At 72.7% G+C, this 111,286-nt stretch carries 107 protein-coding genes and 7 pseudogenes (2 of these 114 cut by a window edge); 49 read left to right on the top strand and 65 right to left on the bottom strand.

What is annotated here, in order from left to right:
- Positions 1-4, top strand: partial view of a DISARM system helicase DrmA gene (gene drmA / locus ACIOWN_RS05135; protein WP_401980481.1) — the 3' portion only. The gene continues 3,821 nt to the left of window position 1, outside the view; the window shows 4 of its 3,825 coding nt (coding positions 3,822-3,825); its start codon lies beyond the left edge, outside the window; it ends in the stop codon at positions 2-4.
- Positions 1-1,893 (top strand): DUF1998 domain-containing protein, encoded by a 1,893-nt coding sequence (locus ACIOWN_RS05130; protein WP_362348321.1) that lies wholly within the window; start codon positions 1-3, stop codon positions 1,891-1,893. Before drmA ends, ACIOWN_RS05130 begins: the two co-directional genes overlap by 4 nt.
- Positions 1,890-2,684 carry a DISARM system phospholipase D-like protein DrmC gene (drmC, locus tag ACIOWN_RS05125; protein ID WP_362348323.1) on the top strand — a complete coding sequence of 265 codons (795 nt, stop codon included), beginning with the start codon at positions 1,890-1,892 and terminating at the stop codon, positions 2,682-2,684. The genes ACIOWN_RS05130 and drmC overlap by 4 nt, the downstream gene beginning before the upstream one ends.
- A 39-nt stretch (positions 2,685-2,723) precedes the next feature.
- Here the strand turns inward: drmC and ACIOWN_RS05120 are convergent, their stop codons facing one another.
- Positions 2,724-3,323, bottom strand: a complete 600-nt coding sequence (locus tag ACIOWN_RS05120; RefSeq protein ID WP_362348325.1) for a DinB family protein — start codon at positions 3,321-3,323, stop codon at positions 2,724-2,726.
- 298 nt (positions 3,324-3,621) lie between these two features.
- On the opposite strand from ACIOWN_RS05120, the gene ACIOWN_RS05115 reads away from it, so the two are divergent.
- Entirely contained in the window at positions 3,622-3,915 is a 294-nt protein-coding gene (locus tag ACIOWN_RS05115; protein ID WP_362348327.1) for a hypothetical protein, read from the top strand.
- A 25-nt stretch (positions 3,916-3,940) separates the two neighbouring features.
- Here the strand turns inward: ACIOWN_RS05115 and ACIOWN_RS05110 are convergent, their stop codons facing one another.
- A complete protein-coding gene (locus ACIOWN_RS05110) occupies positions 3,941-4,174 on the bottom strand; it encodes a hypothetical protein (protein ID WP_362348329.1) in 234 nt (77 codons plus the stop codon).
- A gap of 97 nt (positions 4,175-4,271) precedes the next feature.
- Here ACIOWN_RS05110 and ACIOWN_RS05105 point away from each other — a divergent pair, with 97 nt between their 5' ends.
- Positions 4,272-4,763, top strand: coding sequence for a hypothetical protein (locus ACIOWN_RS05105; RefSeq protein WP_362348331.1), 492 nt, complete (start codon positions 4,272-4,274; stop codon positions 4,761-4,763).
- 27 nt (positions 4,764-4,790) lie between these two features.
- Here ACIOWN_RS05105 and ACIOWN_RS05100 read toward each other — a convergent pair whose 3' ends face one another.
- Positions 4,791-5,003 (bottom strand): dodecin, encoded by a 213-nt coding sequence (locus ACIOWN_RS05100; RefSeq protein ID WP_362348333.1) that lies wholly within the window; start codon positions 5,001-5,003, stop codon positions 4,791-4,793.
- 253 nt (positions 5,004-5,256) lie between these two features.
- On the opposite strand from ACIOWN_RS05100, the gene ACIOWN_RS05095 reads away from it, so the two are divergent.
- The gene (locus tag ACIOWN_RS05095; RefSeq protein WP_401980475.1) at positions 5,257-6,504 is read left to right on the top strand and encodes an extracellular solute-binding protein; all 1,248 of its coding nucleotides are present in this window, start codon (positions 5,257-5,259) and stop codon (positions 6,502-6,504) included.
- A 53-nt stretch (positions 6,505-6,557) separates the two neighbouring features.
- Here ACIOWN_RS05095 and egtD read toward each other — a convergent pair whose 3' ends face one another.
- From egtD to ACIOWN_RS05065, 6 genes are all read right to left on the bottom strand, one after another.
- Positions 6,558-7,520: an L-histidine N(alpha)-methyltransferase gene (egtD, locus tag ACIOWN_RS05090; protein ID WP_362348336.1), complete on the bottom strand. Its 963-nt coding sequence runs from the start codon at positions 7,518-7,520 to the stop codon at positions 6,558-6,560.
- A complete protein-coding gene (gene egtC, locus ACIOWN_RS05085) occupies positions 7,517-8,308 on the bottom strand; it encodes an ergothioneine biosynthesis protein EgtC (RefSeq protein WP_401980472.1) in 792 nt (263 codons plus the stop codon). The genes egtD and egtC overlap by 4 nt, the downstream gene beginning before the upstream one ends.
- On the bottom strand, positions 8,308-9,699 hold the full coding sequence (gene egtB, locus ACIOWN_RS05080; RefSeq protein WP_362348340.1) for an ergothioneine biosynthesis protein EgtB: 1,392 nt from the start codon (positions 9,697-9,699) through the stop codon (positions 8,308-8,310). The genes egtC and egtB overlap by 1 nt, the downstream gene beginning before the upstream one ends.
- On the bottom strand, positions 9,696-11,045 hold the full coding sequence (egtA, locus tag ACIOWN_RS05075; RefSeq protein WP_362348342.1) for an ergothioneine biosynthesis glutamate--cysteine ligase EgtA: 1,350 nt from the start codon (positions 11,043-11,045) through the stop codon (positions 9,696-9,698). Before egtA ends, egtB begins: the two co-directional genes overlap by 4 nt.
- A 293-nt stretch (positions 11,046-11,338) precedes the next feature.
- A complete protein-coding gene (locus ACIOWN_RS05070; RefSeq protein WP_401980469.1) occupies positions 11,339-11,836 on the bottom strand; it encodes a type II toxin-antitoxin system PemK/MazF family toxin in 498 nt (165 codons plus the stop codon).
- A 20-nt stretch (positions 11,837-11,856) separates the two neighbouring features.
- Positions 11,857-12,291: a hypothetical protein gene (locus ACIOWN_RS05065; protein ID WP_362348346.1), complete on the bottom strand. Its 435-nt coding sequence runs from the start codon at positions 12,289-12,291 to the stop codon at positions 11,857-11,859.
- A 116-nt stretch (positions 12,292-12,407) separates the two neighbouring features.
- On the opposite strand from ACIOWN_RS05065, the gene ACIOWN_RS05060 reads away from it, so the two are divergent.
- Entirely contained in the window at positions 12,408-13,100 is a 693-nt protein-coding gene (locus ACIOWN_RS05060; RefSeq protein ID WP_401980466.1) for a helix-turn-helix transcriptional regulator, read from the top strand.
- 60 nt (positions 13,101-13,160) lie between these two features.
- Positions 13,161-13,601: a hypothetical protein gene (locus ACIOWN_RS05055; protein WP_362348350.1), complete on the top strand. Its 441-nt coding sequence runs from the start codon at positions 13,161-13,163 to the stop codon at positions 13,599-13,601.
- Positions 13,602-13,613: 12 nt separating this feature from the next.
- On the opposite strand, the gene ACIOWN_RS05050 is transcribed toward ACIOWN_RS05055, so the two are convergent.
- Complete coding sequence (locus tag ACIOWN_RS05050; RefSeq protein ID WP_362348352.1) at positions 13,614-14,813, bottom strand: glutathionylspermidine synthase family protein; 1,200 nt, start codon at positions 14,811-14,813, stop codon at positions 13,614-13,616.
- 3 nt (positions 14,814-14,816) lie between these two features.
- On the bottom strand, positions 14,817-15,197 hold the full coding sequence (locus ACIOWN_RS05045) for a hypothetical protein (protein WP_362348354.1): 381 nt from the start codon (positions 15,195-15,197) through the stop codon (positions 14,817-14,819).
- 302 nt (positions 15,198-15,499) lie between these two features.
- Here ACIOWN_RS05045 and ACIOWN_RS05040 point away from each other — a divergent pair, with 302 nt between their 5' ends.
- A complete protein-coding gene (locus tag ACIOWN_RS05040) occupies positions 15,500-16,147 on the top strand; it encodes a PASTA domain-containing protein (RefSeq protein WP_401980462.1) in 648 nt (215 codons plus the stop codon).
- A 105-nt stretch (positions 16,148-16,252) separates the two neighbouring features.
- Here ACIOWN_RS05040 and ACIOWN_RS05035 read toward each other — a convergent pair whose 3' ends face one another.
- A complete protein-coding gene (locus ACIOWN_RS05035) occupies positions 16,253-16,816 on the bottom strand; it encodes an NAD(P)H-dependent oxidoreductase (RefSeq protein WP_362348358.1) in 564 nt (187 codons plus the stop codon).
- 120 nt (positions 16,817-16,936) lie between these two features.
- Between ACIOWN_RS05035 and ACIOWN_RS05030 the strand changes: the two genes are divergently transcribed.
- The 3 genes and pseudogenes from ACIOWN_RS05030 (at position 16,937) to ACIOWN_RS05020 (ending at position 19,346) form a co-directional block, all read left to right on the top strand.
- Entirely contained in the window at positions 16,937-17,626 is a 690-nt protein-coding gene (locus ACIOWN_RS05030) for a helix-turn-helix domain-containing protein (protein WP_362348359.1), read from the top strand.
- A 108-nt stretch (positions 17,627-17,734) separates the two neighbouring features.
- Positions 17,735-17,923, top strand: a pseudogene (locus ACIOWN_RS05025) (transcriptional regulator); the annotation flags it as partial.
- 388 nt (positions 17,924-18,311) lie between these two features.
- A complete protein-coding gene (locus tag ACIOWN_RS05020) occupies positions 18,312-19,346 on the top strand; it encodes a LacI family DNA-binding transcriptional regulator (protein ID WP_401980458.1) in 1,035 nt (344 codons plus the stop codon).
- A gap of 13 nt (positions 19,347-19,359) precedes the next feature.
- Here ACIOWN_RS05020 and trxA read toward each other — a convergent pair whose 3' ends face one another.
- Entirely contained in the window at positions 19,360-19,884 is a 525-nt protein-coding gene (trxA, locus tag ACIOWN_RS05015) for a thioredoxin (protein WP_401980456.1), read from the bottom strand.
- Here trxA and ACIOWN_RS05010 point away from each other — a divergent pair.
- A complete protein-coding gene (locus ACIOWN_RS05010; RefSeq protein WP_401980453.1) occupies positions 19,883-21,313 on the top strand; it encodes a dihydrolipoyl dehydrogenase family protein in 1,431 nt (476 codons plus the stop codon). The genes trxA and ACIOWN_RS05010 overlap by 2 nt on opposite strands.
- A 26-nt stretch (positions 21,314-21,339) precedes the next feature.
- On the opposite strand, the gene ACIOWN_RS05005 is transcribed toward ACIOWN_RS05010, so the two are convergent.
- Positions 21,340-21,984, bottom strand: coding sequence for a peptide deformylase (locus ACIOWN_RS05005; protein WP_362348366.1), 645 nt, complete (start codon positions 21,982-21,984; stop codon positions 21,340-21,342).
- Positions 21,985-22,151: 167 nt separating this feature from the next.
- Between ACIOWN_RS05005 and ACIOWN_RS05000 the strand changes: the two genes are divergently transcribed.
- Both ACIOWN_RS05000 and ACIOWN_RS04995 read left to right on the top strand, forming a co-directional pair.
- Complete coding sequence (locus tag ACIOWN_RS05000; protein ID WP_362348367.1) at positions 22,152-22,574, top strand: BlaI/MecI/CopY family transcriptional regulator; 423 nt, start codon at positions 22,152-22,154, stop codon at positions 22,572-22,574.
- A gap of 6 nt (positions 22,575-22,580) precedes the next feature.
- Positions 22,581-23,501, top strand: coding sequence for a M56 family metallopeptidase (locus ACIOWN_RS04995; RefSeq protein WP_362348369.1), 921 nt, complete (start codon positions 22,581-22,583; stop codon positions 23,499-23,501).
- 1 nt (position 23,502) lies between these two features.
- Here the strand turns inward: ACIOWN_RS04995 and ACIOWN_RS04990 are convergent, their stop codons facing one another.
- Positions 23,503-23,844, bottom strand: coding sequence for a tetratricopeptide repeat protein (locus ACIOWN_RS04990; RefSeq protein WP_362348371.1), 342 nt, complete (start codon positions 23,842-23,844; stop codon positions 23,503-23,505).
- Between the two features lie 189 nt (positions 23,845-24,033).
- Between ACIOWN_RS04990 and ACIOWN_RS04985 the strand changes: the two genes are divergently transcribed.
- The 6 genes and pseudogenes from ACIOWN_RS04985 to ACIOWN_RS04960 all read left to right on the top strand — a co-directional run.
- The gene (locus ACIOWN_RS04985; RefSeq protein ID WP_362348373.1) at positions 24,034-24,687 is read left to right on the top strand and encodes a response regulator transcription factor; all 654 of its coding nucleotides are present in this window, start codon (positions 24,034-24,036) and stop codon (positions 24,685-24,687) included.
- Entirely contained in the window at positions 24,678-25,946 is a 1,269-nt protein-coding gene (locus ACIOWN_RS04980; protein ID WP_401980447.1) for a sensor histidine kinase, read from the top strand. Before ACIOWN_RS04985 ends, ACIOWN_RS04980 begins: the two co-directional genes overlap by 10 nt.
- Before the next feature lie 38 nt (positions 25,947-25,984).
- Complete coding sequence (locus ACIOWN_RS04975; RefSeq protein WP_362348376.1) at positions 25,985-27,259, top strand: hypothetical protein; 1,275 nt, start codon at positions 25,985-25,987, stop codon at positions 27,257-27,259.
- 105 nt (positions 27,260-27,364) lie between these two features.
- On the top strand, positions 27,365-27,493 hold the full coding sequence (locus tag ACIOWN_RS04970) for a hypothetical protein (protein WP_401980444.1): 129 nt from the start codon (positions 27,365-27,367) through the stop codon (positions 27,491-27,493).
- Between the two features lie 17 nt (positions 27,494-27,510).
- Positions 27,511-27,906: pseudogene (locus ACIOWN_RS04965) on the top strand (GAF domain-containing protein); the annotation flags it as partial.
- Between the two features lie 20 nt (positions 27,907-27,926).
- Positions 27,927-28,406, top strand: a pseudogene (locus ACIOWN_RS04960) (PP2C family protein-serine/threonine phosphatase); the annotation flags it as partial.
- Here ACIOWN_RS04960 and ACIOWN_RS04955 read toward each other — a convergent pair.
- On the bottom strand, positions 28,403-29,386 hold the full coding sequence (locus ACIOWN_RS04955; RefSeq protein ID WP_362348378.1) for an alpha/beta hydrolase: 984 nt from the start codon (positions 29,384-29,386) through the stop codon (positions 28,403-28,405). The pseudogene ACIOWN_RS04960 and the gene ACIOWN_RS04955 overlap by 4 nt on opposite strands.
- A gap of 423 nt (positions 29,387-29,809) precedes the next feature.
- Here ACIOWN_RS04955 and ACIOWN_RS04950 point away from each other — a divergent pair, with 423 nt between their 5' ends.
- Together ACIOWN_RS04950 and ACIOWN_RS04945 are read left to right on the top strand one after the other, a co-directional pair.
- On the top strand, positions 29,810-30,529 hold the full coding sequence (locus tag ACIOWN_RS04950; RefSeq protein WP_362348379.1) for an FAD binding domain-containing protein: 720 nt from the start codon (positions 29,810-29,812) through the stop codon (positions 30,527-30,529).
- A 203-nt stretch (positions 30,530-30,732) separates the two neighbouring features.
- Complete coding sequence (locus tag ACIOWN_RS04945) at positions 30,733-33,039, top strand: heavy metal translocating P-type ATPase (protein ID WP_362348381.1); 2,307 nt, start codon at positions 30,733-30,735, stop codon at positions 33,037-33,039.
- Between the two features lie 61 nt (positions 33,040-33,100).
- Here the strand turns inward: ACIOWN_RS04945 and ACIOWN_RS04940 are convergent, their stop codons facing one another.
- The 3 genes from ACIOWN_RS04940 to ACIOWN_RS04930 form a co-directional block, all read right to left on the bottom strand.
- Positions 33,101-34,396, bottom strand: coding sequence for a MalY/PatB family protein (locus tag ACIOWN_RS04940; protein WP_401980440.1), 1,296 nt, complete (start codon positions 34,394-34,396; stop codon positions 33,101-33,103).
- Positions 34,397-34,588: 192 nt separating this feature from the next.
- Complete coding sequence (locus ACIOWN_RS04935) at positions 34,589-35,728, bottom strand: acyl-CoA dehydrogenase family protein (protein WP_401980644.1); 1,140 nt, start codon at positions 35,726-35,728, stop codon at positions 34,589-34,591.
- 48 nt (positions 35,729-35,776) lie between these two features.
- Positions 35,777-36,961: a CaiB/BaiF CoA transferase family protein gene (locus ACIOWN_RS04930; RefSeq protein ID WP_401980437.1), complete on the bottom strand. Its 1,185-nt coding sequence runs from the start codon at positions 36,959-36,961 to the stop codon at positions 35,777-35,779.
- 139 nt (positions 36,962-37,100) lie between these two features.
- Between ACIOWN_RS04930 and ACIOWN_RS04925 the strand changes: the two genes are divergently transcribed.
- Both ACIOWN_RS04925 and ACIOWN_RS04920 read left to right on the top strand, forming a co-directional pair.
- Positions 37,101-38,564, top strand: coding sequence for a PucR family transcriptional regulator (locus tag ACIOWN_RS04925; protein WP_401980435.1), 1,464 nt, complete (start codon positions 37,101-37,103; stop codon positions 38,562-38,564).
- Between the two features lie 155 nt (positions 38,565-38,719).
- Positions 38,720-39,535: an SAM-dependent methyltransferase gene (locus tag ACIOWN_RS04920; protein WP_362348389.1), complete on the top strand. Its 816-nt coding sequence runs from the start codon at positions 38,720-38,722 to the stop codon at positions 39,533-39,535.
- An 87-nt stretch (positions 39,536-39,622) separates the two neighbouring features.
- Here ACIOWN_RS04920 and polX read toward each other — a convergent pair whose 3' ends face one another.
- The gene (gene polX / locus ACIOWN_RS04915; protein WP_362348391.1) at positions 39,623-41,350 is read right to left on the bottom strand and encodes a DNA polymerase/3'-5' exonuclease PolX; all 1,728 of its coding nucleotides are present in this window, start codon (positions 41,348-41,350) and stop codon (positions 39,623-39,625) included.
- 447 nt (positions 41,351-41,797) lie between these two features.
- Positions 41,798-42,538: a PP2C family serine/threonine-protein phosphatase gene (locus ACIOWN_RS04910; protein ID WP_100571326.1), complete on the bottom strand. Its 741-nt coding sequence runs from the start codon at positions 42,536-42,538 to the stop codon at positions 41,798-41,800.
- Between the two features lie 236 nt (positions 42,539-42,774).
- Here ACIOWN_RS04910 and ACIOWN_RS04905 point away from each other — a divergent pair, with 236 nt between their 5' ends.
- Complete coding sequence (locus ACIOWN_RS04905) at positions 42,775-43,893, top strand: hypothetical protein (protein ID WP_401980431.1); 1,119 nt, start codon at positions 42,775-42,777, stop codon at positions 43,891-43,893.
- Positions 43,894-43,905: 12 nt separating this feature from the next.
- Here the strand turns inward: ACIOWN_RS04905 and ACIOWN_RS04900 are convergent, their stop codons facing one another.
- Positions 43,906-44,487 (bottom strand): hypothetical protein, encoded by a 582-nt coding sequence (locus tag ACIOWN_RS04900; RefSeq protein ID WP_362348394.1) that lies wholly within the window; start codon positions 44,485-44,487, stop codon positions 43,906-43,908.
- A 442-nt stretch (positions 44,488-44,929) separates the two neighbouring features.
- On the opposite strand from ACIOWN_RS04900, the gene ACIOWN_RS04895 reads away from it, so the two are divergent.
- Positions 44,930-45,829, top strand: a complete 900-nt coding sequence (locus ACIOWN_RS04895) for a universal stress protein (RefSeq protein ID WP_401980428.1) — start codon at positions 44,930-44,932, stop codon at positions 45,827-45,829.
- A gap of 12 nt (positions 45,830-45,841) precedes the next feature.
- On the opposite strand, the gene ACIOWN_RS04890 is transcribed toward ACIOWN_RS04895, so the two are convergent.
- The 3 genes from ACIOWN_RS04890 to ACIOWN_RS04880 form a co-directional block, all read right to left on the bottom strand.
- Positions 45,842-46,507 carry a CBS domain-containing protein gene (locus ACIOWN_RS04890; protein ID WP_362348398.1) on the bottom strand — a complete coding sequence of 222 codons (666 nt, stop codon included), beginning with the start codon at positions 46,505-46,507 and terminating at the stop codon, positions 45,842-45,844.
- Between the two features lie 38 nt (positions 46,508-46,545).
- Positions 46,546-47,001 (bottom strand): cyclic nucleotide-binding domain-containing protein, encoded by a 456-nt coding sequence (locus ACIOWN_RS04885; protein ID WP_401980425.1) that lies wholly within the window; start codon positions 46,999-47,001, stop codon positions 46,546-46,548.
- Positions 47,002-47,395: 394 nt separating this feature from the next.
- Positions 47,396-49,189, bottom strand: coding sequence for a bifunctional metallophosphatase/5'-nucleotidase (locus ACIOWN_RS04880; protein ID WP_362348401.1), 1,794 nt, complete (start codon positions 49,187-49,189; stop codon positions 47,396-47,398).
- 435 nt (positions 49,190-49,624) lie between these two features.
- On the opposite strand from ACIOWN_RS04880, the gene ACIOWN_RS04875 reads away from it, so the two are divergent.
- Both ACIOWN_RS04875 and ACIOWN_RS04870 read left to right on the top strand, forming a co-directional pair.
- Positions 49,625-50,656 (top strand): cytochrome c oxidase assembly protein, encoded by a 1,032-nt coding sequence (locus ACIOWN_RS04875; RefSeq protein ID WP_401980422.1) that lies wholly within the window; start codon positions 49,625-49,627, stop codon positions 50,654-50,656.
- A 71-nt stretch (positions 50,657-50,727) separates the two neighbouring features.
- Positions 50,728-50,871: pseudogene (locus ACIOWN_RS04870) on the top strand (cupin); the annotation flags it as partial.
- Here the strand turns inward: ACIOWN_RS04870 and ACIOWN_RS04865 are convergent.
- The 6 genes from ACIOWN_RS04865 to rhaI all read right to left on the bottom strand — a co-directional run bounded on the left by ACIOWN_RS04865 (position 50,872) and on the right by rhaI (position 58,710).
- A complete protein-coding gene (locus ACIOWN_RS04865; protein WP_362348403.1) occupies positions 50,872-51,519 on the bottom strand; it encodes a lactate utilization protein C in 648 nt (215 codons plus the stop codon).
- Complete coding sequence (locus ACIOWN_RS04860) at positions 51,516-53,012, bottom strand: lactate utilization protein B (RefSeq protein WP_401980419.1); 1,497 nt, start codon at positions 53,010-53,012, stop codon at positions 51,516-51,518. The genes ACIOWN_RS04865 and ACIOWN_RS04860 overlap by 4 nt, the downstream gene beginning before the upstream one ends.
- Entirely contained in the window at positions 53,009-53,764 is a 756-nt protein-coding gene (locus ACIOWN_RS04855) for a (Fe-S)-binding protein (RefSeq protein ID WP_362348406.1), read from the bottom strand. The genes ACIOWN_RS04860 and ACIOWN_RS04855 overlap by 4 nt, the downstream gene beginning before the upstream one ends.
- A 234-nt stretch (positions 53,765-53,998) precedes the next feature.
- On the bottom strand, positions 53,999-55,453 hold the full coding sequence (locus ACIOWN_RS04850; protein WP_362348408.1) for a rhamnulokinase family protein: 1,455 nt from the start codon (positions 55,451-55,453) through the stop codon (positions 53,999-54,001).
- The gene (locus tag ACIOWN_RS04845; protein WP_401980415.1) at positions 55,450-57,489 is read right to left on the bottom strand and encodes a bifunctional aldolase/short-chain dehydrogenase; all 2,040 of its coding nucleotides are present in this window, start codon (positions 57,487-57,489) and stop codon (positions 55,450-55,452) included. Before ACIOWN_RS04845 ends, ACIOWN_RS04850 begins: the two co-directional genes overlap by 4 nt.
- 60 nt (positions 57,490-57,549) lie before the next feature.
- Positions 57,550-58,710, bottom strand: coding sequence for an L-rhamnose isomerase (gene rhaI / locus ACIOWN_RS04840; RefSeq protein WP_401980412.1), 1,161 nt, complete (start codon positions 58,708-58,710; stop codon positions 57,550-57,552).
- A 313-nt stretch (positions 58,711-59,023) separates the two neighbouring features.
- Here rhaI and ACIOWN_RS04835 point away from each other — a divergent pair, with 313 nt between their 5' ends.
- The 9 genes and pseudogenes from ACIOWN_RS04835 to ACIOWN_RS04795 all read left to right on the top strand — a co-directional run.
- Positions 59,024-60,538 carry a sugar ABC transporter ATP-binding protein gene (locus ACIOWN_RS04835; protein ID WP_401980410.1) on the top strand — a complete coding sequence of 505 codons (1,515 nt, stop codon included), beginning with the start codon at positions 59,024-59,026 and terminating at the stop codon, positions 60,536-60,538.
- A complete protein-coding gene (locus ACIOWN_RS04830) occupies positions 60,535-61,575 on the top strand; it encodes an ABC transporter permease (protein ID WP_362348414.1) in 1,041 nt (346 codons plus the stop codon). Before ACIOWN_RS04835 ends, ACIOWN_RS04830 begins: the two co-directional genes overlap by 4 nt.
- Complete coding sequence (locus ACIOWN_RS04825; RefSeq protein ID WP_362348416.1) at positions 61,568-62,599, top strand: ABC transporter permease; 1,032 nt, start codon at positions 61,568-61,570, stop codon at positions 62,597-62,599. The genes ACIOWN_RS04830 and ACIOWN_RS04825 overlap by 8 nt, the downstream gene beginning before the upstream one ends.
- 41 nt (positions 62,600-62,640) lie before the next feature.
- Complete coding sequence (gene rhaS / locus ACIOWN_RS04820; protein WP_362348417.1) at positions 62,641-63,726, top strand: rhamnose ABC transporter substrate-binding protein; 1,086 nt, start codon at positions 62,641-62,643, stop codon at positions 63,724-63,726.
- Between the two features lie 125 nt (positions 63,727-63,851).
- Positions 63,852-64,883, top strand: coding sequence for a LacI family DNA-binding transcriptional regulator (locus tag ACIOWN_RS04815; RefSeq protein WP_362348419.1), 1,032 nt, complete (start codon positions 63,852-63,854; stop codon positions 64,881-64,883).
- Positions 64,884-64,991: 108 nt separating this feature from the next.
- On the top strand, positions 64,992-66,293 hold the full coding sequence (locus ACIOWN_RS04810; protein ID WP_362348421.1) for an alpha/beta fold hydrolase: 1,302 nt from the start codon (positions 64,992-64,994) through the stop codon (positions 66,291-66,293).
- Between the two features lie 87 nt (positions 66,294-66,380).
- Positions 66,381-67,286: an RNA polymerase sigma factor SigJ gene (gene sigJ, locus ACIOWN_RS04805; protein ID WP_362348423.1), complete on the top strand. Its 906-nt coding sequence runs from the start codon at positions 66,381-66,383 to the stop codon at positions 67,284-67,286.
- 146 nt (positions 67,287-67,432) lie between these two features.
- Entirely contained in the window at positions 67,433-68,275 is an 843-nt protein-coding gene (locus tag ACIOWN_RS04800; RefSeq protein WP_401980404.1) for a pentapeptide repeat-containing protein, read from the top strand.
- A gap of 1 nt (position 68,276) precedes the next feature.
- A pseudogene (locus ACIOWN_RS04795) lies at positions 68,277-68,789 on the top strand (DUF2470 domain-containing protein); the annotation flags it as partial.
- On the opposite strand, the gene ACIOWN_RS04790 reads toward ACIOWN_RS04795, so the two are convergent.
- The 4 genes from ACIOWN_RS04790 to ACIOWN_RS04775 all read right to left on the bottom strand — a co-directional run bounded on the left by ACIOWN_RS04790 (position 68,757) and on the right by ACIOWN_RS04775 (position 73,356).
- Positions 68,757-69,905, bottom strand: coding sequence for a lactonase family protein (locus ACIOWN_RS04790; RefSeq protein WP_362348663.1), 1,149 nt, complete (start codon positions 69,903-69,905; stop codon positions 68,757-68,759). The pseudogene ACIOWN_RS04795 and the gene ACIOWN_RS04790 sit on opposite strands and share 33 nt — an antisense overlap.
- A gap of 570 nt (positions 69,906-70,475) precedes the next feature.
- A complete protein-coding gene (locus ACIOWN_RS04785; RefSeq protein ID WP_401980402.1) occupies positions 70,476-71,504 on the bottom strand; it encodes a hypothetical protein in 1,029 nt (342 codons plus the stop codon).
- A complete protein-coding gene (locus ACIOWN_RS04780) occupies positions 71,501-72,808 on the bottom strand; it encodes an aromatic acid exporter family protein (RefSeq protein ID WP_401980399.1) in 1,308 nt (435 codons plus the stop codon). The genes ACIOWN_RS04785 and ACIOWN_RS04780 overlap by 4 nt, the downstream gene beginning before the upstream one ends.
- 53 nt (positions 72,809-72,861) lie before the next feature.
- Positions 72,862-73,356: an FBP domain-containing protein gene (locus tag ACIOWN_RS04775; protein WP_362348431.1), complete on the bottom strand. Its 495-nt coding sequence runs from the start codon at positions 73,354-73,356 to the stop codon at positions 72,862-72,864.
- An 83-nt stretch (positions 73,357-73,439) separates the two neighbouring features.
- Here ACIOWN_RS04775 and ACIOWN_RS04770 point away from each other — a divergent pair, with 83 nt between their 5' ends.
- The 3 genes from ACIOWN_RS04770 to ACIOWN_RS04760 all read left to right on the top strand — a co-directional run bounded on the left by ACIOWN_RS04770 (position 73,440) and on the right by ACIOWN_RS04760 (position 77,115).
- Positions 73,440-74,450 (top strand): phosphotransferase family protein, encoded by a 1,011-nt coding sequence (locus ACIOWN_RS04770; protein ID WP_401980396.1) that lies wholly within the window; start codon positions 73,440-73,442, stop codon positions 74,448-74,450.
- Between the two features lie 91 nt (positions 74,451-74,541).
- Positions 74,542-75,828, top strand: coding sequence for an ROK family transcriptional regulator (locus tag ACIOWN_RS04765; RefSeq protein WP_362348435.1), 1,287 nt, complete (start codon positions 74,542-74,544; stop codon positions 75,826-75,828).
- Between the two features lie 75 nt (positions 75,829-75,903).
- On the top strand, positions 75,904-77,115 hold the full coding sequence (locus ACIOWN_RS04760; protein ID WP_362348437.1) for a cysteine desulfurase-like protein: 1,212 nt from the start codon (positions 75,904-75,906) through the stop codon (positions 77,113-77,115).
- A gap of 37 nt (positions 77,116-77,152) precedes the next feature.
- Here the strand turns inward: ACIOWN_RS04760 and ACIOWN_RS04755 are convergent, their stop codons facing one another.
- The 3 genes from ACIOWN_RS04755 to ACIOWN_RS04745 form a co-directional block, all read right to left on the bottom strand.
- Positions 77,153-77,962 carry an SAM-dependent methyltransferase gene (locus tag ACIOWN_RS04755; protein ID WP_362348439.1) on the bottom strand — a complete coding sequence of 270 codons (810 nt, stop codon included), beginning with the start codon at positions 77,960-77,962 and terminating at the stop codon, positions 77,153-77,155.
- Positions 77,963-78,181: 219 nt separating this feature from the next.
- A complete protein-coding gene (locus tag ACIOWN_RS04750) occupies positions 78,182-78,427 on the bottom strand; it encodes a DUF397 domain-containing protein (protein WP_100571356.1) in 246 nt (81 codons plus the stop codon).
- Positions 78,428-78,430: 3 nt separating this feature from the next.
- A complete protein-coding gene (locus ACIOWN_RS04745; protein ID WP_362348665.1) occupies positions 78,431-79,252 on the bottom strand; it encodes a helix-turn-helix transcriptional regulator in 822 nt (273 codons plus the stop codon).
- Positions 79,253-79,662: 410 nt separating this feature from the next.
- Between ACIOWN_RS04745 and ACIOWN_RS04740 the strand changes: the two genes are divergently transcribed.
- Together ACIOWN_RS04740 and ACIOWN_RS04735 are read left to right on the top strand one after the other, a co-directional pair.
- Entirely contained in the window at positions 79,663-80,214 is a 552-nt protein-coding gene (locus ACIOWN_RS04740) for an ATP-binding protein (protein ID WP_401980392.1), read from the top strand.
- A 365-nt stretch (positions 80,215-80,579) separates the two neighbouring features.
- Complete coding sequence (locus tag ACIOWN_RS04735) at positions 80,580-81,059, top strand: DUF6624 domain-containing protein (protein ID WP_401980389.1); 480 nt, start codon at positions 80,580-80,582, stop codon at positions 81,057-81,059.
- 27 nt (positions 81,060-81,086) lie between these two features.
- Here ACIOWN_RS04735 and ACIOWN_RS04730 read toward each other — a convergent pair whose 3' ends face one another.
- Both ACIOWN_RS04730 and ACIOWN_RS04725 read right to left on the bottom strand, forming a co-directional pair.
- Positions 81,087-82,115 (bottom strand): SDR family oxidoreductase, encoded by a 1,029-nt coding sequence (locus ACIOWN_RS04730; protein ID WP_362348445.1) that lies wholly within the window; start codon positions 82,113-82,115, stop codon positions 81,087-81,089.
- 114 nt (positions 82,116-82,229) lie between these two features.
- Complete coding sequence (locus ACIOWN_RS04725) at positions 82,230-83,249, bottom strand: PHP domain-containing protein (RefSeq protein WP_401980386.1); 1,020 nt, start codon at positions 83,247-83,249, stop codon at positions 82,230-82,232.
- A 108-nt stretch (positions 83,250-83,357) separates the two neighbouring features.
- Here ACIOWN_RS04725 and ACIOWN_RS04720 point away from each other — a divergent pair, with 108 nt between their 5' ends.
- A complete protein-coding gene (locus tag ACIOWN_RS04720; RefSeq protein WP_362348449.1) occupies positions 83,358-83,594 on the top strand; it encodes a hypothetical protein in 237 nt (78 codons plus the stop codon).
- Positions 83,595-83,793: 199 nt separating this feature from the next.
- Here the strand turns inward: ACIOWN_RS04720 and ACIOWN_RS04715 are convergent, their stop codons facing one another.
- Both ACIOWN_RS04715 and ACIOWN_RS04710 read right to left on the bottom strand, forming a co-directional pair.
- The gene (locus ACIOWN_RS04715; protein ID WP_401980382.1) at positions 83,794-85,050 is read right to left on the bottom strand and encodes a ricin-type beta-trefoil lectin domain protein; all 1,257 of its coding nucleotides are present in this window, start codon (positions 85,048-85,050) and stop codon (positions 83,794-83,796) included.
- A 127-nt stretch (positions 85,051-85,177) separates the two neighbouring features.
- Positions 85,178-85,732, bottom strand: coding sequence for a VanZ family protein (locus ACIOWN_RS04710; protein WP_362348453.1), 555 nt, complete (start codon positions 85,730-85,732; stop codon positions 85,178-85,180).
- A gap of 261 nt (positions 85,733-85,993) precedes the next feature.
- On the opposite strand from ACIOWN_RS04710, the gene ACIOWN_RS04705 reads away from it, so the two are divergent.
- On the top strand, positions 85,994-86,182 hold the full coding sequence (locus ACIOWN_RS04705) for a DUF6980 family protein (RefSeq protein WP_362348455.1): 189 nt from the start codon (positions 85,994-85,996) through the stop codon (positions 86,180-86,182).
- Positions 86,183-86,221: 39 nt separating this feature from the next.
- Here the strand turns inward: ACIOWN_RS04705 and ACIOWN_RS04700 are convergent, their stop codons facing one another.
- Positions 86,222-86,884 carry a DUF4230 domain-containing protein gene (locus tag ACIOWN_RS04700; RefSeq protein ID WP_362348456.1) on the bottom strand — a complete coding sequence of 221 codons (663 nt, stop codon included), beginning with the start codon at positions 86,882-86,884 and terminating at the stop codon, positions 86,222-86,224.
- Between the two features lie 188 nt (positions 86,885-87,072).
- On the opposite strand from ACIOWN_RS04700, the gene ACIOWN_RS04695 reads away from it, so the two are divergent.
- Positions 87,073-88,041: a ribose-phosphate diphosphokinase gene (locus ACIOWN_RS04695; RefSeq protein WP_362348667.1), complete on the top strand. Its 969-nt coding sequence runs from the start codon at positions 87,073-87,075 to the stop codon at positions 88,039-88,041.
- Positions 88,042-88,206: 165 nt separating this feature from the next.
- Positions 88,207-88,589: pseudogene (locus ACIOWN_RS04690) on the top strand (anti-sigma factor antagonist).
- Positions 88,590-88,655: 66 nt separating this feature from the next.
- On the opposite strand, the gene ACIOWN_RS04685 reads toward ACIOWN_RS04690, so the two are convergent.
- Positions 88,656-89,612: an NADP-dependent oxidoreductase gene (locus ACIOWN_RS04685; RefSeq protein WP_362348669.1), complete on the bottom strand. Its 957-nt coding sequence runs from the start codon at positions 89,610-89,612 to the stop codon at positions 88,656-88,658.
- Positions 89,613-89,839: 227 nt separating this feature from the next.
- On the opposite strand from ACIOWN_RS04685, the gene ACIOWN_RS04680 reads away from it, so the two are divergent.
- The gene (locus tag ACIOWN_RS04680; RefSeq protein ID WP_326805603.1) at positions 89,840-90,232 is read left to right on the top strand and encodes a VOC family protein; all 393 of its coding nucleotides are present in this window, start codon (positions 89,840-89,842) and stop codon (positions 90,230-90,232) included.
- A 113-nt stretch (positions 90,233-90,345) separates the two neighbouring features.
- Here ACIOWN_RS04680 and ACIOWN_RS04675 read toward each other — a convergent pair whose 3' ends face one another.
- The 13 genes and pseudogenes from ACIOWN_RS04675 to ACIOWN_RS04615 form a co-directional block, all read right to left on the bottom strand.
- Positions 90,346-90,645 carry a DUF4235 domain-containing protein gene (locus tag ACIOWN_RS04675; RefSeq protein ID WP_362348459.1) on the bottom strand — a complete coding sequence of 100 codons (300 nt, stop codon included), beginning with the start codon at positions 90,643-90,645 and terminating at the stop codon, positions 90,346-90,348.
- 50 nt (positions 90,646-90,695) lie between these two features.
- Positions 90,696-91,715 (bottom strand): glutathione S-transferase C-terminal domain-containing protein, encoded by a 1,020-nt coding sequence (locus ACIOWN_RS04670; RefSeq protein WP_362348671.1) that lies wholly within the window; start codon positions 91,713-91,715, stop codon positions 90,696-90,698.
- A gap of 210 nt (positions 91,716-91,925) precedes the next feature.
- Positions 91,926-92,024, bottom strand: a pseudogene (locus ACIOWN_RS04665) (nitroreductase family deazaflavin-dependent oxidoreductase); the annotation flags it as partial.
- 311 nt (positions 92,025-92,335) lie between these two features.
- Positions 92,336-92,611, bottom strand: coding sequence for an acyl carrier protein (locus tag ACIOWN_RS04660; protein WP_362348460.1), 276 nt, complete (start codon positions 92,609-92,611; stop codon positions 92,336-92,338).
- Positions 92,612-92,616: 5 nt separating this feature from the next.
- Positions 92,617-94,197, bottom strand: coding sequence for a dihydrolipoamide acetyltransferase family protein (locus ACIOWN_RS04655; protein WP_362348462.1), 1,581 nt, complete (start codon positions 94,195-94,197; stop codon positions 92,617-92,619).
- Between the two features lies 1 nt (position 94,198).
- Positions 94,199-95,278, bottom strand: a complete 1,080-nt coding sequence (locus ACIOWN_RS04650) for an alpha-ketoacid dehydrogenase subunit beta (protein ID WP_401980376.1) — start codon at positions 95,276-95,278, stop codon at positions 94,199-94,201.
- Complete coding sequence (gene pdhA, locus ACIOWN_RS04645) at positions 95,275-96,300, bottom strand: pyruvate dehydrogenase (acetyl-transferring) E1 component subunit alpha (protein WP_362348466.1); 1,026 nt, start codon at positions 96,298-96,300, stop codon at positions 95,275-95,277. The genes ACIOWN_RS04650 and pdhA overlap by 4 nt, the downstream gene beginning before the upstream one ends.
- Complete coding sequence (gene acsA, locus ACIOWN_RS04640; protein ID WP_401980373.1) at positions 96,297-98,111, bottom strand: acetate--CoA ligase; 1,815 nt, start codon at positions 98,109-98,111, stop codon at positions 96,297-96,299. Before acsA ends, pdhA begins: the two co-directional genes overlap by 4 nt.
- 335 nt (positions 98,112-98,446) lie before the next feature.
- Positions 98,447-99,874: an RtcB family protein gene (locus ACIOWN_RS04635; RefSeq protein ID WP_401980370.1), complete on the bottom strand. Its 1,428-nt coding sequence runs from the start codon at positions 99,872-99,874 to the stop codon at positions 98,447-98,449.
- 53 nt (positions 99,875-99,927) lie between these two features.
- Positions 99,928-100,365, bottom strand: coding sequence for an archease (locus ACIOWN_RS04630; protein ID WP_401980368.1), 438 nt, complete (start codon positions 100,363-100,365; stop codon positions 99,928-99,930).
- 216 nt (positions 100,366-100,581) lie between these two features.
- Positions 100,582-101,049 (bottom strand): Hsp20/alpha crystallin family protein, encoded by a 468-nt coding sequence (locus ACIOWN_RS04625; protein WP_362348472.1) that lies wholly within the window; start codon positions 101,047-101,049, stop codon positions 100,582-100,584.
- Between the two features lie 263 nt (positions 101,050-101,312).
- A complete protein-coding gene (locus ACIOWN_RS04620) occupies positions 101,313-101,777 on the bottom strand; it encodes a universal stress protein (protein ID WP_401980365.1) in 465 nt (154 codons plus the stop codon).
- Between the two features lie 297 nt (positions 101,778-102,074).
- Positions 102,075-104,534: a DUF4118 domain-containing protein gene (locus ACIOWN_RS04615; protein ID WP_401980362.1), complete on the bottom strand. Its 2,460-nt coding sequence runs from the start codon at positions 104,532-104,534 to the stop codon at positions 102,075-102,077.
- A 403-nt stretch (positions 104,535-104,937) separates the two neighbouring features.
- Here ACIOWN_RS04615 and ACIOWN_RS04610 point away from each other — a divergent pair, with 403 nt between their 5' ends.
- Positions 104,938-105,378: a universal stress protein gene (locus ACIOWN_RS04610; protein ID WP_362348477.1), complete on the top strand. Its 441-nt coding sequence runs from the start codon at positions 104,938-104,940 to the stop codon at positions 105,376-105,378.
- A gap of 111 nt (positions 105,379-105,489) precedes the next feature.
- Here the strand turns inward: ACIOWN_RS04610 and ACIOWN_RS04605 are convergent, their stop codons facing one another.
- The 8 genes from ACIOWN_RS04605 to ACIOWN_RS04570 all read right to left on the bottom strand — a co-directional run.
- Complete coding sequence (locus ACIOWN_RS04605) at positions 105,490-105,774, bottom strand: DUF1540 domain-containing protein (RefSeq protein ID WP_362348479.1); 285 nt, start codon at positions 105,772-105,774, stop codon at positions 105,490-105,492.
- Positions 105,775-106,137: 363 nt separating this feature from the next.
- Positions 106,138-106,758: a V-type ATP synthase subunit D gene (locus tag ACIOWN_RS04600; RefSeq protein ID WP_362348480.1), complete on the bottom strand. Its 621-nt coding sequence runs from the start codon at positions 106,756-106,758 to the stop codon at positions 106,138-106,140.
- Positions 106,755-108,149 carry a V-type ATP synthase subunit B gene (locus ACIOWN_RS04595; RefSeq protein WP_362348482.1) on the bottom strand — a complete coding sequence of 465 codons (1,395 nt, stop codon included), beginning with the start codon at positions 108,147-108,149 and terminating at the stop codon, positions 106,755-106,757. Before ACIOWN_RS04595 ends, ACIOWN_RS04600 begins: the two co-directional genes overlap by 4 nt.
- Positions 108,146-109,822: a V-type ATP synthase subunit A gene (locus ACIOWN_RS04590; protein WP_401980358.1), complete on the bottom strand. Its 1,677-nt coding sequence runs from the start codon at positions 109,820-109,822 to the stop codon at positions 108,146-108,148. Before ACIOWN_RS04590 ends, ACIOWN_RS04595 begins: the two co-directional genes overlap by 4 nt.
- Before the next feature lie 122 nt (positions 109,823-109,944).
- Positions 109,945-110,454, bottom strand: a complete 510-nt coding sequence (locus ACIOWN_RS04585) for a hypothetical protein (RefSeq protein WP_362348483.1) — start codon at positions 110,452-110,454, stop codon at positions 109,945-109,947.
- Positions 110,451-110,678, bottom strand: coding sequence for a V-type ATP synthase subunit F (locus ACIOWN_RS04580; RefSeq protein WP_362348485.1), 228 nt, complete (start codon positions 110,676-110,678; stop codon positions 110,451-110,453). Before ACIOWN_RS04580 ends, ACIOWN_RS04585 begins: the two co-directional genes overlap by 4 nt.
- Positions 110,679-110,680: 2 nt before the next feature.
- Positions 110,681-111,094 (bottom strand): ATP synthase subunit C, encoded by a 414-nt coding sequence (locus ACIOWN_RS04575; RefSeq protein WP_362348487.1) that lies wholly within the window; start codon positions 111,092-111,094, stop codon positions 110,681-110,683.
- Positions 111,079-111,286 carry the final stretch of a V-type ATPase 116kDa subunit family protein gene (locus tag ACIOWN_RS04570; protein WP_401980354.1) on the bottom strand. It continues 1,235 nt past the right edge of the window, so 208 of the gene's 1,443 nt are visible here — the last part of the coding sequence; its start codon lies beyond the right edge, outside the window; its stop codon occupies positions 111,079-111,081. The genes ACIOWN_RS04575 and ACIOWN_RS04570 overlap by 16 nt, the downstream gene beginning before the upstream one ends.

Here is a 111,286-nt window from a genome sequence, read left to right as displayed (position 1 = left end):
ATGAGCAGCAACCCCAACCGCAGGGTCGGCGCGGTCCGCCCCAGCCACCTGATGTTCACCGCCGGCATCGGCTCCCTCGTCGACATGCCGAACTTCTCCGTCCTGGTCAGGGGGCTCGACTCCTGGAGCTACTCCGGCGTCACCGACTACGACATCGACGAACCCCGGCTGCGCGCCGCCGTCAACCGGTCCCTCCAGCGTTACGGGCGCGGCCAGATCGACCAGTTGCGCGCCGCGCCCTGGCTGGAGGGCGGGGAGGCGGACCCCAGAGGCTTCGCCGCCCAGGGAGTCGGAGTGCCCGTCGCACCGTTTCCCCAGTGGCTGCGCTGCACCGCCTGCAACGTCCTGGCGGCGGTCGACTCCGACGAGTTCGCCTTCGTCAACACCAATCCACGCGCACCGCACGAGGCACGGTTCGTCCACGACTGCAAGCGCGGGAAGCCGCTCGCGGTGGCCGCCCGCTTCACCCTGGTCTGTACCAACGGCCACCTCGACGAGTTCCCCTACACCGCCTACGTCCACCATGGACGGCCCTGTGGCAAGATGCCGCGCCCGAAGCTGCGCATGAAGGACCACGGTGGCAACCAGGCTGCCAACGTGACCATCGAGTGTGTGGCCTGCGGTGGCAAGCGCAACATCAGGGAGGCCATGGGTGAGAAAGGCCGCCGCAAACTGCCCCGGTGCCGCGGACGCCACCCGCACCTGGGCACGTACGAGCCGAACGGCTGCGACCGCGACCCGGTCCTCATGGTCGCGGGCGCGTCCAACCAGTGGTTCCCGCTCACCCTCAGCGCCCTGGCCCTGCCCAAGGGACAGGGCGGGGACATCGACAAGCTCCTCGACGACCACTGGCCCGAACTGCAGACCGTCATGGACCGGAGCCAGCTCGACTTCATGGCCGGCCTGCCCGCGTACGGGTTCCTGAAGGAGTTCGACGCCGATGCGGTCTTGGCGGCCGTCGTGGCGCGCAAACTGGGCAGTGAGGGGCCCGCACCCTCCGCACCGGAGGTCCAGGCTGATCTTTTCGGCCCTGAATGGGACGCGCTTTCCGGCCCCGTCCCAACGCCCAGCGACGACTTCGCTCTGCGCCAGGTCGCCGTTCCCGCACACCTGGGCGACTTCTTCTCCGACCTCCGTCAGGTCGAGCGACTGCGCGAGGCGCGCGCCTTGATCGGGTTCACACGGCTCGACGCCCCCGATCCCGAGTCGCCGGAGATCGCCACCCGCGTGGAGCTGTCCCGCGGCAGACAGAGGTGGGTACCGGCCAGTGAGGTGCGCGGCGAGGGCATCTTCCTGCGGGTCCGGGACGACCTGATGGCAGATTGGGTTGCCCGCATGGAGAAGTCACCGCAGATGGAGGCACATCGGGAGGCGTACGGCCGCTTCCGCGTCAACCGCAAGTCGGACCGCATGACCAGCGACTTCGACCCCCACCAAGGCTGGCCCGGGCCCAGGTACATCGCCCTGCACACCCTCTCCCATCTGCTGATCCGCACCATCGCCCTGGAGTGCGGCTACAACTCGGCCTCCCTCGCCGAGCGGATCTACGCGGGAGACGACCAGAACCCGCGGACGGGCATCCTCATCTACACGGCCGTTCCGGACTCCGAGGGAACGCTCGGAGGCCTGGTCTCACTCGCCGAGGAGCGTGAGTTCGAGCGGATCGTACGGCGTGCCCTGGCGGATGCCGGGCACTGCTCTGCCGACCCGCTTTGCTCCGAGCGTCTGCCGCACGACCCCGAGGATTACCTCCATGGAGCCGCGTGCCACGTCTGCCTCTTTGTGTCGGAAACCACCTGCGAACGCGGCAACCGGTTCCTGGACCGCCGCTTCCTCGTTCCGCTGTCCGGTGAAAAGGAACCGGTGCTGACGCCGACCGGCCTGCTGCCGTGAGCCGGCACCGGTTCGAGGCCGCCGTCGAGGCCGCGGTGGCGGCCCTCGGACTGTCCCGAGGCAAGGACCTGGTTGGCCTGCTGGCGCAGCGGCGTTCCAAAGAAAGGGCGTTGACCGAGCTCGCGACCCCGGGAGTCGGTGTCGCCGTCGCAGAGGTGTACGACGCCATGGAAGCGGAGTCGGTCCCGCTGGCCGAGGCGGCCGCCTATGTGCGGGGATATGTCGCCGCCTTGCTGCGGGCGCGGGGCACGGTCCAGGTCCGCACCGTGTGGAGCGGGCCCTCGACACCGGCCGTCCCGGTGCGTGCCACAGCTCAGGTGCTCGTCGAGGTCATCGACCAGGCCCGCGAGGAGCTGCTGGCCATGACCTACGCGGCCCGCCCGTACCCGGCGCTGACGCGTGCTCTGGCCGAGGCCACGTCCAGGGGCGTGGAGACACACATCGTGGTCGAGACACTGGCCGGCGCGCGCGGTCTTCTCTCGGGGCGGGAACCGGCCGACGCGTTCGCCTCCGTACCCGGCCTGCGTCTATGGCACTGGGCACGTGACCGGTCCGCGCAGGTCCAGTCACGCCAGCACGCGAAACTCGCGGTCGCCGACCGTCGCACCCTCTTCGTGGGCAGCGCCAACCTCACTGAGTCCGCATCACGACGCAACATCGAGGCTGGAGTCCTTGTGAGCGGTGGTGAAGCACCTCGACGCGCGGCGGAGCATGTCGTCGAGCTGCAACGGCTGGGGGTACTCCAGCCCATGGATGCCGTGGGACGCAAATCAGCGTCCCGTCGTGCGTGACGGCGAACAGGCTGAGTCGCAGGCGGGATCAGCGCCCTCTCAGTCCTCGCCCGCCTCCCGTGCGGTGCGCTCCAGTCGGCGCCGGTGGTTCTCCCACCGGGCGCGATCGCCCGGAGGGATGTTGCCGGCGCCCCGTGACAGGCCTACGGTCCCGTCGATGAGTTCCCGGACGATGTCGGCGTGGCCGGCGTGCCGCTGGGTGTCGGACAGCACGCGGACCAGGACGTGGTGGAGGGTCACCTCTCGCCGTTCCTCCGGCCACCACGGGACCCGACCAGTCGCGTCGAGCGGCAGCTGCGTGATCGTCCCGTCCGCATGCTCCCAGGCCTGCCGGTAGAGCCCGGTGATCTCCTCGCGCGACTCGTCCGCGGCGGCCCACATGTCCGCGTTGGGCTCGGCGTCCTCCGTGTACCACCAGGGCGGCGGATCCCCCCTGAAGAACGGCCGGCCGAACGTGTCGCCGAAGTAGCCGAGTTCCACGCCCGCGGTGTGCTTGACCAGCCCCAACAGGTTGGTGCCGGTGGGGGTCAGAGGGCGGCGTACGTCATATTCCGAGAGCCCTTCGAGCTTCCAGAGCAGGGCGTCACGGGCGTCTTGCAGATAGCGGAGAAGTGTCGCCTTCGGGTCTGCTTCGATCATGCCGGGCAGTCTGCCGCACGGCACTGACAACGGGCCCGTCCGTGCCCAGGTGCGTGGGGCGGATGTGGAAGACAAGCTGAAGGTACGGGTCCGAGGCAGGTGAGGCATGAGCGACCGGACAGCTGCCGTGATCGAGGCGGTGACCGGCCGGTCGCGATCCGGTCCCGTGCCGAGCGCCGCCCATGGGGCCGACGGCGTGCGGTGAGGCCATGTGGCCCCATGACAGACGGGGGGCTGCCGGGTGACCGTGGGAAGTGCGCGGGACCCGAGCGCAGGAGCAGGGAAGAAGGTTGACGGCATGGCCTGGGCATCTTGGACCACCCCCGGGGTCTTCACCGGCCGGGGCGGCGTACGAACGGACGAGGCCGGGGTCGTCACCGGCAACCTGACCGTCCACACCACATGGGACGGCAACGAGGCCGACGTGACGGTCGGGTACACCGGTACCTCCGAATGGTTCACCCTCACCGGAAGCCCCGTGCCCTGCCGCACCGAGCGGCACAGCCGGGAACTGCACCAGGCCGTGGTGGCCGCCGTCGGCGCGGGCGGCGGAGTCACCATCCAGAAGACGCGCGTGACGGAAACGACCTGAAGCGCGCCGAACGCGGCCCCGACGCTCAGCCGCGCGTGTCGTCGGGCTCGGGGCCCCAGTACTCCGGGCCGCCCCCGCGCCAGTCGATCAGCGGGGAGACCGAGACCTCCACGGGGTCGACGTCGAGCCCCGCGCGGCGCAGGAACTCGGCGACGTCGGCGACGCTGTAGGCCAGCCCCAGGATCTCGCCGTTCACACGGACGCGCCGCCCGCCCGTCGGGGAGGGCGGGTGCACGATCACAGGCAGTGCTCCGGGCATGTACCCAGCATGGGATGCGGCCGGGCGGCCCGCATCCGGACGGCTACGGTCCACGGCGTGCCCGGGCCGCCGAGGGGGGCGGGACTACGCTGGCGGGGTGACGGACAGCAGCAGACGGCCGCTCGCCGTGTTCGACCTGGACAACACCCTCGCCGACACCGCGCACCGGCAGCGCTTCCTCCAGCGCCGCCCGCGCGACTGGGACGGCTTTTTCGCGGCCGCGCCCGAGGATCCGCCGATCGGAGAGGGCGTGGAGCTGGCCCGCCGGAGCGCGCAGGAGTGCGAGATCGTGTACCTCACCGGGCGGCCGGAGCGCTGCCGCCGCGACACCCTGGACTGGCTGGCCGCCCACGGGCTGCCCGAGGGCCGCGTGCACATGCGGCGCGACAGCGACCGCAGGCCGGCCCGCCGCACCAAGCTGGAGATCCTGCGAAGGCTCGCCCGCGGCCGGGAGATCCGCGTCCTGGTGGACGACGACGAGCTGGTGTGCGCGGATGCCGAGCAGGCGGGGTTCCGGGTCCTGCGCGCCCGCTGGGCCGCGCCGTCCGCCGAGTTGAGGACCGCGCAGGAGACCGAGGGACGTACCTGACGTACGAGGGTGACGGGCGCGGGTGCGTCAGTCGCCCTCCAGCCGGAAGCCGACCTTCAGGCCGACCTGGTAGTGCTCGATCCGCCCGTCCTCGATCTGGCCCCTGACCTGGGTCACCTCGAACCAGTCCAGATGGCGCAGGGTCTGCGAGGCGCGGGTGATGGCGTTGCGGATGGCCTGGTCGACGCCTTCGTGCGAGCTGCCGACGATCTCCGTGACCCGGTACGTGTGGTCGGTCATGAGGTGGCTCCTCTCGGCGGGCGGCGCCGGTGACGCGGGCCGGGGGCGTCACGGCCTCCGGGTGCACGTGTGGCGCGGGTCACTCCACCGTGCCGTATGCCCGGGTGGGGCGCGAGGCGAAGAAGTGCGACAAGCCGGACATCGCTTGACCCGGGCATTGGTCCATACCAAAATCTCACCCACCCGTGCGAGCCCCCGCTCGTCCCCCCACGTCGGGCCCCTTCCCTGTGCCTCGGACAGAACAGGACCCCTCGTGAGACCTCGCCTCGTCGCTCTGCTGTGCGCGTCCTCCTTCCTGGTCTCCTCCTGCGGTGTGCTGTCGCAGGGCGGCGGCGGGCGGCAGACCGTCACCGTGTGGATGATGAAGGGCAGCGCGTCCCAGGAATTCCTGGACCGCTTCACCGAGGACTTCGAGCGCACCCACGGCGACCTGCGGCTCGACATCCGCATCCAGGAGTGGACCGGCATCGGCCCGAAGGTGCAGGCCGCGCTCACGGACCGCGCCGGGGACGGCCCCGACGTCATCGAGGTGGGCAACACCCAGGTCGCGCAGTACGCCAAGGGCGGCAGGCTGACCAATCTGACGCTGGAGTCGATGCGGGACTGGGACATGGAGGACTGGCTGCCCGGCCTGGCCGAGCCCGGGCTGGACAACTCCTCCCAGTACGGCATCCCCTGGTACGCGGCCAACCGGGTCGTCATCTACCGCAAGGACCTGTTCGAGCAGGCCGGCGTCACCGGACCGCCCCGCACCAGGGCCGAGTGGCTCGCCGCGGGCGAGAAGCTCGACTCCGGCGGCAACCAGGGGATCTACCTCGCCGGACAGGACTGGTACACGCTCTCCGGGTTCATCTGGGACGAGGGCGGCGACCTCGCCAAGGAGACCGACGGCGGGTGGAAGGGCGACCTTGACAGTGAGGCCGCGCTGCGCGGCATGGAGTTCTACCGCCAACTCCAGTCGCTCGGCCGGGGCCCGGTCGACGCCGACGAGGAACACCCGCCCCAGGCGGAGGTGTTCGCCGAGGGGAAGGTGGCACAGATCGTGGCGGTGCCCGGACTCGCCCAGACCATCGTGGAGAAGAACCCCGCCCTCAAGGACAAGTTGGGCTTCTTCCCCGTGCCGGGCAAGACCGCAGCCCGGCCGGGCACGGTGTTCACCGGAGGCTCCGACCTCGTCGTGCCCCGGAACACCACCGACCGGGACGGCGCCGTCGCCGTCGTCGCGGCCCTCACCGGCGCCAAGTGGGACACCGAACTGGCCCGCACCATGAACTACGTCCCCAACAAGCCGAAGCTCGCCTCCGCCGTCGCGGGGGAGGAGGGGGTCGCGGCCATGGCGGCGGGCGCCGCACACGGCCGGGCGACCCCCAACACGCCCGACTGGGCCACGGTCGAGGCCGACAACCCGATCAAGGACTACATGACGAAGGTCCTCTCCGGCGGCGACCCGTCGAAGGAGGCCCGCCAGGCCTCACAGCGGATCACCGTGCAGCTGGGCTAGCCGCCCACGGCTCGCTGGGCCCTCCGGGCAACGGCCCGGAGGGCCCACCGCCGTCACGCCACCACACTCAGCGACAGCGCGAAGCGTTCCTCCCCGTCGGTCCACCACCTCTCCAGCTGAAGTCCTGCCGCCGCCAGTTCCGCGCCCACCCGGTTCTCGCGGAACTTCGCCGAGACCTCGGTGCGCAGTTCCTCGCCCGCCGCGAAGTGGACGGCGAGGTCGAGCGCGGGGACCTTCACCGTCTGTTCCAAGAGGGAGCGCAGCCGCATCTCGATCCACTCGTTCGCCGGGTCCCAGAGGGCCACATGGCCGAAGGCGTCCGGCTCGAAGTCGGCGCCCAGTTCGCGGTTGACCACGTTCAGGACGTTCTTGTTGAACGCGGCCGTCACCCCGGCCGCGTCGTCGTACGCCCTGACCAGTACGTCCTCGGCCTTGACCAGGTCGGTGCCGAGCAGCAGCGCGTCGCCGGGGGAGAGCAGGGCGCGCACCGCGGCCAGGAACTCAGCGCGTTCGCCGGGCAGCAGGTTCCCGATCGTGCCGCCGAGGAACGCCACCAGCCGCGGGCCGGGGGAGGGGGGCAGGGTCAGTCCCGCGGTGAAGTCGGCGATCAGCGCGTGCACGTTCAGCCCGGGCCGCTCGGTGGCCAGGGCCCGTCCGGCCTGTTCCAGCGCGGAGCCGCTGACGTCGACGGGGACGTAGGTGTGCAGCCGGGGCAGCGCGTCGAGCAGGAGGCGCGTCTTCTCCGAGGAGCCGGAGCCCAGTTCGACGAGGGTTTGGGCGGGCAGCGCGGCGGCGATCTCGGCGGCGCGGCCGGCGAGGATCTCCCGCTCGGCGCGGGTCGGGTAGTACTCCGGCAGTTCGGTGATCCGCTCGAACAGCTCGCTGCCGTGGGCGTCGTAGAACCACTTCGGCGGCAGTGTCTTGGGGTCGGAGGTCAGGCCGTTCAGGACGTCGGCGCGCAGTGCGGCGGCCATGGCGTCCTCGGGCAGGGTGCGGGTGACGTGGAACTCACTCACGTGCGGGGCTCCTCGGATCGTGCGGGTGCCAGGTCCTCGGTGGGGTTCTTGAGCGGGGTGAGCAGGACGTCCGTGCGGCTGGCCGCGAGCAGGGCGCGGTCGGGCACCTGACGCCAGTGCGGGTCGTCGTCGTAAGGCTCGGAGGCCACCACCGTGCGGCGGCCGGGCTCGGCCAGGTACCACAGGCTGTCGCCCCAGGCCGTCGCGGTGATCGTCTCGCCGTTGGTGAGCAGCAGGTTGAGCCGCGAGCCCGGGGCCGCCGCGGCGACCTCCAGGACGGTGTCGGCGAGTGCCTGCCCCTCCTCGTCGCCGCCGCGCAGCCGGGCCAGCACCAGCGCCCACACGAGCGCCGAGTCGGTGCGGGCCTCCAGCGCCAGCAGGTCCCGCGGCGGCAGGGACCGGGACACCGCGGCGAGCGAGTCGGGCCAGCCGGTCACGGCGCCGTTGTGGCTGAACAGCCAGGTGCCCGCGGTGAACGGCGCCGCCGCGGCCTCCGCGTCCGCGCCCGAGAGGGTCGCGTCCCGCACAGCGGCCAGCAGCGCCGAGGTGCGTACGACCCGGGCAAGGTCGGCGAAGGACAGGTCGGCCCAGACGGGCCCGGCGCGGCGGTAGCGGGCCGGCACCGGGTCGCCCTCCGCGTACCAACCCACCCCGAAACCATCGGCGTTGACCGTCCCGTACCGCTGGTTGCGGGGCGCCCACGCCTGCCGGTACAGGCTGTGCGACGGCTCCACGAGGTACCGGCCGAGCGGCTCCTCGGGTCCCAGGTACGCCAGATGACGGCACATCAGCCACGCTCCGAACGGGCCGTGCGGAAGCCGGAGAAGATCTGCCGCCGGATCGGGTAGTCCCAGTTGCGGAACGTGCCCCGGCAGGCCACCGGGTCCACGGCGAACGAACCGCCGCGCAGCACCTTGTACTCCGGCCCGAAGAACACCTCCGAGTACTCCTTGTACGGGAACGAGGTGAAGCCCGGGTAGGGGTGGAGGTCGCTCGCCGTCCATTCCCACACGTCCCCGATCAACTGCCGTACACCGAGCGGTGATTCCCCGCCCGGATAGCTGCCGGCCGGCGCCGGGCGCAGATGCCGCTGGCCGAGGTTGGCGTGCTCCGGCGCCGGGTCGGCGTCGCCCCACGGGTAGCGCGTCGAGCGCCCGGTCACCGGGTCGTGGCGCGCCGCCTTCTCCCACTCGGCCTCGGTGGGCAGCCGGCGTCCGGCCCAGCGGGCGTAGGCGTCGGCCTCGTACCAGCACACGTGCAGCACCGGCTCGTCGGGCGGTACGGGCTCGGTGACACCGAAACGGCGCCGCAGCCACTGCCCGCCCTCACGCCGCCAGTACAGCGGCGCGTCGACGCCGTGCTGCCGTATGTGGGCCCAGCCCTCCGGCGCCCACCAGCGGGGTTCGCTGTAGCCGCCGTCCTCGACGAAGGTCTGGTAGGCGGCGTTGGTCACCGGGGTGGTGTCGATCCAGAACGGCGGCACCTCGCGCACGTGCGCGGGCCGCTCGTTGTCCAGTGCCCACGGTTCGGTGGAGGTGCCCATGGTGAACGGGCCGCCGGGGACGAGGACTTCGGGCGGACCCGTGAACGGCGGGGCCGGCTCCGGGTCCGGCGCGGTGAGGGCCTGCGGGCCCCGGCGGAGCTGGTGGGTGATCAGCATGGTCTCGTCGTGCTGCTGCTCGTGCTGCGCGATCATGCCGAAGGCGAAGCCGGCCTCGGTCAGCCGGGTGCCGTGGAACGCGGTGGACTCCAGTACGTCCAGCACCCGGCCGCGCACCTCGGACGCGTAGTCCCGGGCCTCGTCGGGAGCCATCAGGGGCAGCGAGGGGCGTTCGGCGCGCGGGTGCTCGAAGGCGTCGTAGAGGCTGTCGATCTCGGGGCGCATCGCCTCGTGGCCGCCGACCGCCCGCAGCAGCCACAGCTCCTCCTGGTTGCCGATGTGGGCGAGGTCCCACACCAGCGGGGACATCAGCGGCGAGTGCTGGGCGGTGAGGTCGGGCTCCTCCACGCAGCTCGTCAGCAGCGTGGTGCGGTCACGGGCCGTGCTGAGCGAGCGCAGCGCGCGCTCGCGCAGCGTCTCCGCGTCGAACGTCCGCGGACCGGACGTCTGCGGACCGAACGTCTCGGTGTCGAAGGTCTCTGTGTCGGGTGTCCCGGCGTCGCGGGCGGGATCGGTCATGGCGCGATGTCCTTCCCGTGGGCGGTGGGGGTCGCCCGGGCGGTGGGGAGGCCGGGCCGGGGCGGCTCCGCGCCGCGCAGCCGGTCCAGCAGGTCGTCGGCGGGGCAGCGGCCCCGGCGTACGTAGCGTTCCTGGAACGCCGCGACGGCGTCCGTGACCTCGGTGGTGGCGCCGAGCCGGGGCAGGGCCCCCAGGGCGGCGGCGAAGCAGGCGACGGCCGCCTCGCGCAGATCGGGGTCGGCGAGCCCGGAGCGTGCCGCCTCGGCCCACAGCGGATTGTGCGGCGCGGGCAGCGGCCCGGACCGCTCGGCCAGCGGTTTCACCACCCGGTAGACGGTCTCCGCCGCCTCCGGGTCGTCGAAGAGCGCCGCGGTGACCGCCAGCGGCACGATCCACCCGTCGTCGCCGGGCTGCGCGTCGATCATGCGCAGTTCCAGGTGCCCGCGCGGCCGTACCGGCGGGAACAGCGTGGTGAGGTGGTAGTCGAGGTCCTCCCTGGTCGGCGGCCTCGGCCGGCGCGATCCGATCCACTCGCGGAAGGTGAGCCCGTCGGGCACCTCCCACGGCCGGTCCTCGTGCCGTACGCACATCACCGGCGCGTCCAGCACATGGCGGGCCCAGGCGGCGCGGGGACTGCCGTTCAGCGCCGGGGCGCCGGCCCGGCCGGGGCCGATCTCCATCCAGACGAGCTGCCGGGTGGAGCGCCAGCCGGTGGGCCGCCGCGCCACCAGCGGGGAGTGGGCGAACGCGGCCACCAGCACCGCGCCCAGATGGTGCGCCAGCCACCAGCGGCGCCCGTGGCCGAGCGGTCCGGGCTCCTCGTGGCCGGCGTCCACGCAGACCTGCACGGACGCCGAGGCGCACATCATGTGCCGGCCGGCCGGACCGCCGCGGTCCAGGCAGGCCTCCAGGGCGTCGTAGCGCCGCTCGCGCAGGAATCTGCGGGGGGTGTGCCAGGGATCGTGGCCGACACCGACGAGACGGAGTCCGTGCCCGGCCAGTACGGCGCGGACGGTGTCGAGGTCGGCGGATACGGTACCGATGCACTCCATCAGGGAGGCGGCGGGCGGCGAGCTCAGTTCCAGCTGGCCGCCGGGTTCGACGGTGAACGCCGACCTCAGGGGCATGGTCCGCAGCGCGGCGTAGGCCGCTTCGAGACGTTCGGGTGTCACGGGGAGCCGCGGCGAGCGCAGCTCGTGGACGAGCCATTCCACTTCGACCCCGAGGGTGCGGGGCGGTCCGGTCTTGAAGCAGATGCCGCTGACCAGAGCCTCGGCCTCGGCTTCGGAGACGGCGGTACGGAACTCCGTACCGCCGTACGCCGAGGTGGGTTGCGCATCGGACATGTCGGGATCCTCCTGAGATTCCACCATGCCACCGGCCCGGCGGTCGGAGGGCCGGGCCGGGGCCGCACCGTCCCAGCCAAAACCCTCCGACCGATTCGCACAAGGGTGCAAATCGCGACAATCGTGGCGCCGAATCTCCGTGTGCGCGATATTTCCGACGCTCACTCGCGGTGCCGGGGCCTCGGCCTCCGCGGGGGTCCGCCGCCCTCACGGGAGTCCCGCGCGCGCTCCGCGCCCCGTGTCCGGTGCTACTCCGACCGGGTGATGTGCGCGCCGTGGGGCGCGGCCCGGCGTCAGCTCCAGCCGTAGCGCTCCTGAAGGCGGTGCACCACGAGGCCGAACCGCATCCGGTCCAGCGCGCACGCCTCGCGGCGCATGCCGTCCTCGTGCAGCCGCAGCACCCGGTCGACGTCCACCCACGAGTCCCGTCCCGACCGGTCCCAGGGGCCGCTGCCGATGGCCACCCACCGGGGCAAGCCCCGGCTCCCCTGGAGCGGCTGCGCCGCGCCCCTTGCCGCGCCGTCGTGCGCCGTGCTGGTCAGCTGCACGGCCAGGAGGGTCCCGGCGGCCTCCCGGGCCACCACCAGCACCGGCCGGTCCTTTCCCCGGCCGTCGTTCTCCTCGAAGGGCACCCAGGTCCAGACGATCTCCCCGGGGTCCGGGTCGCCGTCGTGCGCGGGCGCGTATTCGGTGCGCACCCGGCCGACCTCGCGCGGGTCGGCCTCGGTGGTGGCGGTGGGGCCGTAACGGCCGGGCGTGTTCTCATCGGTCTCATCGGTGAAGGCAGTCACGGGGGAACCCTAGAGCGTGATCACGAAGCCTCACCATGGGGGCGGATCCGCATACCGGGGCGGCGCCGGTGGACGGTCAGGCAGGCCAGTCCGTCCGGGCCCGCGGTGAGGCTGCGCGTGGAGCCGTGCGGCAGCCAGACCGCCGCGCCCTCGGCCAGTCGCCGCGGCTCGTCACCGGTGCCGGCGCCGAGGACACCGCTGCCCGCGACGACGAACAGCAGGACGTCCAGGTCCCGTTCGCGGTGCGGCGCCACGCGCGTGCCGGGTGCCAGTCGTACGACGTTCGCGTCGAGCTGGCGTCCGGACTCGTCCAGCTTCCACAGCACGCCTCCCGGTACCGGAGGGGTGGCGGCCAGTGCCCGGGCGTCGCACAGGACCCGCGGTTCCGGTTCCTGTTCCGGCTCCGGCGCCGCGTGGCCGGCCGGCCCGGTGCCGCGCTCGGAAGGCGATGTCATCGTGCACCCCTCATCTCGGTCCGCCGGGGCGGTGTCCCGGGCCCACGATTATTACATGTAGTATTCGTGAAAATTGCTTCCGCCGCGGAGCTTCGGGTGAAGAGAGCTGAGTGGACGTGACCACCCCACGGGAGAGCCCCCGCCGACGCGAGGTGCTGGACGTGCTGCGGGCCGCGGCCGGGCCGCTGGGGGTCGCGGAGGCCGCCGGGCGGATCGGGCTGCACCCCAACACCGTGCGCTTCCACCTCGACGCCCTGGTGGCCGAGGGAGTCGTCGTACGCCAGGTCGAGGAGCCCTCGGGGCCCGGCCGGCCCCGTACCGTCTACGCCCCCCGGCCCGGCATGGACCGCCGGGGCACACGCGGCTACCGGCTGCTGGCGCGGATCCTGCTCGGGCAACTGGCGTCCCAGGGCCCCGGGGCGCGGGAGGCCGCGACGGAGGCGGGCCGCGCCTGGGGCGGTTTCCTGGTCGACCCGCTGCCGCCCTCGCCGCCCCCCACGGCCGAGCGCGCCGCGGCCCGGCTCGTCGCCCTCCTCGACGACCTCGGCTTCGCCCCGGAGTCCGAGGGCGGCGGCGCCGGCAAGCCGCCGGAACGGATCCGGCTGCGCCACTGCCCCTTCCTCGAACTGGCCGAGGAACAGGGTCAGTTGGTGTGCCCTGTCCATCTGGGCCTGATGCAGGGCGCGTTGGCCGAACTGCGGGCACCGCTGGTCGCGACCGGACTGGAACCGTTCGTGGAACCCGACTCCTGCCTGGCCCACCTGGCCGCCCACCCGGCGGGTGCGCCGGTGACGGCGCCGGGTGAGTGACGTGACGGGACCCGGTGTCTCCCGCACACGCCGCACGTACTTGGGAAAGGTGACACGACGATGAACACCACGGCGGCCGCCGTCGCGAGCGCGGTCACGTTCGTCTGGCTCGGCATGGTGCTGGCCATCTCGTTCCTGGAGGCACCGCTGAAGTTCCGCGCGCCCGGAGTGACCATCCCGATCGGGCTGGGCATCGGACGGTTGGTCTTCCGGGCGCTGAACCTCGCCGAGACCGCCCTGGCCGCCGTGGTGATCGTCGCGGTCGCCGCGGGCGGGCCGCCGACCCGGGTCGCCGGGCTGACCGCGGCCGTCGCCGTGCTGCTGCTCGCCCAGTTGGCCTTCGTACGTCCGCGCCTCAACCGCAGGTCCGACATGGTGCTGGCCGGTGAGGAGGCCGGTGAGGACCGGCCCCGCTCGCGCGGCCACCTCGCCTACGTGGCCCTGGAGGCCGTGAAGGTGGCGGTCCTGATCGCGCTCGGCGTCAGCCTGCTGGCGGCGTGACCGGGATCGCGGTCAGCTGTTCCGCAGCCAGTGCGCGACCTGCTCCGGAGTGGAGCGCGGCGCGTCGATGAGGTGGGGAACGAAACGGGCCCGGCGGTCGGTGACGATCTCGTCGGACTCGCGGATGCCGATGCCGGCCGACCTGCCGCCGACGACCCATGAGCCGATCACCATGTGGTTGCCGTCGAAGGACGGCGGCCGGTGGAACTCCTGGAACAGGAAGGGCCCGTCGTCGAACGAGCCCGCCTGGTCGAAGTGGTGCTCGGCGGAACGGACCTTGATCGAGGCGCCCTCCCAGCCCCACAGGGGCTTGGCGACCCATTCGGCCAGGTCGCGGGGCCCGTCGAGGTAGGAGGGCAGGAGGTTCGGGTGACCGGGGTACAGCTCCCACAGCACCGCGAGGATCCCCTTCGTGGACAGCAGTGCCTTCCACATCGGCTCCAGCCACCGCGTCGAACAGGGCTCGGCCTCCAGCTGCGGGGCGTAGAGGCTTTCGAACGCCCAGTCCCACGGGTACATCTTGAAACAGGATTCGATGGGGACGTCGCTCAGGTCCACGAAGCGCCGGATCCCGCTGTGCCAGCCGATGTCCTCCATCGTCAGGCCCACCGTGGGAAGACCCGCCTCGACGGCCGTGTCCCGCAGGTACGCCGTCGTGATGACGTCCTCGTCGGGTTCGTCGGCGGAGTGCGCGAAGTGGACCCGGCCGCCCAGCCGCGGAGCCAGGCTCCGCCACGTCCGCACCAGACGCTCGTGGATCGTGTTGAACTGGTCGTGCTCCGGGTGCACGTCCTCGAGCCACTGCCACTGCAGCACCGCGGCTTCGAGCAGTGCCGCCGGGACATCGCCGTTGTACTCGTACAACTTGACGTCGCCCGTGCCGTCCCAGGCGAAGTCGAACCGGCCGTAGATGCTCGGCGACTCCTTGTCGAGGGTTTCGAGCATCGGTCTCGTCCAGCGGGGGTCGATGCCGAGGCGTTCGACGTCGCCCTTCTCCAGGACGTGCCGGGCCGCCGCCACGCACATCGCGTGCAGTTCCTCGGTGACGTCCTCCAGGTGGTCCACCTCCCGCGAGGTGAGTACGTAGGCGGCGCTCTCGTTCCAGTAGGGCAACCTGCTGCCGTCCGGCAGGGTTTCGGTGTGGAACGGGAGGCCGGACTGGAGCACCGTCCGTTCCCAGCCGGGCCTCGGCGTGCGGGGTTCGCGTCTCATGGATCAGCCGCCGACCGATCCGCCCTTGGCGGAGAAGCCGCCGCGGACGACGTTGCCCGACTTCGGCGCGGTGAACGAGCCGCCGCCCTTGGTCAGGTCGACCTTCTGCCCGACGGCGGGGGCCTTCTCGCCGCGCGGGGTGTACCACCAGCCGTAGTTCTTTCCGCCGGTCCCGCCCGACCCGCCGCCGGCCCCACCGGATCCGCCGGGGTTGCAGTGACTGTCCGCCACGCGTTTCTGCGTCAGTTTGTCCACGCAGGTGCCCTGGTAGTCCGGGCCGCTGGAGCAGCCGCTGAGGGCTATCGCCATCGCGACCGCGCCCACGGCGCCGACCGACACCTCGAAGGAGCGGCGACGTGAACCGGTGTGCTGCTGACTCGTCACGAACAGGTCCCTTCGGATACGTCTGCTGATCCACGGCAGAGGCGTGCCGCGCGATACGGCGTCGTGACGGGCGGAGTACCCGGGGAACGGCCACGTCGCGCAAGCGGCGTGAAGCCGCCCCGCGCCAGGTCGACATGCCCCGTTCATTCCGACCGTTCCTCGCCATGTACAGGTACTTGGCCTGTCCAACATACCGTTGACGCGTACGCGCAAGGTGTCCGGGACCGGACGGTCGGACTTCCCTCCTCTTTCCTGAGGGGTCTACCGTTATGCGCCTGTACCGGCAGCACTTGGGGGAATCCGTGCGAACTCGTCTCGTCGCCGCTGTTCTGACGTGTGCCGCGGCCGGCGCCCTCGTCGCCTGCGACCCTGCGGACGGCGGTGGGTCGCAGGGCGGCCGCAACCCGTCGGCCTCCGCCGCTCCGGGCGGCAGCGGGCCGGGGCGGGACGGCAAGCCGGGCGGAAACCAGCAGAAGAAGGTGCCGGTCTTCGTCGGCATGGGGTTGCAGTCCGCGCAGGACGCCGCACAGAAGCAGGGATTCCGCTCGCTCAAGTCGCACGACGCCCTGGGGCGCGGCCGGATGCAGGCCTTCGACCGTAACTGGAAGGTGTGCAGCCAGAACGTGGCGGCGGGTACGACGGTCTCGACCGGTACGACCCTGGACTTCGGCGCGGTCAAGCTGGAGGAGTCCTGCCCCACCGGGGACCAGGCCCCGCCGTCGGTTCAGGGCGGGAGGATGCCCGACTTCAAGGGGAAGTCGGTGAAGGCGGCCCGGGCCGCCCTCGACGCGCACACGTCGCTCACGGTGAAGGACGCTTCGACGCGCCACCGTTGGGTGCTGGTGGAGAGCAACTGGCAGGTGTGCTCGCAGACTCCGGGACCGGGAACCCGGCTGAAGGGGCAGCCGGTGTCATTCACCGCGGTCAAGTTCGGGGAGTCCTGCCCGTAGCTTCGTGCGGAGCCGGCCGGTGCGGAACCGGTTCGTGTGAAGCCCGCTCGTAAAAGGCCGGAAGGGGCCGGCGCCGGGCGGGCGCCGACCCCTTCCGGAGGTTGCTCAGGCGGCAGCCGCGTCACCGGTGTGGCCGTGCAGGCGCGCGACGACCTCGGTGAGCTGGGCGGCGACCTCGGCGTCGTCGACCGGGTGGGTCTCGGCGAAGCGGGTCACGGAGCCGGGGATGGAGAGCTTGATGTCCTCGATCACCTTGCCGCCGGCGATGCCCACGGCCTTGCGGGTGTCGTCCTGCGCCCACACGCCGCCGTACTGGCCGAAGGCGGTGCCGACGACGGCGACGGGCTTGCCCACGAAGGCGCCGGCGCCGTACGGGCGGGACAGCCAGTCGATGGCGTTCTTCAGGACGGCCGGGATGGTGCCGTTGTACTCGGGGGAGAACAGCAGGAAGGCATCGGCGGAGCCGGCGACCTCGCGCAGCTTGGCGGCCGCGGCGGGCACGCTGCCCTCGACGTCGAGGTCCTCGTTGTAGAACGGGATCTCGGCCAGGCCCTCGAACAGCTCGACCTCGGCGCCCGCGGGGGCGAGCTTGACGGCGGCCTCGGCGAGCTGGCGGTTGTGCGAGCCGGTGCGGAGGCTGCCGACGAGCGCGAGGATGCGGACAGACATGGGGGTCTCCAAGGGGGGTGACACAATGACGTAAAGGATCCGGACCGGGGTCCGTTTAATTTTCTACCACCATAAGCGGACCGCGGTCCAGTTCTGTTCCCGATGCCTTACGCTGTCCTCATGTCGCGCCCCCTGCCGCCCCCTCCGAAGCCCCAGGAGCCTCAAGAACCTCAGGAGACCCGGGAGCTGCTGGCGCAGCCGGTGCTGCTCGAATTCGGCACCGGTGAGGACGAGCCGTGCCTGCGCGCCGACGCGGCCCGCAACCGCGCCCGGCTGCTGGACGCCGCCGCGCGCCTGGTCGCGGAACACGGCGCGGCGGGCGTCACCATGGAGGCCGTCGCCGCGGCGGCCGAGGTGGGCAAGGGGACGGTCTTCCGCCGCTTCGGCGACCGCACCGGTCTGCTCAGGGCGCTCCTTGACCACTCGGAGCGCAAGTTCCAGGCCGCGTTCCTCAGCGGGCCCCCTCCGATGGGTCCCGGCGCGCCGCCCGCCGAGCGGCTGCGGGCCTTCGGCTGCATGGCGCTGCGCCGCGCGGCCGACGAGCTGGAACTGCAACTGGCGGCCGACCCGGGCCCGGCCCGCCGCTTCGCCGTACCCGCCCGCCGGGTCCATTACGCCCATGTGGCGATGCTGCTGCGACAGGCGGCACCCGGCGCCGACAGCGAACTCCTCGCCCACACCCTGATGGGCTACCTCGAGCCCGCCCTCATCCACCATCTGACCAGGCAGTGCCAGATGCCGATGGAACGGCTCCAGGCGGGCTGGCACGACGTGGTGGCGCGCATCACCACCACGCAGCCGGCCTGCTGAGAGAGGGGGACCCGGATCGGTGCATGCCCTGACGGCTCGGCGGCAGTCAGGGGGCTATGACGAGCTCGCTGATCAGTCCGTCCCGTCGAGGACGAAGCGGTAGCGCACGACGCCGAGACCGGCCAGGAGGCCGAGCCGGTCGTGGTCGACGCCCGCACCGGGAAGAGTCTCGACGACAGCGACGCGTATGTGTTCACCGCTGGGCCGGCCGCCGGCGGGCCGATGCGGGCGCGCCATACCGAACTGGAGCGGCAGCGGCGATCGCGAAGCACCGGGCCGGAGCCGGACGCGGCGTGACCGCACTGCCGGCCGGCCGCCGCCTCGGCGCCGGCCGGCCTTCAAGGTGACAAGGCGCGCGGGTGGCCCTCCCGTAAGCGGCCGCGGCGGTTTCCGCTTCACTCGGTCGGGCGGTACGGGCGGGCCGCCGCTCCGGGCGGTCCGGCGTGGCCCGGGGTGAGGTCCCACGGGGGCGCGGCACGCGGTCGACGCCGGCCCCGCGTCCCCGCCCGGCGCCTGCCGGCCGGGGCGTCGCACGGGCGGCGCGGCCCGGTGACGCGACCTGCGCGCACCGCACGCCGCGCGCCCGACCCACCCTGCCCTCATCTGTTGCCGTTTCAACTTCGGTCCGCAATAAGGCAGTTCACCGGACGGACAGTCCCCGGCTTCTGCCAAGATGCGGTACGTCATGGTGCAGATTCCGAAACCCGCCGCGCCCCCGACGCCCGCTCCGCGCTCCGTGCCCACGAGCGCCGACGTGGCCCGACTGGCCGGCGTCTCGCGCGCGACCGTCTCCTACGTCCTGAACAACACCAGAGCCGTTCGCATCAGCGAGCCCACCCGCCGCCGGGTCCACGAGGCCGCCGAGGAACTCGGGTACGTGCCGCACGCGGCGGCGCGCAGCCTGCGCGCCGGGCACAGCCGAATGGTCCTGATGCCCGCCCCGGCCCTCCCGGCCGGACCGCTCTACAGCCGCTTCCTGGACGAACTCCAGTGGGCGCTCGGCCTCCTCGACTACACCGTCGTGCAGCACGCCACCGCCTGCCTGCCCGGTGACGCGGCCGTACGGGCCTGGGCCGAACTGCGCCCGGTCGCCGTCCTGGTGTCCGGCGTGGGGCTCGGACCCACCGGAGTGGCGGTGCTCAAACGCTCCGGCGCGCGTGCCGTCGTCACCCTGGGCCCGGAGCCCGTCGAGGGCGCCCACGCGCTGCTCATGGACCACGAGAGCGTCGGTCACCGGGCCGGCGCCCACCTGCACGCCCGCGGCCGGCGCCGCATCGGCGTGGTCGTACCCGAGGAACCCGGTCTTGACACGTTCTCCCGGCCCCGGCTCGCCGGCGTACGGCGGGCCCTGCGCGGTACCGACGGCGACGTGACCGAACTGCCCCTCGGCTACGACGAGCGGTCCGCCGCCCGCCTCGCCGCCCGTTGGCGCGACCTCGGCCTCGACGCGGTGTTCGCCTACAACGACGAGTACGCCATGCTGCTGATGCGCGCACTGCAGGACGCGGGCGTACGCGTCCCCGAGGAGACGGCCGTGATCGGCGCCGACGACCTCATGCTCGGGCGGCTGCTGCGGCCCCGGCTGAGCACGGTCCACATCGACCTGCCCTCCGGCCGTGACGTGGCCGAACTGGTCGACCGCGCCGTGCACGACCCCGCGGCCCCGCCCGAACGGCACGCGGTGCTGGGCGCGACGGTGGTCCACCGCGAATCCAGCTGATCCGCGACACCGGTCACTCGGACTGCTGACCGCCCTGCTGCTCCGCGACCGCCTTGCGGACCTCGTCCATGTCCAGCTTGCGCGCCTGCCCGATCACGTCCGTCAGGGCGGCCTCGGGCAGCGCGCCCGGCTGCGCGAACACGGCGACCTGGTCACGGACGATCATCAGCGTCGGAATGGACTGGATGCCGAAGGCCGCCGCCAGCTCCGGCTGGGCCTCGGTGTCCACCTTGCCGAACACCAGGTCCGGGTTCTCCTCCGCCGCCTTCTCGTACACCGGGGCGAACTGCCGGCACGGCCCGCACCAGGACGCCCAGAAGTCGATCAGGACGAACTCGTTGTCCGTGACCGTCTGGTCGAAGTTCTCCTTGGTGAGCTCCACGGTGCTGCTCATGGTGTATCCCTCTTCCTGGTGCTTCCGGGTGTCGGCTGACTGGCGTGGGGGCGAAGCCGTGGGCACAACACGGCCGACCCCATGGGTATTCCGCGCACGTACCCGTGTGGCCAGGGCGCACACCACCCACCAGACTGACCCCATGACCGAAACGGAAACCATCGCGTACGACGTCGTGGTGCTGGGCGCCGGACCCGTGGGGGAGAACGTGGCCGACCGCACCCGTGCGGCCGGCCTGTCCACCGCGATCGTGGAGAGCGAACTGGTCGGCGGCGAGTGCTCGTACTGGGCGTGCATGCCCAGCAAGGCCCTGCTGCGCCCGGTCATCGCCCGCGCCGACGCCCGCCGTCTGCCGGGCCTGAGCCAGGCGGTGCGCGGTCCCCTCGACGCCGCCGCGGTCCTGGCCCGCCGGGACGAGTACACCTCGCACTGGCACGACGACGGCCAGGTGCGGTGGCTCGACGGCATCGGTGCCGACCTCCACCGCGGGCACGGCCGGCTGGCGGGTGCGCGTACGGTCACGGTCGACGGCCCCGACGGCACCCGCAGGACGCTCACCGCCCGGCACGCCGTCGCCGTCTGCACCGGAACCCGCGCCCGGCTTCCGGACCTGCCCGGACTCGACGCCGTCAAGCCGTGGACCAGCCGCGAGGCCACCAGTGCCGAGCGGGTGCCGGGGCGGCTGATCGTCGTGGGCGGCGGTGTGGTCGCCACCGAGATGGCCACCGTGTACCAGGCGCTCGGCTCGCAGGTCACCGTCCTGGTCCGGGGCAAGGGGCTGCTGCCCCGGATGGAACCCTTCGCCGGCGAACTGGTGGCCGACGCCCTCACGGAGGCCGGCACCGACATCCGCACCGGCACCGCGGTGGAGTCGGTCGCCCGCGAGAACGGCACCGTCGTGGCCGTCACCGTCGCCGGCGACCGCATCGAGGCCGACGAGATCCTCTTCGCCACCGGCCGAGCGCCGCGCACAGAGGACATCGGCCTGGAGACGGTGGGCCTGGAACCCGGCTCCTGGCTGCCGGTCGACGACACCCTGCGCGTGCACGGCAGCACGTGGCTGTACGCGTGCGGCGACGTGAACCACCGCGCGCTCCTCACCCACCAGGGCAAGTACCAGGCCCGGATCGCGGGCGACACGATCGGCGCCCGTGCGGCCGGTGTGCCGCTGCTGGAGACGGATCCGTGGGGCGCGCACGCCGCCACCGCCGACCACCACGCCGTACCGCAGGTCGTCTTCACCGACCCGGAGGCCGCGGCCGTCGGCCTGTCCCTGGCCGAGGCCGAACAGGCCGGCCACCGGGTCCGCGCCGTCGACGTCGACATCTCCACCGTCGCCGGGGCCGGCCTGTACGGCGAGGGCTACCGCGGCCGCGCCCGCATGGTCGTCGACCTCGACGAGGAGATCCTGCGCGGTGTCACTTTCGTCGGGCCCGGCGTCGGCGAACTGCTCCACTCGGCGACCGTCGCCGTCGCCGGGCAGGTCCCGGTCGGCCGCCTGTGGCACGCGGTCCCGTCCTACCCGACGATCAGCGAGGTGTGGCTCCGCCTCCTCGAGGCCTACCGGGGCTGACCGCGCGCCCGCACGGCCGCGCGCGCCTACGGCAGTTCGAAGCCGAGGGCCCGCGCGGCCCGCTCCGGGGTCGGCTGGTTCCAGCGGTGCGCCATCGCGTCGTTGGAGGACAGGGAGCGCGGTTCGGCACGGTCGAGGTAGAGAGCGCCCTCGAGGTGGTCGGTCTCGTGCTGGACGATCCGGGCGGGCCAGCCCGAGAGCACCTCGTCCACCGCCTGCCCGCGCTCGTCCAGGGCCCGCAGGCGCACCTCGGCGTGCCGTGCCACCACGGCCTGCCAGCCCGGAACGCTCAGGCAGCCCTCGTAGAACGCGGCGCGCCCGGTGCCGACGGCCTCGTACGACGGATTGACCAGCACCCGGAAGGGCAGCGGAACCCGTCCGCGCGCTTCGCGCACCTCCTCCGGCACCGGTGCCGGGTCCTCGACGACCGCGATCCGCAGCCCCACCCCGACCTGCGGCGCGGCCAGGCCCACGCCCGGTGCCGCGTGCATGGTCAGGCGCAGGGCCTGGACGAAGCGGGTCAGCAGCGCGGGCTCCAGCTGGCCGTCGAACGGTTCGGCGGGGCGCCGCAGCACCGGGTCGCCGGCGGCGACGATGGGCAACGGGCCGCCGTCGGCGAGGAGTTCGTCGACCTGCTCGGCGAGGGGCGTACGCGCGCGGGGGGAAGCCATCACGCCAGGATGCCACGGAGGCCGGCCGGCCCGGCCCGCCCGACGCACGCTTGTACGGAGGGCAGGGGCGTGCGGCACCCGTGCACGCACCCGGCGTGCGGCACCCCTGGCCGCGCCCCGGGGTGAAGTAGCGTGGTGCGACACGCCGACGCCGGAGGGAGACGTGCATGACGACGCCACACCGGCGCGCCCGGCGCGGGCAGGGCGAACTGGAGGTCCAGGTACTCGGCGCGCTCCGCGAGGCGGACGGCCCGGTCACCGCGGCCTGGGTGCGGCAGCGGCTCGGCGGCGACCTCGCCTACACCACCGTGGTCACCATCCTGACCCGGCTGCTCGCCAAGGACGTCGTCTCCCGCGAGCGCCGCGGCCGCTCCTTCGTGTGGACCCCGACGGCGGACGTCGCCCGCCTCGCGGCGCTCCGGATGCGCCGCCTGCTGGACGGCGAAAGGGACCGCGAGGCGGTGCTGACCAGCTTCGTCACCGCGCTGCCGCCCGGCGACGAGCAGGTGCTGCGCGCACTGCTCGACGCGGCGGAGGCCGCGGACGACGACGGCGCCCGCCACCCGAGGGGCGACGGTACGGGACACTGACGCCTCATGGGGCTCTACGTCTTACTGCCGCTGGTACTGCCGCTGTCCGCCTGGCCCGTCGCACGCCAGGCCGCACCGCGCCTCCATCCGCGCGCGGCCACCCGGCTGCTGACCTGGGTGGCCGCCGTCATGGGCGGATGCAGCACGCTGTGCCTCGCCCTGCTCGCGGTCATCGGCACCGCCGAGCTGACCGGCGGCCCGGTCCTAGGCGGTTGGGCCGATCCCGAGTTCAGGTCGGCCGTCTCGCGTGACCGGGTCACGGAGCGGGCGGCGATCCCGGCGCTGGGACTGGTCGCGGTGGCCTGCGGGCGCACCCTGTGGCGCCACCGGCGGGTGGCCCGCCGAGCCCGCCGGGCCCTGACCGGGCTGCGCGGCGCACCCGTCGTGGTCCTGCCCGACAGCACGCCGTACGCCTACGCCCTGCCCGGCAGCCGAGACCGGATCGTCGTCACCACGGCGCTGCTGGACGGCCTCGCCCCGGACGAACGGCGTGCCCTGTTCGCGCACGAACGCGCCCACCTGGCGGCCCGCCACCACCGTCACCTGCTCACCGCCCACCTGGCGGCCTGCGCCAACCCCTTCCTGCGGCCGCTGCGTTCCGCCGTCGTCTACACCGCCGAACGCTGGGCCGACGAGGACGCGGCCCGCGCGGTCGGCGACCGGCGCGTGGTGGCGCGGGCGGTCGGCAAGGCGGCCCTGCTGTCGTCCGGCGCGCCCGCGCCCACTCTCGCCGCGGTGGCCGCCGGCGGTCCGGTGCCGCGCCGGGTCGCCGCCCTGCTGGCGCCGGAACCGGCGGGCCGGCACTGGCCGCCGGCCTTCACGGCGGTCGGCGCCGCCGTGTGGGGCGCCGCCGCCGGTGCGGTGGTGTCCGCGATGTCCTCGGCGAACTCCGCGGTCACCCTGTTCCTGCTCCTCCACCCGGTGTGATTTACGGGAGGTCACCCGCCAGGGCGGAGGCGATGCGCAGGTGCGTATCGGCCTCGTCCCGGCGGCCCTGCCGCTGAAGGGTGCGGCCGAGCATCAGCCGGGCGTAGTGCTCCACCGGGTCGCGCTCGACGATGATGCGCAACTCGCCCTCGGCCCGGCGCAGTTGGGCCGAGTGGTAGTAGGCGCGCGCCAGCAGCAGCCGGGGCCCGGTCTGCTCCGGCACCTCCTCGACCAGCCCCTCCAGCACACGGGCCGCGGCGGCGTAGTCCCGGGCGTCGAAGAACATCCGCGCCCGCTCCCAGCGCTCCGCCGGGGTTCCGTGCTCGTAGTACGTCGTGTCCACTGGTGACCTCCTCCGGTGCCTCGTTCCAGAGCCACCGGCTGCGACAACCGGCCCGGTTGGTTGAATATTCCACTACCGCGTAACCCCTCGCGAGGTCGACTGCCGCCTGGGCGCCTGCTCTGCTCCCGACGGTCGGGCGGCCGATCAGGGAAGATGGAGAACTGGCACGGGAGTATCTAGGGTCGGCACGTGGCTTTCATCATGGTGTGCGAAGACGACGCTGCGGTCCGCGGCGTCCTCAAGCGCGCCCTGGAGCACGACGGCCACACCGTTTCCGTCGCCGCCACGGCCGACAGCCTGCTGCGGCAGCTCGTACCGGCGCCCCATCTGGTCGTCCTGGATCTCGGGCTCCCGGACGCCGACGGCCGCGACGTCTGCCTGGCCCTCCGGGCGCGCGGCGTCGACACGCCGGTGTTGATGCTCACCGCCTTGGACGGCCTGCATCACAAGGTGGGCGGCTTCGAGGCCGGCGCCGACGACTACATGACCAAACCCTTCGACATCCCGGAACTGCTGGTCCGCGTCCGAGCGCTGCTGCGCCGGGCCACCGTGGCGCCCGCACCGAGCGAGGTCGTCCTCGATCCGGCGAAGCACGTGGTGACCTACGACTCGGTGAGCGAGAGCCTGACCCCGACCGAGTTCCGGCTACTGGGCCGCCTGATCGCCTCGCAGGGCGACGCGGTACGCCGCCACGCCCTCATCGCTGCCGGCTGGCCGCACGGAGCGCAGGTCAGCGACAACACCCTCGACTCCTTCGTGCGCCGGCTGCGGACCAAGCTCGGTCCGCTGGGGGTGGCCGAGCGTCTGGCGACCGTCCGCGGCGTGGGCTACCGATGGCAGTGACGGGTTTCCGCAGGAGGGTCGTCGCGCTCACCGTGCTGATCGCCACCGCCGTGGTCGCGATACTGGTCGTGGTCTCGCACGTGCTGCTGAGCGGGGTGACGGACGCCGACGCGCACGATCTGGCGCGCACCCGCGCCGAGGCGGTCGCGGCGAACGTCACCGCCGTGGACGGCCGTGTCGTACTGACGGAGAACAGCAGCGAGGCGCTGGACGAGGTCGCCTGGGTGTATGCCGACGGCCACCTGATCGACGGGAACGTACCGGCAGGCATGGCCGAGCGTGTCGAGGCGCTGGCAGGCTCACGGCGATCGCAGACCGCCGCCGTCGACAACTACCTCCTGTACGCGCGCAAGGTCCCGATCGACGGCCACGACGTCATGGTGATCGTCCGGGTGGACCTCACGCCCTACGAGACGTCCGAGCAGCGCAGCCTGACCTTGTCGCTGGTACTGGGCGGCCTCGCGGTCCTCCTCGCCGGCGGTGTCGCGCACCTCGTGGTGCGCCGCGCGCTGCGGGTCGTGCACGACATGGCCGCGCTCGCCGACGACTGGGGCCATCACGAACCCGGGCGCCGCTTCGACCTCGGAGTCCCCCGCGACGAGTTCGGGGAACTGGGGCGGACCCTGGACCACCTCCTGGAGCGCGTGGACAACGCGCTGGCGGACGAGCGCCGGCTCACCGATGAGATCGCGCATGAGCTGCGGACACCGCTCACGGTCCTGCGGGGCGAGGCGCAGCTGGCGCAGCTGTCCGGCGAGCCGGTGGCGCCGGAGGCGGTGCTGAGCGAGGTCGACCGCCTCAATGCGGCGATCACGACGATTCTGCGCGCCGCGCGCGCACAGAGAGACGCGGGGACCCGGTGCGATCTGCGCTCCGCCGCGCGGCAGGCGATCGCAGGCCGCGCGGTCGAGGTCGACGTTCCCGCGAAGGCCGAGGTGGCCGTGGCGGCCGACGTCACCGTGTCGCTGCTGTCGCCCCTGCTGGAGAACGGCCTGCGGCATGCGCGGTCGCGTGTGTGGATCACCGCGCGCATCCAGGGTGAGGCAATCGTGGTCGATGTCCTGGACGACGGCCCCGGGTTCGATTCCGAGGAGGTCGACCGGGTCTTCGAAGCGGGTGTGACCGGCGTCGGCGGGTACGGGCTGGGGCTGCCGGTGGTCCGGCGCATCGCCGCCTCGGCCGGTGCGGAGGTCCGCGCGATCGCGGACGGCCGCGGTCACGTCGAGGTGAGGCTCCCGGCCGCGCGTGCGGCCACGTAGTCAGGTTGCGTGCAGGTTCCCCGCGTAAACCTCCCTGCATGACGACGACAACGGAAGCACGCACGCGCAGCGGGCGGCTCATGCTCAACAAGGTCCCCGAGGTCACCATCTGGTTCTGGGTGATCAAGGTCCTGTGCACGACGGTCGGTGAGAGCTTCGCCGACTGGATCAACACCCAGCTGGGCGTCGGCCTGATGAACACGGCCTGGATCTTCACCGCGGTCCTGGTGGTGGTCCTGGCCGTCCAGCTGTGGCTGAAGCGGTACGTCCCGTTCCCCTACTGGCTGACCGTGGTCGTTGTCAGCGTGACAGGCACCTTGTACACCGACATCCTGACCGACCAGCTGAACGTGCCGCTGTGGATCAGTTCCGCGGTCTTCTCGGTGCTGCTCGCGGTGGTCTTCGGCGTGTGGTGGCTGCGTGAGCGCACGCTGTCGATCCACTCGGTCACCACGTTCTCGCGGGAGTCGTTCTACTGGCTGACCGTCCTGGTCACCTTCGCGCTCGGCACCGCGACCGGCGACTGGACTCTGGAGCTGACCGGCTGGAGCCCGGGCGTCTCGGTGTTGCTGCCGCTCGGCCTCATCGCGGCGATCACCGCGCTGTGGAGGTTCGGCGCGAACCCGGTGCTGTCCTTCTGGCTCGCCTACATCCTGACCCGCCCGCTGGGCGCGAACATCGGCGACTGGCTCGCCTCCCCCAAGGTCGCCCAGAGCCCGGGCGAGCCGACCGGTCTCGCGCTGGGAACGTTCACCACCAGCCTGATCTTCCTCGGCCTGATCCTGGCGACGGTGGTCCACCTGACGGTGACGCGCTCGGACGTGACCGAGACCTACGAGGCGGCCCACGCCGCACGGGTCACCGGCGACCCGCGCAAGGAGCGTGTCGCGCTGGCCGGGTTCGGACTGCTGGCCGTCGCCACCGCGGCCCTGCTGGTCTGGGCCCACGGTCAGCCGCACGTCGGCCCGGCGCCGGAGACCGACACCACCTCCGCCGTCCAGTTGCCTCCCGGCCAGGCGGTGAAGCACTTCCCGCCCGCGAAGGTCGGCGCGCTGCGGACCCTCGCATCCACCTCGCTCAAGGACGCACGCTCGGGGGACGCGGCCGGGGCCCATGCGGCCGCCCAGTCGCTGCGTGACCTGTGGGATGCCGACCAGGCCTCGCTGGAGCCGCTGGACGAAACCGGCTGGACCTCCATCGACGCCCGGATGGACAAAGTGCTCAAGACCTTCGGCATCGACCACTCGAACCCGCCGATGTCGCCGGCACAGCAGGAGAGCGAACTGAAAGCCCTCCTGGCGGACCTGGGCTGACAGACCGCGACACCAAGGCCTGCCTGCCACCTCGACGTCCTCGACGCCCGACGACGCGAACGTGTCCGTGTCCGCAGCGAGAAAGGCGTCCGCCGGAGCGGTCCGATGGCCGGCTTCCCGCTGTCCGCCGCCGCGGGTGCCGAGATCTTCGCGGACTACGAGCAGCATTTCGCGGAGGGCCTAGTTGTAGAACTCGTTATCGACGGCATCGCGGCGCGGTACGGGATCGGCTGAGGGCGGTCCGTCGGGCGATGAGCCGCCGGCGGCGGACCTGCCGACCCGGCCGGGGCGCGAGACCACCGGGCAGCCCGATGGCCATGCGCACCCTGGCGGTCGTCGCCCATCCGGCCCCGGGCGTCTCCCCCCCCGTCGGGTACGTCGCCCGGTACGCGCCGCACCACATGGTCGCCCGGAGCATCACCACCGGCGGCCCGATCTTCGCAGCCCATGTCACCGCCCGTGACCTCGCCCGTCTCGCCCCGGCCCACGCCGCCAACGCCCTCGCGGAGGTCAAGGCCCATTCCTGCCTGGCCGTCCCGCTCGTCGCCCACGGCCGCGTCCTGGGCGCCCTGGCGCTGGCCCGCAGCGGCAATCCCGTGCCGTTCGGCGACGACGACGCGACCCTGGCCCTCGAACTGGCCTCCCGCGCGGCCGGGGCCAGCTCCGTACCGCGACCCGCACCCTGGCCGCGCTCGACCTGGACCCCGCCGCGGTCCTGTCGCACCTCGACCGCATCACGGGCGAGCTGGAGCAGCGGTTCGCCACCTGCACGTACGCCGTGTACGACCCGCGCCGAGCCTGCTGCCACGTCGCCATGGCCGGACATCTGCCGCCGGTCCTCATCCCCGCCTCGGGCGCCCCGCGGCTGCTCGACCTCCCGACCGGAGCACCCCTCGGCGTGGGAAGCGTCCCCTTCGAGACCACCCGGCTCCGCATCGGGCCCGGGGACGGGCTGCCGCTCTACACCGACGGGCTCGTCGAGACCCGCAGCCACTCGCTCGACGCGCAACTGGCCACGCCGCTGAGCCTCCTGACGCGGCCACCGGGTCCGCTGGAAGAGACCTGCGACCAACTGCTGGACGCCCTGCGCAGCCCCGAGGAACCCGACGACGTGGCCCTGCTGCTCACCCGCGCCGGCCGGAGCTAACCGGTGGCGGACGCCTCGTCGTCCGTGCCGAGCGCGTCCCGCAGGAACCGCACGGCCTGGTCGATGGCCGCCCGGGCGGCCTTGGAGTGGCTGAGCGAGTTGAGCATCATGAAGTCGTGCACCGTGCCGTCGTAGCGCACCGTCGTCACCGGAACGCCGGCGGCGCGGAGCTTGGCGGCGTACGCCTCGCCCTCGTCGCGCAGCACGTCGGCCTCGTCGACGAGCAGCAGGGCGGGCGGCAGTCCGGCGAGCTGCTCGCTGGTGGCCCGGTTGGGGGAGGCGGTGATCTCCTCGCGCTGGTGCGGGTCCGTGGTGTAGGCGTCCCAGAACCACTCCATCAGCTTGCGGCTGAGGTAGTAGCCGCTGGCGAACTGGTCGTAGGAGTCGGTGTCCATCGCCGCGTCCGTGACCGGGTAGTACATCGACTGGTGCACGAACCTGACGTCACCGCGCTCCTTGGCCATCAGGGCGAGCGCCGCGGTCATGTTCCCGCCGACCGACTCGCCGGCCACCGCCATGCGCCGGGCGTCCAGGCCCTTCGCCTCTCCCTCCCGTGTGATCCACTGCGCGGTCGCGTAGCCCTGCTCGATGGCCACGGGATAGCGCGCCTCCGGCGAGGGCGTGTACTCGACGAAGGCCACGGCGGTACGGGCGCCGACCGCCAGCTCGCGCACCAGCCGGTCGTGGGTGCCCGCGTTGCCCAGCACCCAGCCGCCGCCGTGCATGTACACCACGACGGGCAGCGTTCCGGTGACGCCCCGCGGCCTGACGATGCGGACCCGTACGTCGCCGACGGAGGCCGGTACGTTGATCCACTCCTCGTCGACCGGCGGTTTGTCGACCGGCGCGGCCTGAAGGTCGTCGAGGACCTTGCGTGCTTCGGCGGGCTCCATCTCGTACAGGAAGGGGTGCTTCGAGGTCGCGTCGGCGAGTTCCTGCGCCGGGCGCTCCAGGACGATCGTGCTGGACTGAGCGGCCATGGCGATGCTCCTTGGCGATGCTGAGAAGCGCATGCTGAGACGCGCGTGGCGAGACGCGCAGGGTGCCCGGCCGGCAAGCGCCGGTGCCACTGAACGCCCGGGCCCCGGGAAACGAGTCCTTGTCCAAGGTTCGAGGCCTTCGTCCAGGCCCTGCGAGCCGATGTGCCCATCGTAGGCGCACATCCTGCGGCCATCGACTCGCGGCGAAAGGGCGACGGCGGCAGACCGGTTCGGAGCGGGTGGGTATGCGGCGGGGATATGCGCCGGGGATATGCGCCGGAGCGCTGCCGCCGGCGTGCCGTGTGCTCGTGTGAGCCCTGTGCGCGCCCCCGTCCGGGAGGGAAGACTGCCTGCCGGCGGGCAGGGGACCGCGGCACTGCCCACCGCCTTCGTCCGGCGTCCCAGGAAGGCAGGTCGGTCGCTGTGCTGTTGCGTCTGCCCACGTCCGTGTCCGAAGCACGGGAGTGTCTGGCGGAGGGGGCCGTGCCGATCGGCGGGGCGACCCTCGTCTGGGCCACCTGGCAGCGCGACGGATTCCCCGAACTGGCCATGTCCCTGCGCGAGTTGCCGGAGGCCAACGTCGTGGGACGGCGGACCGTGGGCGGCGCCGTGGTGCTGCACCGGATCGACGAGCGGGTTCCCGGCGTACTGCGCCTGGCCGCCGCCACGGTGGGCACCGGGGCCGTGCGCCGGACGGCGACGGTCGGTGGCAACCTCGTCGGCAGTGCGCTGCGCTGCCTGCTGCCCGCCGCGCTCGTCCTGGACGCCCGGGCGACGGTGCTGGAGCCCGAAGGCGTACGTGAGGCGGACCTGTCCGAGGTGGTGGCCAAGCGGCCCGTCCTGCTCAGCCTGCGCTGGCGCGAGCCGGTCGTCTGCGCCTACCGCAAGCTGGACGGCGAGGCGGGCGGACCTCCGCCCCTCGTGGTCGCCTCGGCGGTGCACGCAGAGGACGACGGTGACCGTCTGCGGGTCGCCGTCCGTGACGGCTACGACGTTCTCAGCGGGAGTGTCCCACGCGCGGTCGACGCGGCGGAGGTCCTGAGCGGGCTGCGCGGCACGGCCCTCGGCGATCTGCCGGGCGCCGCGTGGGACGCCGTCCACTCGCAGGTCACCGGCCTTCTGGACGGCCTCGGCGCGCACTGAGTACGCGAACCGAGGAGGCGAGTCGCCGACCGTGCTGCGTGCGGCGTCGCACGTTCCCGGGCGGGTCCATGCACGTCAGGTACCCCCGCCCCGTATGTGAAACCCGGCAGGTCGAGTCCTTGCGTCATGTACCCCCTAGGGGTATACATGGGGCTGCCGGATACCCCTAGGGGGTACCTGATGGGCAAGGAGGAACCGATCACATGACCACCACGTCCGGTGCCGCCGAGGTCGCACTCGCCATCGGCGGCATGACCTGCGCCTCGTGCGCGGCCCGTGTCGAGAAGAAGCTCAACCGCATGGACGGCGTCGAGGCGACCGTCAACTACGCCACCGGGAAGGCGAAAGTCACCTTCCGCGAGGATGTCGCCGTGGCCGACCTGATCGCCACGGTCGAGGCCACCGGCTACACCGCGCGCGAACCCGAGCCCGTCCGTGCCGAGCCCGAACGGGCCGACCGCTCGGCGGGTTCGGCGGCCTCGGTGGGCTCGGTGGGTCCGGCGGCCTCGATGGGGGAGGGCCCTGACGAACTCCGGCCGCTGCGGGAGAGGTTGACCACCGCGGTCGTGCTCGCCGTGCCGGTGATCGCGATGGCGATGATCCCGCCCCTCCAGTTCCAGTACTGGCAGTGGCTGTCCCTGACCCTGACGGCGCCCGTGGTGACGTACGCCGCCTGGCCGTTCCACAAGGCCGCCTGGACCAACGCCCGGCACGGCGCGGCCACCATGGACACGCTGATCTCGGTCGGCACCTCCGCGGCGTTCCTGTGGTCGGTGTGGGCGCTGTTCCTCGGCACCGCCGGCATGCCCGGCATGACCCACCCCTTCGAGCTGACCATCGCCCGCGGCGACGGCGCGGGGAACATCTATCTGGAGGCCGCGGCAGGTGTGACCGCGTTCATCCTCGCCGGCCGCTACTTCGAGGCCCGGTCCAGGCGCAAGGCCGGTGCGGCGCTCAGGACCCTGCTGGAACTGGGTGCGAAGGAGGTCACCGTTCTCCGCGGCGCACGCGAAGAACGCGTCCCCGTGACGGAGTTGAAGGTCGGCGACCGCTTCCTGGTCCGCCCCGGCGAGAAGATCGCCACCGACGGCACCGTCGTCGAGGGTGCCTCCGCCGTGGACGCCTCGATGCTCACCGGCGAGTCCGTCCCGGTCGAGGTCGCCGTCGGGGACGCCGTCACCGGCGCCACCCTGAACGCGGGCGGACGGCTGGTCGTCGAGGCCACCCTGGTCGGCTCGGACACCCAACTCGCCCGTATGGCCAAGCTGGTGGAGGACGCCCAGAACGGCAAGGCCGCCGCGCAGCGGCTCGCCGACCGGATCTCCGGGGTCTTCGTCCCCGTCGTCATCGCGCTGTCCCTGGCCACGCTCGGCTTCTGGCTCCTCGCCGGCGCCGGACCGACCGCCGCCTTCACCGCCGCCGTCGCCGTCCTGATCATCGCCTGCCCGTGCGCCCTGGGGCTCGCCACACCCACCGCCCTCATGGTCGGCACCGGACGCGGCGCCCAACTCGGCATCCTCATCAAGGGCCCCGAGGTCCTGGAGAGCACACGCAAGGTCGACACCGTCCTCCTGGACAAGACCGGCACCGTCACCACCGGCCGGATGACCCTGCTGGCCGTGCGCCCGGCCGACGGCACCGACGAGACGGACGTCCTGCGGCTCGCCGGCGCCCTGGAGCACGCCTCCGAGCACCCGATCGCCCAGGCGGTCGCCACCGGAGCCGCGGACCGTGTGGGCACCCTGCCGGTCCCGGGGGACTTCGCCGGCGTCGCCGGACTCGGGGTCCAGGGCGTCGTCGAGGGGCACGCCGTCCTCGTCGGGCGCGAGCGGTTGCTCGCCGAATGGGCGATGTCCCTGCCGGACGGCCTGCGGCGCGCCAAGGAGGACGCCGAGGCTGTCGGCCGTACGGTCGTCGCGGTCGCCTGGGACGGCGAGGCGCGTGCGGTCCTCGAAGTCGCCGACGCCGTCAAGGAGTCCAGCCCCGAGGCCGTACGCCGGCTGCGTGCCCTGGGCCTGACGCCCATGCTGCTCACCGGCGACAACCGGGCCGTCGCCGAGGCCGTAGCGGCCGAGACGGGCATCGAACCCGAGCACGTCATCGCCGAGGTCCTGCCGCAGGACAAGGTCGACGTCGTCAAGCGCCTCCAGGGCGAAGGCCGTTCGGTCGCCATGGTCGGCGACGGCGTCAACGACGCGGCGGCACTCGCCCAGGCCGATCTGGGACTGGCGATGGGAACCGGCACGGACGCCGCGATCGAGGCCGGCGACCTGACCCTGGTCCGCGGGGACCTCCGGGCCGCGGCCGACGCCATACGGCTCGCCCGCAGGACGCTCGGCACCATCCGCTCCAACCTGTTCTGGGCCTTCGCCTACAACGTCGCCGCGCTCCCGCTGGCCGCGGCCGGACTGCTCAACCCGATGATCGCGGGCGCCGCGATGGCCTTCTCCTCGGTCTTCGTGGTCGGCAACAGCCTGCGCCTGCGCCGCTTCCGGGCCATCGGCCACTGACCCGGTGGGCATCGCGGCAGGGCGTCCGCCGTTCCTCCGGGGACCGGCGGACGCCCTCGGCTCAGCCCCCCTGGATCGAAGAACCGGAGCCGCGAGCCGGGGAGGGATCCCGTCCGAGGCCGGCGACCGCGCGGCCCATGCGCGTCAGCGCTTCACGCAGGATCGTCGGTGAGGTCGCGAAGTTGAGGCGTACGCAGCCCGCGCCGCCGCTGCCGAAGACGTGTCCCGAGCTGAGGGCGACACGGGCTTCGTCCAGGAACAGCCGCGCCGGTCCGGCGAGGTCGCTCACGACGCCGGGACCGTCGGTGGGACGGTCGTCGTGCAGCCCGAGGCCGGTGCAGTCCAGCCAGGCCAGGTAGGTGCCCTGCGGCGGGACGTACCCCACGTCCGGGAGGTGCTCCTTCACCAGTTCGCCCAGCAGGCTCCGGTTGGCGTCGAGCCCGAGCACCAGCTCGTCGAGCCAGTCGCCCCCGTCGCGGAACGCCGCCGTGTGGGCGAGGATCCCCAGGTGGCTGGGGCCGTGGCCGACCTCTTCGGGCATCCGGCGCAGGTCGTCCGCGGACTCGTTGCCGGCGACGGCCACGGCGGCCTTGAGACCGGCCAGGTTCCACGCCTTGGACGCGGAGGTCAGGGCGAAACCGTTCTCCGCGCCGGCCACGCCGAGGAAGGGCGTGAAGACGGCGCCGGGCAGCACCAGCGGGGCGTGGATCTCGTCGGAGACCACCCGGACACCGTGTCCGCGGGCGAGCGCGGCGACCGCCTCGAGTTCCGCGCGGGTGTGGACGACACCGGTCGGGTTGTGCGGGTTGCTCATCAGGAAGGCGGCGCGGCGGCCGTGGCGCCTTGCGCGTATGAAGGCGTCCTCGAGGGCGGCGAGGTCGATCCGCAGGTCGGGGCCGAGACGGGCCTCGACGACGTCCCGGCCGTCGTGTGCGACGAACGCGTAGAACGGGGGATAGACGGGCGAGCAGACGACGACCGCGTCGCCGGGGCCCGTGATGAGGCGGAGCACCTCGACGATGCCCAGCATCACGTCGGGCACGAGCGCCGTGTTCTCCACGCGCAGGCCGTCCCACCCCCATCGCGTGGCGGCGAAGGCGGCGAGGGCCTCGGCGTAGGCGGTGCCGTGGGGGTATCCGGTGTCGCCCAGCGCGACGGCCCGGTGCAGGGTGTCGGCGACGGCGGGGGCCAGGGGGACGTCCATCTCCGCCACCCACAGCGGCAGGACGTCCTCCGGGTGCGTGCGCCACTTCAGGCTGGAGCGCTGCCGCAACCGCTCGAGGGACAGCTGGACGAGCGGATCGGTACGGCCGCCGTCCCCGGGTCCGGCGGGTGCCTGGTGGGTGGACTCGCTCATGCGGTGCTCCCCTCGCCCGGCGGGCCGGGCCTCGGCGCTGCGATGTGGTCGTCTCGCTGGACGGTACCCCGGTCCCCGCGCACTGGTCAGGAGGTCACCGGGACCAGGTCGGCACCGCCTCGACGGCAGCCGCGGGTGCCGCCTGCGCCCCGGCCCCCGCCGGCTCCGTGCGGTGGGCGTGCCCGTCCGCGCTCACCGGAACGCCGACTGCCCCGTGACCGCCTGGCCGATCACGAGCGTGTGCATCTCGACGGTGCCCTCGTAGGTCAGTACGGACTCCAGGTTGTTCATGTGCCGGATGACCGGGTATTCCAGCGAGATGCCGTTCGCCCCGAGGACCGTGCGGGCGGTGCGGCAGATGTCCAGCGCCTCGCGGACGTTGTTCAGCTTGCCGAGGCTCACCTGCTCGGGCCGCAGCGTGCCCGCGTCCTTGCGACGGCCCAGATGCAGCGCCAGCAGCACGCCCTTGGTGTACTCCAGGTACATGTCGGCCAGCTTCTGCTGGGTGAGCTGGAACGCCCCGATCGGCCTGCCGAACTGGCTCCGCTCCGTCGCGTAGGACTGGGCGGCGTACAGCGAGGACCGGGCCGCGCCCATCGCCCCCCAGACGATGCCGTAGCGGGCCTCGTTGAGGCAGCTCAGCGGGCCCTTCAGACCCCGGACCCCGGGGAGCACGGCGTCCGCGGGAAGGCGCACCCCGTCCAGGACCAGCTCGCTGGTGACCGAGGCGCGCAGGGACAGCTTGTGCTTGATCTCCGGGGCCGAGAAGCCCGGGGCGCCGGTGGGCACCACGAAGCCGCGCACCCCCTCGTCGGTCCGGGCCCAGACCACGGCCACGTCGGCGACGCTGCCGTTGGTGATCCACATCTTGCGGCCGTCGAGGATCCAGTCGCCGCCGTCGCGCCGCGCCCTGGTGCGCATGCTGCCGGGGTCGGAGCCGATGTCGGGCTCGGTCAGGCCGAAGCAGCCGATCGCCTCACCGGCGGCCATGGACGGCAGCCACTGCCGCTTCTGCTCCTCGGTGCCCCACTTCCAGATCGCGAACATCGCCAGCGAGCCCTGCACGGAGACCAGCGAGCGGATGCCGGAGTCGGAGGCCTCCAGTTCGAGGCAGGCCACGCCGTACTCGGTGGCCGACATGCCGGCGCAGCCGTAGCCCTCCAGGTGCATGCCGAGCACGCCCAGCGCGCCGAGTTCCTTGGCCAGGCCACGGATGTCGGGGACGGTGCCCTGCTCGAACCAGTCCGCCACGAAGGGGTCGACGCGCTGCTCGCAGAGCCGGCGCACCGAGGAGGCGACCGCCTTCTCCTCCGGGGTGAGCAGGTCGTGCAGTCCGGCGGGGTCGCGGGGGGGCGAGCGGGGGCAGCTTGGCCGGTGCGTTCATGCGGTCTTCTCCTCTGGCGGTTCGGTGGGTTCCGGGCCGGTGAGCCAGCGGCGTACGTCGTCGCTGTGCTCGCCGAGACGGGGCGGCGGCCGGTAGCCGGTGACCGGGGTGGCCGAGTACGTGACGGGGTGCCGGATCTGAGGCGGGGACGACGGGCCGACCCGGACGGTCGGTTCGAGGCCGAGCGACTCGGCCAGGGCGATGCCGTCGGCGACGGTGCCGACCCGGCCGGCCGGAACACCGACCGCGGTGAACCGCCGGATCCAGCTCTCGACCGTGTCGCGCGCGAGGTGTTCCTCCAGGGCCCGGACGAGTGCGTGGCGGTTGCGCACCCGGGCCGGATTGACCGCGAAGCGTTCGTCGTCGGCCAGCTCCGGCGCGTCCAGCACCCCGGCCAGCCGGCGGAACTGCCCGTCGTTCCCGCACGCCATGGCGAGCAGGCCGTCCGCGCAGCGCAGCGTCTCGTACGGCGCGATGGACGGGTGCGCGTTGCCCATCCGTCCCGGCGCGCGGCCGGTGGTCAGATACGCCGAGGCCTGGTTCGCCAGCGAACCCAGCAGGCTGGACAGGAGGTTGACCTCCACCCGCTGGCCCCGGCCGCTTTGCTCGCGGGCCCGCAGCGCCGCCAGGATGCCGATGGTCGCGTCCTTCGCGGTCAGTACGTCGACCAGGGCCACGCCGACCTTCTGCGGGTCGCCGCCGGGGTCGCCGGTGATGCTCATCAGACCGCCGAGTGCCTGGACGAGGAAGTCGTAGCCCGCCAGCGCCGCGCCGCCGTGGCGGCCGAAGCCGGTCACCGAGCAGTACACGACGCCCGGGTTGGCGCGGCGGACGGAGTCGTAGTCGAGTCCTCGTGCGGTGAGCGCCCCGTCCTTGAAGTTCTCCACCAGTACGTCGGCCCGCTCGGCCAGCGTCCTCGCCAGCCGGAGGTCCTCGGGGTCGGACAGGTCGAGGGTCACCGACCGCTTCGAACGGTTGGCGCTCTCGAAGTAGCTGCTGGAACCGTCGGTCCACGGCGGACCCCAGGCGCGGGTGTCGTCGCCGGAGCCCGGGCGCTCCACCTTGATGACGGTGGCCCCCAGGTCCGCCAGCATCACCGAGGCCAGCGGGCCCGCCAGGACGCGGCTGAAGTCGGCGACGACCAGGTCGTGGAGCGGCGCCTCGGGCGGATCGACGGGCATGACCACTCTCCATTCGCTCGGGACGGGACGACCGTCCGGAGACGGCGCGGATCCCTCACTGGATAAAATGCACCACACAGGGCCCGTATTGGACGGATCGCACAGGAGCAGTCGTGAGGTTTCCCGAGCAGGAGCACGCGTGACGGTTCCGACGGTGGCCTCCCTGTGCCGGGCCCTCGGCACGGATCTCGCGCCGGCCGAGGGGTTCGCCGCCTCGGCGCGCGAGGTGTCCGCCGTGCACATCAGCGAACTGACCGACCCGACCGGCTATCTGAACGGCGGGGAGCTGCTGCTGACGACGGGCCTGTCCCTGCCCCGGAACAAGCTCGGCTGCGAACGGTACGTCGGCCGGCTGGTGGAGGCGGAGCTGACCGCGCTGGCCCTCGGCCTCGGTCCGGTGCACGCCGAGGTGCCCGCGGCGCTCCTGGCGGCCTGCCGCAAGCTCGGGCTGTGCCTGCTCACGGTCCCGACGCCCACGCCGTTCCTGCGCATCACGAAGGCCTACTGGGCCGCCGTCTCCCGCACGGCCGAGCAGCACCTCAAGGACGTCCTGGCGACCCAGCGGGCGCTCGTCGACGCGGCCGCCTCCGCCGACCCGGTCGCCACCGTCCTGCGCACCCTCGGCCGGTCGCTGGACGCCTGGGCGGCGGCGTACACGGCGGCCGGCGAGGTCGACCAGGTGTTCCCCGCCGGAGCCGCCGAGCAGGCCGAGCGGGTACGCGCGGAGATCGTCCGGCTGGAGGGCGCCGGAGCGCACTCCGCCGCCTCGTTCGCGACCGGCTCGGGCGCGGTGATCGTCTTCCCGCTGGCCGTGCGGGAACGCGCCGCGGGCTTCCTCGCGGTCGGCACCTCCACGCCGCTGGACCCCACCAGGCGCAGAGCCGTGCTGACGGCGTCGGCGCTGCTGAGCCTGGACGCGGTCCGCGGCGCGCGCGCCGCGTCCGTGGCCGACGAGGGGCAGCGCTGCGTCGGACTGCTGGTCGACCTCGGGCACGCGGACGCCGCGCGCAGGCTCGCGGGCGCGGTACGGGCACCGGGCCCGCCGGACCGTGTACGTCTCCTGACGACGAGGGGCCGGGCGAGCGACAGCCTCGTCGGAGTGGTCCGCCGCTGGTGCCCGGAAGTGATCGCCGTCCGGACGGACGAGCGAGCGGCCTGGTTCCTGGTCCCCGCGGACCATCCCCCGACCGCCTGCCTGGAGGACGCGCTGCGGCGGGCGGACGCCGACGCCGCGGCCGTCCTGACGGAGGCGGTCCCGGTCGGACAGGCGCCATCCGTGCGCGCGGTCGCCACCGCGACGCTGGCGGACCTCGCCCCGGGCACCCGGCTGCTCCCCCGCCCGCCCGCGGGACCGCACGACGACGACACGACCGCGCGGCTCGCCGCCGCCTGCGACGCGCTGAGCGACGCCCTGCGTCAGGCCCTCGTCGGCTACCTGCGCCATCACGGCCAGTGGGAGGCGGCCTCCCGCGCGCTCGGCGTCCACCGCAACACGCTCCGGCACCGCGTCGCGCGCTGCCGGGCGCTGCTCGGCGTGGACCTCACCGACCCGGACGTCACCGCGGAACTCTGGCTGCTGCTGCGCCGTCGGGGCATGGCGTAGGGGACGGCGGGGCGTGCCGCGCTCGACCGGCCGGCGCCGGGGCCGCCCCTGTTCGGGAAAACCACCGGCGGAAACGCGAACTGGCGTGCGCAGAAGGGCTTTCGGAACGTAGTTTGTCGTCGGACAACCCGCGCGACGGAGAACGGACGGTACCCATGACCCACCCCGCGACGAGCCCCGACCCAGCGGCGCACCAGAAGATCGACACGACGGTGCCCCACTCGGCTCGGATCTGGAACTACTGGCTGGGTGGCAAGGACAACTACGCCGTCGACGAGGAGGCCGGCGACGCCTACACCGCCGTCTTCCCCGGCATCGTCACCATCGCCCGCAGCAGCCGCGCCTTCCTGCGCCGCAACATCACCTACCTGGTCACCGAGGCGGGCATCCGGCAGTTCCTGGACATCGGCACCGGCCTGCCGACGGCCGACAACACCCACGAGGTCGCGCAGCGCATCGCGCCCGAGTCCCGGATCGTCTACGTCGACAACGACCCGATGGTCCTCGCCCACGCCCGCGCCCTGCTCTACTCCACCGCGGAGGGGGCGACCGCCTACGTCGACGCCAACGTGCTGGACCCCGACCGCATCCTCGCGGCCGCCGCCGACACGCTGGACTTCACCCGTCCCATCGCCCTGATCCTCAGCAACATCCTCGGCCACGTGGCCGATTACGACCAGGCTCGCTCCATCGTCACCCGGCTGATGGACGCGCTGCCTTCCGGCAGCTACCTGTCCATCAACGACGGTTCGCTCGGCACCGACCCGGACTTCGAAGCGGCCCAGGAGGGCTACAACAAGAGCGGGGCCATCCCGTACAACCTGCGCACCGTCGAGCAGATGACCGCGTTCTTCGACGGGCTGGAGTTCGTGGAGCCCGGCGTCGTCTCCGTCCCGCACTGGCGTCCGGACCCCGAGGCCCCCGCCGTGGCGGCCGTCGCCGAGCACGGAGGCCTCGCGCGCAAGCCGTGACATCCGCGCGAGCCGTCCCGCGGCCGTGACCGAACCGCCGGCGCGGTGCTCGGTCACGGCCGCGTGCTGTGGGGTTCCCGAAGCGTCTCAGGCGGCCCCGTCCTTGCGCAGGAAGCCGCGCAGCCGCCGCAGCGGCCAGGTGTTGATCACATCCTCCGGGGTCAGCCACCCGCGCTGCGCCGTGCCGATTCCGTAGCGCAGGTAGGCGAGATGGAGGAGGGAGTGGGCGTCGGAGTCGACGGCGAACTTCACCCCGTGGCTCCTGGCCCGCAGGATGTCCTCGTCGCCCAGGTCGAGGCGGTCCGGCTGGGCGTTGATCTCCAGGGCCGTGCCGGTGCGGGCGCAGGCCGCGAACACCTCGTCGAGGTCGGCGTCGATGCCGGGCCGCCTGCCGATCAGCCGGGTGGTGGGGTGCCCGATGACATGGACGTGCGGGTTCTCGCAGGCGCGTACGAGCCGCCGGGTCATCGCCTCGCGGCCGAGGCCGAAGTGGGAGTGCACCGAGGCCACGCAGAGGTCGAAGCCCGCGAGGAACTCGTCGGGCCAGTCCACCTTCCCGTCCGGGCCGATGTTGAGCTCGGTGCCGTGCAGCAGCCGCATCCGGTGGTGCCGGCCGTCCAGTGACCGCACCTGCTCGCGCTGGGCGAGGACCTTCTCCTCGGTCATGCGCTGCATGGCGAGGCCGGGCGCGTGGTCGGTGACCGCGTAATACGCGTAGCCCCGGCCGGCGGCCGCCGCCACCATCTCCTCCAGCGGGGCGAGACCGTCGGTGAGGTCGGTGTGGGTGTGCAGGTCGCCCCTGATGTCGTCCTCCGTGACCACCTCGGGCAGTTCACCGCGCAGACCGGCCTCGATCTCGCCCCGGTCCTCGCGCAGCGTGGGCGGGATCCAGGGCAGGCCGAGCCTGGCGTACACGTCCTCCTCCGAGCGGGAGGCGACCCGTTCCCCGCTCTCGGCGTCGAACAGGCCGTACTCGGAGAGCTTCAGCCCCAGATGGACGGCGATCGTCCGGGTGCGGATGTTGTGCCCCTTGGAGCCGGTGAAGTACTGCAGCGCCGCGCCCCAGGAGTCCGGCCGCACCACGCGCAGGTCGACCTGGACGCCCGTGTCGGTACGGACCGAGGTCTTCTTCGCGCCGTGCGCGATGACCTCGGCGGTCGAGGGCAGTTCGGTCAGCGCGTCCATGAAGGGCGCCGACCGCTCGGCGGCGACGAGGACGTCGATGTCCCCGACCGTCTCCCTCATGCGGCGCAGCGATCCGGCGTACGCGCACCGCGCACAGCCGGTGATCCGGGAGAGTTCGGCGACGACGTCCTCGGCGGCCTCCGTGGCGGTGCCCAGCAGGATCCGCTCGCCGGCCTGCCGCATGAGGGCGATGCCGTGCAGGATGTTCTCCTCGGTCTTCTTCCCGAAGCCCTTCAGATCGCGCAGCCTCTCCGCCTTGATCGCGTCGGCCAGTTCGGCCACCGAGGAGATGTGCAGGTCCTCGTAGAGGGTCATCGCCTTCCTGGGGCCGAGGGTGGGGATGGTGATCAACTGCCGTACCCCGGCGGGAATCCTGGCCCGCGTCTCCTCCACCACCGTGACGTTGCCGGTCCGGAGGTACTCGACGACCTTCTCGGCGATCGACCTGCCGACGCCCGGGATCTCCTTCAGACCCGCGACGTCGAGGCGGGAGACGTCGGCGGGGTGGCCGCCGATGGCACGGGCGGCCTTTTCGTAGGCGCGCGCCTTGAACGCGTCGCCTCCGGTGATGGCGATGAGGTCCGCGTACTCCTGGAGGAGCGCCTCGACCTCCTCGTTGGCCCGCACCACGTCTCACAGTCTAGGAACCGACCGTTCCTGGGCAGTGTGCGGGAGTGAGTCCGCGCACCGGCGCGCCCCGAACGGTTGTGGGCGCACTGGTCGTCCGCTTTCGCGTCCCGGGCGGCGACACGGATCGGGTCCGTGGTCCGAGCCGGGTCGGCGGAGTTCCTCACGACCTGGCCATGTGGATGCGGCCAGAGGCGACGGGGAGGCCCTGAACCATCTCGCTGGTGGAGCAGGGGCCCCGCACTCCCTCAGAGGGGGCACCCCCAGGCACCGTACCCGGCGTTCCAGATCGCACCGCAACGCTACTCCGACCAGCCCAACGCACCGCAAGCCTGTCAGTCGACCATCACACGATCGAGCTAAACCGACCTCGTACACGGTTCCCAACGAGCAGTTGCGAACCCCTCCGGTGGGCCAGGTGACCGGGTTCGCGCCGGACGGACGGAGGGGTCACCGCTCCACGACCCGCACCAGGGCGAGCGTGATGTTGTCGGGACCGCCGGCGGCGATGGCGGCCTTCCACAGTTCGAAGGCGGCCCGGCCGTCGTCGAACTCCCTCAGCAGCTCGTCAAGGACGTCGTTCGGCAGCGGGTCGGTCAGGCCGTCGGTGCAGATCAGGTACCGGTCGCCCGGGGCGAGGGCGCAGGCCGTCACGTGCGGGGTGACGGCGTGGAAGGTCCGGGCGCCGCCGAGGGCCTGGGTCAGGAGCGAGATCGTGCGCTGCCCCGGCGGGGTCGGCGGGTTGTCGTCCACGCTGACCTGGAGCAGCCCGTCCCGGGGCGCGGCGAAGACCCGGCTGTCGCCCACGTTGAACGCCAGCAGCGACCCGGGCAGCAGGACGGCGCCCGCGACGGTGGTGCCCATCGTGGCCGGTCCGTCGTTCTCCGCGGCCGTGTACACCCGGCGGTTGCAGGCGTGCAGTGCCTCGCGGACGTCGTCCTCGCCGGTCATGCCGGGCCCGGACCGCGCGAGCTGCCGGACCACCAGGGAACTGGCCACATCGCCTCCGGGCTGGCCGCCGATCCCGTCGGCGACCGCGACGACCAGGGGCGCGCCGAGCGGGAACACCAGTGTCTGCGGATTCTCGGTCACCGTGGCACACAGGGTCCACGGCCCGGCGACCAGGCTGTCCTCGTTGTGCTCGCGGATCAGTCCCGGATGGCTCAGCGCACTCACAGCGACGTACGTCATCACAGGCCACCGCCTTCCCCTGCCCGTCGGGCGGATCGCGTGCCCGCCGCCGGGGCGGATCGCGCGCCGAGACCCATTGTCGTGTGGCCCGCCGGGCGGTGCAGCCCGAGCAGCCCGAGTCCCGGGGCGCCCGGCCGGCCGGAACGGTGGGAGACTGGCCGGGTGGGTGACTGGCGAGCCGGCCGGGAGGCCGCCGCGAGCGGCTTCGGGCGGGCGTGGCGCAGTCGGGAGCGACCATGAGGCTTTCCTTTCTCGAACCTCTGTACAAGCAGTCCGGTCCGTTCGCGTCGGTGTATCTGGACACCTCCCGCGACAGCGCCGTCGCCGATCCCGACGCGGCCATCGCACTGCGGTGGCGGCACCTGCGGGACGCCCTGACGTCCGAGGGGGCGGACCGGGGCACCATCACCGCGGTGGCCGGCCTGGTGGGCAGCGACACAGAGGTCCCCGGCACCCACGGGCAGGCGGTGTTCACCGCGCACGGCCACGCGGCCCTGCTGGACGAGTTGCCGGTCCCGCCCGCGCGGGACACGGCGCACTTCGGAACGCTGCCGGACATCATGCCGCTGATCGCCCAGCACGCCCCCGGGATCCCGTACCTGGCGGTGCGGGTGCGCTACGGCGGACGTCACTCCACGGACGCGACGGGCACCGTGCGCGTCGACGCCGAGGCCGGCCTCTGGCCCCTGACCAAGGTCGCGTCCGGGTACCGTCTGCACGAGGAGGTCCCGGCGGGCGACTGGCCGCGGGCGGCCCGGGTGATCGGCCGGGAACTGGCGGGCCACGCACGGCGCATCGACTGCGAGGCGGTGGTCGTCGCGGGAGACGCCTGGGCCCGCGGCATCCTCGTCAACCGGCTTCCCGCGCCGCTGCGCGGACATGTCACCACGGTGGAGGGCACGGGCGACTGGGTGCCGGGGCGGGCCCTGCTGGAGCAGCAGCTGGAGAGCCTGTTCAGGGGACGCATGGCCGCGCACGACCGACGCCTTCTGAACGTCTTCCTGGCCCAACGCGCCCACGGCACGGTGACGGCAGAGGGACTGCCCGCCGCCGTGGCGGCCCTGCAGCGGGGCCAGGTCAAGGCGCTGCTCCTGAACAACCACCCCGAGTCGCCGCTGCGCCTGTGGGTCGGCCCGGAACCCGGCCAACTCGCCCTTACCGAAGAGGAGTTGCGCTCCTACGGCGTCCAGGACGTACGCCGGGAGCGCGCCGACGCGGCACTGACCCGGGCGCTGGTCGGCACCCGGGCGGAACTCGTCCTGGTGCCCGAGCGGGAGGCTCGGCTGCACGAGGGCGTGGGCGTCCTGCTGCGCTGTCCGCTGCCCCGCGACGGCCAGGACGCACCGGGGACATGACGTCCGCGCGACTCAGCGTGCCGCGCGGCCCCACTGCGGTCCGACCTCGCGCCACTCGGCCTCCCAGGCGCGGGCACGGCGCCGGTCGAGCGCGGCGCGGGCCGCACAGCATCCGGCGCCGGCGGCACCCGCGACGGCGAGCGACACCAGCGCGCCCGTGGCCGCCGCCTGTGTCGCGGCCTGCGACGGGGTCAGGGGCGGGGCAGTGACCCGGTGGTGCTGATCGGTCCATATCCCGATCCGGTCGCCCGCTTGGAAGGCGGGCGCGACCAGGGTCCGGGCCTCGTGCCGGGTGCCGTCCGGTTCCGTCCAGCGGACGGTCCCCGAGACCCGGTCGTCCGGCGTCGTCACACTGTCGCCGCCGGGCCGGGCCGTGGCGGCCAGGACGGCGGTGGCCGGGTGCCGCTCCACCTGCTGCCGGGCGAGGCCGTCCGCCGCGGCCTGGCCGGCGACCACCCCCGTCAGGGGAGCGCCCGCCGCGATGACGGCCCACGTGGCCAGCAGGACCCAGCTCTCGATCACGTCCTCACGCCGGCGCATCGGATTGCTCCGCCACCGCCACAGCGGACGCCGGCCGGGTGTGTTCGCCCTCATCGCTGCTCCCTCCGGACCTCCGACCACCACCGGGCCCTCCGGTCACCCCCGGCCCGCCGAGCGGACGGTCGCCTGAACGGCTCCCTCCACCTTCAGCCTGACATCCTTCCGGGCCGCCGTCCTGGGGCCGCCCGACGCGGGCACACCGGCCGTACGTCCCCGCCGGGGCGGGACCCTGGGCCCACCGTCCGCCGGGCCGGTCGGCCCACTCCCGCCGCGGCCCGGACGCGCGACACTGGAAGTGCGCGCGGAGCACGGAGCGCGCGCAGTACGACCCGAGACCGACACGGTCCTGGTCCGGAGGAGAAGACGGGCACCAGGACCATCCCGGTGCGGCGCGTCCGAGCAGGGGGCGCTCCATGCCGCACCCGGGTGCGCGGCCGGTGTGGCGCCGGCCGCGCACCCGCCGAGGGACGGTGCGGGGACGAGGAGGGTGACCGCCATGCTGAGACCCGTCGTGGCCGGCCTGGACGGTTCGCGCGAGAGCCTCGCCGCGGCCCACTGGGCGGCCAGGGAGGCCCTCCGGCGGGGGCTGCCGCTCCGGCTGGTGCACGCCTGGGAGGGTCTGCCCGACGCCGCCGGGAGCGCGGGCCTGCCCGAGGTGCGCGTGCCGCAGTTCCGTGCGCGCCGGATGCTCAGGGACACGGTCGCCGAGGTGGCCGCGTCGTACCCGGGCCTCGACCTGTCGAGCGAGCAGGTGCGCCGGCAGCCGGGTCCCGCGCTGCTCGACGAGGCGGCGCACGCCGAGCTGCTGGTCATCGGCAGTCAGGGGCTCGGCGCGGTCGGAGGCTTCGTCCTGGGCTCGGTGGCCATGGCGACCGCCGTGCACGCCGAGCGCCCCGTCGTCCTCGTACGGGCGGGCGAGACGGCGGGGAGCGAACATCTGCCGGACGTCTTTGGACACGTCTCGACGCGGACCGCGCACCGTGACGTGGCGGTCGCCGTCGACACCGACGGCTCCTGTGACGACGTCCTGGACTTCGCCTTCCGCGCCGCCGAACTGCGCGGGGCACCCCTGCGGGTGCTGCATGCCTGGCACGTGCCGCTGACGCACGGGCTGCCGGACGCGCGCACCCGGGGATCGTTCCGGCAGGAGGCGGAACGGGAACTGGCCGCGCTGCTGGAGCCCTGGCGGCAGAAGTTCCCCGCCGTGTACGTGGCTGCGACCCTGCACGAGGGGCGCCCGGCCCACGTACTGCCGGGCGCCGTGAGCGGGTCGGGCCTGCTGGTGGTGGGCCGCCGCAGGCGGCACCCCGCGATCGGCGCGCACGCGGGTCCGGTCACGCACGCCCTCGTCCACCACGTCACCCGCCCGGTCGTGCTCGTGCCCCACGACGACTGAACCGGCCGGCGTTCAGCGCGGTTCCGTCACCGCCGGGCCGCTCGCGAGATCGCACTCGACGTCGACGACGCCCTCCACGGCCCGTACCAGGCGGGCGGCCACGGGCACCAGCGAGGCGTCCCTTATCCGGCCGGTGAGCGTGACCACGCCGTCGACGACGCCGACGTGGACGGGTTCCAGCGGGGCGGGGAAGAGGTAGGAGACGATCTCCCGGCGGATCTCCTCGGCCAGGTCGTCGTCCGACCGCATGAAGACCTTCAGCAGGTCGCCCCGGCTGACCATGCCCTCCAGCAGTCCCTCGCCGGTGACGACGGGCAGCCGCTTGACGCGGCGCCGGCCCATGATGCGCGCGGCCTCGGCGAGGGTGGCGTCGGAGTGGACGGTGACCGCCGGGGAGGTCATCAGCTCCCCGGCCGTCACCGCGCCCGCCTTGGCCAGGTCGGGCAGCCGGCGGAGCTGGGTGAACCGGTCGGGGTCGCTGTCGCGGAACTCCTCCTTGGGCAGCAGATCGGCCTCGGACACGACACCGATCACGCGTCCTTCGCCCTCCAGCACGGGAAGGGCGCTGACCTTCCACTGCGCCATGAGGCCGACGATCTCCTTGAACGGGGCGTCGCGTCCCACGGCCACGACCGTGTGCGTCATGACGTCGCTCACGATGTGCGGGCTGCCGTGCACGGTGTCCTCCTCGGGACGTCGGCGCGGTCGCGGCCGGTTCACCTGCCGCCGCTGCCGTAGGGGGCGTACAGGTCGAGCAGCCGGATACGGGCCGCCTGCAGTCGGTCGGCGACCACGGCGCCGACCCAGACGGCGATGGCGCGGCCGAACTCGGGGTCCTCCCGGCACAGCTCGCGCACGGCCTCGGCGTCGAACTCGTACGCCCGCACCGGGCTGGTGGCCTCGGCGCCGAGCTGCCACACGTGGGGCGTGAAGTGCCAGGACCAGCCGACGAGTTCGCCGTGGCCCAGGGTTTCGATGACGGCGGCGCTCCGGCCCGGGATGTGCAGGTCCAGGGCGACGGTGCCGGTCCGGATGATCCAGAACCGGTCGGCGTGGCGGCCCTCGTGGAACAGCCGGGAGCCCATGTCGAAGGAGGTCTCGCGGGCGAGCCGCATGAGCCGCGCACGGTGCTCGGCCGGAAGGGCCGCGGCCCGGGTGGTGGTGGAGGTCATCGCTCCGGCTCCTCTCGTTCCTGCCGCCTCGCTCGGTCGGCGAGCGCGTCGTGCGGCGCGGCGGCTTCCCCGGCGCGGACGGTACCGACCGCGTACCGCGTGACGCACCGGCACCGGCCACGGCACCTGCTTCCGGCCAGGACCGCGGTGGAGGGGAACGTCCTGCCGCCGCGCTGCTGTCTCCAGCCTGGTCCCGTACGCCCAGCGCCGCCACAGGCCGCCCGGGCCCGCCAGGGGGCCCTTCGGCCCCACATCCCACCCGGCGGCCCATCCGGCGGTCCACCCCGGCCCGCGCCGGCGGAGGCGTACGTGCTGTCCGCGGGCAAGCGTGAGGGCGGGCCCCAGAGGACCCGCCCTCGTCCGATTGCTCGGGATGTCGTCCGTGCGACGGTGGTTACTTGACGACGGTGACGCGGTTGGCGGCCGTCGGCGTGTACGGCGCGGCGGCCGAGGTGTTCGCCGTCAGGTAGTCGACCAGGGCGGCCAGGTCGTCGCTGCCGACGAGCTGGTCGGTGCCCTTGGCGAACTCGGTGAAGCCGTCACCGCCGTCGGCCAGGAAGGAGTTCATGGCGACGCGGTAGGTGGCGTTGGGGTCGACCGGCTTGCCGTCCACCCGGATGGAGTCCTCGACGACGCGGTCGGCGCCCGTCTTGGTCAGGTCCAGGGTGTAGGTGAGGCTGCTGGAGATCTGAAGGTACTTCGGGGCGGCGGCGTTGCTGCCGCTGACCTGCTGCTTCAGCACGGTGACCAGCTGCGCGCCGGTCAGGTCCTTGAGGTTGACCGTGTTGCTGAAGGGCTGCACCGCGAAGCCCTCACCGAAGGTCACGACACCGTCGCCCTCCTTGCCGGAGGCGGCGTAGACCAGGTCGGCGCGGATGCCGCCCGGGTTCATCAGCGCCACGACGGCACGGCTGTCCAGGGACTTGGCGTGCGCGAGCTGCGCGTCCGCGATCAGGTCACCCAGCGGCGACTCGACGGCACCGGTGCGGGTGACGTCCTTGGTGATGTAGCCGACCGGCTTGTTGGCGACCGGCGCGGCCAGGGTCTGCCAGTAGCCGAGCAGCTGCGTCAGGTCGGCCGCCTTGGACTGGGTCCGGTCGACGACGCGGTTGGAGCCCTTGACCGTGGCGCGGACGATGTCGTCGGTGCGCGGGTCGTACTTCATGTTCAGCTCGGTGAAGAGCCGGCCGTAGGAGGCGGCGCTGGTCACCAGGCGCGGGTGGCCCGCCGGGTCCGGGATGGAGCAGACGTACGCGTTGTGGGTGTGGCCGGTGACGAGGGCGTCGACCTCCGGCGCGACCTCCTTGGCGATGTCCACGATCGGACCGCTCAGACCGGTGCTGCCGCCCGCGTCGCAGTCGTAGTTGTACGCCGAGGAAGCCGGGAACCCGCCCTCGTGGACGAGCGCGACGATCGCGTGGACGCCCTGCCGCTGGAGTTCCTTGGTGTACTTGTTGATCGTCTCGGCCTCGTCGAGGAACTTCAGTCCCTTGACGCCCGCGGCCGTGACGACGTTCGGCGTGCCCTTGAGGGTGACGCCGATGAAGCCGACCTTCGCGCCCTTGACGTTCTGGACGACGTACGGCTTGAGAAGCGGCTTGCCGGTCTTCTCGTTGATCACGTTGGCCGACAGGATCGGGTAGTCGGCACCCGCGAACTTGCGCCCCTTGGCGTAGCAGCCGTCGACCGGGTGGCAGCCGCCGTTCTGGAGGCGGAGCAGCTCGTCCTTGCCCTCGTCGAACTCGTGGTTGCCCACGCCCGTGACGTCGAGGCCGAGCTTGTTCATCGCCTCGATGGTCGGCTCGTCGTGGAAGAGGCCGGACAGCAGCGGGCTGGCGCCGACGATGTCGCCGGCGGCGACGGTCAGCGACCGGTCGTGGCCCTTGCGCGCGGTGCGAAGGCTGCTCGCCAGGTACTCCACGCCGCCGGCGTCGATGTCCTTCGTGGTGCCGTCGGCCTGCCGCTCGGTGACCCGGCCGGAGGAGCCGGCCGGCGGCTCCAGGTTCCCGTGGAAGTCGTTGATGGCGAGGAGCTGGAGGTCCTTCAGCGGGGCCGAGTTGGCGTCGGGCCCGGCCTGCGCGGGGTTCGCGGCGACGAGGGCGCCGGCGGTGGCCAGCGTGGCGGCCGCGGCGAGGGCCGCGACGACGACTCTTCGGGGAGCCGGGCGGCGGGAGTGGGTAGGCGACATGGTGCCTTCCTGGTGGGACTGGGGAAAGTGGGGGCAGCTGGCCGAAGCCTAGAATCAACGCGCGTAGTTGTCAGGAACTTTGCGGTTACGGACAGGTTTCCATCTGGGAGACCTTCGTTGTTCAGGGCGGTTTTGACCGTTTCGCGCGGACGTCCAAAGCCGTCGTCCCGGTAAGGCCGCGGTGAGGGATCCGTGAGAAGTCGCTGCCGGCAGGAACGCGAGGATACCCACGGCTGCACCCCCCTCGGCCTCCGGGGTGTCCTCGGGGCCCCGGCCCGCCGGTCCGCCTTGCTGACCGGCCGTTTCCGTGGGCGCCGCGCCCCGCGAGCGCGACGCGCCGGACACCCGCACCCCGCCGCCCCGCCCGCGGCCGCCGGCCGCTACCGTCCGCTGGGGGCATGAACCGACTTGTCCCCTGTGGGCGAATGGAGAGGGATGCGAATGATTCCTGACGCGGTGACCGAACTGTCGGTCGGGCAGCTCGCCGAGCCGACGCTCGGTCGGCTGCTGTCCTCGTGGCAGCCCGACGTTCCGGCGCTGCTCGTGGTGGCCGTCCTGGGCGGACTGTACGGCTGGGGCGTGCTGCGGCTGCGGCGGCAGGGCCGGAGCTGGTCGCCCGCCCGTACCGCCGCCTTCACGCTGCTCGGACTGGGCACGCTGGTGGTGGCCACGATGTCGGCGCTGGCCGTGTACGACCACGTCCTGTTCTGGCCCGCCGCCGTGCAGAACATCCTGCTCGACCTGGTCGCGCCCCTCGGCCTGGCCCTCGGCGACCCGCTGCGGCTCGCGGTGGAGGCGCTGCCGGAGGACAGAGCGGAGCGGGTCCGGCGCGCGATGACCGGCCGGGTGGTGCGCCTGCTCACCTTTCCCCTGGTCAGCACGGCCCTCGTACTCGCCACCGAGCTCGTCGTCTACTTCACCCCGTACTTCGCCACCGCGCTGCGCGTCGGCTGGCTGCACGAGCTGATGTACCTCCATCTGCTCATCGCGGGCTGCCTGTTCGTCGTCCCCGTGCTCACCCGCGAGCAGGCGCTGCCGTCCTGGTGCACGCATCCGGTGCGGGCCGCGCTGGTGTTCCTGGACGGCATCGTCGACGCGGTGCCGGGAGTCGTGGTGATGACCCACGGAACACTGATCGCGGGGGCCTGGTACCAGCAGCACGCGCCCGCCTGGGCCACGGACGTCCACCACGACCAGCAGATCGGCGGCGGCGCGATGCTCAGCATCGCCGAACTGGTCGCGCTCCCCTTCATCCTGGCGATCCTGGCGCAGTGGGCGCGCGCCGAACGCGTCCAGAACGCCGCCCTCGACCGCCGCCTCGACCAGGAACTCGTCCGCGTCGCCGTCCCGCCCCGCTCACCCGGCGAACAGGCCCCGGCGTCCGCCCCCGTACGCGTCCGTCCCTGGTGGGAAACCGAGCAGAACGAGGTGGCGAGCAGAATCCGCCGCCACCACGGCGCCGACTGAACTCAGCCCCCGCCCGGGCGTGTTGCGTCGCCGGTGGCGTGTGCATGTGCGAGGGAACGGAGGCCGGCCCCGGTCGCAAGGACGAGGTGGGTCCCGGCGACGTCTTCGTCTGCTCGCCGGGACACGACGCCTGGGTCGTGGGCGACGAGCAGGTCGTGCTGTACGACTTCGCGGGCGTCATGGCACGGCCGTACGCGAGGCCGGGCGGGAGATAGTCACTTCCCGCTCACCAGCACCACCTCCAGGGTGCGCGGCCCATGTACGCCCTCCACCCGGTCCAGTTCGATGTCGCTGGTGGCGGAGGGGCCGGAGATCCAGGTCAGCGGGCGGGCCGGGTCGAGCCGGTCCAGTGCCTGCGGCACGGAGGAGACGACCTGGTCCGGGACGCGCACCACGCAGATGTGGTGGTCGGGGACGAGCGTGATCCGGCGGCGGCCCTGGTCGGGGGAGCCGTCCAGGACGAGAGTGCCGGTCTCGGCGATGGCGAGCGCGCAGCCGGTGACGACGCTGTCGACCCGGTCGAGTTCGCGCGCGGTGGCGTCGGGCCGGTCCGTGACCCGGGTGGCCTCGACGGCGGCCGGCCAGTCCTCTTCGAGCCCGGGCGGTACGAGGACGGTCTTCGAGCCCCGCTCGCCGAGCAGGTGGGCGATCAGCCGGGGCAGCGCGTCGGCGTCGCAGCGGTGCACGATCGCCCGGTAGTCGGCCAGGTTCTCGGCGAGCAGGTCCACCGTCTCCTCGGTGCCGCGCTCGCCGTGCTGCCGCAGATAGTCGCGGGACACCGCCCGCTCGTACGGCACGTCGTCCGGCGGTACGTCCGCGAGGGCGCGCCGTACCCGGCCCAGGATCCGGTCCCGGCTGTTCACTTCGCCGCCTCCTTGCCCCCGTGCGTGCGCTGCCACCAGTCGCGGAACGGTTCCACCGGCACCGGCGGCAGATCACGGGTCCCGGTCCAGGCCCGGCCGGGGCCGGGCAGGGCGCGGGGGTGGAAACGGCGGGTGCGGGACGCGAGCCGCTGTCCGCCGCGCAGGGCGCCGGGGCGGGTCAGGGCCCAGCGGGCCGCGCGCATCGCCGCGCGCTCGGCGGCGTGCCCCTTGGCCGGCTTGAGGAGCACCTTGTTGCCCGCCCGCGTCACCGGGCCGCCCTCGACGACGCGTTCGCGCAGGTGGACCAGCACCTCGGGGATGTCGATGGCGACCGGGCACACCTCGTAGCAGGCGCCGCACAGCGACGACGCGTACGGCAGGGAGGCGTCGATCTCGCTCGCGGTGCCGCGTAGCTGGGGGCTGAGGATGGCGCCGATCGGGCCCGGGTAGACCGAGCCGTACGCGTGCCCGCCGGCCCGCTCGTAGACCGGGCAGACGTTCAGGCACGCCGAGCAGCGGATGCACCGCAGGGCCTGGCGGCCGACCTCGTCGGCGAGGGTGTCGGTGCGGCCGTTGTCCAGCAGCACCAGATGGAAGGTCTCCGGCCCGTCGCCCTCGGTGGTGCCGGTCCACATGGACGTGTACGGGTTCATCCGCTCGGCCGTCGAGGAGCGGGGGAGTGTCTGGAGGAAGACCTCCAGGTCCCGCCAGGTGGGGACGATCTTCTCGATGCCGACGACCGAGATCAGCGTCTCGGGCAGGGTCAGGCACATCCGCCCGTTGCCCTCGGACTCGACCACGACCAGCGTGCCCGTCTCGGCGACGACGAAGTTGGCGCCGGAGACGCCCACCTTGGCCCGCAGGAACTTCTCCCGCAGGTGCAGCCGGGCGGCCTCGGCGAGTTCGACGGGCGCGTCCGTCAGCCCCTCGGGGGCCGGGCGGCCCCACCCGCCCATCTCGGAGCGGAAGATGTCCCGGATCTCGCCGCGGTTGCGGTGGATCGCGGGCACCAGGATGTGGGAGGGCCGGTCGTGGCCCAGCTGCACGATCAGCTCGGCGAGATCGGTCTCGTAGGCCCGGATGCCCTCGGCCTCGAGTGCCTCGTTGAGGCCGATCTCCTGGGTGGCCATCGACTTGACCTTGACGACCTCGCGCTCGCCCGTCGCCTTGACCAGCGAGGCCACGATCCGGTTGGCCTCGGCGGCGTCGACGGCCCAGTGGACGGTGCCGCCCGCGGCGGTGACCGCCTCCTCCACCCGCACCAGATACCGGTCCAGATAGCGCAGGGTGTGGTCCTTGATCTGCCGGCCCGCCTCCCGCAGCGCCGCCCAGTCCGGCATCTCCGCCACGGCCGCGGCCCGCTTGGCGCGGATGGTGTGCGTGGCGTGGCGCAGATTCCCGCGCAGGGTGGTGTCGCGCACGGCGTCGTGCGCGGCCCGGGGAAAGGACGGGAACACCGGGGAGCCGGGCATGCCCAGGAACGTCGCGCTCACGCCGCGGCCTCCTCGTTTGTGCCGGCCAGGATCTCAGCGATGTGCACCGGCCGCATCCGCGTCCCGAGGCGGGCCATCGTGCCGCCGATGTGCATCAGGCACGAGTTGTCGCCCGCGCACAGCACCTCCGCGCCCGTCGACTCGGCGTGGCGCACCTTGTCCGCGCCCATGGCCGCCGACACATCGGGGTTCTTCACCGCGAAGGTGCCGCCGAAACCGCAGCACTCCTCGGCCCCGGGCAGCTCCACCAGCTCCAGCCCCTTCACCGCCCGCAGCAGCCGCAGCGGACGGTCGCCCAGGCCCAGGCCGCGCAGCCCGTGGCAGGTCGGGTGATAGGTCACCGTGTGCGGGTAGTACGCGCCCACGTCCGTCACCCCCAGCACGTCCACCAGGAACTCGGTCAGCTCGTACGTCCTCGGCACCACCGGGGCCAGGGTGGCCGCGAGTCCGTCGCCGCGCCCCTCGGCCCGTGCGCGGGCGCCCATGCGCGGATACAGCTCCCGCACCATCGCGCCGCAGGAACCGGACGGTGTCACGATCGCCTCGTAGTCCCGGAAGACCTCCGCGAAGCGCCGGGCCAGCGGCTCGGCCTCGTGCCGGTAGCCGGTGTTGTAGTGCGCCTGCCCGCAGCAGGTCTGGGCCATCGGGAAGTCCACCTCGACACCCAGCCTGGTCAGGAGCTTCACCGTCGCGCGCCCGGTGTCCGGATAGAGCGTGTCGTTGACGCAGGTCAGGAACAGAGCGACACGCATCGCGGCTCCTCGTCGTCGGTCGTCGGACGGGTGTCGGGGGCACCGCCCGCACGCGCTCAGCGTAGTGGCGGAGTGATCGGGCGCGGGGTCCGGCGGGGAGATCCCCGCCCCCGGCGTGGCGGAGACCGCGAGCCCCCCTGGCCCGGCGAGACACCGGCCCATGGGTCGACGGCTCACGCTGTGACGGCTCACGCTGTGACGGCTCACGGGGTGACGGGGCCATGGGGTGACGGCTCACGGGGTGACGGCGGTGAGCCGGGCCTCGGCCGAGCGCCAGGCCGCCGCGTCGCCGCCCGGCTCGTACCGCACGAGCGGCTGCGTCCGGGCGAGCAGGGCCCGCATCCCGGCCCGGTCGCCGACGAGCCCGTGCGCGCGGGCCTGCACCAGGACGTTGCCGAGGGCCGCCGCCTCGGCCGGCCCGGCGACCACGGGCAGCCCGCAGGCGTCCGCGGTCAGCCTGCACAGCAGGGCGTTGCGGGCGCCCCCGCCCACGAGGTGCACGACGTCGACGGGGTGGTCGGCGAGCCGCTCGGCCTCCGCGACCGCCCGGCGATGGGCGAGGGCGAGGGAGTCGAGGACGCAGCGGGTGATCTCTGCGGGGGAGCCGGGCACCGGCTGGCCCGAGGCCCCGCAGGCCGCCGCGATCCGCTCCGGCATCCGGTCCGGCGCGAGGAAGACCGTGTCTCCCGCGTCGATGACCGACCGGAGCGCGGGCACCTCGGCGGCCTCCCGCAGCAGCTCGTCCAGGTCCGGGTCGCCCCAGGCCCGCAGGCACTCCTGGAGCAGCCACAGCCCCATGATGTTGCGCAGGTAGCGGACCGTGCCGTCGAGCCCCAGCTCGTTGGTGAAGTTGGCGGCGCGGCTGTCCTCGGTGAGCACCGGAGCGTCCAGCTCCAGACCGGCCAGCGACCAGGTGCCCGTGCAGATGTACGCGAACCGTTCCCCGGAGGCGGGCACCGCGGCCACCGCGGACGCCGTGTCGTGCGAGGCGACGGTCGTCACCGGCACGGGCCCGCGCAGCCCGGTCTCCCGCAGCACTTCGGGCCGCAGCACACCCGCCGGATCCCCGGGCCGGCGCAGCGGCGCGAACAGGTCCAGGTCGACACCGAGCCGGGCCGCGACCTCGTACGACCAGTCGTGCGTGCGCGGATCGACGAGCTGGGTGGTCGAGGCGTTGGTCAGTTCGGTGCCCTGCTCACCCGTGAGCCAGTACGTCAGCAGGTCGGGGATCAACAACAGGCGCCGTGCGGCAGCGAGTTGGGGAGAGGAGCGGGAGGCGGCCAGTTGGTACAGGGTGTTGAAGGGCGCGTACTGGACGCCGGTCGCCGCGTACAGCTCGGCGGCCGGCACCGTCGCCCACACCCTCCGCGCCACGCCCTCGGTGCGCGCGTCGCGGTAGTGGACGGGGTTGCCGAGCAGGGCGCCGTCCGCGTCGAGCAGGCCGTAGTCCACGGCCCAGCCGTCGATGCCGACGGAATCCACCCGCCCCGCCGCCCGCAGCCCGTCGAGCACCCCGGCGAACAGGGCGAGCACGTCCCAGCGCAGCCCCTCGGGAAGCCGTGCCGGCCGGTTGGGGAAGCGGTGCGCCTCGGTCAGCTCCAGCCGGTCGCGGCCGACCCGCCCGGCCATGACCCGGCCGCTGGACGCGCCGAGATCGACGGCGGCGTACGCCCTCACGTCCGGGCTCATCGCAGGAAGGCGGCCGCGACACCGGCGTCGACCGGGACGTGCAGCCCCGTGGTGTGGGTCAGCTCCCCGCCGGTCAGCGCGAAGACGGCGTTCGCCACGTGCTCGGGCAGCACCTCCCGCTTCAGCAGCGTCCGCCCGGCGTAGAACTCGCCGAGCTTGTCCTCCGGCACTCCGTACACGGCGGCCCGTTGCGCGCCCCAGCCGCCCGCGAAGATCCCGGAGCCGCGGACGACCCCGTCCGGGTTGACCCCGTTGACCCGGATCCCGTGTTCGCCCAACTCGGCTGCCAGGAGCCGTACCTGATGCGCCTGGTCGGCCTTGGTGGCCGAGTAGGCGATGTTGTGGGGCCCGGCGAACACGGCGTTCTTGGAAGCGATGTAGACGATGTCTCCGCCCAGCCCCTGGGCGATCATCACCCGCGCCGCCTCCCGCGAGACCAGGAACGACCCGCGCGCCATGATGGCGTGCTGGCGGTCCCAATCCTCGGCCGAGGTATCCAGCAGCGGCTTGGAGATCGAGATGCCGGCGTTGTTGACGACCAGGTCCACCCCGCCGAAGGCGAGCAGGGCCGCCTCGAAGGCACCCGCGATCTGCTCCTCGTCCGTCACGTCCACCGGCACGGCGACCGCCTTGTCGGGCCCGCCCAGTTCCCCGGCGACGGCGGCGGCGCTCCGGCCGTTCATGTCGGCGACGACGACGCACGCGCCCTCGTCGGCGAGCCGTCGCGCGATGGCCCTGCCGATGCCGCTGCCCGCGCCAGTGACGAGCGCGACCCGTGCCGCGAGCGGCTTCGGCGCGGGCAGCCGCCGGAGCTTGGCCTCCTCCAGTTCCCAGTACTCGATGCGGAACTTCTCCGACTCCTCGATCGGCGCGTACGCCGACACGGCCTCCGCGCCCCGCATGACGTTGATCGCGTTGACGTAGAACTCGCCGGCCACCCGGGCCGTCTGCTTGTCCTTGCCGAAGGAGAACATGCCGACGCCCGGCACGAGAACGATCGCCGGGTCCGCGCCGCGCATCGCGGGGGAGTCGGGCCGGGCGTGCCGTCGGTAGTAGGCGGTGTACTGCTCGCGGTACTCGGCGTGCAGCTCCTTCAGCCGGGCGATCGCCTGCTCCGAAGGAGCCGTCGGCGGCAGGTCGAGCACGAGCGGCCGGACCTTGGTCCGCAGGAAGTGGTCGGGGCAGGAGGTGCCGAGCGCGGCGAGCCGCGGATGCCCGGCACGGGAGAGGAAGTCCAGCACCACGGGAGCATCGCTGAAGTGTCCGACCTGCGCCCTGTCCTGGGAGGCGATGGCGCGCACGTACGGCGCGAGCGCCGCGGCCCGCTTCCGCCGCTCGCCCTCGGGCAGCGCCTCGTACCCCTCGACGACCGCCCCGAACGGCTCGGGCCTCCCACGCTCGGCGAGGAAGGCCTCGGCGGCGCGGATGATGTGCAGCGAGTTGCGCTCGCACTCCTCGGAGTCCGCGCCCCACGCGGTGATCCCGTGCCCGCCGAGCACGCAGCCGATCGCCCGCGGCTGGGCCTCCCTGACCGCGGCGATGTCCAGCCCGAGCTGGAATCCGGGCCGCCGCCAGGGCACCCACGCCACACGGTCCCCGAAGCACTCGGCGGTCAGCTTCTCCCCGTCGGCGGCGCAGGCGAGCGCGATACCGGAGTCGGGGTGCAGATGGTCCACGTGCGGGGCGCCGACCAGCCCGTGCATGGCGGTGTCGATGGAGGGCGCCGCTCCCCCCTTGCCGTGCAGGCAGTAGTCGAACGCGGCGACCATCTCGTCCTCGCGCTCGACGCCGGGGTAGACACCGGCGAGCGCCCTCAGCCGGTCCAGCCGCAGCACGGCGAGGCCGGCCTCGGTGAGTGTCCCGAGGTCGCCTCCGGAGCCCTTCACCCACATCAGCTCGACGTCGTCGCCGGTGACGGGATCGGTGCCGACGCCCTTCGCGGACGCGTTGCCGCCCGCGTAGTTGGTGTTGCGGGGATCGGCACCGAGCCGGTGGGACCGGGAGAGAAGGGCGGCGGCCTCGGGGTGAAGCGACACAGGGGGCTCCATTCAGGAGAGGGGAGGACACGAAGGGGCGCGGGCGGTGCCGATGGGGAACTACGCCCCCCACCCGGCCTGCCGGCCCCCCACCCGATCGGCGACGATCTTCTCCGCCCACCCCGACCGGCGATACGCCGCAAGAGGCTCGGGGTCCAGCCCCATCTCCTCCCGCACGTCACGCAGCAGCGGACGCACGTCCGTGTTGTACGCGTCCATCAGCACGGCGTTGGCCTCGAGCACGTCCCCGGAGCCCTGTGCGGCGGACAACGCGCTCCGGTCCACCAGCAACGCCTTGGCCGTCGCCTCCTGGACGTTCATCACCGACCGGATGATCGCCGGGATCTTCGCCTCGATGTTGTGGCACTGGTCGAGCATGAACGCGACCCCGGACGTCAACCCGCCCCCGCCTACCACCTCGTACATGATCCGGAAGAGCTGGAAGGGATCGGCCGCGCCCACCATCAGGTCGTCGTCCGCGTAGAACCGGGAGTTGAAGTCGAACCCGCCGAGCCTTTCCTCCCGCAGCAGGGTGGCGACGATGAACTCGATGTTCGTGCCCGGCGCGTGGTGCCCGGTGTCCACCACGACCCGCGCCTTCGGGCCCAGCTTCAGGCAGTGCGCGTACGCCGTACCCCAGTCCGGGACGTCCGTGGTGTAGAAGGCCGGCTCGAACAGCTTGTACTCCAGCAGCATCCGCTGACCCTCGCCGAGCCGCTCGTACACCTCGGCCAGCCCCTCGCCCAGCCGGTCCTGCCGTCCCCGTATGTCGTCCTGGCCGGGATAGTTCGTGCCGTCGGCGAACCAGAGCTTCAGATCGTTCGATCCGGTGGCGTCCATGATGTCGACGCATTCCAGCAGATGGCCGACCGCCTTGCGCCGCACCGCCGCGTCCGGATGGCAGATGCTGCCGAGCCGGTAGTCGTCGTCCTGGAAGGTGTTGGAGTTGATCGCGCCCAGCCTCAGACCGCGGTCCTCGGCGTGCCGGGCGAGCGCCGCGTAGTCGTCCACCTCGTCCCACGGGATGTGCAGGGCGACGGTCGGCGCGACGCCGGTGACGGCGTGTACCTGGGCCGCGTCGTCCACCTTCTCCCACGGCGTACGCGGCACGCCTGCCTGCGCGAACACCTTGAAGCGTGTCCCCGAGTTCCCGTACGCCCACGACGGCGTCTCGACGGCCTGGGTCCTGAGGGCGGCCTTCACCGCGGCGAGGTCGGTCACTTCGAGGCTCCTGTGACGGCTTTTGGGACGGCTTCGAGAACCAGCTCCGAACCAGGTCTGAGCCGGCTCTTGCGATCGACGCGTATGAATCGATTCAGCCCCTGAAGCTATGAGCCGCCGGTGAGGGTGTCAACCCTTCCGCCATGGGCGACGCTCCGTAATCCCTTGAACTGCCGCCCGGTTGTCGATCCCGCACGGTTTTCGCTCCGCGCCCATTGACGTGACATCCGCTCCCGGCCTAACGTCCCGGCCACCAGGTTGAAACCTTTCACGACGTGGGGCGGCACTCCGCCGGCGTCGTCGAGGAGCCCCCATGACTCACCCGTCCGACACGGGTCCGGCCCCGGTGCTGGCGCTCAGGGACATCTCGAAGTCCTTCGGCGCGGTGCGTGCCCTCAGGAACGTCTCCCTGGAACTGCTTCCGGGAGAGGTGCACGCCCTCGCCGGGGAGAACGGCGCGGGCAAGTCGACCCTCATCAAGATCCTCGCCGGGGTGCACCGGCCCGACGCCGGCCAGGTGCTGCTCGACGGCGAAACCGTCGTCTTCCACGGCCCGGGGGACGCCCGGGACGCCGGTATCGCCGTGATCTACCAGGAACCGACGCTCTTCCCCGATCTGTCGATCGCCGAGAACATCTTCATGAGCCGCAGGCCCCGGCGGGCTCTGGGCCGTATCGACCACGACGCCACCCGTGACGCCACCCGGGTCCTGATGCGGCGGCTCGGTGTCGACCTCGACCCCGACCGTCCCGCGCGCGGACTGTCCATCGCCGACCAGCAGATCGTCGAGATCGCCAAGGCGCTCTCCTTCGACGCCCGCGTCCTGATCATGGACGAGCCGACCGCGGCCCTGACCGGCAGCGAGGTCGCCCGCCTGTTCGGCGTCGTACGCGCCCTGCGCGATCAGGGCGCCGCGGTGCTGTTCATCTCGCACCGCCTGGAGGAGATCTTCGAGATCTGCCGGCAGGTGACGACCCTGCGCGACGGCGCCCGGATCGCCGTCGAGCCGCTGGACGGCATGACCGAGGACGACCTCGTGCGGCGCATGGTCGGCCGCGACCTCGACGAGCTCTACCCCAAGCAGGACGTGACACCGGGCGACATCGCGCTCAGCGTGCGCAGGCTGACCCGCGAGGGCGTCTTCGCCGACGTCTCCTTCGACGTGCGGCGCGGCGAGATCGTGGGCCTGGCCGGACTGGTCGGCGCCGGGCGCACGGAGGTCGCCCGCGCCGTCTTCGGCATCGACCGGTGGGACGCCGGCGAGGTCGAGGTCGACGGACGCCGGCTCACCAATGGCGCCCCGTCCCTCGCGATGGCCGCCGGGCTCGCCCTGGTCCCCGAGGACCGGCGCGCCCAGGGCCTGGTGATGAACATGTCCATCGAGCGCAACATCGGCCTCACCGGACTCCGGACGACCGTGAGGGCCGGACTGATGGACCGCGGCGCGGAACGCAGCCGCTCCCTGGACTGGGCGGTCAGGCTCCGGGTCAAGTACGCCAGGATCGCCGACGCCGTCTCCACGCTCTCCGGCGGCAACCAGCAGAAGGTCGTCCTCGCCAAGTGGCTCGCCACCGGCCCCAGGGTGCTCATCGTCGACGAGCCGACCCGCGGCATCGACGTCGGCACCAAGGCCGAGGTGCACCGGCTGCTCGGTGAACTGGCCGCCGACGGGGTCGCCGTCCTGATGATCTCCTCCGACCTGCCCGAGATCCTCGGCATGGCCGACCGGGTGCTCGTGATGCACGAGGGCCGGCTGACCGCCGAGATCCCCCGCTTTGACGCCACCGAGGAAGCCGTGATGGCCGCGGCCACGGGGAGGGCGGCGTGACCACGACCGCTTCCGACCCCGCCCCCACCGCCGAGGCGCACCGGTCCAGCGGCACCCGCCTGGTCGACCGGGTGTTCAGGATGCGTGAACTCGCCATCCTGGTCGTCCTGCTGGCGCTGATCGCCGTCGCCCAGGCGGGCAACAGCGCGTTCCTGTCCGAGCAGGGCGTCAAGGACCTGCTGCTGAACGCGACCATCCTGGTGCTCGTCGCCACCGGCCAGTCCCTGGTCGTCATCACCCGCAACGTCGACCTGTCGGTCGGCTCCACGCTCGGCATCAGCGCCTTCGCCGCCGGTACGTGGCTGCAGGGCGGCGGGAACCCCGTCGTGGCCGTCGTCCTCGCGGTGCTCGTCGGGGTCGGCTTCGGCCTGCTGAACGGACTTCTCGTCAGCCTCGGCCAGGTACCCGCGCTCGTCGTCACCCTCGGCACGCTCTACATCATCCGCGGCATCGACTCCGTCTGGGTCGGCTCCCGCCAGATCACCGCGGCCGACCTGCCCGGCGGCTTCGTCGACTTCGGCTCCGGCGGCGTCCGGATGGTGCCGTACCTGGCGCTGATCGCCCTCGCCGTCCTGATGGTGACGGCGTACTGCCTCAAGCACTACGCCGGCGGCCGCGAGCTGTACGCGCTCGGCTCCAACCCGGAGGCCGCCCGCCTCGCCGGCATCCCGGTGCGCAAGCGCGTCCTGGCCGCCTACACCCTCTGCGGCGGCCTCGCCGGTCTCGCCGGGGCGATGTACCTGGCCCGGTTCGGCAACGTCGACTCCGGCACCGGCAGCGGATACGAACTCACCGTCGTCAGCGCGGTGGTGGTCGGCGGCGTGGTCTTCAACGGCGGCTCCGGCAGCGTGTACGGAGCGGCCCTCGGCGCCCTCCTGCTGACCTCCGTGAACAGTGTGCTGCCCGCACTCGGCGTCAGCTCCGTCTGGGTACTGGCGATCAACGGCGTCCTGCTCCTGCTCGCCATCGCGGTCGACCGGGTCGTCGCGCTGCGCGTGGCCTCGGCCCTGAAGAAGAGGAACGCCCGCCATGGCTGACTCCACCCTCTCGCGAGCCGTGCGCTGGGACACCGTCGTCGGTGCCCTGCTCGTCGTGGTCCTGCTGTTCTCCTTCGGACTCGTCGACGGCTTCGGCAACGCCCTCAACCTGTCGTTCCTGATCGGCAACACCCTGCCGATCGCGCTGATCGCCCTGCCGATGACCCTCCTGGTGGTCTCCGGTGAGATCGACCTGTCGGTGGCCTCCACCGCCGGACTGTCCGGCGCGGTGATGGGCGCCCTGTGGAACCAGGGCATGGCGATCGAGACGATCATCCCGCTGTGCCTGCTGCTGGGCGCGGTGTGCGGCCTGGTCAACGGCCTGCTGGTGACCATGCTCGGACTGCCGTCCCTCGCGGTGACCATCGGCACCCTCGCCGCCTACCGCGGCGTCGCGCAGATCGTGCTCGGCTCCGACGCGGTGACCGACTTCCCGGACCAGTACCTGGACTTCGCGGCCGGACGCGTCGGGAACACCTTCCTGCCACAGGCGTTCCTGCCCTTCCTGCTCCTGCTGGCGATCGCCGTCGTCACCCTGCACGCCACCCCCTTCGGGCGAGCGCTGTTCGCGATCGGCGCCGGCGAGGAGGCGGCCCGGTTCGCCGGCATCCGGGTCAGGCGGGACAAGCTGATCCTGTTCGTCGCCACCGGCTTCATGTCCGCCCTGACCGGCGTCTTCTGGGCCCTGCACTACGCGAGCGCCCGCTACGACAACGCCACGGGACTCGAACTCTCCGTCGTCGCGGCGGTGTTGCTCGGCGGCATCGACTTCGACGGCGGGAAGGGCACGCTCGGCGGCGCCGTCGCCGGTGTCTTCCTGCTCGGCGCGCTGCAGAACGTGATGAGCCTGCTGAACGTCTCCGCCCAGTCGCAGATCGTCGTCACCGGCGTCCTGCTCGTCGTCTCCGTGCTCGGCCCGCGGGTCGCGCGCCAGGTCTCCGCCGCCCGGAGCGCGCGCCGAGCGGCCCCGGCGCCCGAGCCGCCCAAGGCAGCCAAGTCAAGGGTGCCCAAACCGACTTCGTAGCCCGCTCCGCCCACCCCGCCGCCCCCGTAAAGGACTTCATCATGCGCAAGTCGACGATCCGCCGCGCCTGCGGGGCCCTCGCCGCCGCGACCTCCCTCGCCCTGGCCGCCACCGCCTGCGGCGGCACCACCAAGAACGACGTCGGCAGGGAGAGCGGCGCCACCGCCTCCTCGGCCGGCCATGCCGACCCGGACGCCCCGACCAAGAAGGGCCTGACCATCGGCTTCCTGCCCAAGCAGGTCAACAACCCCTACTTCACCTCCGCCGACAACGGCGGCAAGAAGGCCCTGGAGGAACTGGGCGAGAAGTACAAGGAGGTCGGACCGTCCAGCGCCACCGACACCTCCGGCCAGGTCTCCTACGTCAACACCCTCACCCAGCAGCAGGTCGACGCGATGGCCGTGTCCGCGCAGGACCCGGGCGCCCTGTGCACCGCGCTGAAGCAGGCCATGAAGAACGGCATCAAGGTCGTCACCTACGACTCCGACACCAAGCCCGACTGCCGCGACGCCTTCGTCTCCCAGGCGTCCGCCGAGGACCTCGGCCGCACCGAGGTGCAACTGCTCGCGCGGCAGATCGGATTCAAGGGCGAGATCGCGATCCTGTCCGCCGCGCAGACCGCGACGAACCAGAACACCTGGATCGACTACATGAAGCAGGAGCTCAAGGACCCCAAGTACAAGGACGTCGAGCTGGTCAAGGTCGCCTATGGCAACGACGACGCACAGGCGTCCTTCCAGCAGACCCAGGGCCTGCTCCAGCAGTACCCGAACCTGAAGGGGATCATCTCCCCGACCACCGTCGGCATCAAGGCCGCCGCCCAGTACCTGTCCGGCTCCAAGTACAAGGGCAAGGTCAAGCTGACCGGCCTCGGCACTCCCAACGACATGCGCACGTACGTCAAGAACGGCACCGTCGAGGCCTTCGAGCTGTGGGACCCGGCCAAGCTCGGCGAGCTGGCCGCCTACACCGCGGTCGCCCTCGCCTCCGGGCAGATCACCGGCAAGGAGGGCGAGACCTTCGAGGCCGGCGCCATGGGCTCGTACACCATCGGCGAGGACGGCCTGATCAACCTCGGCAAGCCGACCGTCTTCGACGGCAGGAACATCGACCAGTTCCACTTCTAGAGCCGCGGGCACCAGTCACCGAGCGCGCCCCGTCCCCCCGTCCGTGACCCGCGCGGATGTGCGGTGCCGTGACGGTAATGTGAAGGCCCGCCGCCGCCCCTCGCATTCCTGGAGGTTTCCGCTCGATGGCCCCATCGGTGGGTATCAAGGACGTCGCACGCGCCGCCGGTGTCTCCGTGGGCACGGTCTCGAACGTCATCAACCGTCCCGAGACCGTCGCCACCGAGACCCGGGCCCGCGTGCAGTCCGCGATCGACCGGCTCGGCTACGTCCGCAGCGAGTCCGCGCGTCAGCTGCGGGCCGGCCGCAGCCGGATCATGGGGCTGCTCGTCCTCGACATGGGCAACCCCTTCTTCGTGGACGTCGCCCGGGGCGCCGAGCGGGCGGCCCGCGCGGCCGGGCTCGGCGTGATGGTCTGCAACAGCGCGCAGAGCCCCGGCGAGGAGGCCGAGTACCTGTCCCTCTTCGCCGAACAACGGGTGCGCGGGGTCCTGCTCACCCCTGCCGACACCACCGGCCGCAACATCGCCGCCCTCCGCCGCCACGGCATCCCCTTCGTCCTCGTCGACCGGGTCGCCGAGGGCGCCACCGAGTGCTCGGTCTCCGTGGACGACGTGGCGGGCGGCGCGCTCGCGGTACGGCACCTGGTCGACGCGGGGCACCGCTCCCTCGCGTACGTGAGCGGCCCGCCCGGCCTGAACCAGGTGCGCGACCGCCGTACCGGCGCCCTGAACGCGCTCGCCGAGGCGGGACTCGGACCCGACGCGCTGCGCGAGCTGCCCACCGAGCGCCTCGACGTGGCCGCCGGACGGGACGCGGGCGCCCGCCTCCTCGGCCTCGCCGGCCGGCCCACGGCCGTCTTCTGCGCCAACGATCTGCTCGCCCTCGGCGTGCTGCAGTCCATGTACGCGGCCGGGGTCCGGGTCCCCGAGGACCTCGCCATCGTGGGCTACGACGACATCGAGTTCGCCGCCGCCGCGGCCGTGCCGCTCACCTCGGTCCGCCAGCCCGCCGTCACCATGGGCGCCCTGGCGGCGGAGCTGCTGCTGGAGGAGACCGGGCAGCCGGCGGCGCACGAGCACCGGCGGGTGGTGCTCCAGCCGGAACTGGTGGTGCGCGGCTCCAGCCTGCCCGGGCGCCCACCGGCCGCCCAGTGACGCGTCCACCGCGCGCTCCGCACGAATTCCCGGTCCCCGCGGTCGGACGACGGAGGAACATGTGCTGAACTGGGACGCGGCCGTAAACCCTCCGTCCCGGGAGAACCCTTGACCGTCAGCTACCGCCACCCCGGCGTCGTCCTCACCGACCGCACCTTCACCGTGCCGCTCGACCACGACGACCCCGCCGGGGAGACGATCGAGCTCTACGCACGTGAGGCCGTCGCGCGGGACAAGGCCGGCCAGGACCTGCCGTGGCTGATCTACCTCCAGGGCGGTCCCGGCTTCGGGGCGAACCGTTTCATCGGACGGCAGGCCTGGTTCGGCCGGGCCCTGGAGGACTACCGGGTCCTGCTCCTCGACCAGCGCGGCACCGGCCACTCCACGCCCGCCAACCGCCAGACGCTGCCCCTGCGCGGCGACGCCGCCGCACAGGCCGACTACCTCACGCACTTCCGCGCCGACTCGATCGTCCGCGACTGCGAGGCGATCCGCCCCGAGGTGACCGGCGGCGCGCCCTGGACCGTCCTCGGGCAGAGCTTCGGCGGCTTCTGCACCGTGAACTACCTGTCCACCCACCCCGAGGGCCTGGCCGCCGCCCTGATCACCGGCGGCCTGCCCTCGCTCGACGCCCACGCCGACGACGTCTACCGGGCCGCCTACCCGCGCATCGAGCGCAAGGTCGCCGCCCACTACGCCCGCTACCCGCAGGACGTCGACCGCGCCCGCCGCATCGCCGACCACCTGCTCACCCACGACGTGGTGCTCCCGAACGGCTACCGGCTGACCGTCGAGGCCTTCCAGTCGCTCGGCATCATGCTCGGCGGCGGCGACGGCAGCCACCGCCTCCACTTCCTCCTCGAGCACGCCTTCGTCCGCACCCCGGGCGGGCCGGAACTGTCCGACGCCTTCCAGGAGGAGGTCCAGGGCCTGCTGTCGTACGCGGGCCACCCGCTGTACGCTCTCGTCCACGAGGCCATCTACGGCCAGGACGCCCGCCCCACCGCATGGTCGGCCGAGCGGGTCCGCGCGCAGTTCCCGCAGTTCGACGCCGCCAAGGCCCTAGTCGGCGACGGGCCGGTGCTGTTCACCGGCGAGACCGTGCACCCCTGGATGTTCGACTGCGACCCGGCGCTGCGCCCGCTGCGCGAGACCGCCGAACTGCTCGCCGCCCGCACCGACTGGCGGCCCCTGTACGACCCCGCCCGCCTCGCCGCGAACGAGGTCCCGGTCGCCGCGGCCGTCTACCACGACGACATGTACGTCGACACGGCCCACGCCCTCGCCACCGCCCGCGCGATCGGCGGCCTGCGCACCTGGGTCACCGACGAGTTCGAGCACGACGGCGTCCGGGCGGGCGGTCCCCGCGTCCTGGACCGGCTGCTCGGGCTCGTCCACGGCGACCTCTGACGCCGGCGGCATCGGCCGGTCCGGGGCCCCTCACCTGCCGCGGCACTAGGATGCCCGGAAGGTGCGGGGGAACGGGGTGGGGAAGAGATGTCCGGCACGGGTGACGAGGAAGTCCTGGCAAGGAGCTTCGAGAAGCACCGGCCGCAACTGCGGGCGGTGGCCTACCGCATGCTCGGCTCGGTGCCCGAGGCCGAGGACGCCGTCCAGGAGGCCTGGCTGCGGCTCACCCGCACGGACACCGGTGCCGTCCGCAACCTCGGCGCCTGGCTCACCACCGCGACGGGCCGGGTCTGCCTCGACCTGCTGCGCTCGCGGAAGGCCCGCCGCGAGGAGCCGATCGACGACACCTTCGTCCCGGACCCGGTGCTCCGGCCCCTGGACCCGGCCGACCCGGAGCAGGAGGCGGTCCGGGCCGACTCGGTGGGGCTCGCCCTGCTCGTCGTCCTGGAGACGCTTCAGCCCGACGAGCGGCTGGCGTTCGTGCTCCACGACCTGTTCGCGGTGCCCTTCGACGACATCGCGCCGGTCGTGGAGCGCAGCGCCGCCGCCACCCGGCAGCTCGCCAGCCGCGCCCGCCGCCGGGTGCGGGGCGCCACCCCGTCCGCCGAGGCCGACCTGGCCCGGCAGAAGCAGGTGCTCGACGCCTTCCTCGCGGCCTCGCGCGGCGGCGACTTCGAGGCGCTCGTGGCCGTACTCCACCCGGATGTGGTGCTGCGGGTCGACGCCGGCGCGCTCGTCCGGGGCGCGGCCGCCTCGAAGGTGGTCCGCGGCGCGACGACGGTGGCCGCGCAGGCCCTCACCTTCTCGCAGTACGCGGGGACAGCCCGTTTGGTGCTGGTCAACGGCACGGTCGGGGTGGCCAACGTCCCCGAGGGCGGGCCGAGTTCGGTCATGGGCGTCGTCGTCGCCGACGGCCGGATCACCCACCTCTACATCCTGGCCGACCCCGAACGGCTCGGGCACCTGGACCTGATCGCCGCCTGGGCGGGCTGAACGGCCCCGGCCCGAAATCCGGTTGCCCGGCGGGCGACGGCCCTGACAGGGTCGTCCAACTCGACGACTCCGCCCGCTTCGTGGCGGTCACCGCCGCCTTCACGCGCTGAAAGGGGCCCGCACCGCGGGTCGACAGGCTGAACATCATGCAGGATCGGAAAGACTCCCCGCACGACCGGAGCGGGCTGCGCGGCGACTGCGCGCGGTGCTTCGGGCTCTGCTGTGTCGCGCTGCCCTTCGCCGCCTCCGCGGACTTCGCCCTGGACAAGCCCGCGGGGAGGCCGTGCCCGAACCTGCGGGACGACCACCGGTGCGGTATCCACACACGGCTCCGGCAGCAGGGCTTCACCGGGTGCACGGTCTACGACTGCTTCGGCGCGGGACAGAAGGTCTCGCAGGTCGTCTTCGGCGGACAGGACTGGCGGACGGGCTCCGGGGAGGACGCCCGGCTGATGTTCGAGGTCTTCCCGGTGGTGCGGCAGCTCCACGAGCTGCTGTGGTACGTGACCGAGGCGCTCGACCTGAGCGCCGCCCGCCCGGTGCACGGCGAGCTGCGCCGGGCGCTGGAGCGGATCGAACAGCTCACCCTGCTGCCGCCCGGCGAACTCGTCTCGCTGGACGTCGGCGCGCACCGCCAGGAAATCAACGTCCTGCTGCTGCGCACCAGTGAGCTGGTGCGCGCCGGGGCGCGGCGCGGCAAGGGAAAGCCGAAAGACCGGCGGGGAGCCGACCTGGTCGGGGCCCGGCTGAGGGGCGCGGACCTGCGCGGAGCCAGTCTGCGCGGCGCCTGCCTGATAGCCGCCGACCTCACCGGGGCCGATCTGCGGGACGCGGACCTGATAGGCGCCGACCTGCGGAACACGAATCTGACGGGCGCCGATCTGACCGGCGCGTTCTTCCTCACCCAGCCGCAGCTCGAAGCGGCCCGGGGCAGCGCAGCCACCCGGCTGCCCGGATCGCTCTCCCGCCCCGCTCACTGGACGGCGTAGCGCTGACTCGACGCCGCCTCCCGGTCGCGGCCCGCCCGGTCGACACGCCCTGCCTGGTTGGCACAGTCTCCGGCTCACCGGCCGGCTCGTCCCCGAGACGGAGCACCTGGTGTTCCACCCCACGCGCGTCGTGCTGCGGCAGCCGCCCGGCGCGGTCGTCGTCGGCGCCGAGGAGTTCACCGCCGCCGCGCCCGACCCGCTCGCCCTGGCGGAGGCCGGCCTGCTCACCCACCTCGCCGACGCCCACCCCGAGGCGGTGGAGCGGCTGACCAGGCTGGTCGGACCCGACAGTCTGCAGGGCGCGGTGCGCGTCCAGCCGCTCGCCGTCGACCGGCACGGACTGACCCTGCGCATCGAGCGCGCCCGCACCCACGGCGACGTACGCCTGCCGTTCCACGCGCCGGCCGACGACCTCACCGCGCTCACCGAACGCATGCACGTCCTGCTGCTCCAGGCGGGCGCCGCCTCCCGCCCGCGCGCCCTACAGTGGCAGCGCGCAGACGGCGACCGGTGAGGGGAACGGCGTACCAGCCAGGCGCAGCGCGCCGTTCGCACGGTCGACGTGGAAGACGCTGACCGTGTTCGACTTCTGGTTCGCGGCGAACAGCAGCGCGCCGTTCGGAGAGAACGCGATCTGACGCGGGAAGTCGCCCGCGACCGGCGTCGTGCCCAGCAGCTTCAGCCGGGCCCCGTCCGCGGCGACGGCGTAGCGCGCCAGGGTGTCGTGGCCCCGGTTGGCCAGGTAGGCGAAACGGCCGTCGGCCGTGACCAGGACCTGCGACGGGTAGTTCCTGCCCGCGCCCCCGCCCGTGGACTGCGTCGCGCCGACGGTCAGCCGGCCCGTGGGCCGGTCGTACGCGCACACCGCGAGGGTGTCGTCGACCTCGTTGGCGAGGTAGGCGTACCGGCCGCCCGGGTGGAAGGTCAGCTGACGCGGTCCGGCGCCCGGCCGGGTGTGTGCCTGGGAGACCTCGGTGAGGCGGCCCGTACGGGTGTTCAGGCGGTACGTGTAGACGGTGTCGGTGCCGAGGTCCACGGCGAGGACATGGCCGCCGTCGGGACTGGTGATGACCTGGTGGGCGTGCGGTCCCTGCTGTCCGGGGCCGGGCCTGGGGCTGGTGTGGGTGACCAGGTCGGCGCGCTCGCCGAGCGCGCCCGAGGCGGCTATCGGGTGCACGGCCACGCTGCCGGAGCCGTAGTTGGCGCTGAGCAGCCAGCGCCCGCTCGGGTGCACGGACAGATGGCAGGGCCCCGAACCGCCGGTGCTCCGGGTGCCGAGGACCCTGCGGTCGGCGAGCCGCACCGCGGTCACGCCGCCGTCCTGCCGCTCGTCGACCGCGTACAGCGTGCGGCCGTCGGGATGCACGGCGAGGTACGACGGGTCGGCGACCCCGGTGATGGCGCCCCGGCCGCCGACGGCGCCGGACACCGGGTCGTACACCGCCAGGCCTATGCCCTTGCCGCCGCCCGGCATGGACGTGTAAGTGCCCAGGTACAGCGGCCGGCGGCCGGGCGGCCTCGCCGCCGGCTGCCGAGCGCTCGCGGCGGCCTCCGGCGCGCTCACGGGCGTGGACCCGGACCGGGGTTTCGCGGGCGCCGGGACCGCCAGCACGGCGGCGGCTCCCGTCAGCGCTCCGACGAACTGCCGCCTGCTCCAGCCTTCCCCGGTCTTCCGGCGCCGCCCGGGCGGGAAAGATCCCCGTCGCGACGCCCTCGCACCACTGTCCATGCCCGCACCTCAAGGTCGTCGGCCTGTCCGGTCGTGAACTGCCACCTTGACGCGCGCCACCGCTCCCACGCAAACGCGGCGCCCGGCCACCGAACCCCCGAGGCCTGGTGGCGACGCCGCCGCCTCCACCGGGGCGGCGTCCCCGCTCCGGCCCCGGTCGGGCCGGCGAACGGGACCAGCCGACCGCGCACGCGCCGGTCCGCCGGCCCCTGGGCCCGTTCGCGGCCGGGCAACGGCGGCTTCTCGCGCCCGCCGCCGCGCCCAGTCCGTCCCCGACCGGGCCCGGAACCGGCCCCTCGGGTCGTGGGCGGCGCCCCCGACGTGCCGCGGCCGGACTCCGGTGCTCCGCGCAGGGGCCACGACGGTCGGCCGGCCCCGGGCGGCCGCGCGGCCCCGGCCGCACCGGCGCGGCGGTTCGCGGACCGCTCGCGTCGGTGCGGTCCGGATCCGTTCGGTGGCGGCCCGGTGTGCCTACCAGTCCCCGTCCTCCACCGGCTTGCCCGGCGCGTCCTTCAGGGGGCGCACCTGGTGCGGTGACGGCTCCTGCCACGGCTCGTGGTCGTCGCCGAGCCAGTCGCCGGCCGGGCGCACCGCCGACAGCGCGTCGGTGGGGGAGAGGTCCTCGGCGTCCTGGTCGTAGTAGTCGAACCAGGGCAGCCCGGCGCTCGTGTACGCGGCGCGGTCCACGGGCGACGGCGGGGGAGCCTCGCCGGTGATACGGCGCCACTGGGGAGGCGTCACCAGGTGCACGAACACCCGCCCCCCGGGCCGCCCGGACCAGGCGCCCGGCGGCCGGTCGTCCCGGTACACCTCCTGGCGCATGGAGCCGCCGACACCGAGCCCCATGGCGGGCGCGGCCCGGCGCGGCGCGGCAGGCGCGGCGCCGGGCGCGGGCGCCGCCGCTGCCGCCATGGGGGCGCCACCGCAGATCATGGTCGACCGGGCCGCCTCCCGCCGCCGCTCCTCCTCGCGCCACCGGGCCAGTTCGGCGTCGTTCAGCGAAAACGTCTGCAACTGCACGCCGCCCCACACCTCCTCGCCCGTGACCTGGCCCTCGACGCTCGCCCCCAGGCCCAGCGGCACGGCGACGAACTGGCGCACGGTGCCCTTGCCGGAGTTGATGCCGTCCAGCCAGGGCTGGCGGGGCAGCACCACGTAGTTCTGCGGGTCGCGGGACAGCCGGTCGCTCCACGGCCGGCCCGACACCGCGCACACCTTGCCCACGCCGACCTGAAGGGCGGCCGGCTCGGTCGTGCCCGCGAAGCTCAGCCACATCGCCTCTCGCAGATACACCGGCAGCATCACGCCGCCGCGCGCCCGCCACTGCCCGGGCACCGAGTCCGCGTAGTCGGCCACCCGCCGGACCGGGAACTCGCCCAGCCCCGGCGGCAGCGGATGCGTACCCTTCTCCGGCAGCCGCAGGGTGCGGATGAACCGCACCGCCACACCGCCCGGCAACCGCAGCGTGTTCCCGTCGATCCGCACCGTCGATCCGGTCATGCCTGCTCCCCTCCCTCACAGGACCGCGCCGTCCTGCGACCGCGCCCCTGACGCACAGAACGCCCCGCGACGCCCGCGCGGTTCCGCCGCTGCCGGACCGGCGCGCCCAGCCGGTCCCCGAGCCGGGCCAGCCGCGGGGCGCGCTCGCGCTGGGCGCGGGTGTGACGGTCCAGCTCCTCCAGGAGCCGGCGCGAACGGTGCTCGGTGTCCATCTCGTCGATGATCCGGTCGACCTCGGTGATCACCGCGCCGTACAGCTGCCACTGGCTCGCGTCCCGCTGCACCTCCTCCAGCAGCAGCCGCGCCACCTTGTCGCGGGCGGCGGAGGTCTGCCGAAGCTGCGCGGCCAGCCGGGACTCGGCCTCCTCCGCGCTCACGCTGACGTCCGTGGTGACCAGCACCGCGAAGCTGACCACCGCGTCGGCGATCTCGCACAGCAGCTCCTGCACCAGGGCACCGGTCTGCGGCGAGAACATCGGCTCGGGGACCCGCTGCTTCGCCAGGTCGGTGAAGGTGCGCGCCAGCACGCGCAGCACGACCGTGCAGATCTCCAGCGTGTCAAGACCGGTGCGCAGCACCACCCGGTGCAGCAGGCCCTCGCGCACCCGCGGATTGAGCCGCAGGCTGTCCTCGGCCTGCCTGAGGGCGGCGTCCACCTCGGAGATGTCGTGGTCCAGACGGCGGGCCTCGTGCAGCCGCTCCGCGGCGCGCTCCACGGGCGGATGCCCGGCCGCCTCCTCGCCCATCCGCAGCATCAGCTGCCGCACGCGGCGGGCCAGGCCCTCGATCGACGCTCCGGCCTGTTCGGTCCACACCGGGGGAGCGAGCAGCAGATTGCAGCCGAGGCCGACCACCGCCCCGATCAGCGTCTCCTCGACCCGCGCCGAGGCGGTACTGCCCACGGCGGTGACGCCGAGGACCAGCATCGCGCTGATCGCCACCTCGGGTACGAACTCGTCCACCCGCACCAGGTGCCCGACCGCCAGCGCCGCCAGGATCACCAGGGCGAGACTCCACCAGGTCAGCCCCACCAGCAGGGAGAAGGCGATGGCCACGAGGACCCCGGCCACCACCGAGTTCACCCGGCGGATTCCGGTGGTCAGCGTGGAGTAGAGGGTCACCTGGACGACGAGCAGGGCCGTGAGCGGCGCGGTCAGCGGCGCGGGCTCCGGACTCAGCCGCAACGCGATCACATACGCGATCGTCGCGGCGGTCGTGGAGCGCAGCGCCTGTACGACCACGGGGTCCCGGTGCCGCTTCACCACCCGAACCAGGGACGGGGTCCAGTCATGTACCTTGCGCATCCCTTGCGCAGTTCCCCGATCGCACGGGGGCCGAACGTGACCGGGCGGTGCGGTCAGACGTACAGCTTGTCCAGGAAGGCCGCCAGGTTGGCCGTGGTGCGGGCGATCTGCTGCTCCAGCGTGAGGCTCTCCTCGAAGCGGGCGCCGGAGTCCGGGACCTTCTTCCCGCGCACATAGAGCGAGCAGGCGAGGTCGGTGCACATGTACACGCCGACCGAGTTGCCCTCGCGGCCCGCCGCTCCGGCCTTGCGGGCGGTCATCAGCGAGACCCCGCCCCCGCGGTGCGTGGTCAGGCACAGCGAGCACATGCTGCGGTGCAGGAATCCGCGCTGCGAGGCGGGGAAGCGCAGGGCGACGCCCATGAGCCGGCCCTCCCGCTCGGTGACCAGATAGCTGCGGTCGGGCGCTCCCGGATCGCGCCAGCCCAGGAAGTCCAGGTCGTCCCAGGGGCGGTCACCGAGGTCCCTGGGGACGGACAGACGCTTGGCCTCGCCCTTGGAGCAGTTCACGAACGAGTCGCGCACGTCCTGCTCGGTCAGTGATCTCATGGGGGCCTCCGGAAATGACAGCACAAGTTGCCTAAGGGAATTAGTTTTGCGGCTAGGGTAAGCAGGAACCGAAAGGGGGTCCAATGGATTTCGGTGACCCGGACGCGCGGCCGGCGCGGTCGTGGGAGCGGGCCCGGCGCGCGCTGCGGGCCGCGGGCGTCCCGCCGGGCCGGCTCGCCCGGCTCCGCGCGCTGGGCGGCGGCACGTACAACAGCGTGGAGGAGCTGTGCCTGGCCGACGGCACCCGGTACGTGCTGAAGATCCCGCCCGCCCCGACCGCGCCCGGCCTGCGCTACGAGCGGGACCTCCTCGTCGGCGAGGCCGAGTTCTGCCGCGCGGCCGCGCGGGCCGGCGTGCCCGCGCCGCGCGTGGTCGCGGAGGGCGAGGACGCCGCCCGGCGCCACCTGCTGATGACCGCCTGCCCCGGCGAGCCCTGGGACGCTTCGGTGACAGACGCCGAAGCGGCCGGCCTGCGCGCCCGCCTCGGCGGCCAGGTGGCGCGGCTGCACCGGGTGACCGGCCCCGGCTTCGGCTACCCCTCCGGCGCGCTCGGCCCGCTCGCCCCCGACTGGCGCACCGCCTTCACCGCCATGTACGCCGCCGTCCTCGACGACGCCCGCCGCCACGGCGCCCCGCTGCCCCGGCCCGCCGACGAGATCGCCCGCACGGCCGAGGCCGCGTACGGCGCCCTGGAGGAGATCGCCGTGCCGCGCCTGGTCCACTTCGACCTGTGGCCGGGCAACATCCTGCTCGACCGCTCGGAGGCAGGCGTCCGCATCGGGGGCCTGATCGACGGCGAGCGCATGTTCTGGGGCGATCCGGCGGCCGACTTCGTCTCACTCGCCCTGCTCGGGGACATCCGGGAGGACGAGGCGTTCCTCGCCGGCTACCGCGCGGCCGGCGGCCGGGCCGAGTTCAACCGGACCGCCCGCCTGCGGCTCGCCCTGTACCGAAGCTACCTCTACCTGATCATGCTCACCGAGACGATTCCGCGCGCCCTGGGGCCGGATCACGAACACTGGGTGCGCGACCATGTCGCCCCCGAACTGTCCGCCGCCGTCGAGGAGATCGGCCGACTTACCGTCACCTCTTAATTTATTGCGTGGACTAAGGACCGCCAGAAGTCGCGCCCGGACGGCCCGCGGCGGTATGTTGCAGCTCGGGCACGGTTCGGGAGGGAGCCACATGGCGGGGCGGAACGGGCGCACGGTGCGCGATCTCAGAAGGGGCAACCGTTCGGCCGTACTGCAACGGCTCTACTTCGACGGCCCGCTCAGCCGCTTCGAGCTCGGCCCCGCGACCGGCCTCAGCTCCGGATCGGTCAGCAACGTCGTCGCCGACCTGGTCGCCGACGGCCTCGTCGAGGAGGCCGGCAGCGTCGACTCCGACGGCGGCCGCCCGCGCACCCTGCTGCGCGCCGCGCCGGGCAGCGGCCACATGATCGGCGTGGACGTCGGCGAGACCCGGGTCCGCGTCGAGCTGTTCGACCTCACCCTCACCGAACTGGCGCGCACCGAAAGGCCCCTGGAGTCCCAGGGCTACGACGTCGAGGTGATCACCGGTCACATCCGGGACGGGATCGCCGAGGTCCTGGCCGTGGCCGGCCTGCCCCCGGAGCGCCTCCTCGGGGTCGGCATCGGCGTCCCCGGCATCGTCGAGCCCACCCCCGACCGCGGTGCCGTCGTGCACGGGCAGACCATCGGCTGGGACGCGGTACCCCTGGAGTCCCTGCTGCGCGCCGGGTCCCGGCTGCCGGACGGCGTGCCGTACTTCATCGACAACGGCGCCAAGACGCTGGGCCAGGCGGAGATGTGGTTCGGCGCCGGACGCGGCGCCCGCAACGCGGTCGTGGTGCTCTTCGGCTCCGGCGTCGGCGCCAGCCTGGTCACCCCCGAGGTGGAACGCGGCCGGGCCGTGGAGTGGGGGCATCTGACGGTACGGGTACGAGGACGCCGCTGCCGCTGCGGCGCCCTGGGCTGCCTGGAGGCGTACGCCGGGGCGGAGTCCCTGCTCGCCCGCTGGCGCGAGGAGGGCGGCCGGCCGCCGCGGGGCACCGACGAGGAGACCGCGCTCACCGCCCTGCTGGCCGCCGCCCATCCGCCCGAGGGCACCGCCGCCGACCCCGTGGCGGTCTCGGTGCTGGAGGAGACCGCCGAATACCTGGGCGCCGGCCTGTCCGACCTGATCAACCTGTTCCAGCCCGAGCGCATCCTCATCGGCGGCTGGGCCGGCCTCCAGCTCGGCCCCCGCTTCCTGCCCGCCGTACGCCGCCACGCGACCGCCTACGCCCTGCGGCACCCCGCCGAGCGGGTGACCATCGACCTGGGCAGACTGGGCCCGGACGCGGTCACCGTCGGCGCCGCGATCCTGCCCCTCGCCGACTTCTTCACCCGCGGTGGCCGCCGCGCCGAACCGGCCCCCAAGGAGCCGGTCCCCGCCTGGCAGACGGCCCTGGAGGAACGCAGGCCGTAGGGGGCTGTCGCCGGGGCGCGGGGCGATGGATCATGGGGACGCATCCCTCACCAGGAGTGTGCGAAGGAGTGTTCCGTGACGTATGACATCGCCGGTGTCCGCGCGCAGTTTCCCGCCCTGAAGGCCGGGTGGGCCCATTTCGACGGTCCGGGCGGCAGCCAGACGCCGCAGCCGGTCATCGACGCCGTAGCCGAGGCGCTGGCCGGTCCGCTGTCCAACCGCGGGTCGACGACGCTGGGCGAGCGCAACGCCGAGGACTGCGTCGTCGCCGCCCGACAGGCCATGGCGGACCTGCTGGGCGCCGAGCCGTCCGGGGTCGTCTTCGGGCGCAGCGCCACCCAGCTGGCGTACGACTTCTCGCGCGCCCTCGCCAGGACGTGGGCGCCGGGCGACGAGGTCGTCGTCACCCGGCTCGACCACGACGCCAACATCCGGCCCTGGGTACAGGCCGCCGAAGCGGTGGGAGCCGTCGTGCGCTGGGCCGACTTCGACCCGGCGACCGGCGAACTGACCGCCGGGCACATCGCCGACCAGCTCTCCGACCGCACCCGGCTGGTCGCGGTCACCGCCGCCTCCAACCTGATCGGCACCCGCCCGGACCTGCCCGCGATCGCCTCCCTGGTCCACGAGCGCGGCGCCCTGCTCTACGTCGACGGCGTGCACTTCACCGCCCATGTCCCGGTCGACCTCGCGGCCCTGGGCGCGGACTTCTTCGCCTGCTCCCCGTACAAGTTCCTCGGCCCGCACCTCGGCGTGGTGGCGAGCCGCCCCGACCTGCTGGAGACCCTGCGCCCGGACAAGCTGCTGCCCTCGTCCGACGCGGTCCCCGAGCGCTTCGAACTCGGCACCCTGCCCTACGAACTGCTGGCCGGCACCCGGGCCGCCGTGGACTTCCTCGCCGGGATGGATGCGTCGGCGCGCGGCACCCGGCGGGAGCGGCTCCTCGCCTCCTTCGGCTCGCTCGAACGGCACGAGGACGTCCTGCGCAGCCGGATCGAGGAGGAGCTGGCCCGCCTCCCGGGGATCACCGTGCACTCGCGCGCGGCCGAGCGCACCCCGACCCTGCTGCTGACCGTCGAGGGCCGCAGCACCGTCGACGCCTACCGTCACCTGGCCGCACGCTCCGTCGCGGCGCCCTCGGGCGCGTTCTACGCCCTGGAGGCCTCCCGCCGGCTCGGCCTGGGCGACAGCGGCGGCCTCAGGATCGGACTGGCCCCGTACAACGACGAGGAGGACGTGGACCGGCTCCTGGAGGCGCTCGCGGACTTCCTGCGCACGGCGCCGTAGGCCGGGGCGCGGCCCGCGAGCTCCGCCTCCCCGGGGGTCAGGGCTTGCGGGCCACGCCGCCGTGGATGTCCGTGGGCTCGGGCCTGGTGCCCGGCTCGGGACGCCACAGCGGGCAGGAGACGATGCCGGGCTCGAACAGCTCGAGTCCCTCGTAATAGGCGACCAGTTGGTCCGGGCTGCGCAGCACGTACGGGACGGCGCCGGTGTCGTCGTAGCCCTGCTGGGCCTCCTTGAGCGCCTGGTCGGTGTCGGTGCTGTCGTAGTGCACGAAGCAACTGCCGGAGGGCAGGGCGGCCTGGAGGCGGCGGACGATCGACTTGGCCTCCTCGTAGTCCTGGATGTGGCCGAGGATGCCCATCAGCATGAGGGCGACCGGCCGGCCGAAGTCGAGGATCCTGCCCGCCCGCTCGATGATCGCCTCGGGGTCGTGCAGATCCGCGTCGATGTACTCGGTCAGACCCTCGGGGGTGCTGGTCAGCAGGGCCTGGGCGTGGCGCAGTACCAGCGGGTCGTTGTCGACGTAGACGATGCGCGAGTCGGGGGCGATGCGCTGGGCGACCTGGTGGGTGTTGTCGTAGGTCGGCAGTCCGGTGCCGATGTCGAGGAACTGGCGGATGCCGAGGTCGCCGGCCACGTAGGTCACGGCGCGGATCAGGTACTGGCGGGAGGCGCGGGCCATCGTCCCGATGGTCGGCGCGTGCTCGCGGTAGGCGTCGCCCGCGATCCGGTCGACCTCGTAGTTGTCCTTGCCGCCCATCCAGTAGTTCCAGATGCGGGCCGAATGCGGCACCGTGGTGTCGATCTTGGACAGCGCGTCCTGGTCCGGGGTGAGTTCGCCGTCTGCCATGGGGGGTCTCCTGCTGTGGGTGCCGCGGTCGGTGTCCGACTTCAACTTAGCGTCAACGTCCTTACGCACGGCCCGAGTTCAGCAGGCTGACGGGGAAGTGCGGGGCCGGGTGGGGGCCCAGGTGCCCCGGGACTCGGGGTCCGAGGGCCGCCACCGCCGCGGACCGGGACCTTCCGATCCCGGTCCGGGTTCGCTCCGGGGTCCGGTTGCGGTCCCGGCTCAGTCGACCAGGAAGTCAGCCTGGCCCGCCTTGACGCCCCGGAGGAACGCGATCATCTCGTCCCGGCTGTAGAGCAGCGCGGGTCCCTCGGGGTCGGTGGACTGGCGCAGGGCCACCGTCCCGTCGGGCAGGCGCTTGGCCTCGACGCAGGAGCCGCCGTTGGTGCCGCTCCAGGGCTTGTGCCAGCCCGCGGCGCCCAGGTCGGCGGCCGGCATGCCGCTGTGGAGGGGGGTGTCGGATGCCATGTATCACAACTCCTTGAGAAGTTCGCCCAGGATGTCCCTGGTGCGTGCGACCGGTTCCGCCTGCACGGACATCCGGTCCAGGACTTCGAGATAGGTCACGACGTCGTCCGGCCGGTCGTAGTACACCGAGCCCGCGAGGTTCTCGGTGTAGACGACGTCGGGCAGTTCGGAGAAGCCGAAGCGGAAGTGGTGGAAGGGGCCGAAGGCGCCCGGGTGGGCCCCCACCGAGTAGGGCATGATCTGCACGCTGACCTTCGGCATCCGGAGCACCTCGACCATGCGGTCGAGCTGGGCCCGCATCACCTCGGGACCGCCGACGGGCCGGCGCAGCACCGTCTCGTCGAGGATGGCCCACACGGCCGGGCCGTCCGGCTTGGCGAGCAGGTCCTGACGTCTCAGGCGCAGGTCGACGCGACGGGCGGTCTCCTCCTCCGACTCGTTGGGGAAGCCGACCCGCATGAGCGCGGTGGCGTACTCCCGGGTCTGCAACAGGCCGGGTACGTAATGGGGTTCGTAGAGGCGGATGACGCTGGCCTCGCTCTCCAGGCTCACGTACGCCTTGAACCACTCCGGCAGCACGTCGCGGTACTTGTACCACCAGCCGGGCCGGTTGGCCTCGCGGGCCAGGGTGACGAAGTCGTCGATCTCCGGTACGGGAACGCCGTAGGTGCGCAACAGCTCCCTGACGTACGGGATGCGCAGGCCGACCTCGGCCTTCTCTATCCGGCGGACCGTCAAGGGTGTGACCTCGATGGCCCGTGCCGCGTCCTCGAAGGAGACCCCTGCCCGCTCCCGCAGGTGCCGCAGTCGCTTGCCGAGGACCATCCGCAGGACGGTGGGCGCGCTCCCGCCTGAGCGGTTCTCCCTCACGTCCTACCTCCCGAAGGGCCTCCGTCGCGTGCAGTGTGACATGTCGTCGACGACGCAGACAGGGTGTTGGCGAACGTTCTGAAATTATCAGAACGCAGGTTGCGGGCCGTGTGTGTCCGACACCATAGTGACAGGGTGAGCTGTCGTGCAGTGGGCCGTCGGGGCGGCCAACTGCCCTGCTCAGCAAGGTGAGTTGACATACCGCCAGATGTGGATGCCCGGCCCCGCACGGGCATGCGACGCGACGCGAGACCTGGATGGCCACCGTGACCGACGGACAGTCGAGGAGCCCGGACGACCCCGGACCCGCCCGGGGCGCGCGGACGAGCGCGGCCGTCCGGACGCAGGGTGCCGCCTTCGGACCGATGACGGGCTCTGGTGCCCGGCGTCCCGGACCGCCGCCCGCCCCGGCGAACGCCGGGCACCGGCCTGCTGTCCCCGCGTCGGCGGACGCCGGGCACCGGTCGCCCGTCGCCGCGGCCCCCGCCGGAACCGGCTCGGACGACCCCTTCCGCATCCGCTCCACCGTGCCCGCCGACCCCTCCTGGGCGGCGGCCGTACGGCGCCTGGTCGCCGGGCAGCTCGCCCGGCTGCCGCTGTCGGCCGATCAGCGTGACGGGGCGGTGCTCGCCACGGACGAGCTGTTCGCCAACGCGGTCAAGCACGCGGGCACCGACCCGGACGACACGGTCACCGTGACCGTCGAGGGCAGCGCCCACGCCCTCCGCGTGACCGTGGCGGACTCCTCGCCGGTGCTGCCCCGCCCACGACCGGCCGACGCGACCGCGGAGTCGGGCCGCGGACTCGCCATCGTGGCCGCCCTGGCCGACGACTGGGGCATGTCCCCACCCGAACCGGGCCGCCCCGGCAAGAGAGTCTGGTTCACCCTCCGCCACCAAGGAAGCCCGTCCCCATGACGGCCACCCCGGACCACCCCGTGGGCACGCCCCGCGGCCCGACCGGCGGCCCCGCGACCCCGGCAGCCCACACAACCTCGGGCAGCCCGACACCGGATCAGTCCGAGCCGCCGCCGGGCAGACGAGGCGCGGCGCCAACGACCACGCGGGACGCGATGCTGCCGCCGGTTGAGCAGGGCTCGGTCTCGCCGGGCGGGCCAGGCGAGCAGGGCGCTGTGCCGCCGGTTGGGCGAGGCACGGTGCCGCCCGTGGGGCGAGGCACAGCGCGCTCGGGCGGGCGCGGTGTGGTGTCGCCGGGCAGGCAGGACGTGGTGCCGGTCGGTGGTCATCGTGTGGCGGCGTCGGCCGGGGAGGCTGCCGCTCTTGTGGCGGACGAGCTTGTGTGCCGGGCCGAGGCTGATCGGGAGGTGACGCGGGAGGCGGGGGCGGCGCCCACCGCGCAGCGGCGGCGGAAGGTGGCGGAGTGCCGGCGGGGCAACGCCGAGGCGCTCGCGATGATCGTGCGGCGGCACGGCTGGCCGACCGTGGAGGCCGTGGGCGGGGCCGCCTCGACGGCCGCGCTGATGATCCTGCTGCACGCCCCCGACCTGGACTTCCGGCTCCGCTGCCGGGATCTGATCGCGCAGGCCACCGCGGACGGCCGCTGCCCCGCCGCGCACCTGGCCTACATCGCCGACCACTGCGCCGTGGAACTGGGCGAGCCGCAGTTCTACGGCACGCGGATCAACCCCGCCACCCTCCGCCCGTACCCCGTGCGCCGCCCGCAGACCCTCGACGAGCGCCGCCGTGACGTCGGACTCGGTCCGCTGGAGGAACAGATGCGGGCGCTGCGCGCGCACGGCTGACAGCCCCGGGGCCGGCCCGCACGCCGCTCACCCCACCTTGCGGCCCCGCAGCGGCTCCGTGTCCTCGCCCTCGCCCCGCTGCAACCCCTGGAGGAACTCCTGGAGGACCTCGGTCGCCGTACGCTCCGGCCGCCAGCCCAGCTCGACGTGCGCCCGGGTGCAGTCCATCAGGGGCAGGTGCAGGACCGCGTCGAACAACTGGGGCGAGGCGGGCAGCAGCCGCAGCCCCCACGCGGCGGCGATCGCCGAACGGGCGGCGGTGCGCGGCAGCCGTACGGGCCGGGAGCCGAGCAGCTCACCCAGCACCCGCGCGTCCAGCGGCGGCTCGGCGGCCAGATTGAACGCTCCCCGCACCTCGTGCGTGAGCGCCAGCCGGTAGGCCCGCGCGGCGTCGTCCGTGTGCAGCGCCTGCACCCGCAGGCCCGGGATGTCGGGCAGGAACGGCATCAGCTCGGGCCGGGCCAGCTGCCCCGGCAGGAACCGCCCGGCGAAGATCCGCCGCTGCTCGCTCGCCGACTCCCGCTTGAACAGGAAGGCCGGGCGCATCCGGACCACCCGCACATCGGGATGGTCCCGCTCGAAGGTGTCCAGGGCCCGTTCCAGATACGCCTTCTCCCGGCAGTACGCGGCGTCCGGCCAGCCGTGGGTCGGCCACGACTCGTCCACCGCGTGGTCCTTCGGCCCCGGTGAGTAGGCGCCGACCGATGAGGCGTGCACCAGGACCGGCACCCGCGCCGCGGCCACCGCCTCGAAGACCCGCATGCTGCCCAGCACGTTGGTGCGCCAGGTGGCCGCCGGATCGTGCGTGGGCTGGAAGGCCCAGGCCAGATGGATCACCGCGTCGGCGCCCGCGAACTCCCCGGCCAGCCCGGACTGCTCGAAGGACACGTCCACCGCCGACCACTGCGTCTTCGGCGGCGACCACTGCGGGATCCGGCGGGCCAGTCCTCGTATGGACCCGATCTCCGGATCCTCGGACAGGACGCGTACGACACTCGTGCCGACATTGCCGGTGGCGCCCGTGACGACGACCCGGCTGCCCGAAGCGCTGCTCACCTTCGGCTCCTCTCGGCGACGGCTGACAGTGCGTACCACCGAGTACCCGGTCCCGGCCGGCCGACGCGGACCGCGCGGACCCGGCCCGCACGGACCCGGACCGCCCGGCACGCCTCACGGCGTCCGGCGCTCGCGGGCCCAGTCCAGCAGCTGGTCCCCGGCCCACGTGGTCACCACGCGCTCCGGTGGCACCCCGCACTCCTCGGCCCGCGCGCATCCGTGGATCTGCCAGTCCAGCTGGCCGGGCGCGTGGGCGTCGGTGTCGACGGAGAACAGCACACCGGCGGCGACGGCCCGGCGCAGCAGCCGCCGCGGCGGGTCGAGCCGCTCCGGGCGGCTGTTGATCTCCACGGCCGTGCCGGTCTCGGCGCACGCGGCGAACACCGTGTCCGCGTCGAACTCCGACTCCGGACGCCCCCGGCCGGTCAGCAGCCGCCCGGTGCAGTGGCCGAGCACGTCGGAGTGCGGATCGCGTACGGCGGCCACCATGCGGCGGGTCATCGACCGGGCGTCCATCCGCAGTTTGGAGTGCACCGACACCACCACGACGTCCAGCCGCTCCAGCAGCCCGGGATCCTGGTCGAGCGAGCCGTCGTCCAGGATGTCGCACTCGATGCCGGTCAGCAGCCGGAACGGCGCCCAGGTCCGGTTCAGCTCCGCGACCACGTCCAGTTGCTCGCGCAGCCGCTCGGCGGACAGCCCGCGGGCCACCGTCAGCCGCGGCGAGTGGTCCGTCAGCACCGCCCACTCGTGCCCGAGGCGCGCCGCGGTCCGGCCCATCTCCTCGATCGGGCTGCCGCCGTCGGACCAGTCGGAGTGCAGATGGCAGTCACCGCGCAGCAGCGCCCGCAGCCGTTCGCCGCCCTGAGTAAGCGGTTCGCCGGCCTCGTCCTCCAGTTTGCGCAGATAACCGGGCATCTGCCCGGTCAGCGCCTCCCGGACCACCTGGGCGGTCTTCGGGCCGACGCCCTTGAGCGACTCGAGCGTCCCGGCCGCGGCCCGCTCGGCCACCTCCTGCCCGGGCAGCCCGGACAGCACCCGGGAGGCGGTGCGGAAGGCGCGCACCCGGTAGGTCGGCGCCAGGGACCGCTCCAGCAGGAAGGCGATCCGGTCCAGTGCCTCGACAGGGTCCATCGCCACCTCCACCCCCAGGGTTCCCCGGTGCCGCCGGGACCGCATCACGCGGAGGCCCGACGGCACCGGAAAGCCCGTCGCCGCGGTCGGCGTTCTAGGCTGGATGACATGACCGAAGTCGCTACGCCCTACATTTCGCGGCCGCGGATCCTCGTGCTCGCCGTGCAGCCGGGCAGTCCGCCCTTCCGGATCGTGGAGATCGACGGCGAGGTGGTCGGTGAGGCGAAGACCGTCGTCGACGTACTCACAGCCGCCGCCGCCTTCGGTATCAGCATCCACGACCTCGACGATCCGGACGTGATCCGCTGGGTCGGCGGCGACAAGTTCACCTGGACCGTGCACTAGGGCCCTTCGTTTGGATCATGCCGGGCTCGCGGGGTCTGGCACCACGCCTCGCGGCGTTGTCGTCAGTTGGCAGGGCTCCGCCCTGCCGCCCTCCTCCGCCTTGCGATGCACGGCACCAGACCCCGCTCCCTGATCCGGCCTGATCCAAACGAAAGACCCTGGCCCGCGTGCGCCTGCCGGCCGTGCCGGTCCCCGGGGCTCAGCCCACCGTCCACTTCTGGTTGGCGCCGCCCGTGCAGGTCCAGATCTGGAGCCTGGTGCCGTTGGCGGAATTGTTGCCGGTGACATCCAGGCACTTGTTCGCCTGCGGGTTGACGATGTCGTGCGCGGAGGAGACGACCCACTTCTGGTTCGCACCGCCGCCGCAGTCCCAGAGCTGGACCGTGGAGCCGTCCGCCGTGCCGCGGTCCGTGACGTCGAGGCACTTGCCGAGCGCGCGCAGGGTGCCGTCCGAGCCGACCGTCCACTGCTGGGCGGCGCTGCCGTTGCAGTCGTAGAGCTGTACGGGGGTGCCGTTGGCGGAGTTCGCCGCGGCCACGTCCACGCACTTGCCGGCCAGCCCCCGGATCGCGACGCCGCCGGCCGTGTCACTGGTGGTCACCGAGACCGAGTCGACCACGAGCTGCTGCGGGAAGGAGGTGGAGCCGTCCGGGTCGCCCGGCCAGTAACCGCCCACGGCCAGGTTCAGGATCAGGAAGAACGGCTTGTTGAACACCCACGTCCTGCCGCCGAGGTCGGCAGGCGTACGCCGCTGGTAGACGTTGCCGTCCACGGACCAGGTGATCGAGTTCGGCGCCCAGTCGACGGCGAAGGTGTGGAAGGCGTCCGCGAAGGCCTGCCCGTTCGGCAGCGTGTAGCCCGCGCCGATGCCGCCCGAGCCGGAGTAGCCGGGGCCGTGGATCGTGCCGTGGACGGTGGACGGCTCGAAACCGACGTTCTCCATGATGTCGATCTCACCGGAGTCCGGCCAGTTGACCGGCGTCCCGAGCATCCAGAACGCGGGCCACATGCCCTGCCCCCGCGGGATCTTCATCCGGGCCTCCACGTGCCCGTACTGCGCGGAGAACTTCCCGGAGGTGTTCAGCCGGGCCGAGGTGTACTGGCATGTGCCGTACCAGCACTGGTAGTTGGAAGGATTCTCCCGACGCGCGGTGATGACCAGGTGGCCCTGGCCGTCCAGGGCCGCGTTCTTGTTGCCCGACGTGTAGTACTGCCGCTCGTGGTTGTTGACGTTGTCGCCGGTCTCGATCTGCCACTTGGAGGAGTCGACGGACGCGCCGGCGGGACCGTCGAAGTTGTCGGAGAACGTGACGGCGGCGGCCACCTTCGGGGTGGCCGCCGTGGGGGTGGCGGCCGTCGGGGAGTCGGCCTGTGCCGGGCCGATGGCCGCGGAACCGGCAAGGACGGCGGACAGGGCGGCGAACAGACATCTGCGGAGCAGGCGTGGACTGGCCACGGCTCTCCCTTCCGTGCGGCAGCCCGGGCCCGGGCCGCCGACCGTTGTGGGGGGGTGAATGTGTCGCCCTTGATTCAAGGAGTGAGATAAGGGAGCGTCAATACATGGTACGGACCAATTCCGGCCATCACTCACGCGGCTTGCGCGCGTGCACGGCCCGGCCCATGCGCCGGCCCAGGAGCAACCAACCGAGCAGCGCGCCCGAGGTGTTGAGGATGACGTCGTCGATGTCGAAGGCCCGCCCGGTGATCAGCGCGCCCTGCGCGAACTCCACCAGCAGCATCACCGTCGCGGTGAGCAGCAGCACCGGCAGGACTTTGCGCGCCCCCGGCGCCACGACCGGTACCAGCACGCCGAACGGCACGCCGAGCAGCACGTTCCCGCCGAGCTGCTTGACCGCCTCCCGTGCCTGCGCCCCCTCCAGATAGGCCCGGAGCGAGCTTCCCGGGCGCAGATTGCTGTGCGCGATGGACGCCGACGCGGGCGACGGCTCCAGCGTGAGCTTCGCCAGGACGACGGCGAACGCCACCATGAAGGCGAAGGCGCACAGCATCGCCAGCAACCGCACCGGCCAGGGCGCGGGCCGCCGGACCCCGCCGCCCGGCCGCCCGTCGGCCTTGGCCCGGCCCCTCGCCCCGCGCGGGCGGAAAACGGTACGCGGACTGAACGCCACCCGGCCCATGCCACTCCTCCCGGACGCCAACTCCCTTGCCAGACCACCCTGTTACCCGCGAACCGACGGAGGATGCCCCACCCTGCCCGCGGCGGCCCCACGCCATGGGACGGGTCTCGGACGGCCGGTCGACGACATCGTCCAACTGGACATCGCACAGGACGGATTTCTCACGCCTCGCCGCGGCCGTGGATGATCGGACGCGCGCCGATGCCGGCGACGACCGCCCCTCCACGAGAACCGAGGCCTGAACAACCCTGCTGTGAGGCGATGAGCAGTCATGTGAACATGCGCTGCGACGTGCACGACGACCCCTACGCCTGTCCGGATGTTCTGATCGACTACAGCGCCGAGTGCCGGAGTTACGGGCTGATCATCCATGACGGCGGCACATCGAGTATCACCATCGACTTCTGTCCCTGGTGCGGACGACATCTTGCGAAGTCGCGGCGGGAGTGACGGAACCTCCGGCCGGCGCGGCCCGGCGGCCGGGGCCGTTCAGGGGCCGTACGTGACGTGGACCTCCTTGAAGCCGAGGGACTTGAGGAGGCCTTCGAGCATGCCGGTGGTGTTGGTCTCGGCGCGGGCCGTCAGGCCGCTGTCCTTGGCCGCGTCGGCGATGTGCTCGACCGCGAGGCGCTGTACGGCCTGTTCGCTGTTCGGGTTGTCGGAGAACAGGTCGCCGAGCCGGTCGAGCAGACCGCGCTGTTTGGAGACGGCGTAGGAGTGGTCGGCGTCCAGGGCCGGGCGGCCGAGCCGCGCGTGCGGCAGCCGCAGGGTGGCGGTGGTGCGGTCGCCGTCGACCGTCACGTCCTGGTCACCGAGCCCGCCGAGGTCCACGTAGGCGTCCACGGTGCCGGCCCCGACGTACAGGGTGCGGGTGCCGCGGATCGCGTCGGGCAGGTACTTGGTGTCCTTCTCCAGGTCCACGACGACCTGGAAGTTGCCGGAAGCGGCGTCGTAGCGGCTCAGGTCCTGGATCGACTTCAGCAGCGCGGGGCCCGAGCGGTCGTGCGTCTCGGTGCCGAACAGGTCCTTGATGCCGGGCAGCACGGCCAGCGCGACACCGGCGAACAGCAGCGCCAGTACCACCACGACGGCACTCACCGCCTTCGCCCAGCCCGGCATGCGCCGGGTGACTCGCTCGGGGGCAGTGGTCATCCCAGGGTTCTCCTTCCTCCCTCCTCAGAATGCCCGCCAAATCCTTCGGCAGACCGGCCGGTTGGGCGGCGAGGGGCGGTCGTGGCGCGTGGGTGTCCCCCTTGCCCCGGCAGCGGGCGTGGCGCGGCCCGTCACCGCGCGATCAGTAGCATGCGCCGGGAGTCGGAATGATCAGCGAGGAGCGGATCGTGCGAGACATCGCGGTGTTCAGCGGCAGTGCCCACCCCGCCCTGGCGGCTGAGGTGTGCGCGCATCTGGGCGTACCCCTCAGCCCGGCGCGGGTCAGCCGGTTCGCCAACGACTGCCTGGAGGTGCAGCTCCGTGCGAACTGCCGGGAGCGGGACGTCTTCCTCATCCAGCCGCTGGTCAAGCCGGTGCAGGAGCACCTCGTCGAGCTGCTGCTGATGTGCGACGCCGCCCGCGGCGCGTCCGCCGGGCGGATCACCGTCGTGATGCCGCACTACTCCTACGCCCGCTCCGACAAGAAGGACGCCCCGCGCATCTCGCTGGGCGGCCGGCTGGTGGCCGACCTGCTGGTCGCGGCGGGCGCGAGCCGGGTCCTGGCGATGACGCTGCACGCCCCGCAGGTGCACGGCTTCTTCTCGGTGCCCGTCGACCACCTGCACGCCCTGCGCGAACTCGCCGAGCACTTCCGGCAGTACGACCTGTCCCGCACCACCGTGGTCTCCCCGGACCTGGGCAACGCCAAGGAGGCGGCCGCGTTCGCCCGCATGATCGGGGCCCGGGTGGCCGCCGGGGCCAAGCAGCGCTACGCCGACGACCGGGTGACCATCAGCTCCGTCATCGGTGACGTGGCCGGGCGGGACGTCATCGTGCTGGACGACGAGATCGCCAAGGGCAGTACGGTGCTGGAACTACTCGACAGACTGCGCGAGTTGGGGCCCCGCTCGATCCGCGTCGCCTGCACCCACGGCCTGTTCGCGGCGGGCGCCCTCAAACGGCTGACCGAGCAGAGCGACGTCCTGGAGATCGTGTGCACCAACACCGTGCCGATGCCGGCGGAGGGCGAGGAGTACCGGGAGCACAAGGACAAGCTGCGGATCCTCTCCATCGCCCCGGCCCTCGCCGAGGCCGTGCGCCGCATCCACAACGGCGAGTCGGTGAGCGCCCTGTTCGACGCGCCGCCCGGGGAGTAGCCACAGGCGGCCGGAATTCGGAGACATATGTCAACCGAACATGCTGGAATTCACTCTTACGAGGGTAACTTGCTGAACGGGTAGGGGTGTTGGGCCCCGAACACCGGGGGATGCTGTGATCTCCGAGCCCGTCGTACGAGGAGCCGGTTGGAGGGGAAGGTCGTCGTGCAGCAGGAACCTGCGCCGTCGTTCACCCGGCATCTGCGTGTCCACCGGGACCGAGGGCACACGGTGCTCGAGTTCCGAGGCGAGATCGACATCGCCGCCGAGGCGCAGATCGCCCCCACATCGACCGGGCCACCGCGCCGCCCGGGGCCAGAATCGTGATCGACCTGAGCCGGGTGGACTTCTTCGACTGCTCGGGGCTGCGCCTGCTCTACCGGGCCCGCGGCCGGGTCCTCGACCACGGCGGGGAGCTGCACCTCGTGTGCACGCACCCGCTGACCCTCCGCATCCTGAGGGTGACCGGCCTGTCCCGGCTGCTGCCGCCGCAGCCGACGCTTCAGGCGGCCCTGGAACAGCACGGGGCAGCGTCCGGCTCGGTGTGACCGGGCGCGCCGCCGGTTCGGCCTGATCAGGTTCGCCGCCGGACCGCTGTGCCCGGACGCCGGGCGTCAGTCCATCATCAGGACCAGCTTGCCCGTGGTCCGGCCGGTTTCGCCGGCCTCGTGCGCCCTGGCGGCCTCGGACAGTGGGAAGGTCCCGGCGATCGTGGCGCGCAGCCCGCCCTCGTCGACGAGCCGCGCGATCCGACGCATGCCGTGGTGGTCGGCGTCGACGAGCATCCGGACCGCCCGCACGCCGAGCCGCTCGGCCTCGCGGTAGAGGTCGTCGGAGCCGACCGGCACGATCGACACCACGATCCCGCCGGGCCGCAGGACCCGCAGCGAACGGAGCGAGGTCTCCCCGCCGATGGGGTCCAGTACGACGTCGACGTCCCGTGCCGCCTCGGTGAAGTCGGTGGAGTGGTAGTCGACCGGCTCGTCCACGCCGATGCCGCGCAGGAAGTCGTGCTTGCCGGCGCTCGCGGTGCCGAAGACGTACGCGCCGCGCGCCTTGGCGATCTGCACGGCCACATGGCCGACCCCGCCGGCGGCCGCGTGGACCAGCACCCGCTGCCCCGCCCGGAGGTCCGCCCGCTCCACCAGCGCCTGCCACGCGGTCAGCGACACCAGCGGCAGCGCGCCCGCCTGGATGTGGTCGATCCCGGCCGGCTTCGGCGCGAAGACCCGGGCCGGGGCGGTCACGTACTCGGCGTGCGAGCCGTGGCCGAACGGGTACGACAGCATGCCGAAGACCTCGTCACCGGGCCGGAAGAGGGAGGCGCCGACGCCCGTCGCCTCGACCACCCCGGAGACGTCCCAGCCCAGTACGAACGGCGGTTCGCCCAGAAAGAGACCGCCGGCCCGGTGTTTCCAGTCCGTGGGGTTCAGCCCGGCGGCCCGCACCCGCACCAGCACCTCGTTGGCCCTGGGCACGGGCCGCTCCAGTTCGACTTCCCGCAGCACCTCGGGGCCGCCGAGGACGTCCTGACTGATCGCGCGCATCGTCGCCGTGCCGTTCGTCTCCATGCCGTTCGCCTCCATGCCGTTCATGGTGAACCAGTCCGCCCGCGCCCGCCCGCTCATCCGGCGGCGCGTCCCGCGGCCCGGACTCTCCTGCCACTGCCCGGACCTGGCGGGCGGTCGGGTCGGCCGGCGTTCGCCCTCCGCGCGGGCCTGAATCCGCGGGGCCGGGATATCCGGGAAAGAGAGCGGCTGGACACTCACGTCCCGCCGCCGGACCCTACGGAGGAGACATGCCACTGGTGAACGCGGGCGTCGTGGTGCTCGACTGCGCCGAGCCCGAGAAACTCGCCGTGTTCTACAAGGAGTTGCTCCAGGCGCGGGAGACGGACGTGACCGCGAACCTGGTGCAGATCAGGGCCGCCGACGGACTGCGGCTCGCCTTCCGCCGTGACGCGGGCGCGACACCGCCGAGCTGGCCGCGTCCGGAGAACTCGCTCCAGATCCACCTGGACTTCCTGGTGGACGACCTGGACGCGGCCGAACGCCGGGTCGTCGAACTGGGCGGCCGCCCGCTCGAAGCCAAGGACGCCCCCGGCCCGTACGAGGAGCGCGGCTGCTCCGACCCGGCCGGCCACACCTTCACCCTCCGCCGCGTTCCCGAGGTGGGACCCAAGCAGGGCTGACCCCACCCGGCGCCGGGCCGGGCGGGCGGTGACGGCCGGCCGCCGTGCCGGGGGCGCGGCGCCGGTCGCGGTCCGCGGCGGGCCGGGTGGCCGGGGTTCCACGGAGCGGCGGGTCAGTCGTGGTCGTCCCTGACCTTGGCGGGCCAGACGCCGATCGAGCGTTCGACGGCGGTGGCACCCGCCCGGTCGACGGCGCTGCGCACGACGGCGAAGATGGCGCCCTGCACGGCCGCCGCGAGCAGGATCTCCCCCCAGCGGCGGTTCTCGTCGAGCGGCTCGGGCGCCTGGTCCTCGTGGCGGACGGCCTTCCACGTCACGCGGAACGCCAGGCTCGCCAGCGCGCCGCCGGCCCAGCCCAGCACGAGGCCGACGGGCCGGTAGGCGAGCGGGAGCTTGAGCTTCTTCTTGGCCATCGGTGTCTCCTTTGCCGGTACGGGGGCGGGGCTCTCGGGGCGGGCCGTCGTCAGGGCCGGCCCTGCGGCGGTACCTCCTCACCGGGCGGTACGGGACCCGGCGGGGTCCCGTCGCCGAAGGGGCGCCCGCCGAGCTCCTCGCGGTGGTGCGGACTCAGCCATCCGGACAGGTCGGGGCCGAGGGGCACGATCCGGGTCGGGTTGATGCCCGAGTGCACCTGGTAGTAGTGCCGCTTGATGTGGTCGAAGTCGACCGTGTCCCCGAAGCCGGGCGTCTGGTACAGGTCTCGGGCGTACGCCCACAGCACCGGGTTCTCGGCGAGCTTCCAGCGGTTGCACTTGAAGTGGCCGTGGTAGACGGCGTCGAACCGGACCAGCGTGGTGAACAGCCGGATGTCCGCCTCGGTGATCGTGTCGCCCACGAGGTAACGCTGCCCGGCCAGACGGGACTCCAGCAGCTCCAGCCGCCGGAACACACCCTCGCAGGCCGCTTCGTACTCCTCCTGGTTCGTGGCGAAGCCCGCCCGGTACACGCCGTTGTTGACGTCCTCGTAGACCTCCGCCATCACCGTGTCGATCTCGTCGCGCCGGGCCCGCGGATACAGGTCCGGAGCGCCGGGCCGGTGCAGCGCGCTCCACTCGGTGGCGAGATCGAGCGTGATCTGCTGGTAGTCGTTGGTGACCAGCTCACCGCTGGGCACGTCGACCACCGCGGGCACGCTCACCCCGCCCGGGTAGCCGGTCTCCCGCCGGTCGTAGGCCTCGCTGAGGAAGCGGATACCGAGCACGGGATCCCGGCCGTCGGCGTCCAGCGTGAAACGCCAGCTCCGGTCGTCCTGGATCGGATCCACGACGGCCAGGGACAGGGCGTCCTCCAGCCCCAGCAGCCGCCGTGAGACCAGTGCCCTGCTCGCCCACGGGCAGGCACGGCTGACCACCAGCCGGTACCGTCCGGCCTCCACCGGCCGGCCGTCGCGCCCGTCGGCGGTGATCCGGTCCGCGAAATGACTCCTGGACCGTTTGAAGGCCTTGTGACCGTAGGCGCTGTTGCCCTCGCCCCCGCCGCTCATGTGTCCTCCCTGCTCGGCCTGCTCGGCCTGCTCCACGGATGTCCTGGTGAACACGTTCCCCGAAATCCGTCCGCGGCACGGAGTGAGCCACGGCGGACCGGGTGCGGGCACGAAGGGGCCCCGCCGCGACGGGGGAGCGCGGCGGGGCCTGACACACGCATGCCCGGACGGGACGGGCTCATGCCTACCGGCCGGAATTTCCCGCGCGGCTCAGTTCTCGGCGTCCGGTTCCAGCACGAAGACCGGGATCTTTAAGGAGGTCTTCTCCTGGTACTCCGCGTAGGGCGGGAACTCGGCCACCGCCCGCTCTGTGACCGGGCTTTATCGTTGGCACAAAAGCAGCATTGCTGGCACGACTGATGAGGCGGGCCAGTCGGGGCGGCAGAGGGACCGGGACCTGACCGATGGTCAGGTGAGCGCCGGCGGCCCTCGGCCCGGGCCCACAGGCGGTGGCGGACTTCCAGCTCGGCGATCGGCCGACTCGTGGTGTTCGTGGCGAAACAGGTGAGGCGTGCCGTCCGTGCCCCGTGAACTTCAACTGGCTCGAGTTCGGCGAGCCGGGATCCGTCCCGGACTCCTCCGCCGGACTCGACCGCTCAACGGGTATTGACGCCGGACGATCAAGAGGCTGGGCCGGCCTCGTCCCTCGTCCGGTCGACCAGGAACCTCGTGGCGTCGGACAGGGTGGTCAGTTCCGGGTAGTCCTCCTCGTCGATCCGGATTCCCGTGCGCTCGGACAGCAGCTCCACCAGGCTGAGGAAGTCGAGCGAGTCCAGTTCGAGCACGTCACGGAATTTGTCGTCCGGTCCGACCAGGCTGAAGTCCGCGTCAGGAACGATCCGGCTGATCGACTCCTCGACCACGGTCCTGGCCTCCGCGTTGTCCAGGGGCTTCATCCGACTCACAACTCCTCCGGTGCCTGCAGCAGTCGGTCGATCGCCGTCAGGTAGCGTGCCCCTACGGCACCGTCCGTGGCCCGGTGGTCGGCGGCCAGGGTCGCCGTCACCACCGGACGCACGCCGAGCATGCCATCCGAGGCCCAGGGCCGCTCGACAACCGCGCCGAAGCCGACCAGGGCCACCTGAGGCGGATGGATGACACCGAACACCGTCTCCACGCCGAGGTCGCCCAGGCTGGTGACGGTCAGGGTGGCCCCGGTCGTCTCGCTGCCACGCAACCGTCCCCGGCGGGCGCGCTGGACCAGATCCTTGAGACTGGCCATCAGAGCGTCGGGCGGCAGTGTGTCGGCGCGGTGGATGACCGGCGCGAGCAGTCCGCCGTGCCGGAGTGACACCGCGATCCCCAGGTTGACCTCGGAACCGGGGACGAACCTGTCGTTCTGCCAGTAGCCGTTGAGACCCGGGACCTCATGCGTCGCCGCCGCGGCGGCCTTCAGCAGCAGGGCCGCCGCCGCGAGGCGGCCGGCAGGCGGACGAGCGCGGTTGATGCGGCGCAGCCAGTCCTCGGCCGCCTTGAGGTCGATGGTGGTGCACAGGTAGTAGTGCGGGATCTCCCGTTTGGAGCGGCTCATGAGGTCGGCGATGGCACGGCGCATGGCGTCCGTGCGCTGTTCCGGGCCGATGCCGGTCGGTACGGTCGTGTGCGTGCGCTGGTCGCCGTCCCGTCGGCGCTGAGCCGGCTGCTCGGGTCCATTCCCCTTGGGCCTCCGGGTGCCTGCGCGTACGGCCGCGCGTACGTCCACCGCTCGAACCGCTCCGCCGTCCCCGGTGCCCTGTACCGCCGTGAGATCAATGCCGAGATCACCGGCGAGCCGCCGTGCGTACGGGGTGGCCCGTACCCTGGGGGCGCGCATCGGCGAGGCGTGCTCCACGTCGGTACGAGTGATCCGTCCACCGGGCCCGGTGCCGTGCAGGACCGTGAGGTCGATGCCCCGCAGCGCCGCCAGATGCCGCACGAGGGGCCCGGCCCCGATGACCGAGTCGCCGCCGGCACACAGCTCCCGCGGTGGTTGTGAGGCAGAACTTCCTGTCGAGCGTACGGGCTGCCTGGCCGGCTCCTCGCGGGATTCCGTGCGCACCGGCTCGTGGACGGGCCTGGACTCCCGGGCCACCTTTCGCGGGGGTTCCGGGCGTTCGTGCCGTGAGACCGGTTCTCCGGCGGTGTCCGCGCGCGTGGGGGTCTTCTGCGGGAGACGCGCCCCGACCGGCTCGGCGGCCATGGGCGGGACCGTGTCGGCCCCTGACGTCGCCGGCGCCTCGGGGGCCCCCACCCGTACGGTGGGCGCGGCCGCGCCTTCGATCACCGCGAGCGGTGTCCCCACCGCCACCCGGGTCCCTGGCGCAACGAGCAGCCGTCCCACGGTCCCGGACTCGAAGCACTCGACCTCGATCGCCGCCTTCTCGGTCTCCACGACCGCCACGACGTCGCCCTTGTGGACCTGGTCCCCCGGGGTCACGAGCCACTCCTGCAGCACTCCCTCGTCCATGTCCGCACCGAGTGAGGGCATGGTGAACGCGGCCATCTCAACCCGACCTCCCGGTGACCGACTGCCATCGCGCCTCGTCGGCTCCGGCCGGCACGGGCTCGCCGACCGTGCGACGCGCGGCTGCGACGATTCTGCCGACCTGCGGCAGCGCGGCCTCCTCCAGCCTGCGCGCGTACGGCACGGGAACTTCGGCGCTGCACACCCGTTCGACGGGGGCGTCGAGGTCGTAGAAGTGCTGTTCGGTGAGGCGCGCCGAGATCTCCGCGGCGAGGCTCCCGGTCCGCCAGCCCTCGTCGATGACGACGGCGCGATGTGTGCGCGCCACCGACTCGCCGATGGTGGCGTCGTCCAGTGGGCGCAGGGTACGCAGGTCGACGACCTCGGCGCTGATGCCGTCGCCGGCGAGATCTTCCGCGGCGGCCAGTGCCTTGGGCAGTGAGCCGCCGTAGGTGATCAGGGAGACGTCCGTGCCCGGTCGGCGGACGCTCGCGTGGTCGATGTCGACCGGTCCCGCGTCGGCGGGCAGGTCACCGGAGACGTTGTACAGGCTGCCGTGCTCGAAGATCAGCGCGGGGTCGGGGTCGGCGAGTGCGGGGGCCAGCATGTACCGGGCGTCGGTGAGGGTCGCCGGGGCCAGTACACGCAGGCCGGGGATGTGCGCGTACCAGCCCTCCAGGCTGTGCGAGTGCTGGGCCGCGAGCTGCCGTCCCGCGCCCGTGGTCATCCGGATCACGATCGGAACGGGAAGCTGGCCACCGGACATGTGCAGCAGGGTCGCCGCGTTGTTGAGGATCTGGTCCAGGGCCAGCAGGCTGAAGTTGACCGTCATGATCTCGACGATCGGCCGCATGCCGCCCAGGGCCGCACCGATGCCGGCGCCCACGAACGCCGACTCGGACAACGGGGCGTCACGGATCCGCTCGGGCCCGAACTCCTCCAGCAGGCCGAGGCTGACACCGAAGCAGCCGCCGTACCGGCCCACGTCCTCACCCATCAAGAACACTCGCTCGTCGTTGCGCAGCGCCTCCCGCAGGGCCTCGCGCATCGCCTCCCGATAGGTCGTCCTGCGGTCCGAGGGCGTGGCGGACTTGGCGGTACGCGTGCGGGTCGCTGTCATGGCCGACTCGCCTCCACCGGGCTGGTCACGTACTTCAGCAGATCCTCGACAGGTTCCTCGGGAGCCTGTTCGGCCGTCTCGACAGCACGGTCGATCTCGGCGGCCAAGCGGTCCTCCAGGGCGGTGCGGGCCCTGTCGGACAGCTCCTTCGCCTCACGCAGCCGGCGGGCGAGCCCTTCGACCGGGTCGCGTTCCTTCCAGTGCTCGATCTCGGCCTTGTCGCGGTAGCGGTCGGGGTCGTACATGGAATGGGCGCGGAATCGGTAGGTCCGCATCTCCAGGAAGTGCGGTCCGGTTCCGGCACGTATCCCTTCGGACGCCCGCCGGGCGGCGTCCTCGACGGCGAAGACGTCCATGCCGTCGACTGCCCAGGAGACCATGCCGTACCCGGCGGCACGCAGCGCGAGATCGGTGCGGGCCTGGTGACGGGCCAGGGCCGTGCCCATCGCGTACAGGTTGTTCTCGCAGACCAGCAGCAGGGGCAGTCCCCACAGCGCGGCAAGGTTGGCGGTCTCGTGGAACTCACCCTCCGCGAAGGCACCGTCGCCGAAGAAACAGCAGGTGACACGGTTGTGACCGGTCATGCGGTCGGTGAGGGCGAGGCCGGCTGCCAGAGGCAGCCCGCCGCCGACGATCGCGTTGCCGCCGTAGAAGCGGCGGCCGGCGTCGAACAGGTGCATGGAGCCGCCACGGCCGTGGCTGCAGCCGGTGACCTTGCCGAACATCTCCGCCATGATCGCCTCGGCCGGAACCCCGCGGGCGAGTGCGTGCCCGTGTTCGCGGTACGTCGACACGACCGCGTCGTCGTCCGTGAGCGCCTCGTTGACGCCGACGGCCACGGCCTCCTCACCGATGTAGAGGTGCATGAAGCCCCGGATGCGCGCCGCGCTGTACAACTCCACGCAGCGTTCCTCGAACCGGCGGACGCGCAGCATCGACTCCAGCAAGGCCAGCCGGTGCGCGGCCTGACGGTTCGGACGAGGGGCGGGCCGTGGCGCGCGCGGCGTGCGGGTGGTGCTCATGCCGACTGTTCCGTCCTCTCCGAGGAGTCCTCCAGCGTGGAGATGTCGCCCTCCGGCAGGCCGAGTTCCCGTGCCCGCAGGAGGCGCCGCATGACCTTGCCGCTGCGGGTGTGCGGCAGGTGCTGGTCGAAGGCGATGTCGCGGGGCGCCACGGCCGGACCCAGTCGGCGCCTGGCGAAAGCCAGCAGGTCCCGTCGCGTCGCGGTCGTCGCGTCGAAGCCCGGCCGCAGCGCGACGAAGGCCTTCACGATGTTCCCGGCCACGGGGTCGGGGCGGCCGATGACCCCTGCCTCGGCGACCGCCGGATGCTCCATCAGGGCGCTCTCGACCTCGAACGGCCCGATGAGATGTCCCGCCGACTTGATGACGTCGTCGGCACGCCCGACGAACCAGTACCAGCCGTCCGCGTCACGTCGTACCAGGTCGCCGCTGAGGTACCAGCCGTCCGCGAAGGCGGCGGCGGTGCGCTGCTCGTCGTTCAGATACCCGCGGAACATGGACGGCCATCCGGGCCGGAGCGCCAGCTCGCCCTCCACCCCGGGCTCCTCCAGGGCAGTGACATGTCCGTCGGTGACCTCGGCACGGCCGTCCGGGCCGCGCCGCAGCACCGCCGCCTCCACCCCGGGCAGCGGGCGCCCCATCGAGCCGGGACGGATGTCGCATGCGGCGAAGTTGGCGATCATGATGGCGCCGGTCTCGGTCTGCCACCAGTTGTCATGCACCGGCAGTCCGAGCACGTCCCGCCCCCACACCACCGCCTCCGGATTGAGCGGCTCACCGACCGACGCGATGAACCGCAGCGCGCTCAGGTCGTACGAGCGGGGCAGGTCGTACGGCCCGGTCCTCGGCGTCGTCCGCATCAGCATGCGCAGGGCCGTCGGCGCGGTGTACCAGACGCTCACCCGCTGCTCGGCGAGGATCCGGTACCAACGGCGAGCGTCGTAGTCGCCTTCGTCCACCACCACCGTCACACCGTGCATGAGCGGGGCGACGATCCCGTAGGACGTGCCGGTGACCCAGCCCGGGTCCGCAGTGCACCAGAACACGTCGTCCTGGTGGAGGTCGAGGGCGTACAGCGCGGTCGTGTAGTGGGCGACGGCCGCTTCGTGCACGTGCACCGCGCCCTTGGGGCTGCCGGTCGTGCCGCTGGTGAAGTGCAGCAGGGCCATGTCGCGCGGCGAGGTCGGCGGGATGGTGAAGGTGTCGGGGGCGTCGGCCATGAGCGCGGCGAGGGACAGGGTGCCGGGCAGGTCGTCCGCACCCTCGCCGACGATCAGTACGTGACGCAGACCCGGCAGCGCCTCATGCAGTCCGGCGACCTTCCTGCGATACAGCTCCGACGTGGTGACCAGGACCCGGGCATCACTCAGCCGCAGCCGCTGAGCCACCGGGTCCGGTCCGAAGGCGGAGAACAACGGGCACAGGACACTGGTGTTCTTCAGCGTGCCGAGGACCACGGTGTACAACTCGGGGCACCGCCCCAGCAGCGTCACCACCCGGTCGCCCCGGCCGATCCCGAGCGTACGGAGCACGTTGGCGAATCTCGACGTGGCACGTGCCAGGTCCCCGTAGGTCACACAGTTCACGGAGTCGTCCCGCGCGACACAGCGCAGGGCGACCGCGTTCGCGCCGGCCGGTGCCGCGTGCCGGTCCACGGCCTCGTGCGCGATGTTCAGTCCCCGCCCGCCTGGCAGCCCCCGCAGCCTGGCTCGCGCCTTCGACCACGAGAAGTCCGCACACTCCTTGTCGTAGTCGCCGAGATTGGGGGCAACCCGGGGCATGGTGTCCTTCCGGACGGTCTCCCACCGCATGCCGGCCCCTCCTTCCTGCGGGCCTTCTTCGACCCTCTGTCGGGTCCGCCCCGCCCGCACTGGGCCGAACGGCCCCGGTACCTGGCCGGACGGCTCAGATCAACGACGGCCGGCTGGATGCCTGGCTCGTCACCGACGAGTACGCCGAACTCCGCTCCGCGCTGCGGCGTCTGGCCGCCGAACGCGGGCTGGTGCCGCGCATGACGGACGTGGACCAATCCGTGGTGCGCGGGCACGACCGCGCACTGAAGACGGACTCGGTCACCTCCCGATCCGGCGCCTGCTCATCACCGACCCACCCGCACTGCTCGGACGGCGCACCGTTCGGGGGGTTCTCAGCCTTTGAGGACGCCCAGCGGCACCAGGCGGGCGACAAGGCGGCCCAGGTTGTTGTGTTCGCTCGCCCGGACGACGGCGTCGACATCCTTGTACGCCTCCGGTGCCTCCTCGGTGATGCTCCTCCAGGAGGCGGGGCGCACGGCGACCCCCGCGTCGACCAGCTCCCGGCGCAACTGCCCGGCGGACATCTCGCGGTGCGCGCGGTGTCGGCTCCAGACGCGGCCCGCGCCGTGGCAGCAGGAGTCGAACGCCCGGTTGCCGGTGCTGCCGGCCATGACGTACGAGCCGGTGCCCATTGTGCCGGGCACGAACACCGGCTGACCCGAGGCGCGGAGTGCGTCCGGCAGGTCGGGGTGGCCCGGTGGCAGGGCCCGGGTAGCGCCTTTGCGGTGGATGCACAGCAGGTGCTGGGCGGCATCGTCGCCGGTGTGGCGTTCCACTTCGGCGAGGTTGTGCGAGACGTCGTAGAGCAGGTCCAGGCCTGTGCTGGTGGCCTCGAGGAAGACGCTGCGGGCGGCTTCGGCCAGCAGCTGGCGGTTGGCGCGGGCGAAGTTCGCGGCCGCGGCCATCGCACCCAGGTAGGCGCGGCCTTCGGGCGAGTCGACGGGAACGCAGGCGAGTTGCGGGTCGGGTACCTCGATGCCGTACCGGCGCATCACGGTGTCCATGGCCCGCACGTGGTCGGCGCAGATCTGGTGGCCCAGACCGCGCGAGCCACAGTGGATCATGACGCACACCAGACCGGGGCGCAGGCCGAACGCTCGCGCGCACGGCTCGTCGTAGACGGCGTCGACCGCCTGGACCTCCAGAAAGTGGTTGGCCGACCCCAGGCTGCCGACCTGCCCGGCGCCGCGCTCCAGCGCACGTTCCCCGACCTGGGTGACATCGGCGTCGTCGACAGCTCCGCCGGCCTCGCACCGCTCCAGGTCGCGTGGCACGCCGTGGCCCCGCGCCACGGCGTACCGGGCCCCGCCGCACAGGATTTCGTGCAGTTGCGCCCGGCTCGCCAGGTGCCACAGTCCGCCGCGCCCGAGCCCGCGCGGGATCATCACGTCCAGGCGGTCCATCAGCGCGGGGAGCTTCGGCAGCAGGGCGGTGCGGTCCACGTGCGCGGTGAGCAGGCGTACCCCGCAGGAGATGTCGAAGCCCACGCCTCCGGGCGAGATGACCCCGCCGTGGGCGATGTCGGTCGCGGCCACGCCGCCGATCGGAAAGCCGTAGCCCCAGTGGATGTCGGGCATGGCGTACGAGGCGCGTACGATGCCCGGCAGCGTGGCCACATTGGCCACCTGCTGAAGGGCTTGGTCGCCGGGCTCGTCCGGCAGCAGCTCCCGTGGCGAGAGGACAACGCCGGGTGCACGCATGGCGCCGGTCTGCTCGATGCGGAACCGCCAGGGTCCCTCCGCCACCAGCCGGATGTCCATGTCGGTTCGGCCTCCTCGGCGAGCCGTTCCGGCGCGGGGCGCCGGGACGGACATCACACATCCAGCGTCACCTGGCAGGCCCACCCGTGCGCATCCCTGCCCAGCCGCAGGCCGTGCCACGCGACCGCCTTGGGTACGGCCCCGGTCTGCGTGGCCGTCGAACTGTCGGCCATGCCGAATCGCACTCGTACCCCGCCCGGCTCCGGCGTCACCGTGGTGTCCGCAGGAAGCTCGTCCGCAGCGTCCATACGGTAGATGACTTCCTCGAGCACGGCAGCCAGGATCCGGCCGTCGTCGTCGCCCGACACCACGCACTCCCGGGTGACCACGGAAGCACCTGGGGGCAGTTCGGCGAAGCTGCCGACCATGCCGCGCACTGCCTCGACGATGCATTCCTCGCGCGTCCGCGCCCACGCCTCGACCCGAAGATCACCGGTGTGCGGAAGGCTCCGGTGACCTCGCGGAGACTGTCCGGGCCCGACACCGGTCATGGTGCTCGGACACCTCGACCCGAGAGACGGCCGGCCGGGCATGCGTTCCGCGTCTGCCGGTCATCGTGGACGGGGCGTTGTTGCAGGGTGCCGGGACGTGCGGCCCGTGTCCCACCACGTTCTCGTGCCACCTTTCTGCCGGAACGTGGCCGTACGGGTGCGGATCGAGGGCCGGCCGTCCGCACCCGTCGAACGTGCCCGGGCAGGAGCGATGGTTCAGCCCTCGATCTCGACGTGGTGGGGCTTGGCTGCCTGAGACTTGGGGACGGTGACGGTGAGGATGCCGTCGGCGAGATTGGCGTGGACGTTCTCGGCTTTCACCTCGGTGGGCAGGAGCGCCCGGTACTCGAATCGCCCGGTGCGGCGCGTGCCGCGGCGCAGGACTCCTTCCCGTTCGCCTTCCTTCAGCTCCCCGGTGATGTGGAGTTCCCGTCCGCCGACCTCCACGTCCACGTCCTCGCGCTTGATGCCGGGCAGTTCGCATTCGACCTTGTAGGCCTCGTCGGTCTCGCTCAGGTCGGCCAACGGCGCCCAGGCCATGGGCTCGGTCCAGGACGGAGCGGCGGACTCCAGAAACCGGTTCATCCGCTCGAAGAGTTCGTCGAACTCGGCGGCCATCGGCTCGCGCCAGGGGTAGGCCCGCTCCCGCAGGCTGCCGTGCCTGTGTCGTACGGGCAGAGTCATGCGGCTCACCTCCGCGGATTTGAACTCGAAGAGCCATGTCCCTCCGTTCCATCATGCGCGACGGCCGCCCGGTCTGCGACCTCGTACCGGCACGGCTCGGATGCCGTGGGCCGGGGCGTTCGGCGGCAGGAGCATGCCGTCTACGCGCTGCTCGCGCTGGGTGACCGAGGCCGACCTGTGCCTGTCGTCATCGATGAGTTCCCCGACCGACAGAGTCCCGAGCTGCCCTCCCGTCGTCGTGGTCGCGCGCGTCGCCGCGCCGTTCAGGCTCCGTGGCCGCGACCACGGACCACGACGACGGGGCACGGGGCGTGCTGCACGCAGTGCTGACCGACCGACCCCAGCAGTGCCTCGCTGAATCCGCCGCGCCCTCGGTTGCCTACGACCAGCAGCTGCGCTCCCTCGGCGGCATCAAGCAGGACGGCGGCCGGGTGTCCGTGAGCTGAGACAGGGCGGAGGTCGACGGGCCGTCCCGGGCCCGGGCCGAGGGCTTCGTCGATCGCCTGGTCGAGGATCTTGCGTGCCTGCTTCTGGTAGTCGGTCGGATCCGTGTCCGTGGGCGGGGTCAGGCCGAACCAGGGCGTCGGAAAGTCCCAGGCGATGACGGCGTCGACCACGCCGCCCGTCAGCCTTGCCTGGCTGACTGCCCACCGCAGGGCTGCCTTTGAGGGTTCGGAGCCGTCGACACCCACCACAATCCGCGGAACTGACGTCGCTTCGTCACTCATCACGCACCTGCCCGGTCGCGCTCGGCATCCCCTTCTCACCATGCCTGTGGCAGCCTGGGACCGCCACTTCGACCGGGCGTCGATGACGTGTGACGGCTGCGCCTTGCGGCAGTCGGACCGGTGAGCCGCTACGCCACATGGCGCAGACCCTCCACTGGGCGGTGCGCCTCGTCGTGGGGACACGGACCGGACGGCTTCGACGGCGCCGCGGTCGGCTCGGTCGCCCTGGGGGCAGCCGCAGCAACTGCCTGGCCCGGAACCTGGCCCATTCGCCCTCCCCAGCGCGGCGGGTACGGCCTACTGCCTGTGGTCGGGCGACTGCCCAGGGCCGGGGCAGGAGCCTGTGGCGGCCGTCGGAAGAGTGAGTGTCACCGAGAACAACCGTCCGTCGTCGTAGGACGGCTCGAGCGTGCCGCCCATCGCCTCGGTGAGGTCCTGCGAGAGCCGCAGCGTCAGGCTGTCGGCATGCCGGGCGCCGTCGGCACCGCCCGTGAGTCGGATGCGAAGCCTGCCGCTGAAGGCTTCAGCGGTCAGCGTCGGCGGCCGCCCGGCCGGGCTGTGGATCAGGGCGTCGGCTGCGAGGGCGGTCAGGACCCGGGTGAGCAGGGCGCCGTCAGCGATCACATCGGGCGCCTGCTCCGGTAGCCGGACCTGGATGGTGCGGCCGCCGGGGCCCAGGTCGTCCAGTACGGCGGTCAGTAGCTCGTCGAGGCCGACGGGGCGCAGGTAGAGGTCGAGAGCCCCGCCCTGCAGCCGGTCGAGGTCGGCGAGGTCGGCGACGACCTGGGCGGCGCGGCGGACCGACGTGCGGGCCGTGTCGATGTCCTGGCGGGCGAGGGCTTCCTCCGCCGCGCGCAACAGCTCCCGCAGGTCGCGGTCGGCTGCCCGGATCAGGGAGACGCGCGTGCGTTCGGCGTCGGCGAAGGTGTCCGTCTCGGCGGCGTGCCGGGCGAGCCTGCCGTGCAGGTGGGCCATGCCGAGTTGGGCCGCGCACGCGCCGAGGATCCGCTGGTCGTCGGTGGCCAGGACACCTCGGGCCGCCAGCGTGAGGGTGTCGCTGACCGGACTTTCGACGTCGGCTTCGTACGGCTGCTCCGGTGGGTGTGCACCGGCGCTGGCGACCACGTACCAGCGTGGCCCCGGTGCTGCCTCGGGTGCGCGTTCGAGAAGGCTGACGCCGGTCAGCCCGAAGCTCTCCCGCACCTGTTCGACGAGGCTCGGCAGGTCCTGGCCGTGCATCATGGCCGTTGCCAGCCGGTTCAACACCCGTGCCTCCCATGTCGCGCGTACGGCCTGGCGGGTGTGCCGGGCGGCCGCGTCGGCGGCGGCTCCCACCAGGGTGACGGCGATGACGAAACCCGCCAGCGCGAGGGCGTCGCCGCCGTGCTCGACCCGCAGCGAGTGAAGGGGCGCGGTGAAGTAGTAGTCGGCGAGCAGTGCCGCCGCGAGGGCCGCCGCCAGCGCCGGAACCAGCCCACCGGCCAGGGCGGTGCCCACGGCCGCGAGCAGGTAGACCAGCAGTACCCCGGACAGGTCGAGCCGGGGGACTGGCGCGGTGAGGAGCAAGGTCAGCACGGTGAGCAGCAGTGCGGCCCCCACCGCCGCCGACCAGAACCGCCGTGGTCCGATACTGCGGCCGCGGCGCGGCAGCCGCGTCGTGAAGGCGGAGCCGGCGGCCGCCTCGTGGGTGATCACATGGACGTCGATGGGGCCGGAGCCGCGGATCGTGCGATGCCCCACCCCGGCGTCCAGCAGCAGGGACAGTCGGCCGCGGCGGCTGGCGCCGAGCACGATCTGGGTGACGTTCTCGGCCTGAGCGAACTGCAGCAGTGCCTCGACCACCGACTCGCCCGTCGTCTGGTGGTAGGTGCCGCCCAGTGACTCCACCAGGGTGCGCTGGGCGGCGAGGGCCGCCGGATCGGCGTGGGTGAGCCCGTCGGCGGGCACGACGTGCAGCGCCAGTAGTTCGCTGCCCGGAGTGCGCGCGGCGATCCGGGCGGCCCGTCGGATCAGCGTCTCGCCCTCCAGGCCGCCGGTCAGCCCCACCATGATCCGCTCACGGGTTTCCCAGGGGATGGCGATGCCGTGCTCGGCGCGGTAGCGCTGCAATCCCTCCTCCACCCGATCGGCGAGCCACAGCAGCGCCAGCTCGCGCAGCGCGATGAGATTACCCACCCGGAAGTAGTGGGTGAGAGCCGCCTCGATCCGGTCCGGCGGATAGATGTCGCCGTGCGCCAGGCGTCGGCGCAGCACTTCGGGCGGCAGGTCGACCAGCTCGATCTGATCGGCTCGGCGGGCCACTTCGTCGGGCAGCGTCTCGCGCTGGCGCACTCCCGTGATCTGCCGGACGACGTCGTTCAGGGACTCCAGGTGCTGGACGTTGAGCGTGGTCACGACGTCGATCCCGGCGTCCAGCAGCTCCTCCACGTCCTGCCACCGCTTGGCGTTGCGGGTGCCGGCGCCGGGGGCATTGGTGTGAGCGAGCTCGTCCACCAGCGCGACCTGGGAACGGCGGGCCAGCACCGCGTCGAGGTCCATCTCGGTGAACTCCGCTCCCCGGTGGGTCACCGTACGCCGCGGCACCGTCTCCAGGCCTTCGGCCATGACGGCGGTCGGTCGCCGCCCGTGTGGCTCGACGAAACCCGCGACCACATCGGTGCCGGAAGCGCGCAGGCGCTGACCCTCTTCGAGCATGGCGTACGTCTTGCCCACGCCGGGGGCCGCCCCCAGGTAGATCTGCAACCGTCCACGCGCCATCCCCGGGCTCCCGCCGGCTCGTCGCACTGTTCGCCGCGTACCTCCCTTCATGATGTACCCGGAGCAACGGCACGCCGCGCGGCGCCGCCGTACCCGGGTGACCGGCGACACGGACCGGCCGTATGCGCGGCCCCGGCAGGCCGGCGCCGCACTGGGGCCGCATGACGTCGACCGTCATGGCGGTGCCTTCCGTCCGGCTGTCGTGCCGAAGCATCGGCCCGTTCAGTCTGTTCGAGCGTCCACCTTCTGCGGTCCTCCGACGCGTCGTGGCGCGCCAGGGGCTGAACGGCTCACACGGCCCACTTGGCCGTCCTTCCCCTGGCGCGCCACCACGGAGTCGCGCAGCGTGGAGGTGAAGGACGGCGTTCGGCGTGGCCGGCGAGAGGCAGGAGAGGGGAGACGTATGGGCACGGACACTTCCAGGCCGCGTGTCGTGGTCGGCGTCGACGGTTCGCCGTCCTCGTACGCGGCGCTGCGCTGGGCCGTGCGGTACGCCGGACTGATCGGCGGAACCGTGGACGTGGTGGCGGCGTGGGATCTGCCCGGTGCGTACGGCTGGGCGGCTCTGGCCGTGGACGCCGATTTCGACGAGGCTGTCGCCCGGCAATGGCTGAGCCAAGAGCTGAGCGAGGTGCTGGGAGCCGAGGAAGCTGCCTCGGTCAGGGCGCTTGTGGTCCGCGGTAACACCGTCGAGGTGCTTCTGGAGGCCGCCGAGGGGGCTGAGGTGTTGGTGGTGGGCAGCAGGGGGCGCGGCGGGTTCGCCCGGGCTCTGCTGGGGTCCGTCAGCCAGCACGTCACTGCGCATGCCAGGTGCCCGGTTGTCGTCGTGCGCCCGGAATCGTGAGGAGGGCAGTCCGGCGGACCCGTGTGACCCAGTTTCGACGGCTCGCGATTCGGGCGTGATGGCGGTTTCGACGACCTCGGCTCACACCCTGCTGGACGCAGGACGTTTCTCTCAGCGCGGGCTGTAGGTCAGGCAGTCGGCTACCCTCCGGCCGGAGCCGACGGTGATGCCCGGCGCCTGGCATTCGAGCCGGATGTTGTGCCGGCAGCCGGTCATCTTGCAAGCACCCACCTGCCCGGTTCCGGCCGGATCACCGCCTTTGAAGGAGGTGATGAAGTACGTGTCGCACTGGGCGTGCGGGGGATCCCCGACGGTGATGGCCAGTGCGTGGCACGCGCTGCCGACGTTGTAGGAGCACGCTTCCACCGCGCACTCGTTGATGTACGGCATGTCCATGGATCCTCCTGGCATTCGATACACGCCGCGGGCCGACGGCGGCGGCAGCCTGTGCGGTGTTGCACGAGGCCAGTCCTCAAGGTGTGGGGACCCTCGCCCCGGCATCGCGCACGACACGCACAGCGACTGGGAATCGTCCCAATGGAGGTAACGCCTCCCCGGGCTCGAGGTTGCCCCGGCTCGGGGGACTACCAGCAGATCGCGGTCAGGCGGACTACCCCGACGGCATGCTGACCGTCAGCGTGAGCCTGGGCACCGAGAAGGCGGAGGCGCAGCACGTGGAGATCCGGCAGCAAGTGACACCGGCTGACGATTTGTGGCGGGTCCACTCGGGCCCGCCGTCGGCGCGCCTTGCGCAGGCTGTCATTGGTCCATGCGGGTGGAGGCCCAGCGGCGTCGTACCGCTTCTTCGTGTTCGGCCTCCTCCAGCGCCAGTTCCAGCGCTGCCAGTTCGTCCTGCAGCCGAGGGATCCAGTGCCGGCGCAGCGCCCGGACCCGCTGCCGCGTCCGTTCGGTCTCGGCGGCCAGGAGTGCGGCGGCCGCCTGGTGGGCGGCAAGGTCCGCCGCGGCGCGGGCCGCGGCACGATAGGCCGTCTCGGCGTGCGCGAGGGCCGTGTTGGGGGCTGTCGGTTCCGCCGGGGAGCGCACGGGGTCCGTCCAGTCCACTCCTGCCGGGTGGCTGACGCCCATCAGCGTGGCCCACGTGACGTCGACGCGCGCCCGGTCCGCGGGCGCCGCCACGGCCAGCGCCTGTTCGCCGCCGAGCAGTACCCCGCGCAGCAGCCAGGTTTCCGCGTCGGCCACCCTCTCCCGACACATCCTGCCCGCGTCCTCAGCCGCTCGTCGCGCGGTGTGCTCCCGGTCCAGCAGGAGCCGGAGTTTGCGTTCCAGCAGGTCCGCTCCGCGCACGGCGGTGGCGAGACTGCGTCGCAGCCGCAAGCGGCCGGCCCGTCCCACCGGAACCCGGCGCCTGCTCGGGCTCATTGCGCCTCCTCGTCCTGCGGCGGAGCGCGGGTGTCGAGCAGGTCGGCCGGGAGCATGCCGAGCTGACTGCGCGGCAGGGTCAGCAGCACCTCCCAGGCCCGGTCGAGGGAATCGTCCAACGACCGACCCTCGTCCGTGCCCTGGGCGAGGAACCGGTTCCGGAAGGTGTCTTCGAGGTCCAGGAGGCGCAGATCGGCCGGGCTGAGCGCCGATCGTCCGATCAGGTCGGCGAGTTCCGCCACCTGCCGGGACCGGGCCAGAGCGGCGATCAACTGTGCGGCGACGGCCGGATGGTCCGCGCGGGTCCGTCCGGCTCCGGTTCCCTTGCGCATCAGACGCGACAGCGAGGCCAGCGGATCCACGGGCGGATAGGTGCCGACGGCTTGGACATCGGCAGACAGCACGATCTGCCCTTCCGTGATGTAGCCGGTGAGATCGGGGACGGGGTGGGTGATGTCGCCCGCGGGCATGGTGAGCACCGGCAGGACGGTGACCGATCCCGGTCGGTCCTTGATTCGTCCGCAGCGTTCGTAGAGGGAGGCGAGGTCGCTGTAGAGGTAGCCGGGGTAGGCCCGCCGCGCCGGTATCTCGCCACGCGCGGCGGACACCTCGCGCAGCGCCTCGGAGTAGGCCGTCATGTCCGTCATCACCACCAGGACGTGGCGGCCCTCCGTGAACGCGAGGTGTTCGGCGACGGTCAGGGCGAGTCGCGGGGTGAGCAGCCGTTCGATCACCGGGTCGTCGGCCGTGTTCAGGAACAGGACCAGTTCCCGCGCGGCGGAACGCGCGGCCAGCCCTTCGCGGACGAACGCCGTGTCGGCGTGGGTGAGCCCCATGCCGGCGAACACGGCGGCGAACGGCTCACCCCCGCAGGTCGCCTGGGCCGCGATCTGCACCGCCAGTTCCAGGTGCGGTAGCCCCGCCATCGAGAACACTGGCAGTTTCTGGCCGCGCACCAGCGTGGTCAGCACGTCCACTGCGGCCACGCCGGTGAGGACCGGTTCGTCCGGCGGTTCCCGGCGTACCGGATTGATCGGCGCGCCGCCGACTGCCGCGTATGACCCGCCGAAAACCGGCGGCCCGCCGTCGGCCGGTTCGCCCCGCCCGTTGCACACCCGTCCCAGCCATCCGGTGCCCACCGGGATCCGCAACGGCGTGCCCGAGAAGGCGACCCGGGTGCCGGCGCGGTTCATGCCGGCGGTGTCCTCCAGGACCTGTACCACCGCGAGGTCGCGGTCCACCTCCAGGACCAGCCCGTGCCGTCGTTCGCCGGAGTCGAGGACGATCGTGGCGAACTCGTCCCAGCCCACCCCGCTCACCCCCTCGACGACCACCAGCGGGCCGCGCAGGTCCCGCACGCCCGTGTACTCGATGACCTGGGGACCGGTCATGCCGCCTCCTTCAGCCGGGCCAGCACGGTGTCGCGTGCCGCGGTCACCGGAGCGGTCTCCGCCGGGCCGGCCGTCTCGCGTGCCCGCAGCAGCGGGGTGAAGTCGACCGCCTCGACGGCATCCACGGGGGTGCCGGAGTCCACCAGCTCCGCACAGCGGTCGATCACCGTCAGCACCGCCTCGACCAGGGCCGTGGACTTCTCGGGTGTGCTGTAGGCGTCCGCCGGGGACAGCGCGTTCTGCTGTATCGCGGCCTCGCGCAGCAGCCGTCCGGCGAGCACACTGATCCGCTCCCGGGGCGGCAGGGCGGTGATGCCGACCAGTTCGACGAGGCCGGCCAGCCGGTCCGCCTCCGCCAGTTGCCGTGCCACCCGCCCGCGCCGCTCGGCCCACTCGGGGCCGTCGGCCCGTGCGTGTGCGGCGGCCAGCCCGGCGGCGTCCCGGGAGAAGGACTCCGACCAGGACACGGCCGGGTAGTGCCGTGCGTAGGCGAGATCGCGGTCCAGGCTCCACAGACTCCGTACGAACCGCTCGGTGTGCGCGGTGACGGGCTCGGTGCGGTCGCCGCCCGGAGGGGACACCGCACCGATCACCGTGACGGACCCGTTCGCGCCGCCGAGCGTGCGTACGGCCGCCGCCCGCTCGTAGAACGCGGCCAGCTGGGAGGCGAGCCCTGCCGGATAACCCTCCTCGGCGGGGAGTTCACCCATGCGGGAGGCGAACTCCCGCAGTGCCTCCGCCCAGCGGGACGTCGAGTCGGCGATCAGGACGACATCCAGGCCCATGTCGCGGAAGTACTCCGCAACCGTCGCCCCCGTGTGCACACTCGTCTCGCGGGCCATCATCGGCATGTTGGAGGTGTTCGCGATCGTCACGGTCCGCTCCACCAGGCGGCCCCCGGTCCGCGGATCAGTCAGCTCCGCCAGCTCCTCCATGACGTCCGCCATCTCGTTGCCGCGCTCGCCGCAGCCGACGTAGACGATCACATCCGCGTCGCACCACTTGGCGATCTGCTGGAGCAGCATGGTCTTGCCGGTGCCGAAGCCACCGGGAACGGCGACCGTGCTGCCCCGCGCCACAGGGAAGAGCAGGTCGACGGCGCGCTGCCCGGTGTTCAGGGGCACGTTCGCCGTCAGTCGCCTCGCGACCGGTCGCGGTCTGCGCACCGGCCACGACTGCGCCATCCGCACCTCATGCCCGCCCACCACGGCGAGCACGGCGTCCGAGGAGTGCTCGCCCGCCGACGCGATCCGAGTCACTTCGCCCGACAGGTCCGGAGGCACCAGAAGCCGCAGTGGCACGCTCGCGCCGATCTCCCCGAGGACGTCACCGGCCGAGACCCGCGTTCCCTCCGACACCCGTGGCGTGAACGACCAATCCCCGCGGTCCGGTTCAGCAGTCGTCGGCCCGTGTGTGGTGAGAAGGTCGCCGGCGCCGGCCAGAGGGCGCAGCAGACCGTCGAACACACCGCCGAGGAGATCAGGGGCCAACCGCACCGACAACGGTTGTCCCTGCGGTTCCGCAGGATGGCCGGGGGCCAGCCCGCCGGTGTACTCGTAGGCCTGGACGGTGGCCGTGTCGCCGTGGATGGCGACGACCTCGCCCGGCAGCCGGGCGTCGCCCAGTACGACCAGATCGTGCATGGCGACCGCAGGAGGGCAGGTGATCTCCACGAGGGGACCGGTGACGCGGAGAATCCGGGGGCGGTCCGCCCGGCCGGTTGCCGGAACACCACTCGTGACCTGTGCAAGCGGGCCCATGCCCGGGGAGTCCGACGCCTGGTTGCCGACGGCGGTCACGGTGGCCCCCAAAGCGTCTCGGTCTGGAGACCCAGCCTGTCCAGGGCGCGGTCGGCGAGGGCGTCCGCCGACAGATCAACCCGGCGGCCAGGCACTTCGGCCGTCACCCCGCCCTCCGCGGCGGACACGACCCGCGCCTCCGCTCCCAGCCGGGCCCGTGCCACCTCCGCCAGGCGCGACTGCGAAACCGCATCCTCAGCCAGCGCCCGCCGCACGCCCGCGCGAACCGCGGCCCTGAGCGCCGCATGGACATCGGCGCGGGTCGCGAGTTCCACCGCCCAGGCGTCCTGTGCCGCCCGAACCCGTTCCCGGGCCGCCTCGGCGGCACCGTCGGCCTCGCCGAGTTCCCGGGCCCGCGTGAGCACTGCCTCAGCCGTAGCGCGAGCTGCGCGCAGGGTTTCAGCCGCGTCGGCCCGTGTACGGTCCAGGACGGCGTCGGCCGAGGCGCGTGCCGCGCGTAGCAACTGGGCGCGTACGGGGTTCAGCGCATCCACGGGCGCGGTCATGAAGGCAGCACCACCGTCAACGGCCGGGCCGGGTGGGGCGCCGTCGCCGCGTCCCCCAGCACCTCGGCGGCTTCGGGCGTGAGAATCACCAGGCCGACCGTGTTGGGCAGCGTCCGCCAAGCCTCGCGGACGGCGTCCGGTTCCTCCGCCACGAGGACGTCGACCCCGGCCAGGGCCAGCCCGCACACGTTGGTTCGTGCGCCGATGGCGGCCACGGTGCCCATCGTCAGGCCTTCGCGATCAGCAGGATCGCGACCACCAGCCCGTACACGGCGATGCCCTCCGCCAGGCCGACGATGACCATCGCCCGGCCGAACATCTCCGGTCGTTCGCTCAACGCGGCCAGCGCCGCGGCTCCCGTGTAGGCGACGGCGATCGCGGCTCCTATCGACGCACCGGCCACGGCGATGGCCGCCCCGATCAAGGCGGATCCATTGACGCCGCGGGACGTGGCGGCCTGCGCCGAAGCCTGCGCGGGGCCCGCCAGTGCCGTGGCGAGGACGGCGAAGGCGCCGCCCAGCAGGGCGAGGTTCGTGGCCAGCAGCCAGCGGAAGGCGTGTTTGGTCCGGCGTCGCCGCAGCAGCCGGACGGCGCCGAGCACCGCGACCAGGACCGGCAGGACGATCAGCCAGGTGAGCATGGGATCACCTTCGTAGCGGGGTCGGCGGATTCCGCCGGGGGAACGTGCCAGGGACGGAACGGTCGGCCTTCTGTCTCGAAGAGCCGGGAGAAGAGTTCGTAGAACTCCAGCCGCAGGGCCTGCACACCGGCCACCAGGGCCTCAAGACCGAAGGACACGGCCGTGCCCACGACGAACAGCAGGGCGGCGCCC

Source organism: Streptomyces sp. NPDC087787 (genome assembly GCF_044743035.1).
In the GTDB taxonomy this organism is placed as follows: Bacteria; Actinomycetota; Actinomycetes; order Streptomycetales; family Streptomycetaceae; genus Streptomyces.
The sequence above is the reverse complement of the archived record's forward strand: the minus strand, read 5'-3'. Positions and strand labels throughout refer to the sequence as shown.

Bases quoted from the DNA above. Each gene is read 5' to 3' on its own strand.
- ACIOWN_RS04850 (WP_362348408.1), bottom strand. From the start codon at position 55,453: ATGAGCCCGGACGTGAGGGCGTACGCCGCCGTCGATCTCGGCGCGTCC.
- trxA (WP_401980456.1), bottom strand. From the start codon at position 19,884: ATGGGGTCAGTCTGGTGGGTGGTGTGCGCCCTGGCCACACGGGTACGT.
- ACIOWN_RS04750 (WP_100571356.1), bottom strand. From the start codon at position 78,427: ATGGCATCCGACACCCCCCTCCACAGCGGCATGCCGGCCGCCGACCTG.
- ACIOWN_RS04975 (WP_362348376.1), top strand. From the start codon at position 25,985: ATGACGACGACAACGGAAGCACGCACGCGCAGCGGGCGGCTCATGCTC.
- pdhA (WP_362348466.1), bottom strand. From the start codon at position 96,300: ATGAGCACCACCCGCACGCCGCGCGCGCCACGGCCCGCCCCTCGTCCG.
- ACIOWN_RS04610 (WP_362348477.1), top strand. From the start codon at position 104,938: ATGGGCACGGACACTTCCAGGCCGCGTGTCGTGGTCGGCGTCGACGGT.
- ACIOWN_RS04630 (WP_401980368.1), bottom strand. From the start codon at position 100,365: ATGACCGGTGTCGGGCCCGGACAGTCTCCGCGAGGTCACCGGAGCCTT.
- ACIOWN_RS04785 (WP_401980402.1), bottom strand. From the start codon at position 71,504: ATGACCGGATCGACGGTGCGGATCGACGGGAACACGCTGCGGTTGCCG.
- ACIOWN_RS04945 (WP_362348381.1), top strand. From the start codon at position 30,733: ATGACCACCACGTCCGGTGCCGCCGAGGTCGCACTCGCCATCGGCGGC.
- ACIOWN_RS04705 (WP_362348455.1), top strand. From the start codon at position 85,994: ATGAGCAGTCATGTGAACATGCGCTGCGACGTGCACGACGACCCCTAC.
- ACIOWN_RS04770 (WP_401980396.1), top strand. From the start codon at position 73,440: ATGGATTTCGGTGACCCGGACGCGCGGCCGGCGCGGTCGTGGGAGCGG.
- ACIOWN_RS04745 (WP_362348665.1), bottom strand. From the start codon at position 79,252: ATGGTCCTCGGCAAGCGACTGCGGCACCTGCGGGAGCGGGCAGGGGTC.
- ACIOWN_RS04895 (WP_401980428.1), top strand. From the start codon at position 44,930: ATGCTGAGACCCGTCGTGGCCGGCCTGGACGGTTCGCGCGAGAGCCTC.
- ACIOWN_RS05000 (WP_362348367.1), top strand. From the start codon at position 22,152: ATGACGACGCCACACCGGCGCGCCCGGCGCGGGCAGGGCGAACTGGAG.
- ACIOWN_RS04855 (WP_362348406.1), bottom strand. From the start codon at position 53,764: ATGCGTGTCGCTCTGTTCCTGACCTGCGTCAACGACACGCTCTATCCG.
- ACIOWN_RS04920 (WP_362348389.1), top strand. From the start codon at position 38,720: ATGACCCACCCCGCGACGAGCCCCGACCCAGCGGCGCACCAGAAGATC.
- ACIOWN_RS04675 (WP_362348459.1), bottom strand. From the start codon at position 90,645: ATGGCCAAGAAGAAGCTCAAGCTCCCGCTCGCCTACCGGCCCGTCGGC.
- ACIOWN_RS04625 (WP_362348472.1), bottom strand. From the start codon at position 101,049: ATGACTCTGCCCGTACGACACAGGCACGGCAGCCTGCGGGAGCGGGCC.
- ACIOWN_RS04970 (WP_401980444.1), top strand. From the start codon at position 27,365: ATGGCCGGCTTCCCGCTGTCCGCCGCCGCGGGTGCCGAGATCTTCGCG.
- ACIOWN_RS04725 (WP_401980386.1), bottom strand. From the start codon at position 83,249: ATGGACCCTGTCGAGGCACTGGACCGGATCGCCTTCCTGCTGGAGCGG.
- ACIOWN_RS05115 (WP_362348327.1), top strand. From the start codon at position 3,622: ATGGCCTGGGCATCTTGGACCACCCCCGGGGTCTTCACCGGCCGGGGC.
- ACIOWN_RS04605 (WP_362348479.1), bottom strand. From the start codon at position 105,774: ATGGACATGCCGTACATCAACGAGTGCGCGGTGGAAGCGTGCTCCTAC.
- ACIOWN_RS04980 (WP_401980447.1), top strand. From the start codon at position 24,678: ATGGCAGTGACGGGTTTCCGCAGGAGGGTCGTCGCGCTCACCGTGCTG.
- ACIOWN_RS04955 (WP_362348378.1), bottom strand. From the start codon at position 29,386: ATGGCCGCTCAGTCCAGCACGATCGTCCTGGAGCGCCCGGCGCAGGAA.
- egtA (WP_362348342.1), bottom strand. From the start codon at position 11,045: ATGTCCGATGCGCAACCCACCTCGGCGTACGGCGGTACGGAGTTCCGT.
- ACIOWN_RS05120 (WP_362348325.1), bottom strand. From the start codon at position 3,323: ATGATCGAAGCAGACCCGAAGGCGACACTTCTCCGCTATCTGCAAGAC.
- rhaS (WP_362348417.1), top strand. From the start codon at position 62,641: ATGCGCAAGTCGACGATCCGCCGCGCCTGCGGGGCCCTCGCCGCCGCG.
- ACIOWN_RS05050 (WP_362348352.1), bottom strand. From the start codon at position 14,813: ATGAGACGCGAACCCCGCACGCCGAGGCCCGGCTGGGAACGGACGGTG.
- ACIOWN_RS04680 (WP_326805603.1), top strand. From the start codon at position 89,840: ATGCCACTGGTGAACGCGGGCGTCGTGGTGCTCGACTGCGCCGAGCCC.
- ACIOWN_RS05065 (WP_362348346.1), bottom strand. From the start codon at position 12,291: ATGACATCGCCTTCCGAGCGCGGCACCGGGCCGGCCGGCCACGCGGCG.
- ACIOWN_RS05110 (WP_362348329.1), bottom strand. From the start codon at position 4,174: ATGCCCGGAGCACTGCCTGTGATCGTGCACCCGCCCTCCCCGACGGGC.
- ACIOWN_RS04995 (WP_362348369.1), top strand. From the start codon at position 22,581: ATGGGGCTCTACGTCTTACTGCCGCTGGTACTGCCGCTGTCCGCCTGG.
- ACIOWN_RS04900 (WP_362348394.1), bottom strand. From the start codon at position 44,487: ATGAGGGCGAACACACCCGGCCGGCGTCCGCTGTGGCGGTGGCGGAGC.
- ACIOWN_RS04720 (WP_362348449.1), top strand. From the start codon at position 83,358: ATGACCGAAGTCGCTACGCCCTACATTTCGCGGCCGCGGATCCTCGTG.
- ACIOWN_RS04775 (WP_362348431.1), bottom strand. From the start codon at position 73,356: ATGAGATCACTGACCGAGCAGGACGTGCGCGACTCGTTCGTGAACTGC.
- ACIOWN_RS04620 (WP_401980365.1), bottom strand. From the start codon at position 101,777: ATGAGTGACGAAGCGACGTCAGTTCCGCGGATTGTGGTGGGTGTCGAC.
- ACIOWN_RS04940 (WP_401980440.1), bottom strand. From the start codon at position 34,396: ATGAGCGAGTCCACCCACCAGGCACCCGCCGGACCCGGGGACGGCGGC.
- ACIOWN_RS04710 (WP_362348453.1), bottom strand. From the start codon at position 85,732: ATGGGCCGGGTGGCGTTCAGTCCGCGTACCGTTTTCCGCCCGCGCGGG.
- ACIOWN_RS04670 (WP_362348671.1), bottom strand. From the start codon at position 91,715: ATGAGCGGCGGGGGCGAGGGCAACAGCGCCTACGGTCACAAGGCCTTC.
- ACIOWN_RS04740 (WP_401980392.1), top strand. From the start codon at position 79,663: ATGACGGGCTCTGGTGCCCGGCGTCCCGGACCGCCGCCCGCCCCGGCG.
- ACIOWN_RS04755 (WP_362348439.1), bottom strand. From the start codon at position 77,962: ATGGCAGACGGCGAACTCACCCCGGACCAGGACGCGCTGTCCAAGATC.
- ACIOWN_RS04655 (WP_362348462.1), bottom strand. From the start codon at position 94,197: ATGGCCGCGTTCACCATGCCCTCACTCGGTGCGGACATGGACGAGGGA.
- ACIOWN_RS04875 (WP_401980422.1), top strand. From the start codon at position 49,625: ATGCGAATGATTCCTGACGCGGTGACCGAACTGTCGGTCGGGCAGCTC.
- ACIOWN_RS04580 (WP_362348485.1), bottom strand. From the start codon at position 110,678: ATGGGCACCGTGGCCGCCATCGGCGCACGAACCAACGTGTGCGGGCTG.
- ACIOWN_RS05100 (WP_362348333.1), bottom strand. From the start codon at position 5,003: ATGACCGACCACACGTACCGGGTCACGGAGATCGTCGGCAGCTCGCAC.
- ACIOWN_RS04635 (WP_401980370.1), bottom strand. From the start codon at position 99,874: ATGGACATCCGGCTGGTGGCGGAGGGACCCTGGCGGTTCCGCATCGAG.
- ACIOWN_RS04825 (WP_362348416.1), top strand. From the start codon at position 61,568: ATGGCTGACTCCACCCTCTCGCGAGCCGTGCGCTGGGACACCGTCGTC.
- ACIOWN_RS04880 (WP_362348401.1), bottom strand. From the start codon at position 49,189: ATGTCGCCTACCCACTCCCGCCGCCCGGCTCCCCGAAGAGTCGTCGTC.
- ACIOWN_RS05020 (WP_401980458.1), top strand. From the start codon at position 18,312: ATGGTGCAGATTCCGAAACCCGCCGCGCCCCCGACGCCCGCTCCGCGC.
- ACIOWN_RS04700 (WP_362348456.1), bottom strand. From the start codon at position 86,884: ATGACCACTGCCCCCGAGCGAGTCACCCGGCGCATGCCGGGCTGGGCG.
- ACIOWN_RS05005 (WP_362348366.1), bottom strand. From the start codon at position 21,984: ATGGCTTCCCCCCGCGCGCGTACGCCCCTCGCCGAGCAGGTCGACGAA.
- ACIOWN_RS05055 (WP_362348350.1), top strand. From the start codon at position 13,161: ATGAACACCACGGCGGCCGCCGTCGCGAGCGCGGTCACGTTCGTCTGG.
- ACIOWN_RS04600 (WP_362348480.1), bottom strand. From the start codon at position 106,758: ATGAGCCCGAGCAGGCGCCGGGTTCCGGTGGGACGGGCCGGCCGCTTG.
- ACIOWN_RS04595 (WP_362348482.1), bottom strand. From the start codon at position 108,149: ATGACCGGTCCCCAGGTCATCGAGTACACGGGCGTGCGGGACCTGCGC.
- ACIOWN_RS04615 (WP_401980362.1), bottom strand. From the start codon at position 104,534: ATGGCGCGTGGACGGTTGCAGATCTACCTGGGGGCGGCCCCCGGCGTG.
- egtC (WP_401980472.1), bottom strand. From the start codon at position 8,308: ATGTGCCGTCATCTGGCGTACCTGGGACCCGAGGAGCCGCTCGGCCGG.
- ACIOWN_RS04780 (WP_401980399.1), bottom strand. From the start codon at position 72,808: ATGCGCAAGGTACATGACTGGACCCCGTCCCTGGTTCGGGTGGTGAAG.
- ACIOWN_RS04650 (WP_401980376.1), bottom strand. From the start codon at position 95,278: ATGACAGCGACCCGCACGCGTACCGCCAAGTCCGCCACGCCCTCGGAC.
- acsA (WP_401980373.1), bottom strand. From the start codon at position 98,111: ATGCGGTGGGAGACCGTCCGGAAGGACACCATGCCCCGGGTTGCCCCC.
- egtB (WP_362348340.1), bottom strand. From the start codon at position 9,699: ATGACCGATCCCGCCCGCGACGCCGGGACACCCGACACAGAGACCTTC.
- sigJ (WP_362348423.1), top strand. From the start codon at position 66,381: ATGTCCGGCACGGGTGACGAGGAAGTCCTGGCAAGGAGCTTCGAGAAG.
- ACIOWN_RS04575 (WP_362348487.1), bottom strand. From the start codon at position 111,094: ATGCTCACCTGGCTGATCGTCCTGCCGGTCCTGGTCGCGGTGCTCGGC.
- ACIOWN_RS05030 (WP_362348359.1), top strand. From the start codon at position 16,937: ATGTCGCGCCCCCTGCCGCCCCCTCCGAAGCCCCAGGAGCCTCAAGAA.
- ACIOWN_RS05130 (WP_362348321.1), top strand. From the start codon at position 1: ATGAGCAGCAACCCCAACCGCAGGGTCGGCGCGGTCCGCCCCAGCCAC.
- ACIOWN_RS04905 (WP_401980431.1), top strand. From the start codon at position 42,775: ATGAGGCTTTCCTTTCTCGAACCTCTGTACAAGCAGTCCGGTCCGTTC.
- ACIOWN_RS04835 (WP_401980410.1), top strand. From the start codon at position 59,024: ATGACTCACCCGTCCGACACGGGTCCGGCCCCGGTGCTGGCGCTCAGG.
- ACIOWN_RS04685 (WP_362348669.1), bottom strand. From the start codon at position 89,612: ATGGAGACGAACGGCACGGCGACGATGCGCGCGATCAGTCAGGACGTC.
- ACIOWN_RS04885 (WP_401980425.1), bottom strand. From the start codon at position 47,001: ATGACCTCCACCACCACCCGGGCCGCGGCCCTTCCGGCCGAGCACCGT.
- ACIOWN_RS04815 (WP_362348419.1), top strand. From the start codon at position 63,852: ATGGCCCCATCGGTGGGTATCAAGGACGTCGCACGCGCCGCCGGTGTC.
- ACIOWN_RS05010 (WP_401980453.1), top strand. From the start codon at position 19,883: ATGACCGAAACGGAAACCATCGCGTACGACGTCGTGGTGCTGGGCGCC.
- ACIOWN_RS04660 (WP_362348460.1), bottom strand. From the start codon at position 92,611: ATGAAGCCCCTGGACAACGCGGAGGCCAGGACCGTGGTCGAGGAGTCG.
- ACIOWN_RS04800 (WP_401980404.1), top strand. From the start codon at position 67,433: ATGCAGGATCGGAAAGACTCCCCGCACGACCGGAGCGGGCTGCGCGGC.
- ACIOWN_RS05035 (WP_362348358.1), bottom strand. From the start codon at position 16,816: ATGTCTGTCCGCATCCTCGCGCTCGTCGGCAGCCTCCGCACCGGCTCG.
- ACIOWN_RS04910 (WP_100571326.1), bottom strand. From the start codon at position 42,538: ATGACGTACGTCGCTGTGAGTGCGCTGAGCCATCCGGGACTGATCCGC.
- ACIOWN_RS04765 (WP_362348435.1), top strand. From the start codon at position 74,542: ATGGCGGGGCGGAACGGGCGCACGGTGCGCGATCTCAGAAGGGGCAAC.
- ACIOWN_RS04585 (WP_362348483.1), bottom strand. From the start codon at position 110,454: ATGACCGCGCCCGTGGATGCGCTGAACCCCGTACGCGCCCAGTTGCTA.
- ACIOWN_RS04930 (WP_401980437.1), bottom strand. From the start codon at position 36,961: ATGCCCGTCGATCCGCCCGAGGCGCCGCTCCACGACCTGGTCGTCGCC.